This is a genomic window from Myxococcus xanthus, from assembly GCF_006402735.1.
GTDB lineage: Bacteria > Myxococcota > Myxococcia > Myxococcales > Myxococcaceae > Myxococcus > Myxococcus xanthus_A.
On sequence record NZ_CP017174.1, the window covers coordinates 486,402 to 596,175 of the forward strand.

A 109,774-nucleotide genomic window follows, 5' to 3' on the forward strand; every position below is an offset into this window, starting at 1 on the left:
TCCAAGCCACCAACGCACTGCTCTGCCAGCGGTAGTCCGTGTGCATCACGCACTCCTGCACCAGCCGCGTGAGCCGATCCTCGGACCAGACGGGCACGGGCCGAGCGCAGGGCCCCACTTCCTCCTTGAGCGTGGAGGGAAAGGCCCGGGTCTGCTTCACCCAGCAACCGTCCCGCTGCTCCATCCGCACCGAGGTACACGCGCTCGCCATCATCGCGAGCGACACCGCAACCACAAGCCTCATGTTCTCCCTCCGTCCCCTACGCCCATCGGCCCGTGCTTCTCCGCGGGACGGTAGGGACGGCGAGGACCCGCGCCCATGTCCGTGAACCCTGGAGCCGTGTGGGAATGTCCGGGGACAGACCTTCACCGGCAGGCAAGCGAGCGTGGAATGACCCAACTGGCGTGTGCTGGCCAACGCTCCTGTCCGTGCGGGCGAGGCACTGTCGCATCGCCCGCGCCTGCCCGCCTGCTCCGCGCCGCGAGGTCGCTCAGCGGAGCAGCGCTTCCGTGTGGCTCAGCAGCTCCGGCCCACCGGGCTGTCCGTGCCCCGGGACCACCACGCGTGCCTCCGGAAACCGCTGCCGTGCGCGCGACAGGCTCGTGGGCCAGGCCGCCACGTCCGCGTCCTCCACGTTGCCCAGGTTCGTCGCGGCGCCGTCCTTCACGAAGCAGCCGCCGAACAGCACGCCGCTGTCCTTGTGCCACACGACGATGTTGTCCTTCGCGTGGCCCGCGCCCGGGAAGAAGAGCTCCAGGGCGCCCACCGTGCGCGTCTCGGCGAAGGTCTCCGTGGGGCCTGGCCGGCCCATGCCAGACGCAATCCGCGCCGTCTCCTCCAAGCCATGGACGGGGATGCCATGCGGGACGAGCGCCGGAACACCGCCGAGGCGATCCTCATGGAAGTGCGTCACCACCGCCGTGCGGACCGGACGCCGAAGCGTGTCCCGGGCCCAGTCGAGCAGCAGCGCGCCCTGCCGTGCATCCCAGCCCGTGTCGACCAGCAAGGACGTTTCACCGTCCTCGATGATGAGCCCGTTGGTGGAGACGCGGCCGAATGGCTTCAACGTCACCACCGTGACGTGCAACCACACGCCAGGCGCGAGCTTCCGAACGCTCACGTCATCCGCCAGCACGTACTCGTCCGGACCCTGGGACTGCGCCTTCACGGGGGGGGGCCGCTCCACCGTCGCAGCCGGCGTGGAGCGGGTGCAGGCGGTGCTCAGGGTGATGAAAAGAGCACCGGCACAAAGCCAACGGGGGGGAAGAAGCGTCATCGTCAAAAGGCCTCGGCAGCGGCGATGCCGCGTCGGAGTGGAGGGATTCGAGCGGTACACCGAGGCGGGCCTGGGACCTGGCGCGGTGTGCCCCGGTTGTACCGAATCAGTGCGCCTCGGAGAGATGGGAGGTGGCGAGCCAGCCCTTGCCGTCGAACCGGTAGATCCAAGTGGCATTCCCCTCACCCCAGTCGACCAGTCCCTGTCCCGGAGGCAGGGACGCGTCATTGGAGACGTAGCGCTGAAGGCAGCTCAACTTGCGCGGCAGCGCCTGGACTTCCCGCAGGTGTCCGCCCCGCGTGAAGAGCACCCGCACCGGGACGGACCGGTTGCACGAGTAGCCCTCGCCCGGAAAGGCATAGTCCTGCTCTCCGTCCTGGTCGAAGTCACCCGGTACGCACGGCCAACCGTTCTTTTGCAGGGCGTCCAGGTCCACGCCGATCTCTTGAAGGTGGGGCGCCGCGTCTCCGACGTTCCCTACGCACAGGCACCGGAAGTTCGTTTCCGGGTCGCATCCGCCCTCCACGAGCGCAATCGACACGCTCGGCGGCGTTGTGTCGTCGCGGAGGGGGGCTTCCGCACAGCCCACGGCCAGTGCCAGCAGAGACGCCCCGATGCAGGTCCAACGCAGCCGAATCACGTGTCGATGCCTCCAGGGAGGAGGCCAGTGCAAGCCTCGTGCACACCTTGGAATGGCCGGGCCGTGGCCCTCAGGCAACGGAAGCGCGGTCCTGGAGCCACGCGCTCAGCGCCGCTCCACCTCCCACCACCCGAACCACATGGTCCGCTGTTCCGTGAGCTGCACCCAGCCGGGCGCATGCGCGTACGTGCGTGGGAGCAGCCCTGCTTCCGTGACAGCCCGGGCGGTCTCCTCGAATGAGTACAGGTGCAGCGTCACCGCCGGCCCCGCCGTTTGAATCGGCTGCACGGGCGCCTCGTGCCCGTCCAACCCCGGCCGCCGCTCCAGCACGGTGAAGAGCAGCTTGCCGCCCGGCTCCAGCGCCTCCGCGAGGTGCTTCAGCACGCGCGGCAGGTCGTCGCAGAAGTCCAGACAGCCAATGGCGAGCGCGACGGTGAAGCGGCCCCAGTCGGGAGGAATCGGCTGGTGGTAGCTGTGGACATGCCACGCGCCACCCGGCCGCGCTGTCCGAGCCAGCGCGAGCATGTCCTCGGAGAGGTCGGTGCCAACCACGGCGATGGAGGCGTCCAGGCCCCGGGTGTGAAGCCCCGGTCCACACCCCACGTCGAGCACGCGGGCGCCGGGCGCCACCATCGCCGCGAGGAAGCGCTCCACCCGCTCCTCGTACCGGTGCAGGGCGGGGAAGAGCGCCTCGTAGGCCGAGGCAATCTCCCCGTACACCTGCTTCACGCCCTCTTCCTGTGCATCCCGCGACACGGTTCCTCCGGCGCGTGCGAGCGCCCTGGCGGCGGACCTGCTTCGCTCAGGCACCGGCACGCCGCACCCGCCGAGGAAGGCCTCGGCGGGGAACCCTAGCATGCGGCATCTGCCTCAGTCCGCGACCTGCCGGAACACCGCGAGCGAGCGGCCGATGAGCTCGAACGTCTCACCTTTCACCGGCTCCGGTCCCCGGTTGTCGTCGGTGGTGCAGAGCTCCAGCTCCCATCGCTGGCCCTGCGAGGCGGGCGGCAGCTTGTACGTCACCGGCTCATGGTGCGAGTTGAGCAGTATCAGCAGCGCGTCACCGATGATGCGCTGCCCGCGCTCGTCCGGCGTGGGGATGGCGTCGCCGCCCAGGAGGAACGCCAGCGAGCGCACGAAGGGCTTCTCCCAGTCCTCCGCCTTCATCTCCGAGCCATCCGGCCGGAACCACGTCAGGTCCTTGTGCTCGGAGTCCCACAGGTGCTGGCCCTTGAAGAAGCGGCGGCGCTGGAGCACCGGCTGGCGGTGGCGGAAGTGGATGAGCTTGCGCGTGAACTCCAGCAGCTTCCGCCGCCGCTCATCCAGGTTCCAATCCACCCACGACAGCGCGTTGTCCTGGCAGTACGCGTTGTTGTTGCCACCCTGCGTGCGGCCCATCTCGTCACCCGCGACAATCATCGGGATGCCGGTGGAGAGGAAGAGCGAGGCCAGCAGGTTGCGCTTCTGCCGCTCGCGCAGTGCGATGACATCCGCGTTGTCCGTCTCACCCTCCACGCCGCAGTTCCACGACTGGTTGTCGTCCGCGCCGTCGCGGTTGTGCTCGCCGTTGGCCTCGTTGTGCTTGTGGCTGTACGTCACCAGGTCGTGCAGCGTGAAGCCGTCATGCGCGGTGACGAAGTTGATGCTCGCCTGGGGCCGCCGGTGCGCCTCCGCGTACAGGTCCGCGTTGCCCGTGAGCCGGTAGCCCATCTCACTGGCGAGGTTCTCATCGCCCTTCCAGTAGCGGCGCAGCGCGTCCCGGTACTTGCCGTTCCACTCGCGCCAGGGCGAAGGGAAGCCGCCCACCTGGTAGCCGCCGAGGCCCACGTCCCAGGGCTCGGCGATGAGCTTCACGCGGCCGAGCACCGGGTCCTGGTGGAGAATCTGGAACAGCGCCGCGTTGCGGTCGAACGCGCCTTCACCCGTGCGGCCCAGCACCGTGGCGAGGTCGAAGCGGAACCCGTCCACGTGCATCTCCGTCACCCAGTAGCGGAGGCTGTCGATGATGAGCCGCGCCGTCTGCGGGTTGGACGAGTTGACGCTGTTGCCGCACCCGGTGAAGTCCAGGTAGTGCCGCCCATCCGGCATCAGCCAGTAGTAGCTCGCGTTGTCGATGCCCTTGAGCGACAGCGTGGGCCCCAGGTGGTTGCCCTCGCAGGTGTGGTTGTAGACGACGTCGAGGATGACCTCGATGCCCGCGGCGTGCAGGTCCCTCACCATCGCCTTGAACTCGGCGACGGCGGCGCCGGGCGTCTTGCGGCTGGCGTAGTACTGCTCCGGCGCGAAGTAGCCCAGCGTGTTGTAGCCCCAGAAGTTGGACAGCTTCTTGTCGTCGAGGAACGAGTCGTCCGCGAAGGCATGCACCGGCAGCAGCTCCACCGACGTCACGCCCAGCTTCAGCAGATGCTCGATGACGGGCGGGCAGGCCAGGCCCGCGTAGGTGCCGCGAAGGTGTTCGGGCACGCCGGGGTGGCGCATGGTGAGGCCGCGCACGTGGGCCTCGTACAGCACTGTCTTGCGCCAGCTGATGTCCGGGCGCCGGTCATTGCCCCAGTCGAAGTAGTCGCTCACCACCACGGACTTGGGCACGCCCGCCGCGCTGTCGCGTTCGTCTCGTGCCAGGTCCTGCTGCTCGTGCCCCAGCGGATAGCCGAACACCGGCTGGCGCCAGTCCACGTCGCCGTAGAGCGCCTTGGCGTAGGGGTCCACCAGCAGCTTGTGCGGATTGCAGCGGTGTCCCTTGGCGGGCTCGTACGGGCCATGGACGCGCAGACCGTAGAGCGTGCCTGGCTCCAGGCCCGGCACGTAGCCGTGGTGCACGAAGTCCGTGGACTCCGGCAGGCCGAACCGTTCGATTTCACGCGCCGGGTCCGCGGGGTCGAACAGGCAGACCTCCACGCGGGTCGCGACCTGGGAGTAGATGGCGAAGTTGACCCCTGAACCATCGAAGGTGGCGCCACGAGGCCAGGGCTTGCCCGGCCAGACTTCCCTACTCATTGCAGGCTCTCGATTCTGATGGAAAGGCCTGCCCAATGTGGGATTGCACCTCTGGGCTGGCAAGCGTCACGCGGCGACAGCGTGGTCCAGTGAGCGCCAGGTCCCCAGCGCCCAGTCCTGCTCGTCCGGGTCGTCGAAGCTCACCACGCACAGGGCGCGGCGCTTGCCCGAGGTACACAGGGCGGTCAGCCGGCACTCGCCCGGCTCCATGCGGAGTGATGCCCGTCCGCTGACCCGCTTGCCGTGGTGCTCCAGGTCCATCGCGCGGCGCTCCATGATGGAGGGCATGAGGCTGTCGGCGCCGCCGTCCTCCAAGGGGACGAAGCGCACGCTGCGCCGGTGGTCCCGGGCCACCCATGTTCCATCCTGCAGGTGCGCCTCCGCGAGCGACCCCGGGATGCGAATCTCCCAACCCGCTGGCAGCGCCACCTGGACCTCGCCGCGCCGGTAGCCCATGGGCGGGCCGCCGGGTGCCTGCGATGCGCGCTGGTGGACTTCCTCGGCCAGGGTGCCTCCCACGCCCAGGAAGCCGAGCACCTCCTGCCACTCCCGCCACGGGTAGGGCAGGGACGGGTCCTCGCGCCAGGCCTGCTCCAGCAGGCGGGCCACGTCGCGCATCAGGTGGCGCTCGTCGTCCAGCAGCGGTGGGCGCCAGACCACGTCCGTCCACAGGCGGCACCGCGCGCGATTGAGCCGCATGCGCGCGTCGATGCCCGGCGTCCACCAGGGGAACACGTCGATGCCCCTGCGCGGGTCCTCGTAGACGTCCACCAGCCAGCGCGCGTCGCGAGGCCCCAGCGGCGTCAGCAGCGCACCGGGATATTCGAAGGTGTGGCCGAAGCGCAGGGACATCGCGAAGCCGGACTCGCCCTGGCGGCGCATGCGCAGCACCCACCCCACGGCTTCCTGGAGCGACGCCAGCATGTGCACATCCACGGGCCCGGCGTCTCCAGTGTGGAAGTAGCCGGTGGGGTCGCCCCCCTTCGAGGACGCGCGTTCATCCGCCCAGACGATGCCGAGCGCGTCACCCATGGCCCTCAGCGTGTCGCAGAGGAAGCGGTGGTAGCCGGGGCCCACGGCGGACGTCTCCGCGGACACGGAGACGTGGGCGCCCGAGGTGGCCACCAGCGCGACCTCGCCCGCCGCCGGGTGCAGCCGCAGCCGGAAGGTGGGAGCGCCCAGGGGGCCAGTGCCCAGTGCGGCGCTTTCGAGCAGCTCGCCGTGGTGCTCGTGGAACCACGACGACATCCGCTGGAGCCAGGGGATGGGGCCCTCGGGAGGGGAGAACAGGTGTTCGCTTCCCCGTCGCCTGCCGGCCAATGCCAACTTCACGCTCATCGCATCCCACCCAGATTCTGAACCGCGCTTCAGGTTCCGTTCACTATTTCAGCGTGGCTCTCCTCGAAGGTGCCACCGACGGGCAGTGGCTGCCCGCTCGTCCTCAATGTGGTCACGCACGGCAGGCGTGGGTTCATCCATACGGCGGGCCGTGTGCGGGTCTCCAAGAGGAAGTCATAAGCATCCGTTCAGGCAGGCGGCCAGATGCCAGGTGCCCATTTCGGAGGGGGGCCCCAGGTTGGAGGAAAGGAGGCCGCCATGAGCAAGAAGGACGTGTTGCACATTCCACCTGAAGCCGTACCTACCGCGCCTGACCGGAATGCAGACACCGAGGACGAGGAGCGCTCGCCGCGCGGCAGTCCGCCCGTGCTGCAGCCGGAGGGTGGTCCCGCTGGCACGCCGGGGACAGGTGGCAGCCAACGCATCATCGAGCCGGTGAAGTCACCGCAGCCGTATCCAGGCTTCAGCGTGAGCTGAGTCCCACGTTGATGACACACAGGGCAATGCCCGCGGCACGGTCGCCGCGGGCATCGTCTTGTTGCCGTGAAGTGCGGGCCGGCTTAGCGCGTCGAGCCCGTCTCCGGGAGCGGCGTGGGCGGCGTCATCCGGTTGTCCGGATCCGTCATGCCGCTGCCGCCGGTGCCTGGCTTCAGCGTGGAGTCGTCATCAGCATCCATTTCATCGGTGTCCGTGTTGTCGAGCGGCTCCACGTCACCCGCGCCGCCGGTGCCCGGCTCGCTGCTCATGTCCGGGTCCACTTCCGCCCCGGTGCCGCCGGTGCCCGGGTTCAGCGTCGGGTCCGCGTTGGGGTCCACGCTGTTCGGGTCCACGGTCTCCGACTCGGGCGACAGGGCCGGGTCATCCATGCCCGTGCCGCCCGTGCCAGGTGGCGTCGTGGTGTCCGTACTCGTGCCGGTGTTCGGGTCACTCATCGTGCCCATGCCGCTGGTGTCAGTGGTGTCCGTCGTTTCTCGGGTCGCGCCCGAGTCGGACTTACAGGCGGTGCCAAACGCGAGGGCGCCGGCGGCGAGAGAGGCAAGGACGGCCTTCGTCTTGAGGAGCTTCGTCATGGTTCGTTCTCCGGTTGGTTGGTGTCTGACTGCTGCTGGCCGGGAACGTGAGCAGCCGATGAGCGGTCTGCTAGAGGCCCCTCCCATGGCCGCTTGCTCTCCAGGCGGCGGCGGGAATGAGACGCGGGGACGGTTGGCTATGCGGGCACTGTCCTTCAGTCGGCGGTGTTGGGGCCCACCAGCCGCGGGCGGTCGTCTCCCCGGTTGCCTTGCGCGCGTCTGCGGAGCGAGTCACGCCAGCTCGGCGTCAGCAAGGGACACTCCGCCATCAGCGCGGCGTCCTCCGGCGCGTGGCCGTGCATGGCGTGGTTGGCGAAGGCGACGGTGAAGGTGGGAAAGGGCCGCTCGAGCAGTTCCACCGCGTCGCCTTCCTGGACGGGCCCTTCCTCCAGCACGCGGTAGTACCAGCCGGTGCGCCCGGTCTGCTGAATCAGCAGCGACAAGTCCCGTTGTCCCCAGCGGCGCGCGGGCTTCCAGCAGGGCTGGCGAGGTTGGGATACCTGCACCCGTGCGCCGCCCACGCGCAGCACGTCTCCGATGCAGACATCCGCTTCCGTGCCCTGGGAGAGCACCCAGTTCTCACCGAAGGCGCCCGCGCCGACGTCGTCTCGCGCCAGACGTTCGCGCCAGAAGTCGTAGTGCGTGATGGGATAGGCGAGGACTGCCTTCTCCGGGCCGCCGTGGACCTTGCGGTCCGCCTGGCCATCTCCAGCGAGCCCCATGCGCGACAGCCACACCGGCTCTGTCACCGGCTCCTTGAAGATGGCGCTGGTCCAGGGCCGCTCCAGCGGCGAGGCGGCACCGGCCACGCCGAGCTCCCGGGGCATGCCCACTCGCAGCGACAACAAGCGCGTCACGAGGGTCTCCATGCCCGCGGGACAAAGCAGGCGCGGACGCGCCTGTCCAGCATGGCAACGCCCCATCAGCGGCACCGCGAGGCCCGCGGCGCCGGATGGGGCGCTGCTTCAGGGTGACGCCGCGAGGGCTAGAAGCCGGTGCCGCCGTCGTTGATGACGCCGGAGGGCGCGGGGACGGTGTTGGACGTCCCGGTGCCGGTCGGGGCGTCGAGCCCGGGCGTGGTGCCGATGCCCGGCGTGGGCAGCACCCCGGAGCCGCCCGTGCCCGCGTCCGCGTTGTAGGGCGTGGTGCCAGGAACGGTGGACGTGGCGCCCTCCGCGCCCGTGTTGTAGGGCGTGGTGCCCGGAGCGCCGGAGCCGCCCGTGCCCGGCGTCGTCGTGGACGTTCCCGGGGGCAGGGTGTTGGGGTTCGTCGCCGGGGGCAGGGTGTTGGGGTTCGTGTTCGTCGAGCCCGTCTGCGGCGTCGTGCCGGGGCCCGTGCCCGGCGTGGTGTTGCCCGGCGCGGTGCCCGGCGTCACCGTCTGCCCGGTGGACGGGTCCACCTGCGCCACCTGCACCGGAGCCTCCGTCGCGCTACACGCGGTCCCCAACGCCAGGGTACCCGCCAGTGCTCCGGCCCACATCCAACCCCGCTTCATCTGCTTCGCCATGTTGCTCCCTCCGTCGTGGGTGTGTGTGTCAGTTTGCGTGCGTGGGCTCGCCGCGCCCCGAGTGGCGCGGTGGCTCCGGTTTCTGCGATTGCTTTCGGGCGGAATGGCGCTTCAGCCTGCGCTCCGACAGCACCAGCAGCAGGGCCGGGAAGGCCACCAGCATGATGAGGAGGTTGGTGGCGAAGCCCAGATTGGCAAGTGCGCCAATGGAGTTGAGGCCCGGGTGGTCAGCGAGGAAGAGGGCACCGAAGCCCATCGCGCTGGTCAGCAAGCCGCCGCAGATGGCCTTCCCCGTCTCCGAATACACCGACACGAAGTCATGGCCCGGTGATGACAATCGCGTCAGCAGGTGCACCCCCGCGTCCACCGTCGTTCCGATGAGAATCGGGATGACGAGGATGTTGAGGTAGTTGAACTCCAGCCCCAGCAGCGGCATCAGCCCCAGCAGCGCCACCAGTGACACCACGGTGGGCGCCATGCACAGCAGGGCGATGCGCAGGCCGCCCAGCGTCAGCCACATGGCCAGCAATACCGCCAGCGTGGTGCCGCCGAGGATGAGCGGTGCCTCGTGCGTCACCATGTCGAGGATGTCCGCCATCACCATGGACTCGCCGGCCGCGGAGACGCGCGGGCCGTCCGGTGTCCCCACGCCGCGAACCTCCCGCGCCAGCGTGCGGACCGCCACCCCGTCCGACTGGTCCACGGACGGGTAGACCATGACGAAGCCCCCCGACGCGCCCTGCCGGCCCAGGAACTGTTGCTGGACGCTCGGCGGCAGGTCGTCACGGGTGAAGGGCGGTGAGGCTGCCTGCCTTCGCAGCGACGCCACCTGCTCCCGTTGCCGTGCATCCAGCCGGCCCTCCGGGACGCGCTCCAGCAGCCGCGAGATGTCCTGGAGGACGCGCTGCTTGCGCGGCTGGTCCTCGGGCACCAGCGAGGACAGCGAGGCCACGAAGTCGATGGTGGAGTCCTTGCCCCGCTCGCGTTGTCGCGCGTGGAGCCGCTCCACCATCGCCTGTTCCTCCTCGGGTGATTGGGTGAGCACCACCACCGGTGTCTGCGAATAGCCGATGAGGCGGTTGACCTCGCGGTCCAGTTGGAAGGACGGCAGGTCCTGGTCCTCCAGCGAGCCGAAGTCGAAGTCGAAGCGCACGCGCCCCGTCTGGCTCAGCAGCCCCAGCAGCAGCACGGCGGACACGACGGTGACGACGTGGCGCCGCCGCAGCAGCAGCTGGCCCATGGGGGAGCGCGCGGTGGTGACGGAGGCGCGCCGGGGTGTCCACCCCCAGCGCGAGGCCAGGCCCAGCAGCGCGGGCAGCACCAGCACGTAGGCGGCGATGAGCACCACCATGCCCACGCCCGCGATGACGCCGAACTCACGGAACGCGCGGAAGCGCGAGGTGCCCAGCACGAAGAACGTGACGGCCGCCACCAGCGCGGAGACGAGCGCCGCGCCGCCGGTGTGCGTGAAGGACGTGCGCGTGGAAGCCTCGGACGTGTGGCCTTCGCCGCGCAGGTGCAGGTAGCGCCCCAGCAGGTGGATGCCGTGCTCCAGGCCCAGGCCACCGAGGATGGCGCCCAGGAAGCCCGTCAGGAGATTGACCTCGCCGAAGACGAGCGCCACCAGGCCGTACGTCCACGCCAGGCCCGCGGCCACCGGCGTCAGCACCAGCCCCACCGCCAGCGCGCTGCGGAAGTGGAAGAGGAGGTAGAGCAGCATCAGCGCGGTGGCCACCGCCGAGGCCACGCCGATGTCGCGCGCAATCTGCTTCTGCTGATCCAACTTCTTCTGGAAGGTGCCGGTGATGTCTACCTTGAAGCCGGCCCCGTACTTCGACAGGTCCTGCGCGGCGAGCAGCCCGCGCACCTCATCGGTGACCTTGCGCGAGAAGCCCAGGTCCGCGGACGTGGTGTCCGGCTTGGCCAGGAGCACGATGCGGCGCTGGCCCTCATCCAGGTAGTAGTCACCCTGGCTGGTGGACAGCCGCTGTCCGGCCCCGCCCGCGTACTTCGCCTCCAGGTCGGAGAAGTCCAGGGACGGCGGCTCCTCCTCCACCAGCGGCACGTAGAGCGGGTTGGCCTGCTGCTGTTCCCACTGGAGCCGCGCCTCCAAGCGGCGGTACACCTCCCGCAGGTCCTCTTCCGACAGGAAGTACAGTGCCCGGTCGCGGAAGAAGGCGCCGGGGCGCTGCGCCTCGACGAAGCGGATGCCGGGCAGGGCCTCCAGCTTGGGCGCCAGGTCGTCCGCGAAACGCTTCAGGGACTCGGGGTCCGCGCCCTCGCCCACCACCGCCACCCAGCCGAGCGCGCCGAAGCGGCGCTCCAACTCCCGCAGGTCCTGCACGCTCTCGAAGGAGGACGGGAGCAGATCCACGAGGTTGGCGTTGAGGTGCAGTCCTCGCGCGAAGAAGCCACCCACGGCGGCCAGCACCAGCGCCAGCAGCAGCGCCAACACCGGACGCCGGTGGTTGTGCGCGGCCATCGCGCCCAGCGCGCGCTCCACGCGCCCCATCCACCGCGGCTCGCCCGGAGGTGTCGTGTCGTTCGGATGCGGTTCCATCATCGGCCTGCGGCCACCACCCGCGGCCCCGGCCCTCCCGGTCGCGCGGAGGGCGGAGCGGCTTCCCCTCCCTCGTGTGCTCGCACGCGCGAGCCCGTGTCGCCGGGGAACGTGACCATGGTGGGGGTGCGATGCAGGCATCCACGTCTGCCTGTCTGCCCACCAGGTAGGGACAGCCAACAGCGCATATGGGGTCCATTCAACCCGTCACATCCTCCAGGGCGGCGGTGTGTCGGGTGTCACAAGCAGGCGAGCATTCGCTCCAGGGGCGCGTTACATGAGGCAGGTGATTCGCAGCCTTACTTTCCGCCTCGCGGCATAAACGCGTTGACTCTCCCGTTAGCGCGTGCCCAAGGTGTCCGGCGATTCGGCCAGTCAACAGATGCAGGTGTCGCAAGCATGAGTGAGAAGCGTTGGTCGGAGCGGTTCGAGGGAGCCATGGGCCGCCTGGCGGTGCGGAACCACCGGAAGCCCTTCCAGGCGCTGCTCCTGGCTCTGGTGCTCACCGTGCTCGGCGCGTACTTCGCCAGGACGCTGACGCTCAACGCGGACTTCGTGGGACTGCTGCCGAAGAACTTCCCCAGCGTCCAGGACATCGAGAAGCTGCGCAAGCGCTTCGGTGGTCAGGGCAACGTGGTGGTGGTGGGGATGGGCGCGGATCCAGAGGTGCTCAAGCGCTTCGCGGACGACATGGCGCCGAAGCTCGGGGAGCTGTCGGAGATTCGCTACGTCTCCCACCAGCGGCCCCGGGCCTTCTTCGACGAGCACTCGCTCTACTACGTGGACGTCGAGGACCTGGAGACCATCCAGGAGCGCATCGACGCGCGCATCCTCTGGGAGAAGCAGCAGGCCAATCCGCTCTTCGTCTCGCTGGTGGAGGAGGACCCTCCGTCAGTGGACTTCGCGGACATCGAGCAGAAGTACACCGGCCGCGCCAACCAGCGCCTCTCCGGGCAGGGCGACCTCTATTACATCAACCCCACCGAGCGCATGGTGGTGCTGATGGCGAAGCCCCGGGGCAGCGCCGCGGACCTGAACTACTCGAAGAAGGTCGTGGGCCAGGTGGAGGACTTCCTGGCGCAGCAGGACCTGTCGAAGTACGGGCCCGGCTTCAAGACGGCGGTGACGGGCACCTTCAAGAAGAAGATTGATCAGCAGCGCGTCATCATTGGCGACCTGGCGAGCGCGTCCACGCTGGCCATGGTGTTGCTGCTGGCGTACCTGGCCTTCCACTTCCGCAGCGCGCTGTCGGTGGGCCTCACCATGGCGCCGGTGATGGCGGGCCTGGGGTGGACGTACGGCTTCGTGGGGCTCGCCTACGGGCAGGTGAACCTCCTGACGGGCTTCCTCGCGGCGGTGCTGGGAGGCCTGGGCGTGGAGCACGGCATCCACCTGCTGGGGCGCTACACGACGCTGCGCTCGGAGGGGATGAACTCCGAGGAAGCGGTGGATGAGTCCTTCCGGCACACCGGCTTCTCCGCGCTCATCGCGGCGCTGGTGGCGGCGCTCACCTTCCTCAGCCTGGCCATGTCGGAGTTCAGGGCGTTCCGCGAGTTCGGCATCATCGCCGCGGTGGGCATGCTGGTGAGCATCTTCTCCTACGTGCTGCTGCTGCCCGCGCTGCTGGGGCTGGCCACGCTCTTCGGTTGGGCGCCGCGGGTGCAGCAAGAGGGTGCGGCCGGGCCGCTGAGCCTGCTGGCTCGCTGGCTGCCGCGCTCCTACCGGGGCGTGGGCATCGTGGTGGGCGTGGGCGTGCTGGCGCTGGTGTCGCAGGCGTACCGCATCTCGTTCAACTACGACTCGCGCACGCTGGAGGACTACAAGCAGGCGTCGGCGGTGCTGGACCAGAAGGTGAACGACATCCTGGGCTACTCGCAGACGCCGGTGGTGGTGCTCACCGATTCGCAGGAGATGGAGCGCGAGGTGGTGCGCCAGCTGGAGGCGCGCAAGGCGGCGCGGGGCAAGGACTCCACCATCGACTTCGTGGGCGCGCTGGATGACCTGGTCCCCAAGCGGCAGGACGAGAAGCAGGCCATCCTCCAGGCCATCTCCGCGAAGCTGGAGAAGCTGGACCCGGAGCGGCTGCCCGAGGACACGCGCAACACGCTGGTGCGCGCGCTGAACATGGCGAAGGCGAAGCCCTTCACCCAGGAGGCCCTGCCCACCAGCGTGCGGCACCAGTTCGAGAGCCTGGATGGCAGCACGGGCGGCGTGGTGCTGGTGTACGCAGGTGGCGTCAGTTTGTCGGACGGTGAGGGCACGCGGAAGTTCTCCAAGGAAGTGCGCGGCCTGCAGATGCCGGACGGCAGTCAGGTGTCGGCGGCGGGAGAGGCGCTCATCCTGGCGGACATCCTGGACATGGTGTCGCGTGAAGGGCCGCGCATCCTCGCGGCGGCGGTGCTGAGCGTGCTGGTGGCCATGTGGCTGACGCTGGGCAAGCTGCGCACCGCGCTCATCTGCATGTTGCCCACGCTGCTGTCCGTCGTCGGCCTGGTGGGGCTGATGTCGCTGCTGGGGCTGCAGTTCAACTACCTCAACATCATGGTGCTGCCGGTGCTGGTGGGCACCACGGTGGACGCGGGCGTGCACCTGGTGCAGCGGCTGGGCGAGCGCGGCGCGGACTTCGTCTCCGTGTATGCGGAGACGGGCCGGGCGATTACGGGCGGCCTGCTGACGAGCGCCATTGGCTTCGTCGCGCTCATCCTGGCGAAGCACCCGGGCCTCAACTCCATTGGTGACCTGGCCAACCTGGGCTTCGGCATCAACATGGTCATTGTGCTGCTGGGCTTCCCGTCGCTGCTGCTGATGGTGGAGCGCTGGCGCCGCAAGCACAGCACGTCGCCGGAAGAGCAGACTGAGCAGCCCGCGCCGGAGGCGTGAGGTCCGCTGGCCGCTGGCTGCTGGCTGCTGGCTGCTGGCTGCTTCGCTCGATATGAGTGCCCTCTTGAGGGCACCGCGTCCGTGAGGGCGTGGTGCCTCTGGGAACTCCGTCGAGGTGGACCATGACGCGGATGTGGATGCAGAGCAGTGGGCAGCGGTGGCTGATGCTGGCGACCGTCGGAGCGGCGGCCCTGGCCGGCTGCCGTCACGGTTCGGAGCGCGACGAGAAGAAGGGCGAGACGCGCTGCGCCGAGTCCCGGAACCTCACATGTGTCACCGGCGTGAACTGCACCATGGACCGCGAGCGCGGCTGTGAGGTGTGCCGGTGCTCCACGGCGAGCGGGCTGGAGCCCACCGATAATCGCAGGCCCGCGGCCATGGAGCCGGAGCGGCGCTGGTAGTCGCCGCGCGCTTCAGCACCCGATGACGGGATAGTCCGCGGGGCGCAGGAGGAGGCGCCACGCGTTCCCCTCGCGGAAGAGCAGCCCGGTGACGGCCTGCCCCTTGAGTCCCACGTGGACCAGGTACTGCGTGTCGCCGCCGACTCGCAGTGAGGCGACGAGGTCTGTGCTGGCCTCGCCGTAGTCCGCGAAGCTGACGATGAGTGGCCGCCGGTCGGCGTAGAGCAGGGATGCGCCAGGGGAGTCGCCCGGCGCGATGTGCGGCGCGCCCGGGAAGCACTCCAGCCGGGTGAAGGGGCCCTGTCGTTCCTGCGTGCACGAGTCCAGCGGGACGCGTGTGTCGTCGCTCTGGCCATCGCGGCTGGACTCCAGCATCACATGCCCTTCGGGCGAGGTCTTCCACCGGTAACCAGGGACGGGGAATCCCTCGGGCGTGAAGGGGTCGGCGCCTTCGTCCACGGGACGCTCGAACGCGTCCGAGGTCCACTGCCCCGGGACAGGACGCTCCCGCGCCGTCTTGGGCGCGGGCATGCTCACCGTGCCGGTGACGGTGCCCGCAAGAGCCACGATGTACTCACCGATGTCCGGCGTCCCCTTCGCCTGTGTGTAGACGCCCACGGTGTGGCAGACGGGTGGCAGGTCCACGTTCTCTTCCCCCGTGCACACGGTCTCCGTCCGCTGGAAGCGCGCCACCGCCAGGCCCTGCGTGCCGACGAGCGTCATGACCTGGAGCCGTGAGGCCACGTCCTCCGGCGCCTGTTCGCCCAGGACGACGCGGGTGGTGCGGCCGGAGACCGCTTCAATCTGATACGGCGCGGTCCACCGCTCCTCGGCGGCGGCCCCGAACGAGGCCAGCGTGACTCCCAGCACCATGGCGTAGCGCATGACGTCCTCCTGATGAGGGCTGGGATAGCAACGCGTGTACCAGCGCCTGGAGGCTCGGACTGCGGCCCGCCAGCCACACCCAGGTGTCGGGCCGCCCACCGTGGCGCCCTTCGAGGGCGTGCCGCCGCGAACGCGCGGATCCGCCGATTCGGCGCGAAGCCGCGCCCTCCCGGCTGCGAGAGCCGCCGGTTAGCACTTCTCCATGACGAAGCGGGCGACGTGGACGCGCCGAGAGGCCCTGGCGCTGGCCGGGCTGGGACTGGCCGGTGCCGCGCTGCCCCTGGGCTGCAGACACGCGATGGACGCGACGAGGACGGACGACATGGAGCGCGAGGACGTGAAGGACGTGGTGGTGGTGGGCGGCGGCCCGGGTGGCTTGAGCGCGGCGCTGGCGCTGGGGCGTGGCCGCAAGAAGGTCCTGGTGTGCGATGCGGGTACTCCCCGGAACGCGGCCGCCGAGGAGGTGCATACCTATCTCACGCGGGATGGCATCCCGCCCCGGGAGTTCCGGCGTGTCGCCTGGGAGCAGATGCGCCCCTACGATGTGGAACTGCGCGAGGCGCGGGTGCTGAACGTCGAGCGCGCGGGGACGGTGTTCCGCGTGGCGCTCGAAGGGGGCGGCGTGGTGGAGGCCCGCCGGGTGCTGCTGGCCACGGGGATGGTGGACGTGATGCGCGAGCTGCCCGGCTACAGCGACTTGTGGGGCAAGGCCATCTTCCAGTGCCCGTACTGCCATGGTTGGGAAATCCAGGACCGGGCCTGGGGCGTGTTGGCCACGAACGAGGTGTCGCTCGACTTCGCCGTGATGTTGACGGGGTGGACCCGCGACCTGGTGGTGTTCGCCATGGACGGTTTCGAGGTGCCCGCCGACAAGCGTGCGCTGCTGGAGAAGGCGAGGGTTCGGCTCGAGACGCGGCGTATTCGCGGCCTCATCGCGGCCGGGGAGAAGCTGGAGGCGGTGGAGCTGGAGGACGGCACTCGGGTGCCCCGGGAGATTCTCTTCGACCGTCCACCCCAGCGGCAGTCGTCGCTCGTGCAGCGGCTGGGGCTCGAGCTGAACGAGGAGGGCTTCGTGAAGCTGAAGGGCCCGGGCGAGACGTCGGTGCCGGGCATCTACGCGGCGGGGGACCTCGGCACCCGGGCGCAGGCGGCCATCGCCGCCGCGTCCGCGGGGATGATGGCGGCGGGCATGTTGAACCATGACCTGAACCTGGAACGGGCGGGCGCCGCGCATGGACCTGGTCAGGGTTGAGCCCGGCGGCTTCGCTCGCTACGAAGGGGCGATGCCGACCGAGCCACGACAGCCGTCCTGGGGGCCCGATTCGTCGTCGCGCCTGGACTTCGAAAAAGGGCGGCTGCCGATATGGGCGGGGCGCCTTCAGGTCCACCCCCGAGGCGGCCGCGCCACCGCCGTGCACGCCTACGCCGTGGTGATGCTGGTGACGCGAGGCGAGTCGAAGATGCGGCACGCGGGGGACCTGGTGGTCCGGGCGGGAGACGTCCACCTGATTCCGCCCGGGGATGCGCACGGGGCCGGCGCTTCGAACGCGGAAGGGTGGGGCGTGGCCTTCCATCCGGATGCCTTGGGCGAGGACGGTGGGGCCGCGAACCGCCTGGGGCCGTTGCTGCGGGTGCGCAAGGGCTGTCACCCCGTGCTGCGGCCCACGCTGCCGCAGCGCCGGAGGCTGGCGCGGTGGATGCGCCTGCTGTCGGAGGAGGTGGCCCGGAACGAGCCGGGGGGCGAGGAAGCCGCGCGCTCGCTGCTGCGGCTGGTCCTCATCGAACTGGAGCGCATGACGGCCCAGATGGGCGCGAGCGAGCCGCCCTCCCTGGGCTTGAGCCGCAAGGCGCTCACGTACATTGAGACGCACTGTCTGGAGCCGCTGTCGCTCGCGCAGGTGGCGAAGGCGCTGGGGCGCTCCTCCGCGCATGTGGCGGGCGTGGTGCGGCAGGAGACGGGCCGCACGGTGGGCGAGTGGATTCTGGAGTGCCGGATGGCGGAGGCACGCCGGCGACTGCGCGGCACGGACGAGCGCGTGGACATCATCGCGGAGCGCGTGGGCTACGCGGACGTGACGCACTTCATCCGCCAGTTCCGCCGCATCCACGGGGTGACTCCGGCCGCGTGGCGGCGCAAGGCGACGGCCGGGGCTCCATGAGCCGTCCCCTCCGAAAGTCACGGAGGGGGATGCCGAGACGTGCGGGGGTGAAGTAAGGGTTCTCCCTGGGCCCGGAGCCGAGGGAGAGCCATGAAGAAGGCGCTGGTCATCGTCGTTGGCGCAGCCGTGCTGCTGCTCGTGTTCATGTTCGTCGCCGGTGAGCAGCCGCCGGGGCAGCCGGAAGCCAGCGGTGGTGGACGCCAGTTGGACCTGTCGGGCTTCGACCCGGCCCGAGTCTCCGGGTTGGAGGTCTCGGGCGTCCGCCGCGCCACGCTGCAGCGGGACAGCAGTGGGTGGACGGTCGCGGACCCGGGCTCGCCGGAGAGCCGCTACCTGGCGGACGAGGCGATGGTGAAGGGCGCGCTGGAGTCCCTGACCCGGGTGGCCGGGGCGAAGTTCGTCACCGGCGAGGCCGACCGGCTGAACGAGTTCTGGCTGGATGACGCGCGCGGGCTGAAGGTCCGCATCCTCCAGGAGGGCCGCCCTCCGCTGGAGCTGGTGCTCGGGAAGGACGGGGCGTCGAACGGTGGAACCTACGTGCGCAAGGCGGCCAACGCGGACGTCTTCGAGCACCCCACGTTGTTGGGCTGGTTGTGGCGCCGGCGCGTCATGGACTGGCGTGACGCGCGGCTGGTGCGGGGGGCGCCCGGGGACATCACGCAGTTGGTGTTTCGTGTCGGGGACGAAGCGCCGGTGACGGTGACGTCGAATGGCGCGGCTGGCGGCTGGCGGCTCGCGGAGGGGACGCAGGTGCCGGAGGGCTTCCGGTTCAGCGCGCACGTGGTCGAACAGGTCGTGCGGGACTTGTTGGAGGTCGAGGCGCAGGACGTGCTCGCGGGAGAGGCCGCCACGGAGGCGAAGGCCGCGCTCACCCAGGCGCATGACACGGTGGAGGCGCGCCTCAAGAATGGGAAGACGGTGGTGTTGCGGCTGAGCCGTGCGTCGGAGTCCAAGGACACCGTCTTCGTCCAGTTGGAGGGAGATGCGCGGGTGTACGAGGTGTCCGCGGTTGCGGCATCGCAGGTGCGCAAGCGGCTGGTGGACTTCCGCGACCTGCTCCTGCTGCGCTTCGCGTTGGAGCAGGTGAACCAGGTGCGCATCCAGGCCGGTGACACGACGGTGGTGGTGGCGAAGGAAGCGCAGGGTTGGGTGCTGCGTGAGCCGCAGTCGCCGCCGGAGTCCTACCGGTTCGACGCGTCACAGGTGGAGGCGCATCTCATCTGGCTCCAGCGGCTCGAGGCCTCGCGCCTTCTCGACGCAGCGGTGGAGGACGCGCAGGCGGGCCTGTCTCCGCCCGTGGCCTCCGTGGAGGTGCGCGAGGAGGGCGGCGCCGTGCAGACGCTGTGGCTCGGGAATGCAGTGCCAGACGCACCGGAGGGCTACCAGGAGGTGTACGCCCGAGGCTCGCGCGACGGCTTCACGTATGCCGTGGAGGACAGGGCTCGCGCCTGGTTGTCGCGTGGCCTCGCGCTCTTCAGCGGGCCGTAGCGTCCGCACGAGTTGCTACAGCTCGCTCAGAATCCGTCCGTGCCCATCGATGGCATAGGTCGCGCCCGCATCCATGATGGGGGCATCGAGCTCGATGCCGCATCGGGAAAGCCTGGGAAGGAAGCTGACGAAGTAGAGCTGGTCGTCCTGCTTCAATACCGTCACGTCGTAGGTGCTTCGCTGTGACAGGCACCGTGCCAGTTCCTCGGTGCGGGCCTCAGCCTTGGCGTCCGGGGGAAGGAAGTCGTTCATCGCGACTTCAAGTGCCGCCATCGCAGGCCCATCCAGATGGATTCCCTGCTCCATGGAATCAGGGAACGTCACTTTCGCTGCCTCCTCCGCAGGGGCTCGCTCGGCCTTGGGGAGCTTGTAGTAGCCAAACCGGGCGCAGCCGTGCAGCAGGCTAGAACAGGCAAGGAGCGCGACCAGCGGAAGCATTTTCATGACGAGGTTCCCATCATTCGATGTGCCAGCCCATGCCCTCGAACATCCGTATGTTGCCTCTATCGTCGTACACTTGGCCAATAGGGACCCATTGGCCGTTACGGAGCGCGGTAACAATCCGCGTCGCGTAGTTGAAGCTGTACGCGGTACAGGGGGCGTCGCCTCGCTTGTGGAAGACGTAGAGCTCGCGCTGAAGCACCCTGCCTGAGCGTGGCGACACGGCACGAGTGGGATGCCAGTTGCCACTCAGGTCTGCGGCGGAGAAGCGGGGGTTGTGTGGATGCGTGTGGTCGCCGCCTGTGATGATGGCATTCACACGTTCCGGGTCGTTGAGGAGTTCAGGCATCGAGCAGGTCTTGGCCTCGCGAGTATCCGCCCGGTCTCTGAAGTCGGAGAGGTAGCTCAAGTAGAACGCATCCTCGTCAGGTGCGTAGTAGTTGAGTGCGCAGTACTCGGAGCCTGCGGGGCCTGCCGAGGCTCCACCCTGCCGGGTCATGAGCTCGCAGCCTGTGGCGGCGAGTTCCTCTGTCGTCTTGAACGGCCCGGCAAGGGGACCGTCAACCTGGAGCCGGCCGTTCTCCAGCCGCCTGACCCGGACGTTGGGGTTGGTGCCACACGCCGATGCACCCGCCGAAAGGGCCAGCGCGACGGTGCATGCCAATATCGCGGCTGGTGGCCTCCTGGACATTGCTTGCAGCCTACGCCGCCCGCTCGGACGTCCGTGCCTGCCACGCGGCGACGAAGTCCGCGAGCCCGTTCAGTTGCCGGTCATTCAGCGTGGACTGCCACCTCGCCTGCCGCAGCTCGCGGTACGCGGCCGGTGCCTCCCAGCCACGCGCCACCATCACTGCCAGCCCCACCAGCGGGCCCCGGCCCACGCCGTGCTCGCAGTGGGTGTACAGCGTGCCGCCCTGCTCCAGCCGGGGCAGGGCCCATTCCACGCCCCGCATCACCTGCTCCACCGACGGCGGATAGCGGTCCGTCACCGGCAGGTTCAACAACTCGATGCCCAGCGCCTTCAACGCCTCCGCGTCGTCACAGCGCTCACCTCGCGCGTCAATCACCGCGGTGATGCCGCGCGCCTTCAGCTCCGCGTACCGCGAGCGAGGCACCGCGCCACCCACGTACAGCCAGTCATTCACCTGAGACACGTTCAGCCCGCGCCCCGGCAGCTTCGTGGTCCACTCCACGCAGCGCGCCACCGAGCGCAGCACCTGCTTGCGCACCCAGCCGCGCACTCCCGGCACGTGGTGCACTTCCCGCAGCAAAGCAAAACTCACAGGTCGCCCTCGAGCGTCACTTCCATCAGCCCCGTCACCGGTGCCTTGCCCTCACGCTCCAGCACCGCCCGGTGCAGGTACGTCACCGGCGAGCCCACCACCGAGCGCACCAGCCCGCCCAGCACCGCGCCCAAATCCTCCACCGGCGCGCTGCGCTGCAGCAGCGACGTGGAGCGCAGCACCATGGCGGAGGAGCCATCCGCGAACAGCTCCACCGTCCACGAACTCCGCTCCCTCACGCCTTCCCGCGCGAGCGTGAAGTGCTCCAGCGAGCGGGCCGTGGCGCCTTCCTCCCACGCGTACACGGGGCCGTATTCGCCGTCCTGGCCCTCGCGCGCCAGCAGCACCAGCTTCTCGCCGCCGCGCAGCGCCCGGAAGCGCACCCACCGCTTCGCCAGCTTCGCCGGAGCAATGGTGGAGCGCGTGTGGTCCGCGTACCCGCCACCCGTGTAGACGACGTCCTCGCCCTTGGGCCGCTTCACCGTCGCCTTCAACGCGCTGAAGGCCAGCGTCACCTCGTGGTGGTAGCGGTCCTTGCCCACCTCCACCTCGGTGCCTTCCTGGCCCTGGGGCGTCATGGGCGCGGCGTACTCCAGCAGCACCCGCCCGCCATCCAGCGGGACTTCCACGCGCGTGGCCCCATCCGCCGAACGGGCTGAGCACGGCCCCATCTTCAGCGTCGAGCTCTCCGCGTCGTAGCGCCAGTCGCGCGTCTTGACCTTCGCCTGCGCGGACCAGGCTTTCTGCCCCGGCGTCAGCACCGTGGTCCGGCACAGGCCGGTGCGCGAGCCGGGACCGATGTTCGTCACCGTCAGCTGCACGAAGATGAAGGTGCCGCCGTCCAGGTCGCCGATGAAGGTGAAGTTCTCCCCGTAGTTGTCACTGGGGGACAGCTTCGGCTCCAGCACCGCGCCCGCCGCCGCCACCGAGGGCAGCGCGAGCGCGGTGGCCACAGCCAGGACCTTCAGCACCTGGAAGCGCCCATCAGGCCGCATGAGGACGCTGCTCCATGAGAGGGTCCTCGGAAGCAGCCGCGTCGTTGTTGAAGACGTAGTCACGCTGCAGCGGCAGGTTCCACGCGAAGTACACCACGCCGCGCACCAGCCACCACCCCAGCGCATAGGCCAGCTGCGGGTGCAGCGTCAGCAGCGCCACGCCGCCCGCATTGAGCAGCGCGCTGGTGCCACTCACCACCGAGTAGCGCGCCAGCTGCCGCCCCACCGCGCCGGTGCTCTTGAAGGTGAGCACCCGGTTGATGGAGTAGTTCACCACCGCGCCCAGGCCGCAGCCCAGCACCGTGGCCCAGGCGGGCAGCATGCCCACCCACTCCACCAACGCCAGCACCAGCGCGAAGTCCACCGCCGTGGCCAGCGCGCCCGCCAGGGCGTTGAGCCCGATGATGGCCTTGCCGGAGCGCGCCTCCTGACGCTTGGGCGCCAGCGCCTTCACCAGGTTGCGGAAGCGGGAGAGCGCCGTGACGTTGCTCATGACGGCGACGAACACGAGCCCCACCACCGCCAGCCAGTGCATGGGGTGCTTCTCCTCGGGCCAGAAGACGGCCTCCAGGATGGGCGACAGCGCCGTGCCCGCGCCCATGAAGAGCACCCGCTCCAGCCGCTGCATGGCGCCGTCGCGCACGTTGACGCCCAGGCCTTCACCCTTGGCGCGCACGTAGGGCACCAGCGAGGAGCCGAGCAGCGCCATCAGCGCGGGCAGCAGCACCCAGGTGTCCCGGTAGTACCAGGCCAGGCCCATGAGCATCGCCGAGTCCACGTACCGGTCCAGCACCGAGTCCAGCGCCGCGCCCGCGGGGTTGGCCTCCTTGCGCGTGCGGGCGATGCGCCCGTCCATGACGTCCAGGATGCCCGCGAACAGGAAGAGCCAGCCGCCCAGCGCGAAGCGGCCCGCCGCCACCGCCACGCCGGACGACACGCCCAAGAGGCCCGACAGCATGGACAGCGCGTTGGCCGGCAGGCCCGAGCGCAGAATCACCGCCCACAGCGGCTGGATGATCCAGAAGAAGTAGTGCCGCAGGAAGAAGCCCACCAGCCCGTTGCTGCCGCGCTTGAGCGTCTCCTCGTCGCGGGGAATGCCCTTGAAGGCGCAGCGGATACAGAAGAGGAGCAGCCCGCCGATGAAGTAGACACAAGCGACAATGGCCGGAGCCAGCGCCGTCCAGATGCGGGCGGACGGAGACAGGTTTCCGGTCAACCACGCCATCAGGTTCTCAAGCACGGGTGTCTCCTCTTGTAGTCAACGACACGGCCCACGGTGTCGTGGCCGTCCAACGGGCGTAGATGCTTTCGACCGCGAGAAATGCAACCGCCGCCACACCCAGGCCCGCGAGCACGTCCAGGATGTAGTGGTGCGTCAGGTAGACGGCGGAGAAGGCGACGAGCAACGCGAACAGCCCGGTGGAGATGCGCCATGCCCAGCCGCGCGACCACACGAACATCATCACCAGGAAGGGGTACGCCGCGTGCAGTGAAGGCATTGCCCCGAACACGTTGGTGCTGCGCGAGTAGAAGCTCGCGAAATAACTGATGCCCAGCAGCTCGTCGAAACGGGCGGTCCCCGCGGGGTTGGGGGGCGCGGCCAGGTCGGCCGGTCCCGGGCCGTACTGGAGCACGTACCAGGGCGGCGCGGCGGGGTAGAGCACGTAGATGACGACGCCAATGGCGTTCGCCGCCAGGAAGCCCCAGCACAGCCGTTCGAAGAGCGAGTCCTTCTTCACGAAGAAGAAGATGGCCAGGATGAAGACCTCGTACAGGTACGCCGCGTAGGCGAAGCCGCACAGCAGGTCCAAGGCCGGGGTGAAGCGCGTGGCCCACCATTCGGGCCAGTGGGTGCCGCCGGGCGCCGGGAACCACTGGCGCTCCAGCTCCCACAGGTCGCCCGTGTGGATGGGGCCCCGCAGGAACAGCCAGAGGCCCTGGCTGTCCAGCAGCATCCCGGTCAGCCACAGTGCGAGCCCACCGCGGAGGAAGCGCTGAAAGCGGGGGCCCGCCCAGGCCACCCCCAGAATCAGCGCGTCCGCCGCGACGTGGTCCCACCGCAGCCGACCGGTGGCGTACACCAACGTCAAGTGGCTCAACCCCAGGACGGTGGAGAGCCACGTGAGCGCGGTGACCTTATTTGGAGAGCGGGAGGTCATCTCCGTAATAGTCGAGCCCGAGGTGGGTGATGGGGTCCTCGCCCGCGACGACGCGCAGCGTGTTCTTCAGCTTGGTGAGCTGGATGAAGAGGTCGTGCTCCACCGGCAGGCCCGGCTGCGCCATGGGGCTCTTGAAGTAGAAGGACATCCACTCCTGGATGCCGCGCCACTCCAGCCGCTTGGCCAGGTCCAGGAACAGCGCGATGTCCAGCACCAGCGGGGCCGCCAGGATGGAGTCGCGGCAGAGGAAGTTGACCTTGATCTGCATCGGATAGCCGAGCCATCCGGTGATATCGATGTTGTCCCAACCCTCCTTCGCGTCGCCGCGGGGCGGGTAGTAGTGGATGGACACCTTGTGCGCGTACTTCTTGTACAGCTCCGGGTACAGCTCGGGCTGCAGGATGGTGTCCAGCACGCTCGACTTGGTGACTTCCTTGGCCTTGAAGGCCGCGGGGTCGTCCAGCACCTCGCCGTCGCGGTTGCCGAGGATGTTGGTGGAGAACCAGCCGTCCAGACCCAGCATGCGGGCCTTGAGCGCGGGCGCGATGACCGTCTTCATCATCGTCTGGCCGCTCTTGAGGTCACGGCCAGCGACGGCCACCGCCTCCTGCCTGGCCAGCTCCTGGAGCGCCGGCGTGTCCACGCTGGCGTTGGGCGTGGCGTTCGCGAAGGGCACGCCCTCCTTGATGGCCGCGTAGGTGTAGAGCGCGGTGGGGTTGATGTCCGGGCTGTTCTCGTCCAGCGCCTTCTCGAAGGCGGCCAGCGTCTTGAAGGACTCGGGCAGCGGACGGAAGGTCTCCACGCTGCTGCACACCACCATCACGGCGCGCGTCGCGTTGAGCTCCTTCTTGAAGTCGCGGATGTCCTGGCGCAGCGCTTCGATGCTCTCGCGGTGCGTCTTGGTGGCCTTGATGTGGTTGGCCTCGATGCGGCGCACGAACTCAGGGTCGTGCACGCCCTGCTTCGGCTTGATGCTCTGGAGGAACGGCTTCACCTCCTCCAGGTGCTTGTCGCTGAGCACGCCCGAGCGCACGGCCACTTCGTACGCGTCCTCACGGATGATGTCCCAGGCGCCGAAGGCGACGTCCTTCAGCTCCGCCAGAGGAACCAGCTCGTTGAGCTTCACGGTGCGCCCGTCGGTCCGCTTCCCCAGGCGGGCGGTGCCCATCTGCGTGAGCGACCCAATGGGGTGACCCTTGCCCTGGCGCGCCAGCTCGACACCCGCCATCAGCGTGGTGGACACAGCGCCCAAACCCGGAATCAGGACCGCGAGCTTGCCGTCCGGCTTCGCGACCGACCTCTTGTTTTCCATCGTGATGTTCCTTCGTTAGACGTATCGAGTCGGCCGTATGCGGGGCGGTACGATACCGGTCGTGCATGCGGAAAATCTCGAAAGCGGATGGTTGATACTCTAAAGCGTTCGTCACTTCAACGTCATGAGCGTGGCGGCTCTTACCACCCGAGGGCGCCGCACTCATGGATCAGCCCAGCCCGAGGTACAAGGCGAGGCGATCGACGCTGTCAGAGAAACACCAGGTCGTCAGAAGGACGACATCCACGGCACACTCCTCGGACAGGTTCGCCATGGGTTCATGGTGACCCACCCTGCTGGAAGGATGAAGAAGGTGTGAGTGGGACAGGAGGAGACGGAGCCGTCGCGAGGCGCCGTCCCCCCTTCATGAAGGCCCATTCCGGTGGGCCCGTCCGGCTCAGTGGGGCAGCGGGGCGCTGTCGTCCAGGTCGAGCTTCTGGTGGTCGCCCGGTGCGTAGGGCTGTCCGGTGAAGGCGGCCTTCACCATGCCGGCGAGCTGGACCATGCGGCTGCTGGGCGTGTCCCAGTACTCGGCCTTTTCCACACGGACGCAGAGCAGGGCGAGCTCGGGGTCATCCAGGCCGTCGGGGAACCAGGCCTTGAGGGTGGGGTTCCACAGCTCGCGGGCCTTCTCCTTGTCGAGCACCAGCCGGCAACGGCCGCTCACGGAGACGTAGCGGTCCCGGGTGGGGTCCGAGTACGCGAGGTTGACGTGGTGGTCGTGCGTCACCTCGTCGACCTTGGGTGAATGCTCGCGGGTGAAGAACCAGAGCTCTCCGTCGAAGTCGCGTGCGTGCGTCCACATGGGGCGGCTGCGCAGGCTGCCGTCCGCTTCCACGGTGGTCATCATCGCGACCTTGATGCCCTTGATGAGGTCATCGAAGTGCTCGGCGACGTCTTGGGTGTCCTTTTTCTTGCTGGCCATCGCTGCCTCCCTTGGGAGCACAAGGTAGACAGCGTGGAGGTCGGCGGGCACAGGGCGGTGGGTTGGCCGCCGCCAGGGCAGGCGGGCCTGTGGTAGGTGGCCGAGCAGGAAAGCGAGGGTTCGAATGCTGAAGACTGCGTGGAACGAGTGGAGCCTCAAGGCGCTGCAGCTGGAGACGGCGGTGCTGGCGCTGGAGGAGATCGACCTGCCCGAGGAGATGCACGCGCTCCAGGAGGCGGCGGAGGAGAAGCTGCTGGCGCTGGCGCGCGCGTGGAAGGCCCGTCAGCCGCAGCGCGAGCCGCGCACGTGGGAGCGCCAGACGCTGCCCGACGGCATGCCTCGCGACGCCGAGCTCAAGGACCTGGTGGAGGGCTTCAAGGAGGACGGCAAGTCGTGGACGCTGCTGCGCGCCACCAGCGACCTCAAGGAAGTGGTGGAGACGGTGGTGTCGGAAGGCCGCGCCTGCATGGCCGCGGGCGGCGAGTACTACCTGGGCCAGTGGGACGCGAAGGAGTCCGTGCTGGAGGTGGGCCGCGACGACGAAGCGGACGAGCCCGGAACGGGCCTGGTGCTGGAGCCCACGGGCGAGCTCCAGTACACGCCGGACCCGGAGCTGTAGCCGCCGCTCAGCCCTCCAGCTCCTTCACGATGCGGGCGCGGAGCTTCTCGTCGGGCAGCCGGCCGAAGCCCGCGCGCACGTTGTCGGCGGCGTGCGAGGGCTTGCTGGTGGCTGGCAGGGGGCAGTGCACCGCCGGGTGCCCCAGGATGAACTTGAGGAACACCTGGGCCCAGCTGGTGCAGTCGATGTCCGCGGCCCAGCCCGGAAGAGGCCGGCCGCGCACGCGCTCGAAGAGGGTGCCGCTGGAGAAGGGCTGCATGACGAGCACCGCCACGCCGTGCTCGGCGGCGGCGGGCAGCAGGCGCTTCTCCGCGTCGCGCTCCAGCACCGAGTAGGGCAGCTGGACGAAGTCCGGCTTCTCCTCGCGGATGATGCGCTCCAGGTCATTGAAGGCGCTGCGGGCGTAGTGCGTGATGCCGAGGTAGCGGATGCCGCCATGGGCCTTCCATTCACACAGGACAGGCAGGTGCGTGCGCCAGTCCACGAGGTTGTGAATCTGCATCAGGTCCATGCGGCCCTGGCCCATGCGCCGGATGGACTCCCGCATCTGCGCGGTTCCTTCGTTCCTGCCGGTGGTCCACACCTTGGTGGCGAGGAAGGGCGTCTTCGTCGCGTCGAGCTTCTGCAGCAGCTCGCCCACCACGGATTCCGCGCGGCCGTACATGGGCGAGGAGTCGATGAGGCGCGCGCCCGATTCGAGGAAGGTGCGGAGCACTTCGGCCAGGGGCGCTCGCTCGTCCGGTGTGGCGTCGAACGTCTGCCAGGTGCCAAGGCCGATGACGGGCAGCGCTTCGCCCGTGCTGGGAATGGGGCGTGTGAGCATGGCGTCTCCTCGGCCGCGCGAGGGCGCGGCGGTTTTCTCCGGGGGCTTCACGGTGGACGGGGCCTGTGAGGCCTTCTTCGTGGGCTGTGAGGCGGCGACGCCGGGGAGGAGCAGGCCACCCAGGGTCGCGGTGAGCACGTCGCGGCGGGACGGGGCGCGGGAGGACATGGCGCGCGATGTCAGCGGCTGCGCTGAAGTGGACAGGTGACAGTTCCGCGCGGTGCCGGTGTTCTCTTGCGCGAGCGGGGTGGCGACGCCTCCCGATGATTCCTCATGGCCCGGGTGCCCGCGCGATGCGGGCCGGGCCGCATTCAAAACAGTCCAGGAAGGTCCAGGCGATGAATCGCAAGGTCTCGGTATGCGCGGGGATGATGGCGGCGGTGGTGGCGTTCTCGGCCTCCGCCGAGGAGACAGCGGGCGGTCAGTCCTCGAGCGCCGCGTCCTCCGCGAGCGGAGCGGCGTCTGTCGATTGGCCGGGCGTGGCGCGCGAGCTGTCCGCACCGCCGCTGGTGGCTGCCGCGGAGCAGCCGGTGAGCCACACCTCGGCGGCTGGGGCGCCCGCGGGGAGCGCGTCAGCGTCCGGCGCTGTGAACCCTGTGGCACCGTCGAATGGCGCGTCCTCCACGCCCGTCGTGCCTGCCACGACGGACGCCGTGGGAGACGCGTCCCGGCTTGCCGCGAAGCCGGTGGCCTCCACGGTGGACGCTGTCGTGGGCGGTGAGGTGAGCGCATCCGCGCCTGAGGAAGGCTCGGCCGAGGCGAAGGCGGAGACCGACGCGAACGAAGTGCACATCCCGTTCAGCCTCACCCTGGTGCCAGGGCTGAGTACGTCGGGCTTCCACACCGGCAACGTGGTCAACAACGTGTCCATCGGCCTGGTGGCGACGCATGCGAAGCGGGTGGACGGCCTGGCGATGTCGCTGGCAGGCAACTGGGTGGGGGAGGGCGGGCTGAGCGGCGCGCAGCTCGCGGTGGGCGCCAACGTGGCCCGGGGGCCGGTGACGGGCGCCCAGTTCTCCGTGGGCGCCAACGTGGCCGGTGCGGACCTGCTGGGCCTCCAGTCCACGGTGGGCGTCAACGTGGTGCGCGGGAACGCTGAAGGCGCGCAGCTCGCAGTGGGTGGCAACATCGCGTCGGGCGAGGTGAATGGCACGCAGATGGCCGTGGCCGTCAACGTCGCGGGGAAGAGCCTGCTGGGCGCGCAGCTCGGCGTGGGCGCCAACGTGTCGGGCGGTCCGGTGCGCGGGTTCCAGGCTGCGGTGGGCGCCAACATCGCGACAGGGCGGGTCCACGGGCTCCAGGCCTCCGCGGGCCTCAACGTGGCGGGGCAGATGACGGGGCTCCAGATGTCCTCGGGTGTCAGCTACGTGCGGAATCTCTCCGGCGCCCAGCTCTCCATCATCAACGTGGGCGGCGAGGTGGATGGCGCGCAGGTGGGCATCGTCAACATCGCCAGCAACGTGACGGGCGCGCAGGTGGGCCTCCTCAACGTGGCCCGCGAACTGGACGGCGAGGCGGTGGGCCTCCTCAGCTTCGTCGGTGGCGGTCAGGCGCATGTGCAGGCCTGGGCCAGTGACGTGGCGCTCACCAACGTGGGCGTGAAGCTGGGCGGCCGTCACATCTACTCGCTGTTCACGGTGGGCTACAGCCCCTCCATCGACGAGGACCGTCGCCGCTATGTCATCGGCGCGGGCCTGGGCGGGCACATCCCCGCGGGCCGCTTCTTCTTCGACGTCGACGTGGTGAGCAGCACCCTCCACACGAAGCGGCTCTTCGACGACACGAACCATGTCCTGGGGCAGCTCCGGCTGACGGCGGGCTGGCAGGTGGCGCGGCACTTCGCGGTGTTCGGTGGCGTCAGCGCCAACACGCTCGTCACCTGGGATGACAGCGACCCGTGGAAGGAGCTGGGCATCGGGCCGCAGTGGCGCCACGTGGCGGACGACGGCCGCACCACCGTGCGCATGTGGCCGGGCCTGCTCGCGGGTGTGCAGATTTGAGGAGCCCCTACCATCTTCCTCCCGGGCGCTCTGGAGGCGCGGCGCCAGGGGGGTGAGGCATGGAAGGAAGCATGCGCGCGATGGTGCTGCGCGAGGTAGGGCAGCCCCTGCGTGAGACGCGGCTGCCCATTCCTCGCCCCGGTCCGGAGGAGCTGTTGCTCCGCGTGCGCGCCTGCGCGGTCTGCCGCACCGACCTGCACGTCGTGGACGGTGAGCTCCCGAAGCCCAAGCTGCCGCTGGTCCCAGGCCATGAAATCGTGGCCACGGTGGAGGCGGCGGGCGAGCGGGCGACGGCCATTCCCGTGGGCACACGAGTGGGCGTCCCCTGGCTCGGCTGGAGCTGTGGCCACTGCCGCTTCTGTCTGGCCGGCCAGGAGAACCTCTGCGAGCAGGCACGCTTCACGGGGTACCAACTGGATGGTGGCTACGCGGAGTTCACGGTGGCCCACCAGCGCTTCTGCTTCCCCCTGCCGCCCGAGTACACCGACGTCCACGCCGCGCCGTTGATGTGCGCGGGCCTCATCGGCTTTCGCAGTCTCCGCATGGCGGGGATGGAGCGCCGTCTGCTGGGGCTCTACGGCTTCGGCGCTGCGGCGCACCTGCTCATCCAGGTCGCGCGCCACCAGGGCCGGCGCGTCTTCGCCTTCACCCGGCCGGGGGACGTGGAGGGCCAGCGGTTCGCGCGGGAGATGGGCGCGGAGTGGGCCGGGGATTCGGACACCGTGCCTCCGGAGCGGCTGGACGCGGCCCTCCTCTTCGCGCCCGTGGGCGCGCTGGTGCCCGCCGCGCTCCGGGCGGTGGACAAGGCCGGCGTGGTGGTGTGCGGAGGCATCCACATGAGCGACATCCCCGCGTTCCCCTACGCGCTGCTGTGGGAGGAGCGGGTGGTGCGCTCGGTGGCGAACCTCACCCGGGCGGATGCGCTGGACTTCCTCGCGCTCGCGCCCACGGTGCCGGTGCGCACACTGGTGCAAACCTTCCCCCTGTCCGCCGCCAACGATGCCCTCACCGCGCTGCGGCGAGGCCAGGTACACGGCGCGGCGGTGCTCGAGGTGGCGGCCCTGGGTTGAGCGTGGAGCCGGGCGGGCCCACGTCCGCCGCTCCGGGAGGGTGGGGCAAATCGCCACGCAGGGACTGCGGCGGTGTCCCATTTCGCCGCAAACGCAGCGTGTGGCTCGCGTGGCGTTGATGGAATTTCGCGGACCTGGCGCGCTGGCCGCGCAAATGCATCCGGAAGGGAAGGCAACCCGATGCCCCCTTCCCGGGGGCACCACCACGTGAGGCGGACGATGAACCGAGCGCTGCAAATCACCTATCGGGGCATGGAGACGAGCGAGGCCCTGAGCGAGTACATCCGCGACCACGCCGGCAAGCTGGAGCAGTTCTACGACGGCATCGTGGGGTGCCACGTGGTGGTGGAGGAGCCGCACCGGCACAAGCAGCACGGCAGGCATTTCCACGTGCGTGTGGATGTGAGTGTGCCAGGAAGGAACATCGTCGCCACCCGGGATCCGCAGGCGCGCACCGGGCACGAGGATGCCTATCAAGCAGTGACGGATGCGTTCGACGCCGCCAGGCGCCAGCTCCAACACTACGCGGACGCGCTCCACACGCACCACCGGTGACGGTGTCGCTCGCGCGGCGCTTCATTCCCATTACAGACATCCAGCTGGGCGGTCGCGCGACGCACATTCCGAACATTTGCCATTCAAACCCATGACAGACCTGGGGGGCTGGGCGCTATCGTGTGGCTGGTCACGCCATGAAAGCCCAGCGCCTCCAGGTGCTGCGGGTCGACGCCGAGGTTCCCCACCTCGTCACCACCGCCGCCGTCCACTCGACAGCCTCACTTGCCAAGTCCGCCACGGTTCCGTGCGCGGGGCGCCTGCATGGGTCGCGGGTGAACCCGGGGGCTGAGCGATGAGGCGCCCCGTGGGCAAGCGTGGGTGGTGGGTGGTGTCCGGCGTCGTCTGGCTCGGCGGCATCGTGGCGGGTTCGCTCGCCATGGCTCGCTATTCCCTCACGCCCGGCGAGTCCCTGGCGGCACCCGCGCGCTGGCCCGGGGACTCCACCGTGCCACGCGTGGAGGGCCGTCCCACGCTGGTGATGCTGGCGCACCCGCTCTGTCCCTGCACGCGCGCGAGCATGGGAGAACTCTCGCTGGTGATGGCGAAGGCACAGGGGCGGCTCGACGCCTTCGTGCTCTTCCTCAAGCCCGAGGGCACCGGCCAGGATTGGGAGCAGGGCGAGCTGTGGCGCTCCGCGGCGGCGATTCCGGGTGTCACCGCCCTGCGCGACGAGGGAGGGGCCCAGGCGGAGCGCTTCGGCGCCGTCACCTCCGGTCAGGTGCTCTTCTACGATGCGGGTGGGACGCTGCGCTTCAGCGGCGGCATCACCACGGCCCGGGGCCACACGGGCGACAACGCCGGGCGCGCCGCGGTGGAGGCGCTGCTGGGTGACGCGCCGCCGGAAGCGCTGTCCGGGCACGCCGTCTACGGCTGTGAGCTGGAAGACCCCCGCGGGAGCGTGCCATGAGCCCGGCGCGCGACGAGACGTCCAGCCCGCCCATGGCGCTCAAGGAGCGCTCCGCGCGGCTGTTCCGCGAGCACCTGTCCGCGGTGCGGGTCCGCACGGACCGGCTCTTCGCGGGGCTGATGCTGGGGCAGTGGGTGGTGAGCATCGTCATCGCCCTGTTCGGTCCGCGGGGCAGCGGCGCGCAGCTCCAGGTGGCCGTGCTGGTGGGGACGCTGCTCAGCGCCTTCCCGATGGTGATGGCCCGCTGGCGCCCGGGCTCCACGCCCACCCGTCACGTGGTGGCCGTGTGCCAGGCGCTCTGGTCCTCGCTGCTCATCTTCCTGACGGACGGCCGGGTGGAGACGCACTTCCACATCTTCGGCTCGCTGGCCTTCCTGGCGCTGTACCGCGACCCGTGGGTGCTGCTCACCGCGAGCATCACCACCGTCGTGGACCACGTGATGCGCGGCACCATGTGGTCACACTCGCTCTACGGCGGGCTTCCGCCGGAGCTGTGGCGGTTCGTGGAGCACGCCTTCTGGGTGGCCTTCATCGACGTGGTGCTGGTGTATTCGTGCCGGGGCATGTTGCGCGAGCTGCGAGAGGTGGCGGTGCGCCGGGCGGAGCTGGAGCTGGCCCGCGAACGGGAGCACGCGAAGGCGCGCGAGCTGGACCGCGCCCTGCGCGAGCTCAGCGGCTTCCAGGAGCACCTCATCCGCGTGGAGAAGCTGGCCGCGGTGGGACAGCTGGCCGCCAGCGTGGGGCACGAGCTGCGAAACCCGCTGGCCGCCGTGCGCAACTCCCACGCCTATCTCTCCCGGAAGCTCACGAAGGACCCAGCAGGGGCCGCGGATGACCCACGGGTCCCCCAGTTCCTGGGGCTGATGGAGCGCGAGCTGAACGCCTGCGCGAAAATCATCTCCGACCTGCTCGACTTCGCCCGCGAGCGTCCGCCCGCGCTCCAGCCCTGTCCGCTGCGTCCGTTGGTGGACGAGGCCATTGGCGTGGTGCCGCAGCGGGAAGGGGTGCGAATCGTCAATGACGTGCCGGAGTCGTTGCCGGTGCCGCACCTGGACAAGGAGCAGTTCCGCCAGGTCCTGGTGAACCTGGTGCAGAACGCGGTGGAGGCCATGCCCGTGGGGCGCAATGGAGAGGTTTCAGTCGTGGCGGAAGGTGGAGACGCGAGTCCCTGGCGCATCCGGGTCGTGGATGACGGCGCGGGGATTCCTCCGGAGGTGCTGCCCAAGATTTTCGAACCGCTCTTCACCACGAAGACGCGTGGCACCGGCTTGGGACTGGCCATTGTCGCCAACATGGTGCAACGTCATGGCGGCACAATCTCTGTGCGCAGCGAAGCGGAGCGGGGTAGTGAGTTCCTCATTGAACTCCCCGCGGCAGCGGCGGCCCAGGCCGCATGATGGAGGACGTCGCAGTGGCCCCCGCGCGCATCCTGTTGGTCGACGACGAGGAGTCGCTTCGCATCACCTTGGCCGCGAACCTGGAGCTGGAGGGCCACACGGTCCTCGAGGCGGCCAATGGTGAGGAGGCGTTGCGCCTCCTGGAGAAGCAATCCGTGGACGTGGTGCTCACGGACATCCGCATGCCCGGCCTGCACGGCGTGGAGCTCTTGCGCCGCATCAAGCAGGAGCGCCCCGACATGCCGGTGGTGCTGATGACGGCCTTCACGGCGGAGGAGCTGGTGGATGACGCGCTCGCCGAGGGCGCCTTCACCGTGCTGCCCAAGCCCTTCGACGTGACGCACGCGCTGGACACGGTGCTGCGAGCGGCGGCGGCGCCGCAGGTCCTGGTGGTGGACGACACCGAACAGGTGGCGCGCGGCATGGTGCGCGCCCTGAGCACGGTGGGGCTGCGCGCGCGTGCCGTGTACAGCGGCGAGGAGGCGTTGTCCTCGCTGCGTTCGGGGGAATACGACGTCTGCGTGCTGGACCTGGTGATGCCGGAGATGAGCGGGCCGGAGCTGGTGTCCAAGGTGCGCGCGGCGAATCTGTCCGTCGCCATCATCGCCGTGTCCGGCCACGTGGTGCCGGAGATGCTCCGCAGGGTGGCGGCGCAGGGCGCGGTGGTGTGCATGACCAAGCCGGTACCGTTGCGCGAGCTGGTACAGGCGATTGCGCGGGTGCGAGGCCGGCCTCAACAAGGGCTGCAAGGCGCGAGGATTTGACCCATGGCAGGCAGAGACCTCCAGGCGCGTGAGCGGGCGGCGGTGGCGGACGTGGTGGCCTCCACCCTGCGGCACGACCTGCGCAACAAGCTGGCCAGCATCCGCAACGCCTCGTTCTACTTGATGCGGCAGGTGAAGAAGACGGACCTCTGGAGCGCGGACCCGCGCGTGGAGACCTTCTTCCAGCTCATCGAAAAGGAGCTGACGTCCGCCGAGGACGTGCTCTCCAAGCGCGCGCCGCCGCCCAGCGGTGGCACGCGTCCCCGGTGCAGCGCCCGCGAAGGCGTGGAGCACGCGCTCGCCCAGGCCCAGGTTCCGCCGTCCGTGAAGGTCGTGCGCGAACTGACGGAGCAGGGCGGCGTGCCGCTAGAGGTGGAGGACCTGGCGCTGCTGGTGCGCTGCCTCGTGGACAACGCGCTGGAGGCCATGCCGCGCGGCGGGACGCTCACGGTGCGCACGCGCGACACCGACAGCGGCGTGTGCCTGCGTGTGGAGGACACCGGAGAGGGCCTGGCGGCGGAGGCGTACTCGCGCGCCCTGGAGCCCTTCTTCACCACGCGGCCCCACCACGCCGGGCTGGGGCTGAGCATCGTCCACCGGACGGCCGTGCGGCATGGCTGGCAACTGGACCTGGGCGCGGGCCCCTCCGGGGGCACCTACGTGGAAATCCAATTCACGGGCCCGGAGGCCGGGGCCCATGACCGGAATGACGTGACTCGGGGGAGCAAGTGATGGAGACGAACTGGACGTTCGGGCGTTGCCTGCTGCTCGTGGAAGACGACCCTTCCAACCGGATGACGCTGTCCGCGCTTCTGGAGGATGCGGGCTTCGCGGTCGTCACCGCCGGCTCCTATTCGGAGGCCGCGGGATTATTGAACCGGCCTCGCGCGTATGACGCCGTGCTGTTGGACCAGAGCCTGGGTGACGGCTTTGGGACGGGGCTGATTCCGCTGGTGCGCCACCACATGCCGAAGACCAAGGTCGTCTTCGTCACCGGTCATGACGGGAAGATAGACATGCCGGTGGACGCCGTCTTCCGCAAGGGCGGCCACTTCGACGACCTGCTGGCCTTCCTTTTCAAGCTGTTGCCCCAGCGCCCGCTGGGTGCCTGAACGCGAGGTTCCAGAATGCTGCTCCCTTCCGTTTCCGAGCGCTCCGCTCTCACCCGACGGCGGGAGCAGCTGGCGAAAGTCCTGGGGAGCGCAGCCGCGCTGCTGGCATCGAGCCGCCCCCGCCCGCGCAACTACGCCGCCGACCAGTTCCCCTTTCGCGCGTCGAGCCACTTCCTCTACCTCTTCGGGCTCGCGGCGCCGGACGGCGTGGGCCTGTATGACGGCCAGGGCTGGACGCTGTACCTGCCCGAGCCCGGTCCCGACGACGCGCTGTGGGACGGCGCGGTGCCCGGCTTCGCTGAAATCGCGGAGCGGACGGGCTGCCCCGTGCGCTCGCGCGCCGAGCTGCCCGCGGCGCTGAAGGGCCGCGACGTGGCGACGCTGCCCACGCCGGACCTGGAGACGTGCCTGGACGTGGCCGCGCTGCTGGGCCGCGAGGTGCGTCCCGGCCACCTGGCGGCGGTGGACGTGCCGCTGGCGGACGCGATGATTGCGCTGCGGCTTCGCCATGACGACGCCGCGCAGGCGCAGCTGCGTCAGGCCGCGGAAGTCACGGTGCTGGCCCACGTGGCGGGCATGCGCGCCACGCGGCCGGGCATCCTGGAGGCCGCGGTGCGCGCCGCGATGGAGGCGGAGTTCGTCTCACGCGACGTGCGGCCGGCGTATCAGCCCATCGTCACCGTGCACGGCGAGGTGCTGCACAACCTGCGCTATGACCACACGCTGCGCGAGGGAGACCTGCTGCTGGCGGACGTGGGCGGTGAGAGCCCCGCCGGCTTCGCCTGTGACGTGACGCGCACGTGGCCGGTGACGGGGCGCTTCAGCACGACGCAGCGCGAGCTGTACGACGTCGTGCTGCGCATGCAGAAGGCCAGCATCGACGTCGTCCGCCCGGGGACGCGCTACCGCGACGTGCACCTGGCCGCGCACCGGGAGATGGCGCGAGGCCTGGTGGCGCTGGGCATCCTCCGTGGAGACCCGGAGGAGCTGGTGGTGGACGGCGTCACCGCGCTCTTCTTCCCGCACGGCGTGGGCCACCTGCTGGGCCTGGACGTGCATGACATGGAGGATTTGGGAGACCGGGCGGGCTATGCGCCGGGACGCACGCGCTCGCCGGAGTTCGGCCACCGCTCGCTGCGGTTGGACAGGGATTTGGAGCCCGGCATGGCGGTGACGATTGAGCCGGGCATGTACCAGGTGCCCGCCATCCTGTCGGACGCGCGGCTCATGGCGCGCGCGAAGGACAGGCTCCAGCGCGACGTGCTGGCGCGCTACGCGGACGTGCGCGGCATCCGCATCGAGGACGACGTGCTCGTCACGCCGGATGGCCACGAAGTGCTCACCGCCGCCATCCCCAGGGAGGCCTCGGACATCGAGACCGTCATGACCAGCTCTGCCCGTCCAGCTCCGGGAAGGTGACCTGGCACTGGCCGGGATTCACGCCGTCCACGCGCGCGTAGCCATTCTTGTTGAGGGTGCCTTCGCGCGTGCTCCCATCCGGGAGCGTCACCAGGTAGCGCGCGTGGGGGATGGGGTTGCCCTCTTCGTCCTTCAGCTCGATGGCCAGCCACGTCTGTTCCTCGACGGGGGATTCCTCGGACGTCTGCGGCGGTGGTTCCGGCCAGGGCGTGGGGAGCAACACCGGACGCGCCATGGGGAGGGCCACCAGCTCGCCATGCACGAAGGCCTCGGTGAGCCGCTGCTGGAGGCGTTGCTCGTACCGGCCGCGCTCCAGGCCGGACAGCCCCAGCGGGCGGCTGCCTCCGAGCGCTTCGTACATCGCATACAGCGTGTGCGCGGCGGGGGTGGCCAGCCAGCGCTTCAAGGCGGCGCTGACGAAGACGTCGGGGACGGGCGCGTGCGGATGTTTCAGCCGCTCCAGGTCGACCGACGGTACGACGAGCCAGTCTTCCCCCTGGGCCGGCAGTCGCCACCGGCGCTCACCGTGCAAGAGCTGCATCATGACGGCCTCCCTGTCTCGGAGTGTATCAGGATGCGCGCTCTGAGTAGGAGGCGCTGCGATGTGGGGTGCGCGGCGCCTGACGTCGCGCATCGGGGTGTGGAGTGTGGAACGTCCCGGTGGGACGCAGGGGCAGGGTTACTGCGGCGATACGGTTTCCGAGGTCTGGACGTCGTTCGGCGGAACCGGGCTGCTGTGCGCGAACACCATGAGCCACTTTCCGTCGCGGCGCTGCCACACGTCGGTGAAGTACACCCTGTCGGTGACCTCGCTGCCGTCCGTCATGCGCAGGTGCGAGCGCTGGATGCCGGCCAGCACGCCCGTGTCACCGAAGACGTGGGCCTTCATTTTTTCGGCTTCGACGGACGTGATGTGACCGGGGATTTCGGCGATGCCCACGACGAACGCGTCACGGTTCATCTCCGCGCCGTCCGCGCCGCGATAGATGAAGTCCTCGGTCGTGAGCGACTTGATGGCCTCCAGGTCCTTCGTCTGGATGGCGCGCATGACGTGGCCTTCGAGCTCCGTCAGCGTGCGCGTGTCGTCGGTGGACGTCGTGCTCATGGGTGACTGACTCCGGGTGGAAACATGGCCGCACGCAGAGGCGGCCAGCAGGGTGGATGCAGGAGTGCTTGATACATGAGGTGTCGTGAGTACAACGCGCATGCACGCGTGCGGAATGAATTTCCAGAGCGCGAAGTTGCGGGGCCGCGTGCGCCATCCGCCGTGAGTTGACCCGGTGAAGCTGTGGACAGGCGCGGTGCCTCCAGGGGGCACAGCGTTCAAGGACGAACAGTGGGGGGTGGCGCGACGAGGACCGGTTCCTACGTTGCACGCCCAGTCGAAGTCAGGGCCGGTGAGTGCAGCGCGGGCGAGGGAGGGCGTGTGGACGAGCTTCTTTCCGGAGCTGAAGGGCAGTTCCGTACTCAGGGCAAAGGCACTCCAGGTGCGTTGGAGCCGCGCGGCACGGTGAGCGTGAGCGAGGCGCTCGAGGGAGACCTCGATGCGTATCTCGACCGTGAGCTTCTCGAGGCGTGTGAAGACGACGCGGTCGTGGAAGACACTGCACCCGTGACGGATGTTTCCGCGAGCATGCGCGCGCTGCTCGCACTCGCGGAGGAGGAGACGGAGTGGCTGGAGCACCTGCCGCCGTCCATCTCGCACGCGCTGGACGTGTTGCCTGAGCCCACGGTGGAGATTCCCGAGTGGATGCGCACTTCGCCTGGTGCGAAGACTGTGACGTCCCTGGGCGCCTTGTTGCCGCCGCGTGCGGAGAATGTGCTGGCGCGTGCGCCGGATGCGCCCATGTGGGGTGATGCGCCGACGCATGCGCACCTGGAATCCGCGCGGTGGCGCGGTGCGAGCGCGACCGAGACAGGCCATGTCCTGGGACTTCGCCCCGGGGCGTTGATGGGCGCGGCGGCCGTGGGCGCGCTGACGGCGAGCCTGCTGCTGGTCGCGGGACTCTCCGTGCGCGGAGATTTCACGAGGACGCAGGCGAGCGTCGATGATGCCATCCGGCGCACGGCGCACGGCGCTGTCCTTGGCGCGAGCGGTGACGCCCAGGCGGGCCTGTCCTCGGCTGGCGCTGGCGCCGCGATGAGCGCCGCCGCCCCGTCAGGGGACGCCATTGGAGCGAGCACGTCCACGGAGACCGCCGTGAGCGGTTCATCGCCGGACGCGGCGCTCGCTGCCTCATCGCACGTCTCCAGTGCTGCGTCGTCCGTGGCTGTCTCCAGTACGCAGCCGGGCCTTGGCTCGGCGCTTCGTCTTCAGGACGCGGCGAAGGGACTGCGCGCCTCCGTGCATTCCTCGGAGCCGGCGCGAACCCCGGGCACGCCCGTGGCGGAGTCGCTCGCGGTGGTGAGCCCCGCGCCCATCAAGCGCATTGCCCTCGCGAAGACGGACGCGGCGTCGGCCCTACCGCCTGCTCCCGTCGAACTCGACTTTGGAGACACGGGTGCGGAAGGCACCGCGTCCCAGGACGCCATCGCGACTTCACCGGGTGATGTCGCCGCGGAGGCCGTGGAGGAGGACACGTCGGAGAAGGGGCCGTACGCGGACCTCGATGAGGCCTTCGCGCGCGAGCTGGGCTTCACGGAAGACGCGGACGCGGAGGTCGCGAAGGCGGAGGCGCCCGCGCGCACCGTCTACGTGCCGCCCGCGGTGGACGTGAAGGAGCACCTCACGCCGGAGGACGTGAAGCAGGTGGTGCTGACGAACCAGCCCGCCATCACCGCGTGCCTGCGCTCACACGCGCAGGGCTCGCCGATGGAGGCCGGTGGCCGCTTCGTGGTGCAGTGGTCGGTGCTCCCCAGCGGTGAGACGCTCAACGTGTCCATGGACACCGCCGCGCTGCGCGCCACGCCGCTGTCGCGCTGCATCGAGGACGTGGTGCGCCGTTGGAAGTTCCCGGTGCACCAGGTGCGGATGCAGGAGCCCATCCGCTTCCCCTTCATCTTCTGAGGCGCGGGCGGACCGCTGGCTTCTATGCTTCCTCTTGGAATGCCAGCGCCCAAGCCGCCGGAGCCCACGGAGTTGCACGTCTGCCACCGCTGCCTCGTGCGGCTGGAGGCAAGCGCCGGTGGCGTGGACCTGCCACGCCGGCTGCGGGAGGCCCTGGCGGGACGGGGCCTCGCCGAGCGGACGCGGGTGATTGCGTCAGGCTGCCTGGGGGAGTGTCCCCGGGGCCTCGTGAGTGTGCTGGTGCTCCCGGACAGTGGCTCCGGGGCGCACGTTCAGCTCATCGACCCCGCGAAGGACGGAGCGGACCTGGCCGAGCACGTCGACCGGTTGACTGGTGTGCAAGACGGGCCCCCGCGAGCTGGGCGGCCTTGAGCAGCGCTTCCACCATGGGCACGCAGCTCGCCTCGCCCTTGCCGGCGATGGCGTAGGCCGTGCCGTGGTCGGGAGACGTGCGCGGCACGGGCAGGCCCAGCGTCACGTTCACCGTGCGCTCGAAGTCCAGCGCCTTGGCCGGGATGAGCCCCTGGTCGTGGTACATGGCCAGCACCGCGTCGTAGCGCGCGCCCACCTGGTCTGGCTTCGCGAAGAGCCCGTCCGCGGGGATGGGCCCATGCGCGTCCACCCGGGCCGCGCGGGCCTTGCGGATGGCGGGGCCAATCACCTCCACCTCTTCGCGTCCCAGCAGTCCACCTTCGCCCGCGTGCGGGTTGAGCCCCAGCACGGCGATGCGCGGCTTGTGGCCCACCACCGGCTCCAGGCCGCGCGACAGCAGCTTGAGCTGCGCTGTCAGCCCGTCCACGGTGAGCAGGCGCGGCAGGTCCGCCAGGGGAACGTGGTTGGTGGCGAGCGCCACGCGCACGCGAGGCCCATCCATCAACATCATCACGTCCACGCCGAAGGCCTCCGCCAGCACCTCGGTGTGGCCCATGAAGGGGATGCCCGCGCGGGAAATCTGCTCCTTCGACACGGGCGCGGTGCACAGCGCGTCCACGCGTCCGGCCCGCATCGCGTCGATGGCCGCCGTCACGAAGGCGTACTGCGCGCGGCCGCCCTCGCGCGAGGGCTTTCCGGGCACGCGGTCCTTCTCCGCGAGCCGCGTCACCTCCACCACGGTGGGGCCTTCCACGCGGCCCAGGGCGGAGGGCTCCACGCGGGCATAGCGGCGGAGGGCGGGGAAGCGCGCCAGCGTGGGCCCGTCCCCGAAGATGATGGGGACGAGCACCTTGCGCACGGAGGGCTTCGTCAGGGCCGCGGCCGTCACCTCCGGCCCGATGCCGGACACGTCCCCCAGGGAGATTCCGACGAGCGGAAGGCCCACGGCGGCTACAGCTTCACGTCGACGTTGGCCTTCTGCCGCAGCTCCTGCACGTACTGGTCGAGGAACTTCTCCGTCTTCTCCTGGAGCAGCTTGCCCTCCAGCTTGGAGCGCATCTCCTCGTAGGACTCTGCGGCCACTGAGCGGCGCTCCTCCACCTTCAGCACGTGCCAGCCGAAGTTGGTGCGCACCGGCTCACTGACGCCGCCCTCAGGGAGGCCGAACGCGGCCTTCTCGAAGGCCGCGACCATGACGCCACGCTTGAACCAGCCCAGGTCACCGCCGTCCGCGGCGCTGGGGCCTTCGCTGCGGGCGCGGGCCAACGAGGCGAAGTCCATGCCCGGCCGACGCGCTTCCGTGGCGATGGCCTCCGCCCGCTTCTTGGCGGCTTCCACCTGCTCCGCCGTGGCCTTGGCGTCCACCTGCACCAGGATGTGGCGCGCGTGGACCTCCGAGTCACCGCTCTCCATGCGCGTGTACTGCGTGTACGCGGCCTTGAGGTCCTCCTCGGTGATTTTCACCTGGGGACCCACCTTCATGCGCAGCAGGCGGTCACGCAGGATGCGCTTGCGCATCATGTCCCGGTAGGTGGCCATGGTGAGGCCTTCACCCAGCAGGAGCTGCTCGAACTGCGCGGGGTCGGTGATGTTGTTCTGCTGGCGCACGTCCGCCACCAGCTCATCCACCTCCGCCTCGGTGGCGGTGATGCCCAGCTGCGCGATTTCGGACTCCATCAGCTTCTCGCCGATGAGGGTGTCCAGGGCCGTCTTCATCAGCTGCAGCCGCTGCTCGCCGCGCTTGCGCGGATCCGGGTCGTTGACGCGGGCCATCTCCGGCGCCGCGCGCTGCTGCACCTCGGACAGCGCGATGATGTCGCGGTTCACCACCGCGGCCACCTTGTCCACCAGCTCCGCGTGCGCCACGCCGCCGCTGCCCAGGAGCGCCACCGCCGCGATTGCCGCCACCAGCTTCTTCATTCCCGCCATCCTTCCGTACCACCCCGGGCGCGTCCAACCGCCGCCCCGGTCTTCGATTCCGTCGTCACTCCGCCGTCGCCTGCTGGGGCGCTGGACGCCCGCGGATGGCCTGCAACGTGGCCTCGTTCACCTGGACCTGCGCCTTCTGCCGCAGCTCCTGTTCGAACGTCTCCTGCGCCTGCGACCGCTTCTGCTCCAGCAGCTTGCCCTCCACCAGCGCACGTACTTCCGCGAACTCCCGCTTGCGCGCCGGCTTGCGCTCCAGCACGCGGAACAGGTGGAAGCCGTACTCGGTGGACACCACGTCCGAAACCTGCCCCACCCCCAGCTTGAATACCACCTCGTCGAAGGCGGGCGGCATCTGCCCCCGGGGGAAGAACCCCAGGTCGCCTCCCACCTTGGCGTCCGCGCTGAGCGAATACCTGCGCGCCAGGTCCGCGAACTTCTTGCCGGACTTGAGCTGGGTTTGCAGCCGCCGTGCCTCGTCCAGGCCCTTCACCACGATTTGCGCGGCGTGCACCTGCTCGGGCTCGTGGAAGTCCTTCTCATGCGCGCCGTACCAGGCCCGCAGTTCTTCTTCAGTCACCGCCACGCGCGAATAGACATGGCTGGCGAACAGCTTTTCGATGGTCAGCCGGCTTGCTTCCCGCGAGCGCAGCTCCGCCATGGAGAGCTGCCCCTGGGCCAGGACCTCGTTGAAGTTGCCCGCCGGATAGTCCCCGGACAGCCGCAGCACCCCCCGGTCCACCTCCTCCGGGGTGACGGTGACGTTGTGCTTGCGCGCCTCCTGCAGCAGCAGCATCCGGTGGATGTACGTGTCGAGGAGCGCGCGCTTGAAGGGCTCCACGTCCTCCAAGGTGCGCTGGGACACGTCCGTCAGCGCCAGCTCGCGCCACAGCTCCTGTTCGAAGTCCGCCCGGCTGAGCACCTCGCCGTTGACGCTGGCGACCACCAGGGCCTCCGGCGTCTCCATCACGGGCTTGGTGCAGGCGGGCATGCCCACCCCCGCGGCCAGGGCGATGGCGAGTGGGACCAGGAAGGCGCGGGTGGGAGAAAAGCGCATGCGCGGGGCCTCGTGAGGGGGAGGGCTCCAGATTGGCAAGCCGTCAGTCATGGCGCGAGGCCCGTTCCGGTAGCACGCCGGGCAGGGCCGGACAACCTCACCGGGCCTACGGCTGCGTCGCGTGTGCGGAGAGGAACGCCTCCACCAGGGGGAAGATTTCGTCCGGGGCCCGGCGGCCCAGGACCAGGTCCGCGTGCCCGTAGTCCGCCCCGAAGCCGTGGGCCTTGCCGGCGACGAGGACCTTCACCGGCCCGCCCAGGTACTCCTTGGCGCGCGCCACCGCCATGGGCGGGGCCAGCAGGTCCTTGCTGCCCGCCAGCAGCAGGAAGGGGATGGTCACCCGGGGCAGGGACTCGCGGTAGTCGAACTCGCCGTTGTAGGACGTGAAGCGGTTGGTGGTGATCCACCGCGCGAACTGGCGCCCCACGCCGCCGGCGATGTCGGCGGGCACGTTGGCCAGCGCGCGCCGCACCACCTCCGTCTCCATGTTCTCCGCCAGCATCATGTAGCGGCTCATGGGCCCCGGCGGCGCGCCGAACAGGGCGATGCTGGTGACGCGGCTGGTGGGGATGACTCGCAGCTTCAGCACCGGCTCCACCTTCTGGATGAAGGTGCGCAGGCCCGGCTGCACCGCGAAGGTGAAGGGGCTGCCCAGGGTCACGGCCGCCCGCACGGGCGCCTGCGGCGTCTTCGCCAGGTGGGCGTAGAGCATCAGCCCGCCCTTGGAATGACCAACCCAGAGCACTTCCTTCGCACCTGTGGACAAGACGGTACGCACCGCGGTGCGCACGTCATGCTCGGCCTGGTCGTCGAAGTTGAAATCCGGGCAGTCGCCCGCCAGCCCCCGGCCCCGCAGCTCCAGCACCCAGGTCTCGAAGCCGGCGCGGGCAAGGTAGCGGGCCAGGCTGTACTGCTCGTCGAAGTCCATGTGGAAGCGGTTGGCCCCCAGCCCGTGGCAGAGGATGACGGGCTGGGCGAAGCGCTTCTCGCCTCGGGCGTGGTAGCGGCCCAGGGCAATGGAGGCCCCGTCGTCCGTGGGCACCCGGTACAGCTCGTCCGGGCGGAAGGTGAGCGTCAGCAGCCCCTCCTTCCCGCGCACCATCGTTCGCGAAAAGAGGTCCGCCATCCGGCCCAACCGTGCCACCTGTCGACGAGTCACGTCGCCAGTCTAAGCCGGACCGCGGGGCCATGCCGTGTTCATTGGTGAGCAAGCACCTGCCCGGCAGGACTGTTGCAGGGAGATGTAGGCAACGACTCGGAGGGCGTGGCAATGCGGCGGAAACAGGCTTGGAAGGAAGTGTGGTCCTCCCTTATCGCCACCGTTTTTCCCACGGATACCCTTCTGGCGGCCCTTCGGAAGATGGAGCGGCACCAGGTGCGGTTGTTGGGCGTGGTGGGTGAGGGGGGAGGGTTGTTGGGGTTGGTCAGCGAGGAGCACATCCTCGCGGCTTGGAGGGGAGATCCGCTGGCGCCGGTGTCCGGCGTCATGGCGCGGGCGGGGGCTCCCGGAGAGGCGCGGGCGGGGGGGCGGCGGTTGCGGCTCCAGGGCGCCCAGCCTCACGGCGCTGGGTGAGACGGCGGTCCCCGGGGGCGGTAGAGTGCGGCACGCCGTGCCGGACGAATCGCCCTCGTGGACTGTCTACATCCTGCGCTGCCGTGACGGCACGCTGTACACCGGCGCCACCAACAACCTGGAGCGCCGGCTGGCCACCCATGGCCGGGGGCGCGGGGCGGCGTACACGCGGGCGCGGCTGCCCGTCACCCTGGTGTGGAGCGAGGCCGCGGGGGACCGCGGCGCGGCGCTCCGGCGGGAGGCCGCCATCAAGCGGCTGTCTCGAGCGGAGAAGCTGCGCATGTTGGGGCGCCCCTGAGCGCTGGTGGCACGCCAGTGGGGCAATACCTCTCCCGATACAGGCGCGTTACTCTGGCGCCACCATCCAAAGGGGCCGGTTCATGTCTCACTCGTACTCGAAAGTGTTCGGGGCGCTGGTGCTGTTGGGGCTTGGTGTGTCCTGCCGGGCCAATCACGCTCCCAAGGTCTCCACGGGGCCTCGGCCTTCGCCGCAGGTCGTCGCGGCGGGAGGCGTGGTGTCCTTCGTCTTCGAGGTCGAAGACCCGGACGGGGATTCCATGACCTTCCAATGGCAGCAGCTCCCCGCGGAGCCCGCGGGCACCTTCAGCGACGCGACTGCGCGCAACCCCACGTGGGTGGCGCCCGAGGTGTCGGAGACGACGACCTTCGCCATCATGGTCACCGTGGAGGACAGCGAGGGCGATGGCATCATGGCCCAGGGGCCGGGCGTCATCGTCCATGCGGCGGCGTCCCAGGCGCCCTGAGCGCCGCGGGCCGCGCGTCAGGCGGTGGCGCGCGGCTCCGTGGGGGGCGGCGTCTGGCCGGCCTGCATCCGGGCCTTCCGGTGTGAGCGGCGCACGACGACCACGCCCAGGATGAGGAAGAGGCCGGCGCCCACGCCCCCGCCGATGACCTGGTACGAAATCAGGTCCGCGGACGTCTTGCGGACGACCTCGGGCAGGTTGCACATCGTCTGGGTGGCGTAGGGCGTCTCGTTGTACCAGCCCAGGTAGTTGGGCCCCAACCAGGAGGCGACCACGAAGCCCAGCAGGGCGCCCGCGAGGATGAAGTTGAGCAGCGTCTTGGCGGCGTTCATCGGCAGGCACCTCGGCTGGTTGACGTCGGGGCGTGCTTAATATGCGCACGCCAGCGCCGCAAAGCGTGGAACGTGTTAAGGGGGAGGACGTGCCGCTGCTCCCGCTCGCCATCCTGTTCGCCGCTCTCGCGCTGGGCTGCGCCGCTACCCTGCTCGTCCACGCCTTCCGGCGGAGCGTGGGCACGGGGGTGATGGTGCTGCTGATTCCCTGCTACATGCTCTTCTACGCCTTCAGCCAGTTCGAGCACCGGCGCAAGGGCCTCATCGTCGCGGGCTTCATGGCCAGCACCGTGCTGGCCGCCGTGTTCCTGGGACTGGGCCTGCACAGCCTTTCGGCGCTGGCCTCGCGCACCCCGCCCACGGGCTTCTGACGGCGGGGCGCCCGGCGTGGAAGGCCGCGTGCGGACCCCCGTCGGCGCCGTCTGCGCCACCCACCCGGACGAGGCCGCGGTGGCCACGTGCGCGCGCTGCGGCGGCTTCCTGTGCGGGGACTGCACGGAGCTGGCGGGCGAAACGCCCTACTGCGCGCCCTGCGTGGCGGTGCTGCGCAGGGAGGCGCGTCCGTCGCGGGTGATTCAGGTGGCGCTGGGGCTCAACGTGGCGGGCCTGGTGTGTCTGCCGTGCTCGCTGGCGTTGCCGCTGCCCACGCTGGTGGCGGGGTTGGCCGGCGTGGTGCTGGGCCCGCGGGAGCTGCGGCGCATTGCCCGGGGAGAGGGCGCCGAGCGCGGGCGGACCCTGGCGCGGGTGACCACGGGGCTCGGCTGGGTGAACCTGGGGCTGGCCTCGAGCTGGCTGGCCGTCGTGTTCTGGGGCTTCGGGCCTTGAGGGCCGGGCGCCGCGCTCACACGCCGCGCGCGTTCGGGTCCCACATGTACTTGTGCATCTGCAGCTGGAAGCGCACGGCGAGCCTGTCCTCGATGACCCACTCGGCGAGCTCGCGCGGGTGGAGCTTGTCGAACACGGTGGAGAACAGGCTGCCGTAGGGCTTCTGGAGCAGCTGGTGCTCGGCGATGAGCGCCTTGGCCCAGTCGTAGTCCTCGCGCGAGCCGATGACGAACTTCAGCTCGTCGTTGGCGTTCATCGACGTGAAGTTGCGGTAGTCGTTGCGCAGGTGCTCGCCCGAGGAGGGCGTCTTCATGTCGACGATTTTGTGCACCGCCGGAGGCACCAGCCGCACGTCGATGGCGCCGCTCGTCTCCAGCAGCACCTTGAAGCCGGCGTCGAGCAGCGCCTCCATCAGCGGGTAGACGCCGGGCTGGAGCAGGGGCTCGCCGCCGGTGACTTCCACCATGGGCGTGCGCAGGCCCTGCACCTCGCTGACGATGTCCGCGATTTTCCGGCGCGCGCCGCCGTGGAAGGCGAACTCGCTGTCGCAGTAGGTGCAGCGCAGGTGGCAGCCCGTGAGGCGGATGAAGGCGCACAGCAGCCCGGCGTGGGAGGACTCACCCTGGACGCTGAGGTAGATTTCCTTCACCACCACGGAGTCCGCGGTGGGGACGCGTCGGGGCTCGATATGTGGGCGCGCTGCGGGCATGGCTTCTTTGTTGATTCGGGGGAGGGGCGCTTCAACCCCAACCTACCGCGCCAGGTCAAGCGCGGCCTGTTGCCTCGCCTGAGGAGGGGTCAAGGGGCGGCGGGGCCCTTCACGCGCTCGACGAAGGCGTCGATGAGCTTCCGGGCAATGCTGAGCTTCGGGGGGATGCGCGGCAGGTTGTCCGGGCTGAACCAGTGGGCCTCGGAGATTTCCTTCTGGTCCACGGTGATTTCGCCGCCCGCGTATTCGGCGGTGAAGCCCACCATCAGCGAGCGGCCGAAGGGCCACGGCTGCGAGCCGAAGTAGCGGATGTTCTTCACGTCGATGCCGACTTCCTCCTTCACCTCGCGCGCCACGCACTCCTCCAGCGACTCCCCCGGCTCCACGAAGCCGGCGAGCGTGCTGAACATGGGCTCTGGGAATTGGGCGTTGTGCGCCAGCAGCATCGTGTCGCCGCGGGTGATGAGGACGATGATGGCGGGGGCGAGGCGGGGATAGAAGGGCGTCTTGTCCACCGGGCAGCGGCGGGCGCGCTCACCCGGAACCAACAGGGTGGGTTCGCCGCAGCGGCCGCAGAAGCGGTGGGTGAGGTCCCACTCGACAATCGCGAGCGCGCGGCCCGCCACGGCGAAGCGGGCGTCATCCACTCGCTTGAAGAGCGAGCGGGCGGCGACAGCCTTGTAGCCTTCCGGCGGGACGAAGTCCTGGGTGAACCCCGCCGCGTAGCAGTCCACGCCGTCCAGCGCTCCCAGGTAGTGCGCGGCGGCGGCGAGCTCCGGGAAGGCCGCGCCGGTGGGAATGGCGACGCCGTCCGCATGCTCGTGGACGAGCACGTCCATGCCCCGGGCGAGGAAGAGCAGGGCGCCCTCGCGGGGCCGGTCGGGCGGGGTGTGGTCGGGGACGAAGAGGGGGGCGGAGCTCACGGGGCCACACTAACGGGCCCGGGCCGGGTGTGCAGGCGTTGCGTGAGCTTCGGGCCTGGGATGGCGGTGGGCTCAGCTGTCCTTCTGGATGAGCTCGACCTTGTAGCCGTCCGGGTCCTCGACGAAGGCGATGACGGTGGTGCCGTGCTTCATGGGGCCGGGCTCGCGGACCACCTTGCCACCGGCCTGCCGGATGGCCTCGCACGTGCCGTGGATGTCACTGACGCCCAACGCGATGTGCCCATAGGCCGTGCCGAGCTCGTACTTCTCGACGCCCCAGTTGTGCGTGAGCTCCAAGGCGGGGTGGGTGTCCTCGGGGCCGAAGCCCACGAAGGCCAGGGTGAACTTGCCGTCGGGGTAGTCGTGACGGCGCAGCAACTTCATGCCGATGACCCGGGTGTAGAAGTCGAGCGAGCGCTCGAGGTCACCGACGCGGAGCATGGTGTGCAGGATTCGCATGCGGGCTTCATAACGCCATCATCGCGTCGCGTCATGCGTCCCCGCCGCCCGCTGCCCCGGAGACTCAGGGCTTTTCCTCGGACTGTGCCTTGGGCGGCACCGTGAGTGTGCCCACCTCGACATGGGACGACGGCAGCGCCTTTCTGTCCGCGCTCCGTCCGCCGATGCGTGAGCCATCACCCCCGGCGTGCCACAGGCCCACCACGACCTTCCGCTCGCCCGCGTCCCAGTCCTTCGTGGACACCGAGAAGGCGTCCCGCAGGAGCGTGTCCCGGGGCGCCTCGGCGAAGAAGTAGGTGCCGCCCAGCACCGGGTGGTCCGCGTTCTTCCGCTTGCTGCCCGGCGGGCCGGGGAAGTGGACGAAGATGCCCGCAGAGCGAGGCACCGGCCCGGTGACGCGCCAGTAGAGCACCAGGTGGAGCAGCCCCTCCGCGTCCGGCGCCGACGGTATCTCCGCGCCCACCAGCTCCACCGGCACGTCGAACCGCGCGCCCACGGGCTTCGCGGTGGGCGGCAGCGCCGCCACGCGCATCGGCGAGCCATCCGCGTTGAGGGGCACCGCGCGCGCCAGCGGCTCAGGTGACGTCGCCAGCAGCGCGCCCCAGGCCACCAGCGGCACACACGCCACGCCGATGGCCGCGGGCCCCAGCCGCCCGCGCAGTCGCCAGGCCACGAAGCCCAGGCCCAGCCACGCGAGCGCGGAGACCAGCGCGCCGCCCAGCCCGGAGCGCGGCAGGAAGCGCAGCACCACGCGGTGCGTCCCTTCCGCCACGCGCACGCCGAGGAGCCCGTCCTGGGACACCACCTCGCCCTCCGAGGACTTCCAGCCCGGGTGCCAGTTCTGGTTCACCAGCAGCACCGTGGGGCGCGTGGCCGTCACGTCCACCGTGACGCGGTTGGGGGTCCACTCCATGCGGCGCGCGGTGCCCGCGGAGGCGTCCTCCAGGTACTCCTCCTGGGGCAGGTCGCCGCGCAGGCGCTCGGACATGGGCACCGGCCACGCCTCGCCACAGGCGATGGAGCCCCGGTTGAGCGCCAGGAAGTAGCCCTGTGCCCAGCGGTTGCCGCGGGCCTGGGCGAAGGGGCGCTCCGCCTCCTCGGGAACGGGGCCGGGCGCGGGCACCATCTGCGACCAGCGGCTGAGCCGGTCGAAGGCGCGCACCTGGAAGCCCCAGCCCACGGCGATGACGACGCAGGCCACCACCGCGGCGGTGGGCCACCAGGACGTCGCCGTGCGCGTGGCCGGCACGCGCCACACGCGCACCAGCAGCACGGCGAGCCCCAGTGCCACCAGCTCCGCTAGGAAGAGCCCGGCGGGCACGAGGAAGCGCTCCGGATAGCGCAGCGTTCCGAAGACGGGCAGCAGCCGCAGCGCGCCGAACAGCGAGGGCACTGCGGAGTAGCCGGCCGCCATCCACACGCACAGCGCCGCCAACACCGCCGGGTACAGCGCGCGGCGCCAGGCCCACGCGGCCAGTGGAATCAGCGCGAGCACCGCGGGCGCGAGGAAGAAGTTGCCGGGGTCGCTGTAGCCGGAGCTCGCCGGCATCTGGAGCAGCATGCGCGCCAGCTCCTCCGCGGAGTTGCCCGGCGTGCCCGCCATGATGCGTGGCGCCGAGCGCATGGTCTCCACCAACGGCCACAGCCGGAACGCGCAGGCGCCCAGGGTGAACACGGCGGTGGCGCCCAGGGCCCACAGCGCGGACTTACGCCGCGGCGTCCCGCGCAGCCCGTACAGCGTGCGCCCGGCCTCCAGCGCGACGAAGAGCGCGCCCATGGGCACGGGATACGTGCCGCCGAAGCCCAGCAGCACCGCGAAGGTGCCGGCCACCACCGCGGCGCCCCGGAGATGGCCCTCCGCCGCGCGGCGCGTGCCCCACAGCAGCCAGGGCAGCAGCAGGAAGCCCGCGAAGTTGAGCCAGCCAATGGACCATGACAGCGCGGTGAAGCCCGCCAGGCCGAACAGCGGCGCCGCGCCGAGCGCCCCCAGCGCGGAGCCCACGCGCCGCCGCGCGTAGTGGAAGAAGCCCTCCATGCCGAGCACGAGGAAGGCCCAGAGCAGCAGCGGCTCCGCCGGCCGCGCGCCCATGAGCGCGGACACGAGCAGCGTGGGAGACGCAACGCGCGTCTGCGGACTGCCCAGCGCGTACTGTCCGCCGCAGGCCCACGGGTTCCACAGCGGGAGCTGCCCGTAGTGCGTCACCGTGCGCGTTCCCGCGTCCTCGTACGAGTGCAGCAGGTGCGCGTCGCGGAAGTCGTTCATGCCTCCGGCCTGCTGCAGCGGACGCCAGGCGGCAGCCAGCGCCAGCGCGGCGAACAGGGCCAGCCGCACGCTGGTGAGGGTGGCGGCGCGGTGGGCGAAGCGAAGCAGCCTGCGGGGAGGGGGCATCATGAGCGGAGGGCGCCGGAGCTCAGTCGTAGAAGGGGCGGGGCTTGCAGGGGCTGGCGGTGGCCTTGCGCGGGGGCAGCACGGGCTGGCCGTGCAGCTCCTCGTCGATGGCGCCCAGGACGTCCGTCACCGGCACGCGGCGGCGGCGGGCCTCGTCCAGCGCCCACTGGCGCTCGGACGCGCCGAAGTCATCGTCCTGGGACCAGCGGTCGCCGGGAAAGGACTGGCGCGACTTGCGGCGCCACTCCGGCTCCTGGCTCGCGGCGGCGTGGCCCACCAGCTTGCGCTCGGCAGCGTTCAGGGTGCGTTCGCGCGGCGGCAGCTCGGCCGTGGATGCGCGCACCACCGCGGTGGCACCGCACAGCGCGAAAGCCAGCCATCCGACCTGTGCCGTTCGTCGCCACCTTGCACCCATGAGGGCGCTCTACTCCAATTCAGCCCCGGCCGTCCTCATCCGCGTCGGCGTCCAGGCCATGCGGATCAGCGAGCACCCGGCGCGCTCGCTCCATCAACTCCACCACGATTTGTCCGGCGGGCAGCACGCTCTCGATGCGCGCCATGCTGGCGCCGCTGGCCGGCATGGCCATCTCTTCCAGGTTCCCCTCGGTGTCCGGGGTGGGCACGAAGGCGCTGTGCCGTGGCACGTCGACTAGGGGGCCGCCGCCTGGGGTGCCGGGGAACAGCCGGGTGGTGCCGATGCGCTCCGGTGTCGCCATGGGCATGGGCACGCGGCCCTCACGTCCCGTCCACTCGCGCACCACGCGGTTGCGCAGCACGCGCATGCGATGACCCGGCCACTCCCGTCCGAAGACGGTGGTGACGTCCGTGTCTCCCGCGTCCCCATCGACGATGCGCTGCTTGTAGGCCGGGTGGGCATGCGCTTCCACTGAGGCCACCATGCGCGTGCCCACCCAGACGCCGTCCGCGCCATGGAAGAGGGCTCGCGCCGCGCTGAGCCCGTCGGCGATGCCGCCCGCGGCCAGCACCGGCACCGTGTCCGTCAGTGCGCGCAGCTCGCGCACCAGCGCCAGGGTGGGCGTGGTGCTCTGATTGAGGCCGGACGCCTGCCGGCCCTGGGCGATGAGCCCGTCCACATCGAGCGACAGGGCCCGTCGAGCCACCTCGCCCGAGGGGGCCTGGGCCCAGACCCGGACACCCGCGGCCCGCAGCGCCGCCACCCACTCCTCGGGTGGCAGTCCACCGTGGAAGGAGACGATGGGCACGCGCCGGGCGATGCACGTCTCGATGTGCTCGCGCGTGGTGAAATGCCGGCTGTCCCGCTGGGCCATGAGGAAGTTCACGCCGAAGGGGCGCCGCGTGCCTGCCTGGATGGTGTGGAGCCGGACATCCAGGACGTCCGCCGGCTCCAGTGCGGCGCCGAGCATGCCCACGCCGCCAGCTTCCGATACGGCGATGACCAGCGGCGGCAGCGACACGAAGGCCATGCCGTCGCTGACGAATGGATAGTTCACCCCCAACTCACGCGTCAGCCGCGTGTGCAGGGTGTTGCCTTCCAGGACATAAATCGGAGGCCGCCGGGGCTCTGGACTCGAATCACCGCGCTCCTCGTCGGGCTCGGATTCACGGGAAGAGGGCGGGGAACGTCCGTCATTCGCTCCGTTCATCGGGTCTCCTGAAGCTGGCGGGCTCTTCGGCTTCTCCAAGGTTACCAGCAACCCTCTCGACCTAGAGGCGGGGAGCGGAAGAGGGCCTTCCAGGTTGGTTGCCGGGTAACAGCCGCGCGCCGGGCTTGGAGAGTACGGGACTTGAACCCGGGGGTAGTGCAATAGCAAACCCCAGGCAGGACGCGCTGTTACCCGCTATCGCCTTGAACTCACGTCGGTTCGTTGTGCCGCCCGAGCCTGTCTCGCCCCGTCTTGTCCCGTTCTCAGTCCCGCTGGAGGGTCACACTGGGGACACATGCGGCCCACCAGGGGCAACCCGCTCACGGACGCGAGCGGCCCGAATTCCCCAGCCTCACAGGGCTCACGAGAAGCCCGTGGGAGGCTGACGGTAGCGTGTGCCCTGGCGAGGTGGAGCTGGGGAGGGGCAGGTGGAGGAGCGGGGGATGGGCGTACCGGCGGAGGCAGCCGGAGGGGACGGTGCTGTACGAGGTGGTGAGGGAGAACCTTGCCACGCTGCTGGCGGAGGCGAGCGACGTGGGGCGCGGCCTGCCCCGGTATGTGGAGCGGGACTTCGCCAGGTACCTGGAGTGCGGCGTGCTGGTGCACGGATTCGTGCGGGTGCGCTGCGAGAGTTGTAAGGGCGAATTGCTCGTCGCCTTCTCGTGCAAGGGGCGAGGGGTGTGCCCCTCCTGCAACGCGAAGCGGGCGCAGGTGACGGCGGTGCACCTGGTGGAGCGGGTGCTGCCGCACGTGCCCTACCGTCAGTGGACGTTGTCCTTTCCGCACCGGGTGCGATGGGTACTGCTGAAGGAGAAGGGGCTGCTCTCGGACGTCCTCACCCCTGACTACCATGCGCTGGTACCGGAAGGCGTCTTCGTGCCGGGGGAGGGCGGCGTGCGCTTCGAGGCGTTGCCGCCGCCCACGCAAGGACCTGCATGCCAACGACAGGCAGGGACTGGAACGGCGATGCCGCTACGGTGCGCGCGGTGCGCTGGCGCTGGAGCGGCTGTCACGAGCGGAGGACGGCCGCAGCGCCTATCGGATGAAGCGCCCGCTGCCGGACGGCACCACGCACCTGCTCTTCACCGGGCAGGAACTGTTACGGCGTGTAGCGTCCCTGGTACCTCCGCCTCGGGCAAATCTCACGAGATTCCACGGCGTCTTCGCTCCAGGCGCCAGACTGCGGCCATTTCTGGTCCCTCAAGCAGGTGCGCAGGAGGCGAGCGCGGGGCTTGAGGCAGCGGCCGGGAAGGAGCGGGTGAAGGAGAGGACACCGCGAGTGGACTTTCGCCGAGTTGCGCAGGAGGACGTTCGACTTCGACGTGTTCGCCTGCATGAGGTGTGGAGGCAGGCTTAAGAGTGTTGGCGTACGTGAGGGGGGCCCCCGGGGTGCGGGCGATTGTGGAGCACCTGGGCTTGCCCACGGCCTGTGCGAGGTTGGCCCCGGCACGAGGGCCACCCCAGGCCGTGTGGTGTTGAGGCTCAAGACAGCCAACAGGCCAAGGCTCCTGCCACGCACCTGATGGGAGCGCGGCCTGGGCAGGCGTGTGCCCCAAGGGGGCTCAAGCGGCCTGTCCACCGGCCGGGAGCATCGCTCGGGCGGCCCCTTCAGCGGTCCTCCTAGGCCCCTCTGCACCCTCCCTTCCCCTCAACAGGGCCCCCATTCCTCTTATGCGCTGAGGTCCAGGTCCGCGCCGGCGATGCCCAGCGTCGCGCGCCGCTCGCGCACGCGCTCCGTCACCGCGGACAGCAGCTCCACCTCCAGCGCCAGCTCCACACCCGGGTGCGTGCGCGCCAGCTCCCGCACGAAGTCCAGCAGTGCGTCGGTGGGGAACACGGCGTCCACCACCAGCGACAGCTTCGTCTCCTCGCCGATCTTGATCCGGCCCACCACCGCCTGGAACGAGGCGATGTCCTCGTGGAGTCGCTGCGCCGCCGCGACGACGGCTTCTCCCTTCGCCGTCAGACGCGGGACGCGCCCGCTCCGGTCGAAGAGCCGCAGGCCGAGCTGCTTCTCCAGCCGCTGCATGGCCTGACTGACGGCCGGCTGCCCCTGGCCGAGCTTCCGGGCCGCCGCGGAGAAGCTGCCCTCCTCGGCCACCGCGCGGAGCGTGCGGAGCTAGTCGATGGTGACGCTTTCGAGCACCGCGCGACTGCATCACATCGACGGCGATGATGCACGCGCGCGTCCTCGCGCTCCTTCTTCGAGGCCAGCCAGGAGGCGATGGGCGAGGCCAGCGTCGCGGCGGTGCTCTCCGGGAGGGCGCCCCGGAGCATCTCGCGGGAGATGGCCTCCGCAGCGCCGATGATACCCACGCAGCGCTGTCGCAGCGTGTCCCGGGGCAGACGTGTACCCAAGGGGCAAGCAGTCTGTCTACCGGCCGGGAGCATCGATCGGGAGGCCCCTTCAGCGGTCCTCCTCGCCCCCTCCGCTTCAGCCCTCACCCTCAACAGGGCATCTATCCCGCCTATACGTCCCATGGCAACTCTCCTACCTCGACGGTTATGCCTGCACCGCCGCAAAGTAGGGCTCGGTGGGCTTCCTCTACTCGCGTGGCTGGCCGACTGCTTCATCTCCTATGTGTTCCAGCCTGCCAACGAGTCGCAGATGCGCAACCGGTACATTCGCCGGCTGGAGTTGGAGTCACTGCGGCCTCCCGAGGACGGGCAGTCAGTGCGGGTGCTGGAGGTGGGGTAGGCGCAGGGGCGAACCCGCCGCTCATGCGCTGGAGCTTGCAGGGGGCTGGACGTGGAGGTGTCGGGAGTGGAGCTGAGCGACTGTTTGTTGAAGCGCTGCCGTCGGCGGATGCGGCGGGGGGACTCGGACGTGCGGCTGATGATGGCCGACACGCATGCGTTGCCTTTTCCTGACTGGAGCTTCGAGCAGGCGCTGCACGTGGGAGGGATGGAAGGGTACCGGGAGTCGGCGACAGCGCTGGCGGAGATGGCGCAAGTGGCGCGGCTCGGGACGCCCCTGGTGGGGGGACGAGCAGCTAGCCCCGGCCTTTCGTCCGTCGCTGTTCCAACGCGTGGCGTGGCGTTCTAGGCGCTGACGTTCTACTCGAAGGAATCGCACCGTCCCCGGAGACTGCTGTTTTCCTGGAGTGTCTGTGATTACTGGGTGACGTCGTTTGCTTCTGTATGTCTTTTGGGGTGGCGGAGCCGATGGCCTGACGGCCCCGGGGTTCCTCAGCGGAAAGCTGGGTCGAGCTGCCCCAGGTAGTCGCGGATTCGAGGGATGAGTGGATGAGCGGGCTCAACCCTGGTCAGGATGGTCAGAGCGCGCTTGCACTTTTTGATGGCGAGGTGGGTCTTGCCCATGCCTTGCAGGGGAAGCGCCATGGTGAACATGACGATGGCGCATTCGGTGCTCTCGGCTCCCAGGGCCTTCGTCGAGAGGACCAGCGCCTTCTCAAGGTGAACAAGCGAGAGCTTGGGTTGATCGAGGTTACTCAGCGCGGTGCCGAGGACGTTATGCAGATGGCTTTGATTCGCGGGGGTGAGCTGAGCGCTGTTTCCGTAGCGAAGGGCTCGCTCGATGCACTCGCGGACCTTCTTCCAGTCTGCGCGCGATAGGTGGATTTCCCCCTGGAGGCAGAAGATTCCAAAGAGGTACTGCTGGGCCGAGGCGTGCTTCCTGCAGAGCGCCTCGGCCCGGGAGAGCTGCTCAAGCGCGGGCTCGGTCTCTCCGAGGTCCCAGAGGACTCTGGCGAACAGGATGAGGTCTTGCATCAGTCCGAAAGGTTCCTCTTCGGCCCAAGCCTCCTGGATCCTCACGGCTCGTTCACTGAGGTCCCGGCTCGTCCGCAGGGAGCCTCGGGCGTAGTGAAGCTGGCTCAGCGCGGAAATCGCCCGTACGCGCAGGCGATGCGTGCTTCCCAGCTGCTGCTCGCCGAGCCTCATGACCTGTTCGAACTCGGCTTCGGCCTCACGATGCGCGCCTTTTGCCTGGAGGATGCATCCCAGCGCGATGTGTGCGCTGGCCATTCCCAGGGCCGAGGTGGGCGTTGCTGCGGAGCAGAGGCTCAGTGTCTGCTTGGCACAGTCTTCGGCCCGTTCGAGATCCCCCACCTCGAAACAGGCCTGTCCTAGGGGGCCCAGGAGCGAGAGCCGCCTGTCGAGGAAGGAGCTATCGAGCTGCGAATAGAAGGCCAGCGCCTGCTCAAGATATGGCCGCGCAGCGGCAGGTTCGCGCTGGTCCAGCAGGTTCTGGCCCAGGCGCGCGGCAATCTGCGTGGTGATCAGTTTGTCGGACCCGTACAGGGCTCTGGACAGCTCAAGCGCTTGTTTCAGGCGGTGGCTGGCCTTGAGCAGCTTGTCCTGCTCCTCCAGGACCAGTGTCAGTGGACTGAGGATGCGAAGCTGCGCCCGCGCATCCGCGATTTCCTTGCCGAGTTCAAGTGCTTGCTCAAGGGTGCCCTCCGCCGCGGCGAGTTCTCCTTCCTCGTGGAAGATCTGTCCTAGTTCGTACTGGATGATGCACAGGGCGCGCTTGTCATTGGTCGCATGCGCGAGCCGCTTGGCCGCCTCCAGGCGTGGCCGAGCCGCCTGGAGTTCACCGGTCACCCGCAGGGCTCCGCCAAGGTATGTCAGCAGGTAGAGCCGCCTTACTGGCTCGACCTCCGCTCCGGCGAAGCCCAGGGCCTTTTCGAGATGAGGGACGGCTTGTGCTCCCTGCCCATGGAAGTACAGAAGTCTGCCGAGTTGCTGATGAATTTCAGCGGACTGGATGTCCTCGGGCTGAAACTGCTCCTGGAGCTCAATGGCCTTCTCCATCCGGGCCTGGGCCGTGGGGATGTCGTCCGCTTCTTCATAGGCGGCGGACAAACTCATGAGCGCGGAGATGATTAGGCGGTGCGGGAGTGGGTCCTGTTTCGAGAATATGGCCACGGCGCGCTCGAACATCTCCACGCCGGCCATCCATTTTTTCTGTTGAAACAGGATGGGGGCGAGGTTGTTCAGGTCGATGGCGACTTCCATGTGCTGGGGGCCATAGACCTTCTCATCGATGGCCAGGGCGCGCTCAATGTAGCGCCGGGCCTCTGGAAGGTCTTCACCACGCGCCAAGAAGTTCCCCAGATTATTACAGACGTTCGCAACGTTTGGATGTTCAGGCCCTACCTTGTGTTCGTGCAATGCGAGGGAACGCTCAAAACATTCCCGTGCTGCTTCATTCTCTCTGAGTTCATCGAGAAGTTGTCCATAATTGTCAAGGAACGTGGCCAGCATTCCGTCATCTTGCTCATTGGAGGCTTCTTTGATGGCAATGGCCCGCTGGAAGCAGTCTTTTGAGCCTTCCAGGTTCTTGAGCTTGTGAAGGGCGCGCGCAAGATTGTTGAGGGTGGTCGCCACTTCGGGATGGGATGGACCTAGGCGCTCCTCCTCAATTTGGAGAGCGCGCTCACAAAAATCACGTGCCTTGGTTGGATCTCCTAAGTGCAGATAAGTATTGCCTAGGCCTTTCAGGTCTAGTGCTACGTGGGGATGGTTAGGTCCATAGATAGCTTCCAGCGTGGTGAGCGATCTCTCAAGTAGCTCACGTGCCTCTCGATAGCGGCCAAGCTTCTCCAGAACCCTTGCGTATTCGGCACGAATCACGGCAACCGCGGGATGTCGCGGTTCGAGCCGGGCTTCCGCTAATGTAAGGGCTTGTGCAAGGTACTCTGCTGCCTCCTCAAATCGGGCCTGTCGCGTGAGCGTAGCTCCAAGAAGGAAGAGGCACGTGGAGTAGCCTCCATTTTTTGTGGTAGGGGTGTGTAGTGATAGGGCTTGCCGGGCCTTATTCTCGGCGTCAATTAATGCACCTCGTGACAAGGCGAGGCCGGAGAAGGAGGCGAGAATATTGGCTACATCTGTCTTTGAGTCATCGCTGGGTCCAGACGCTTGAAGGAGCTGAGACGCTTGTTCAAGAAGTGTCTGGGCTTGTGGATATTCACCTAAGTTCGTCGCGATGTCGCCTAAGCCTGCGATGAAGCGCGCCTCGGTCAGCGAGCCGTCTCCGGGGTGCTTGCGCACTAGGTCGAGCCCTTGCTCAAGCAGGGCTCGAGCCTGCGAGTATTCGGCCTGGGTCTCCAGATAGGATCCCAGACGCCACAGTAGCTCAGGGAGGAGGTCTTTGCCTGCGGCGGAGCTACGGGCGTTCTCACAGACCGCCATGGCGTGGGGAAGCAGCTCCGCGCAGCGGGTCCATGTCTGAAGGTCGTAGGTATCGAAGACGAAGAGCTTGTGGAGCAATCGCAGCGCGGCCTCCTCCCCTCGCCCTCGCTCTCCTCCAAGGCGGTCGAGCTTCACCGCCTGGACGAGCCGGTGAAACAGCAGTTGATGGTGAAGGACTTGGACGAGGGAGTACCGGCTTAGCGCGCTGATGGCCTCATCCATCAGGAGCTCATCGCCCCCCACGGCGGAGAGCTGCTCCGGAAGCAGCGCGGCGCCCTCTACGAGCAGCTTGCTGGGAATGGGGCTGGGCGCCATGAAGGCGCAGAGCGAGAGCAGCGCCGCTCCGGCGGGAGACTGGGACTGGACCTGCTCGAAGGAGAGTTCCCAAGTGGCTTCCACCGTGTGGGGATAGTCCGAAGGAGGTCCTGGGCGGGAGAGTAGTCTCTGTCGGTGCCGCTCGAAGAGGGACAGGTAGTCCGCGAGCGGCTTCTGCGTCTGCTCCATGTAGGCTGCGGCTTGGGCCAAGGCCAGAGGAAGGTCCCCCAGCGCCCCCGCGAGCGCGCGGGCTCCGGCCGTGTCTGTTTGTCCGGTGCGCCTCAGGAGGAAATCCGTGGACTCCGCTCGGTCGAGTACGTCCACCTGGCAGGGAGTGGCCAGACCGCGCCAAGCGGGGTTGAGAGAGGTCACCAGGATGTGTCCTGGCGCTGTCGTGAGCGGCAGGTATGGGCGCAGGTCCGCTTCCTGCCTTGCGTTGTCGAAGACCAGCAGCCAGCCTGTGTTGCGCTGGAGCCAGAGCCTGACCGCTTTCACCCGCACGGACTGTTCCGCCACGGTGGCCTCAGGAAGGCCCAGTGCATCGCTCAGCCCTGCGTAGCTCGCTGCGAGCACGGCCGGCTCATCGGCACGGACCCATAGGATGTGCGAGTGGTCCGGTGTGTCCAGGGCATGTCGCCGCGCATACTCGACCGCGAGTTGGGTCTTCCCGACTCCTCCCAATCCATGGAGCGCCAGGGCTCGCGTCGGGGTGGAGAGGAAGTGTGTTCGGATGGTCTTGAGCAGGGGCGCGCGGCCCGTGAAGTTCGGGTTGGGAGGGTAAGGCACCGTCCACACCGGCTCCGTGGGGAGGGCTCGCGCGCCGGAAGGGGCCGGGGGGAGGCGGAACGTAGCCAACAGTTCGAATGCGAACGCGCTGGCATGCTGCGAGGCCAGTTCCTGCGAACCCGTCGCATCGGCCGCCGCTTTCGCGTCGATGCAATCGGAAATGCCCCGGATGACTAGCGCGTCCACTCCACGGTTCGCGCGCGTGGCGATCAGGAAGCCTCGCCCCTCCATCTCCACGGCCACGGCATCGCCGTATTGCCTCCGCAGGCGCTGGAACTGCTCGGAGCGGGTGCTCGCGACGACCTTCTCGCCCGCAGCGATAGGGCCTGGAAGCGCGCGGGGCTCGGCGCTGGGAGGCGGCGCCGGGATGCGGCTCTTCCAGTCGTCCCTCCTGGCGATGGCCCGAGCCCGCTGCTCCAGCGGGTAGCTGCTCTCTCCCACATCCGGCCGGGGCTCGAACTGCTCGGTCTCCTTCCCGGACTCGTAGCCGTAGACCTTGGGAGCGAAGACGACGTCTCCGATTGAGACGTCCTTCAACCCTCCGGCGACACCCACGAACAGCACGACTTCGGGGAGGAAGAACTGGATGGCTCGCTCGGTCTCGAACGCTGTGCGCGTGTTGCCCGCACCGACTTCGACGAGGAGCACCTCCCACGTGCCACTCTGTCCGTGAAAGTGGCCCTGCTCATAGACGGTTCCTTCTGGGTGGGTTTTTTCGTGGGCCTCTTTCAGGTGCGACCTGACCGCGCGGAACTCAACCTGGAGCGCGGTCATGATGACTGCCCTTCGCGTCTGTCCGGCCTGTGCTCTTGTGGGCATGAGGGCATCTTCGCCCGTCGTCCCGAGGTCGTCTTGAAGAAAGGTGGACACCAGAGGACGGGTGCTCGTTTATGCCATCCGGGGTAAATCTTTGCCTACCCTACGATGGCGAGCATGTGGCATCAGGCGTCGGATGCCTTTTGTGCGGCGGAGTCGCTCCAGGGGGTGGACGGCCGCAGCATAGAAGTTCTCCCGCCGCATCGTCAGCATGCGGCTGAAGTACGCCTTCTTGAGGCGACCCCAGAGACTCTCAACTCGGTTGAGCCCCCTGTGTCAGGGAAGAAGTCGCCTCGGCTGACGTGCCGAGCTGAGGCGCCTTTGGAGGCGAGAGCAGGCAGGACGCAGTGCCGTACACGGATGCATTCATGATGCAGATGGTGAAGCGGATGGTGGGCCCAGGCGCGGTGAGTGCCGCGGCGTTGGCCCGCCAGGTGGGAGTCTCTCAGCCGACGCTGTCGCAGTGGTTGCGGGAGGCGAATAAGTTGGCGGCCATGGCGCCCCCGCCCGAGGAGAAGCCCGTCGGCCCCAAGAAGTGGACGCCCGAGGAGAAGTTGCGCGTGCTGGCGGGGGCGCATGGACTGGCGGGCGAGGCATTGGGAGCGCTGCTGCGCCGCGAGGGGCTGCACGAGGGGCAACTGGAGGAGTGGCGCGCGGCTGCCGCTGGAGCCCTCTCCCAGGGCACGAAGGAGGCGCCGTCCGGGGCCCTGACGGCCGGTCAGCGCCGGCGGCTGGCCGTCTCGGAGAAGCGAGTGAAGGAACTCGAGCGCGAGCTGCGCCGCAAGGAGAAGGCGCTGGCCGAGGCGGCCGCACTGCTGGTGCTCGAAAAAAACTACGCCGGCAAATACCTCCTGCCCTCCTCGGTGTTGCCTCCATAGGGAGGTGGCACCATGGGACGCACGACTGCCCACCCACCGGCGAGCAGGCAGGTGGGGTTGGAGAACCATCGACGGCGGTGCTCCGCGTGCGGAGGGCCCGCCCCAGCGGACTACCGGGCACGGCGGAACGTGGTGACGCTGGAGGCGGTGGTCGCCCTCAAGGTGCAGGTGCGAGTGTGCCACCGGAAGGGTTGCCCGTTGTACTTGAAGCCCGTGCGTGCCGAAGAAGAGGGCCGGTGGGCGCTGCCGGACCATGAGTTCGGCCTGGACGTCATCGCCTTGATTGGGGCACTGCGCTACCACGAGCACCGCAGCGTCCCGGAAATCCATGCAGTTCTTCGCGCACGGGGCGTCTCCATTTCCGAGCGCAGTGTCACCAATCAACTCGACCGGTATGATGAGTTGCTGGCACTGCGAATGACAGACAGCCGGCGACTGCAGCAGGTGACACGTCAACAGGGCCGGGTGGTGTTGGCCATGGACGGATTGCAGCCCGAGGTGGGCCATGAGGTGTTGTGGGTGGTGCGCGACTGCCTCTCCGGCGAGGTGCTGGCAGCCCGTAGCTTGCTGGGCAGTGGCGAGGCGGAGTTGGCCCCGCTGCTCCAGGAGGTGAAAGCGGCGCTGACGGTGCCCATTGCCGGAGTCGTCTCGGATGGCCAGCGCTCCATCCGCAACGCGGTGGCCTCGGCGCTGCCTGGGGTGCCTCACCAACTCTGCCACTTCCACTACCTGCGTGAAGCGGCCCGCCCCCTCTACGAAGCGGACCGGCACGCCAAGAAGCTGCTGAAGAGCCATGTGCGAGGAGTACGGGTTATCGAGCGCGCCGTCGAAGGGCGCCAGGACGCCCAATCACAGGCCGTCCGTGGCTACTGCGCCGCGGTGCGCAGCGCCTTGACGGACGACAGGCGCCCGCCCCTGAAGCCCTCCGGCTTGGAGTTGCACCGGCGACTGCGAGCGGTTGAAGCGAGTCTCCGCCGGGCAGAAAAAGGGGGGCGCGCGCCAGAGGACTGACACGGCTGCGCCAGCTATTGAGGCGCGGTCTGATGCAGACGGCGGGGATGTGGCCACCACTGAAGGCGGCCTTCCGGTGGGTAGAGCGTGTCGCCGAAATCCTCACCAATGCCTCCGGCGAGAAAGGCTGTCACGTCAAGAGGCGCATGGCCGGCCTTGTCGGCGCACTGGCGCATGCCGTGCGACGCACCCGCTCCCCCCACCGCGCGGCGCTGGCACATTTCCTCCTGGAGACGCGTCGCTATTGGCCCGGCCTCTTCCATTGCTACGACGTACCCGGCCTGCCTCGCACGGACAATGACTTGGAGCACCTGTTTGGTAGTTGCCGCTACCACGAGCGCAGGGCCTCGGGCCGGCGCCGCGGAAGCGAGGGCCTGGTGGTGCGCGGACAGGTGCGAGTCGTCGCCGCAGTGGCGACCCGACTTGCCCCCACTGTCGGCGCGGAACTGGCCCCCAAAGACATCATCGCGTGGAGGAATCTGCGTGCCTCCCTTCGAAGACGGCAACACGCGCGAATCTTGGGCCGTCGATTCCGGGCCAATCCGAACGCCTACCTCGCAGCGATTGAGCGGGAGCTCAGGAGAGCTTTGCCGGCGTAGAAAAAAACTTCAGGCGATGGGTTGGGACGAGAAGGACTCGGGCGACGAGGACGACGCAGCGGACGAGACGTGCGAGAAATGACGCTCGCGCTCGTCGACGAGGCGCTGGAGAAGGGCGTGCGTCTGGAGGCTATCTGCTCTCGGCTCGGAGTCGTCCCGCGCACTATTCAGCGCTGGAGGAAGCCCGCGACGTCCGAAGACAGGCGGTGCGGTCCGCATACCCGGCCGGCCAACCGACTGTCCGAGGTGGAGCGACGCCGCATTCTGGTGGTGGCCAACAGCGAGGAGTTCCGGGACGCCTCACCCAAGCAGATTGTCCCCAGGCTGGCCGACAGGGGCGAGTACGTGGCCAGCGAGGCGAGCTTCTACCGGGTGCTGCGTGAAGCAGGGCAGTTGGCCCATCGCGGCCGCGCCAAGGCGCCCACGCCCAGGCCTCCGGCAGAGCACACCGCCACCGGGCCCCGCCAGGTATGGAGTTGGGAGATCACCTACCTGCGTGGCCCGGTGAAGGGCAGCTTTCTCTACCTGTACCTCGTGGTGGACGTCTTCAGCCGTCGCATCATGGGCTTCGCGGTGCACGAAGAGGAGTCGTTATGCGCTACTACGACGGGACCGGGAGCGTGGACTACCGCGTGGCGGACGCCTACGTCCTGCCCTTCGACGACGGGTGCTTCGACGTCGTCACCTGCATGGACTTCCTGGAGCACGTGGAGGAGCCCGCGCGCGTGGTGGCGGAGGCAGCGCGCGTCCTGGCCCCCGGAGGCCTGTTCTTCTTCCATACGTTCAACCGCAACTGGCTCGCCGGACTCATCATCATCCAGGCGGTGGAGTGGTTCGTGCCCAACAAGCCCGACCACCTGCATGTGCTGAGACTCTTCATCACCCCTGAGGAACTCTAGGGCCACTGCGAGGCGGCCGGCCTGCGCACGCGGGAGCAGGTGGGGTTGCGGCCCCACTGGCGCTCCCGTGCGTTCCTCCAAACCCTGCTCACCCGGCGGGTGGCCTCCGACTTCCGCTTCGTCTTCACGCCGTCGCTGAACCTGTCCTACCTGGGCTTCGCCGTGAAGCCGTCCGCCCTCCCGACCTGAGTCCACCGCCGCGCGAAGGCGCGGTTTCACCTCCCCTTCCGGGCGACGCCAGGAGGGACGCGGAGCCACGCATGCCCCACGCCCCCCAGGAACTCCTGCCCACCCTCATCCGACTCGCGAGCGCGGTGCCAGGGCAGTCCTGGTCCCAGCAGGACCTCTACGAACAGAGCTTCCCTCACTGGTACCGGCGACTTCCCGACGCGGAAGCGATCTTCCAGCGCTCGGGCGTGGAGCGCCGCGGCCTCTACCTGGACCCCTTCGAGGCCATGAGCACGCCGAGGATGCCCACCGGGGACCGGATGCGGCTGTGGAAGCAGGGCGCCCTGGAGCTGAGCCGACGCTCGATGACGGAGGCGCTCGCGGGCTTCGACACGCGTTCGCTGGGGAGCCTGGTGATGGTGAGCTGCACCGGCTACGACACCCCGTCACCGGACCTGTTGCTGGCGGCGGAGCTCGGCCTGTCCCCCACCCTGCGCCGGACCTTCGTCGGACACATGGGCTGCTTCGCGGCGTTCAACGGACTCAAGGTAGCCTTGGATGCGCTGGCCGCCCGCCCGGACGAGGCCGCGCTCGTCGTGTGCACCGAACTGAGCTCCGTGCACACGCGCGACGAGGCCACGGTGGAACAGGCCGTCTGTCACGCGCTCTTCGCGGACGCCAGCGCCGCCGTTGCTCCTCACCAACGCGCCCCCGGGCACGGGCCCCCAGTTCCTGCACGGCCACACGGAGACCCTCTACGCGCACACGGAGCAGATGGGCTGGGCCATCCTCAACGACGGCTTCCGCATGTTCCTGTCGCCGGAAGTGCCCTCCCTCCTGAAAGGGGCTGCCCGGGGCTTCGTGGAGCGACTGCTGGAACCGCTGGGACTTCAGCGTCAGGATATCCGGCACTGGGTGATCCACCCCGGCGGGCCGAAGATCGTGAAGGGCGTGGGCCGTGCGTTGGACTTGAAGGAGCAGGACCGAGCGCCCGCGCTGGAGGTCCTCCGCACGCACGGCAACTGCTCCTCCGGCACGGTGCTGCTGGTGCTCCAGCACGTGATGAACGAAGTGCGGCCCCAGCCGGGCGAATACGGCGTGATGCTGGGCTTCGGTCCTGGCCTGACGCTGGAGGGGATGGTGCTGCGCTTCTGACAGCACTTCACGCGGCACGCCCTCTCAGAGCGACATTGCTGAAAGGGTTCGGGGACTCCACAGCAAAGGACAAACCTTACCTGAGTAGTCCAATGAAATCGCCTCTCAACACCAATGCTTGTCTAGAGCGACTGCCTGGACAACCCAAGCCCCAATCCGACGGAATTTTCACGACACCTATGCAATTTTGAAATCGGCCTCGAAATCCATTGAACCCAGCCTACAGACGAACAGCCTCACTTTGCCATCCATTGAGCTGCATTAGGGGTAGGCGTTCCTCATCATCAGCCCATCTGGAAAATGAACCCAAATCCAAACCTCTCCAAGGCCGTAGCTCTTGGTCCCTAATCCAAGTGACCGCGAACCCGGGACAGGCGGACCTCAATGGCAATGGATTCGGGGATGCCTGCGAGCCTGCCTCCGCCGCGACCGACGTGTCAGCGACGATTTCCGCCTCGCCATCGACAGCACAAGTGGGCTCCAACCTCACGCTGACGCTCACCGTGACAAATGGCGGAACCCGTCCCGAAGGTCAGGTCTTCCTCTCACAGCTCCTACCCGACGGCGTGACCTTCGTCGCTGTGACGTCCTCGCAGGGAGGCTGCCAACGCAACGGTTCGGCGGTAGGCTGTGATCTGGGGGCATTGGGCGCGAGCGCCAGCTTGACCGTGACGGTGGTCTTGCAGCCGCTGAGCATTGGGATCATCACCACCTCCGTGGAGGGTACCAGGTCGCTGGTGGAAATCGGTCCAAGTCCTATGTCCACCGGGGGCTCCTATTCCGCCTAGTCAGCGAGGCCGTCGGTGAGACTGGAATCAAAGGTGCGAAGGGGGTTGAGAACAGCCGCATTGCTCCTGCTCCTCGCCGGAGGATGCCGGAGCCCATCCCTGCTCACCGACGGGCGAACCCATGAAGCCCTCCCCGGACCGGAAGCCTCACCCGCCAGGCGCATGGGCGGAGGGCCCTGGCTGCTTCAGGTCCGCAAACAGGACTTGTGGGTCCGCACCCCTGCTGGGGACAGCGAGTACGCACTGACACGGACCGGGCGGGTGGTGGCCACCCGCCCCTACGGAAACGGGCTGGGATGGAGCGGCGTCGCCATCTCTCCCGATGGGCGCCAGGTGGCCTATGTCGAACGCCCGGAAGCGCAGGAGCACGCATCCCCGGGCCGATGGGCCCTCCTGTGGATCGTCAATTCGGATGGCTCGGGTCGACGCATGCTGCTGGACCTTCGCGAGCACGCGCTGACTCCGGGGCCGTTCCGCGCGGGCCCCATCCTCTGGTCCTCGGATGGCGCCCGGATCGCATTCTCCCTGGAGTCCTTCGCGCGAACCGGTCCGGAGTCGCGGCCCTGCCCGCTCGCGGAGGTCCACACTGTGGAGGTGGGTTCGGGCAAGGTGGAGCGGCTCTTCGAGAGTCCAACGCACGGGATGCTCACCCCCCGAGGGTGGAGCGCACAGGGGACCGTCTCCTTCTCGCTGCTCTCCTGTGAGGCAACCGCCGAGGTCGGGAAGGACGGCCGCTTCTTCGAATTTGAGCCAGGAAGAGGCATACGAGACACGCACGCGCGCGGTGCGGTTTCCTCCGACGGGGTGCATACGCTCCTGCTGCCATCGACACCGGAAGCCGGGGTTCCCACCGCCTTGCTGGATGGAAGGAAGGTGGATGCCCCTTCCGAGGTCGACACCCGACTCCTGCGCCACGTGGCCTGGATGCAGCACCAACCCGTGGCCTATCTCACGACCTACTCAGGACAGCCTCGCTCCTGCACCTTCGACCGTGTGCCCGCGCCAGCGCTCTTCCAGGCGAACTTCGACGCGTCGCGACCGGGCATCGAGCCGAGAACGGGACTGGGTGGACTCATGGTCGTCGCGTTCTCACCCGACGACGCACACGTCCTCGCCGCGACGGTCCTGCTGCGCTCCCAGGCAAGCGAGGTGTGCTGGCCGGACACCTTCGATTCGCTCCTGGTGATGGAACGCGTCCAGATGGAGAACAGCCCCACCCTGACCGCGCTCTCCGCTTCCAGCATCCGGCTCGACGTGCCGGCATCGCAGATGGGACCAGAGCTTCAGGGCTTCGTGGGCTGGGTGCGGTAGCACTCGAACCCACGAAGAACGCAATTTTTCGGCTCGGCCTTGCAAGTAACGCCTCACGACCATGCGCTGGTGCCGGAAGGCGTCTTCGTGCCAGGGGAGGGCGGCGTGCGCTTCGAGGCGTTGCCGCCGCCCACGCAAGGACGTGCATGCCAACGACAGGCAGGGACTGGAACGGCGATGCCGCTACGGGGCGCGCGGTGCGCTGGCGCTGGAGCGGCTGTCACGAGCGGAGGACGGCCGCATCGCCTCTCGGATGAAGCGCCCGCTGCCGGACGGCACCACGCACCTGGTCACGGCGAGCTTCATCCAGAACCCTCATGCGCCGCCGGACACCTCCTGCCTCGCGGCGATGTCGCCGGTGCCCTTCGATGACCGCGGCGCGGCGCGCATCTACTTCGGCGCCGCCTTCACCAGCGTCTGGGACAACCCCGCGGCGCCCTGAGGACACCGGACCCGTCGTTGCTCAGGCGGGCCCGGCGACGCAGTAGACGTCGAAGCTGATGGTCGACCCCGCCCGTGCACCGCTGGGCCAGCCGATGATCCAGGACCATTCGTTGTAGCCCACGGGCGTGATGTCCAGACGGGGCCCATCACCGAGCACGACCATTCCAATCTTGGCGGCGACGTTGGGGAGGAACCCACCGCTCGTGGCGACCGGGTAGGCCGCCGGGCACGCGTAGTGGAAGAACTGGTCGACCTGACCGGTGGGAATGGTGAGCGTGTACCTTCCCTGCCAGCCTTTGCCGCCAGGGATTGCGTGGCTCACGCCAGGCAGGGTCACACCCAGGGCCACGGCCCCGGTGAGCACGAACGTGAGAAGAGAACGGCTCCTGCGGCGCGCGGCCACTTCACGGGGGCTGAATGGCGACAGGCTCATGATGACTCCAGTGATTGATTGTTTTGCTGCTTTGGCTGACTAGTCAGTTCTTGGGCAAGGTGCGCTTCCTTGCGTTGTCTGTCAAGCGAATGGGATTGGTTTTGGATTGGAGGGAAACGCGTACGTGATTGTGCTTACGGATGTCTCACTAGCGCGTTTCCCTGAGGTGGCGCCGTCCTGCTCACTGCATCATTTGATGTAGGGCTGGATGGTGAAGACCTGGCTGGGAGAGTCCGTGCAGTTTCCCGCCAGGTCGCACGCCCTCACGAACCAGGTGTGCTCGACGTAGTCCAGGAACTCCTCCAGGTAGAGCACCGAGTCCGAATTGGAGACCGCGTACTCCTGGTCATCGATGACCACCGTGTATTGGACGTAGTGCTGGGCGTCGTAGGCGGGAACCCACTCGAAGATGTAGAGAGGATTTTCCCAGACGACTTCCTCGAGAGACGGCGCCAGGAGGAAGGGCGCGGTCGGCGCCTGGAGGTCCACGGAGAAGGACGCCCAGACGCTGCTCGTGCACTGCGCGCTGGCATCGCAGGCGGTGACCCGCCAGGTGTGGGCGCCCTCGGCGAGGTCCACCATGGGCGTGTACCGCGTCACCGCTCCCCCGAGCGTCACCGGCGTGCCCCCGCTCCATTCGAGGACATACGACGCGATGCCCACGTCGTCCGTGGCGGGCGCCCAGGAGCACTCGGGTCGAGGGGTGGCGACATAGGTGCTTCCCGTGGGGGCCAGGGGCGCCGGGGCGGTGAGCTGCGTTCCGACGATCTCGAACGAGCGGACCGGCGTCGACCCGCAGTGGTCGAAGCGGTCACACGCGGTGACAATCACGAAGTGGACGCCCGGTGACAGGTCGGCGGTCAGGACATGGGAGGTGACGCTCCCTCCAAGGGTGATGGCGGCTCCGCCATCAGTGCGCAATTGCTGGTGCGTGACGCCCGTGGCGTCTTGCGCGGCCTGCCAGGAGAACGTCGGCCGGGTCGCGGTGAGCGCGCCTTCCGCGGGAGCCTTCTATGCGCGATTTCGGCTTGGAATCTCCGCGCTGCTTCTGTGCGCGTGTGGTGGCCCGCTTGAAATGGACGGCATCGTCGGATCGTTCATCCCCGCGACCCGCGCCCGCTGCATCCGCCTGCGCAGCAAGACCGACAACGGCGGGCTGCCGCTGAGTCTGACCGAGCTCTCGCTGTGGTGACGCCGTCCCCAAGGCATCGGTGCGCTGGCTGAGCGATGGCGCATCCCTGCGGTCGACGGTCGAGATACCAAGAGTGCGCTTGCGGGGCGAGCGGGCGGACGAGCGGACGCTGTCAGGGCGCAAGGCAGCTCGAGCGTTGACATCCACGGTCAAGTCTGGTGAATGTTTGACCCCATAGGAATCCGTTCTCGCGCGCTCAGCTATGCGAAACGCTCCTGCGTCGATGGCGCCCTCGCTCGCGTCCGACGTTCCTTGCCCCGGCCTCTGCGCCGCTCGGCATTCCATCCACCCGGAGTCCACGGACTCCGGTGCATGGGGCGCGTGCGCCCACGTGCATGAACCTGCGGGACGATCGCCGGCGCCCAGGTGCGCCGGGCAGCTCCCCTGCTCGAGGTGTGTCCAGATGGCTCTTCGTGTCGCGATCATCGGAGCTGGCCCCAGCGGCTTGGCCCAGTTGCGTGCGTTTGAATCCGCTGCCCGCAAGGGAGCGGAGATCCCGGAAATCGTCTGCTTCGAGAAGCAGGAGGATTGGGGCGGGCTCTGGAACTACACGTGGAGGACCGGCCTGGGACGCTACGGCGAGCCGGTGCACGGCAGCATGTACCGGCACCTGTGGTCGAACGGTCCGAAGGAGGCGCTCGAGTTCGCCGACTACTCCTTCGACGAGCACTTCGGCCGGCCGATCCCGTCCTATCCGCCGCGCGAGGTGCTCTACGACTACATCCGCGGGCGGGTGGAGAAGTGCGACGTCCGCAAGTACATCCAGTTCAACACCATCGTTCGTTGGCTCTCCTGGTCCGAGGAGACCCGGAAGTTCACCGTGGTGGTCGACGACCTCGCCAAGCGCGAGGTCCGCGAGGAGTCGTTCGACCGGGTGGTGAACGCAACCGGCCACTTCTCCACGCCGAACGTGCCCTTCTTCGAGGGCATCGACTCCTTCCCCGGTCGCGTGCTGCACGCGCACGACTTCCGCGGCGCCGAGGAGTTCGCGGGAAAGAATCTCCTGCTGATCGGGAGCAGCTACTCCGCCGAGGACATCGGCGTGCAGTGCCACAAGCTGGGCGTGAAGTCGGTGACCATCAGCTACCGGTCCGCCCCCATGGGCTTCAGGTGGCCCAAGGGCATGAAGGAGGTACCATTGGTGAAGCGGTTCGAGGGGAACCGCGCGCACTTCGCGGATGGGACCTCCGCGACGCTCGATGCGGTCATCCTGTGCACGGGTTACCAGCACAAGTACCGCTTCCTTCCCAATGCGCTGCGCCTGGAGAGCCACAACCGGCTCTACCCGCCGGGGCTCTACAAGGGCGTGTTCTGGCAAGGCCAGCCGGAGCTCGCCTACCTGGGGATGCAGGACCAGTACTACACCTTCAACATGTTCGACGCCCAGGCATGGCTGGTGCGCGACGTGATCATGGGGTGCACCGCGCTGCCGTCCGCCGAGGAGCGCGAGGCGGACATCGCGGCGTGGGTCGAGCGTGAGGAGGGGATCCAGGATTCGTTCGGGGCGGTGGACTTCCAAACCGCCTACATCCGGGACCTGCTCGACCGCACCGACTACCCGGGCTTCAGCGTGGAGAAGGTCGCGGAGCTGCTGAAGCAGTGGCTGCGCGACAAGCAGGAGGACATCCTCGGCTACCGCGACCGCACCTTCACGTCGCTCGTTACCGGCACCCGCGCCACGCCGCACCGTCGCAAGTGGATGGACGAGCTGGACGACTCGGCGGAGAACTTCCTCGCCGAGGCCCCGGTGCTCAGGGCCGGGTGAGGGGCCCCGGAGGGATGGGCCCCGGCGCCGGGGCCGCGCGGCCAAGAAGCGTCGCTCGACGATGACCTCCTTAGGCCTTCCGCTGCCGGCATCCCTACAGGCGGCAAAGGGCGTTTCCGTGCAGGCATTGGCGTAGACGGGGCGACAGGTCCGCAGCGGTGGACCCGGCGGCGTGGAGGGCCTCGTCTTCGGCGGAGCGCTCGAGGCCCTCCGCTGCGGAGAGAAGCGCGAAGGCGCAACGGAACGGGGCCTCATGGTTCCCCCACTCCCAGAGCTCTCGCGCCACCTCGCCAACTCCTGCGCGTGCAGTCACCGGGTCCGGATGGAGGACGGCGACGCGTCCGGCCATCGTCTCGTATCGCCCGGAGACCCGAGAAGTCCCCAGCGCAGACGTGGACCTGCTTCACGCATCCCCGCGCGGGCGCCAGCGGAGAGCAGCCCTCCGCGGGGGCGAGCTCCCCGCCCGGGAGCACAAGGTTGAAGGCCGAAACGCTGCCTCAAGCAGGTGCGCAGGAGGCGAGCGCGGGGCATGAGGCAGCGGCGAGGAAGGAGCGGGTGAAGGAGAGGACACCGCGAGTGGACTTTCGCCGAGTTGCTCAGGAGGACGTTCGACTTCGACGTGTTCGTATCCGTCCGGCCAAGGACGTGCTGAGAGACGTTGAGTAAGGAGTCGGCGCCGTGGACCCTGGCGTGCATGTCGAAGCCGGAATGGTGGCGGGTTGCTGAGGCCTTCGAGGCGAGCGGACTGACGCAGAAGGATTTCTCCGCGCAGCGAGGCGTGCGGCTGAGCACGCTGCAGTCGTGGGTGTATCGGCGGCGACGTCAGCAGACTGGGAAAGCTGAGACGGTGCGCCTGCTGCCGGTGGAGGTGGCTGGCGTGTCGCAGCCGAGCACGGCGCTGCTGGAGGTGGAGCTGGCCAGCGGTGCGCGCCTGCGATTCGCCTCCGGCACCGACGTGGAGTACGTGGCCCGCCTCGTCGCGGCGCTGGGGCGGTGAGGAATGTTTGCCCTGCCTGCCTCGGTGCGCGTGGTGCTGGCGACTGGGCCGGTGGACATGCGCAAGTCGATAGACGGCCTCATGGCGCTGGTGCGCGCCGAGTGGGGCGAGGACGTCTACTCGGGCCACCTCTTCGCCTTCGTCTCGCGCAAGGGCGACAGAGTCAAAGTGCTGACGTGGAGCCGGGGCGGTTTCGTGCTGCTGTACAAGCGACTGGAGACGGGGAGATTCCGGCTGCCGCCGGTGGACGCTGGCGCGCAGACGGTGCACCTGGACGCGACGCAGTTGGCGATGCTGCTGGACGGCATTGACCTGGCCCAGGTGCGGCGTCAGCCCGCCTGGATGCCTCCCGGGCGCACGGGCACCTGACAGGCCTGGCCCGGGACGAGGTGCGGCGGCGGCGGTTTGAGGCGGAGTGCCGCGTCAGTTACCTCAAGACCACTTCTGCCCCTGGCGCGAGGAGGCGGAGGAACTCAAGGAGCGCCTGACGTCGCTGGAAGCGAAGATGGCGACGCCGCGAAGAAGAAGCGCCAGCAGCGGGCGGCCCGGAACGCCGAGGAGGCCCCGGCGCGAGAGATTCGCCACGCGGTGCCAGCCGAGGAGCGCCACTGCCCGGCGTGCGGCGGCGAGGACTTACAGTCGCTGGGCAAGGGCCGTGCTTCGGTGCTGTACGAATACGTGCCGGCGCGCTTCGAGAAGCAGGTGCACGTGCAGGAAGTGCTGGCGTGCGCGTGCGGCCGGGGCGTCGTCACCGCCCCACCTCCGGCGCGGGTGGTGGACAGGGGCGAGTACGGCCCGGGCTTCATTGCCCACGTGGTGACATCGAAGTGCGCGGACGCCATGCCACTGCAGCGGGTGGAGAGAAGCGGCGTACCCATGAGCCGAAGCACGCTGACGGACCTCTACCACCAGGCCGCCTCAGTGCTGCTGCCTCTCTCCCAGCACCTCTTGCAATGCATTGCCGCCGCGGACGTGGTGTGGGCCGACGAGACGCCGCTGCGCGTGCTGGACGTGAAGAAGACGAAGCTGGGCTACCTCTGGACTTTCCTCACCCTGAATGACGCGGGCGAGTGGCTCATCGGCTACCGCTTCAGCATGGGCCGCACCAGCAAGACGCCCAAGGAAGTCCTGGGCGGCGCCGAGGGCGCGCTCGTGGTGGACGCATACACCGGCTACAACGCGGTGACGCTGCCAAAGGGCCGGGTACGCGTCGGGTGCTGGGCCCACGTGCGTCGCCGCTTCTTCGACGCGCTGGCCACCGCGCCCGAGGCGCGTGAGGCCTTGGACTTCATCCTCGAGCTCTACCGGGTGGAGGCCCAGGCGAGAGGCGCGGACGTGGTGCGTACCGCTGCCCACCGCGAGCTGCGCCAGCAGCACAGCGCTCCCGTCCTCACGCGACTGCACGTCTGGCTTGAAATGCAGGCGCCGCGTCACCCGCCCAAGAGTCCGCTGGGCCAGGCCATTTCCTACGCGGTGAAGCAGTGGGAGGCCCTCACGCGCTTCGTGGAGAATGAGCGACTTCCTCTCGACAACAACCGCTCGGAATCGGCGCTGCGGAAGGCGGCTCTGGGCCGTAAGAACTTTCTCTTCGTCGGCCACGAGGTCGCGGGTGAAAACCTCGCGGGCCTCTACGCACTGGTGGCCACCTGCGAGGCCAACCAGGTCAACCCCGAGGAGTATCTGGCCGACGTGCTGCTGCGGGTGCAGACGCATCCCAACTCCCGCATCGGTGAGCTGCTACCCCACGAGTGGAAACGTCGACGCGTCGCCGAGCCACCTGACTCAGCCCTGCAGTCCAGTCCCTGAACTCCTCGCTCCTCGCGGCGCTCGCCGAACACGGCCTACGGCCGCCTGCAACCGTGCGCGCCACGTCCTTGGCCGGACGGTTACGAACTGACGCACCTGGTCCTGGTTGGCGTCACCCATGGTTGGCCTCGCAGTAGTCGCGGAGCGCCTCGGCGTCCGCCAGCGCGTTGTGCGGCACCCGGCTGGTGCTCGCCGTGTTGAAGCCCGGCAGGCGCTGGAACTTCATGTCGAAGTCTGGCACCGGCTGCATGCGCCCCGGGCCGGTGATGAGCAACGCCAAGAGGTGCTCGAAATCGGTCGGCCAGTCCGCGACGACGACCATGTGCCCCACCGCTCGTTCCCGCATGAACGTCGCCAGCTTCCGCGACGCAAGCTCGCGCGAGACGACCTCGCTGCCGAGGTGGGGGACAACGTGCGTCTCCACCCACGGGTCGGTCTGTCCCACCCACTCGACCGCGACGTAGAACGACTCCAGGGCGGGGTCGGCCGGCACGAGCGCGAGGGACATCAGCTCGCCGCCGAAGCGGGTGTACTCGGCGTCCAGGTAGTAGCGCATCACGGTTTCCTCGTGTTGGTACTGCGATAACTGGCAGCGGTAGCCAGTGCTCGGACACTGGTGGCGCCGCGACGCTTCTCCGCGCGGACGTCCTGGACGGTGCGCACGACGGTGCCGTCCAGCGCCGCGAGCGCCTCCTCGGGGGTGGTGGCGATGGCGATGGTGAGCCCCGCGGCGCTGAGTTGGGCGTGGAGCTCAACCTGGGCTGGCTTCATCCTCCCGCCTTTCGCCGCTTTCACCTCGATGAACACCACGCGGCCGCCGCGGACACACAGCAGGTCCGGCAGCCCGGCGCCGTTGAGGCGGAGGACGAACCACCCGGCCAGTCGGATGCGCTCGACGATGGGGCCCTCGTTGGCGTCCCGGGCGAGGGCGTAGCGGTTGCACCGACTCACGTCAGCCTCCAGTCGCCGCGTGCGGCCACCACCTGACGCACCCGGGCGCGCAGATCGGCCGGGGGCAGCACCTTAATCAGCCGGGCCAGGAGTCGCCCCTTGCTGGCGGAGCGGACGCCTCGCGCCGCGCCAACCGTCTCCAGCAGGTCCAGCATCTCTGGGCGCCACAGCAGGCGCACCGTCGCGCCGGGGCTCGGGCTCGGGTTGTCGAGCGCCGGGCGGACATCCTCGAGGACGAGGCCTCCGCCCTCGGCGCGGGCCAGCACCACGCCCCACCAGGACGGCACCAGCGCCTGGCCGCGCTCCAGCCCCACCTCGTGGAGCACCTGGGCGCCCGGGTATGCGCCCGCGGCGAGTTGGGCCAGGGGCTGGCGAATGTCCGCGTCGCGCAGGCACGTCATGGGCGGCTCCGGTAGAATGCGGACGTGGGCGCTCCAGCCCACAAGCACGGGGGAACACCGCAATGGCCGATAGCAGCGACAGCACCGACTGGACGAAGGTGCTGCTCAAGTGCCCGGAGTGCGGGAAGGAGAAGCCGGTGGTTCCCGACTTCGGCCTCATGACGCTGGACGGGCATCCGCCATCCCCTCAGTCCAGGTGCAACGTGTGTCGCATCGCCATCGTGACCAGCCACCTCTGACGTCACGGCTTCAGTCCTCCTTCGCGGATGCGGTCGTGGAGCAGGCAGGTGCAGCGGCACTGGCCGTGGGTGCGCGAGAAGCGGCAGCCGCGCTCGTGGCGCCCGTACCTGTCCAGGGCCGTGGCCACCTTGAGCAGCATCGCCTCCAACTCGGCGACGCTTCGCTCCAGGCGCCAGACTGCGGCCATTTCTGGTCCCTCAGGCAGGTGCGCAGGAGGCGAGCGCGGGGCATGAGGCAGCGGCGAGGAAGGAGCGGGTGAAGGAGAGGACACCGCGAGTGGACTTTCGCCGAGTTGCTCAGGAGGACGTTCGACTTCGACGTGTTCGCCTGCGTGAGGTGTGGAGGCAGGCTCAAGGGTGTTGGCGAGCGTGAAGGGGGCCCCCGGGGTGCGGGCAATTCAGGAGCACCTGGGCTTGCCCACGGCATGTGCGAGGTTGGCCCCGGCACGAGGGCCACCCCAGGCCGTGTGGTGTTGAGGCTCAAGAGGCGCCAACAGGCCAAGGCTGCTGCCACGCACCTGATAGGAGCGCGGCCTGGGCAGGCGTGTGCCCCAAGGGGGCTCAAGCGGCCTGTCCACCGGCCGGGAGCATCGCTCGGGCGGCCCCGTCAGCGGCCCTCCTCGGCCCCTCTGCACCCTCCCTCCCCTCAACAGGGCCCCCATTCCTCTTATGCGCCACGCAGATTCCCTCGCGCACGCGGCCACAGCGCCCCTTGCGCTGGTCGGCGCTGGCCTGGGAGACCGGCTCGATGTGCAGGCGCGTGACGCCCGAGCGCGGGTCATAGCGCGACAGGCGCGCCACCCCCGTGTCCACGACGTACACGATTCCCGGGATGGTGACCGACGTCTCCGCGACGTTGGTGGCGAGGATGACCCGGCGCTCGGGGATGGTGGCGAAGACCCGCGACTGCTCGGAGGCCGACAGGCGCGCATACCGCGGTTGCACCACCGTGCCGCGCGGCGCGCGCGCGTTCAGGGCGTTCTCGGCCTCGCGAATCTCCCGCTCCCCTGGGAGGAACACGAGGACGTCCCCGTCCGGGTCGAGCGAGAGCACGTTCGCCACCGCGTCGGCGACGGAGTCGGCGAGCTCGTCTTCGTCGGGGGGCGGCTCGTAGATCACGTCCACCGGAAAGGTGCGGCCCTCCACCTGGATGACCGGCGCCCCTCCGAAGAACTGCGAGAAGCGCTCGGTCTCGATGGTGGCCGAGCTCACCACCACCTTGAGGTCGGGGCGCCTGGGGAGGATGCGCTTGAGCCACCCGAGCAGGAAGTCGATGGTGAGGCTGCGCTCGTGGGCCTCGTCGAGCACGATGGTATCGTAGCGGCTCAGGAGCGGGTCGCTGTGGAGCTGCGCGAGCAGGACACCGTCGGTCATGAACTTCACGGCCGTGCGCCGGGACGAGCGGTCCTCGAAGCGAATCTGGTAGCCGACGTCCGTGCCCAGCTCGCCCGCCACGCTCGTCGCGGCGATACGCTGGGGCTGGGTGACGCCAATCTGGCGCGGGCGGCCGCGCCCCATGGCGAGCAGGACCTTCGGCAGCTGCGTCGTCTTCCCCGAGCCGGTGGCCCCCGCGACGATGACCATCTGATGGGCGGTGATGGCCGCGGTGGTGTCCTCCACCTGGCTCGAGATGGGCAGCTCGGGGGGAAGCGCAGGGTGGGCAGGTCGCCGGGGGTGGGGACGGGTGATTCGCCGGACATGACCTCCTGGCCTGGCACTGAAGCGCGCGCCGCGCCCCTGACGAATCGTGTGGGCGCCTGCCCGCCCGGCGCTCTGGGAGGGGCCCTCCTGCTTGGAGCGCGGCCCCAGCCCGCGGGAGGGCCCTGGGACAGGCCCTCCCGCGAAGCCGAGCGACTACCAGATGCAGGCGAGCCCGTAGGACGAGGTGGGGAGCCCCGAGAGCGCCCCGTCCGGGACCACCCCGTACGCAGTATACGGATAGGTCGTGGCGTACTTGCGCATGCCGGGGGTGCTGGGGTTGATGAAGCCCGTCACGTACACGGTGGAGCTGGAGCGCTCACGCACGACCGCGCCGCACCACGGCTCGCTCGAGATTTCCGCCAGCGTGCCCAGGGGAACCCACTTCACGCTGCCGTAGCCGCCGAAGTAGGCGATGTCCGAGGGATCGGTGAGGAGGTACTTGGCGCCGGCGACCCAGAGGTAGATGTCGCTCGTCGTGCGCTCCATGACCAGCAGGCTCTGGGCGTAGGTGAAGTCGATGAAGGGGTCGGACCAGTTGCTGTTCGGAATGTCGTAGACGACCCTCCAGTCATCCCAGGCATCCAGCTCCGTGGCGTTGGGAATCCACCAGGGCCGCTGTCCGACGACGACATAGATGCGGGAGCTGCCAATCTGCCGGAAGAGGGTGCCGTCCCTGGGCACCTGGGTATACCCGTCGATGGTGGCCTGGGGCAGGGCCACCGTCGTGCGCCCCGAGTAGAGGCTGTGCTGCGCGGGCGGGATGTAGAAGCGCGCGCCTCCCGCCACGTAGTAGCGGTTCGAGGTCCCGATGCCGAGCAGGACGACGTCATCCGGCGCGTCGACATATCCAGCGAAGGCTTGTGCTCCGAAGAGGCTCAGTCCCAGGACGAGCCAGCGGGTGATGCATGCAAGGGGTGAGGTGACACGCACGGATTTTTCTCCTGTCATGAGGGGCTGCTGCTTGTCTGTGTCGCGCCCGAGAGGCTAGACAGGTGCTCTACGAAGGCAGCTTTCATGTCTGGTCATTCCTCCTGGCATTTCACGGAGGAATCCCAGTGCATGGACAGACTGTTACTCGGAGTGAGAGGTCCGGCCGAAAATATGACGATGACAGCGAAATCAGAGACACCCACGGGCGCGCCGCCGCCACGAATCGACCGCGGCGACGTGCACTGGCTCGCGCCCGATGACTCGCGGGGCCCCGCGCCCGAATACGCACATCCCCATGTGGTGGTGCAGGACGACGTCTTCAACCACTCGCGCATCACCACGGTGGTGGTGTGCGCGCTCACCTCGAACCTGCACCGCGCCACGGAGCCCGGCAACGTCCTGCTGGAGCCGGGCGAGGGCGACCTGCCCAAGCAGAGCGTCGTGGTGGTGTCGCAGGTCTCCTCGGTGGAGAAGGCGCGCATCGGCTCGCTGTCCGAGGCGAGGGTGGAGCAGATCCTGGCCGGCCTGCGCTTCCAGCAGGCGTCGTTCTTCCGGCGCTAGCGCGGGCTCAGGGCTCGTTGAAGATGAGCAGCCCGCGCGCGGTGTCCACGACGTACACATGGCCGTCGCCCGGCACGCGGATGCCGATGGCGCCCTCAAGCAGGTTGTCGGTGCGCTCCGGGTCGTCCTCGCGGAAGGTGTTGAAGTAGGCAATCTCCTTCGGCTCGGGTGGAATGGACACGTCCAGCACGCGCAGCTACTTCACCCCCAAGGATTGCATCGACGGGACGAAGACCGTGCTCACCGGTCATGAGGATTGGTCCAACCTCCGCTTCGATTTCCGCGCCTACAGTGACGGGAACATGGCGGTAGCGGGTGCACTGCCCGCCGGGGAAATGGACCCAGAATCACTCTTTGCCACGGGTGCATCGCTGGACTCCGACGGCGATGGTGTCGCCAATGCGGACGACAACTGTATCGTGACCGCGAACCCGGGACAGGCGGACCTCAATGGCAATGGATTCGGGGATGCCTGCGAGCCTGCCTCCGCCGCGACCGACTTGTCAGCGACGACTTCCGCCTCGCCATCGACGGCACAAGTGGGCTCCAACCTCACGCTGACGCTCACCGTGACAAATGGCGGAACCAGTCCCGAAGGTCAGGTCTTCCTCTCACAGGTCCTGCCCGACGGCGTGACCTTCGTCTCTGTGACGTCCTCGCAGGGAAGCTGCCAACGCAACGGTTCGGCGGTAGGCTGTGATCTGGGGGCATTGGGCGCGAGCGCCAGCTTGACCGTGACGGTGGTCTTGCAGCCGCTGCGCATTGGGAGCATCACCACCTCCGTGGAGGCCACCGGGTCGCTGGTGGACATCAATGATGCGAACAACACCGCGGACCTGAGCATCACCGTCATCCCCTGGGTGCTCCGAAGTAAACGGGTCCATCCGTGGCGAGCGACGGTGGGCCCTCCCCGGTGGACATCGGTCCAAGTCCGATGTCCACCGGGGGCTCCTATTCCCCCGAGTCAGCGAGGCCATCGGTGAGACTGGAATCAAAGGTGCGAAGGGGGTTGAGAACAGCCGCATTGCTCCTGCTCCTCGCCGGAGGATGCCGGAGCCCATCCCTGCTCACCGACGGGCGAACCCATGAAGCCCTCCCCGGACAGGAAGCCTCGCCCGCCAGGCGCATGGGCGGAGGGCCCTGGCTGCTTCAGGTCCGCAAACAGGACTTGTGGGTCCGCACCCCTGCTGGGGACAGCGAGTACGCACTGACACGGACCGGGCGGGTGGTGGCCACCCGCCCCTACGGAAACGGGCTGGGATGGAGCGGCGGCGCCATCTCTCCCGATGGGCGCCAGGTGGCCTATGTCGAACGCCCGGAAGCGCAGGAGCACGAATCCCCGGGCCGATGGGCCCTCCTGTGGATCGTCAATTCGGATGGCTCGGGTCGACGCATGCTGCTGGACCTTCGCGAGCACGCGCTGACTCCGGGGCCGTTCCGCGCGGGCCCCATCCTCTGGTCCTCGGATGGCGCCCGGATCGCATTCTCCCTGGAGTCCTTCGCGCGAACTGGTCCGGAGTCGCGGCCCTGCCCGCTCGCGGAGGTCCACACGGTGGAGGTGGGTTCGGGCAAGGTGGAGCGGCTCTTCGAGAGTCCAACGCACGGGATGCTCACCCCCCGAGGGTGGAGCGCACAGGGGACCGTCTCCTTCTCGCTGCTCTCCTGTGAGGCAACCGCCGAGGTCGGGAAGGACGGCCGCTTCTTCGAATTCGAGCCAGGAAGAGGCATACGAGACACGCACGCGCGCGGTGCGGTTTCCTCCGACGGGGTGCATACGCTCCTGCTGCCATCGACACCGGAAGCCGGGGTTCCCACCGCCTTGCTGGATGGAAGGAAGGTGGATGCCCCTTCCGAGGTCGACACCCGACTCCTGCGCCACGTGGCCTGGATGCAGCACCAACCCGTGGCCTATCTCACGACCTACTCAGGACAGCCACGCTCCTGCGCCTTCGACCGTGTGCCCGCGCCAGCGCTCTTCCAGGCGAACTTCGACGCGTCGCGACCGGGCATCGAGCCGAGAACGGGACTGGGTGGACTCATGGTCCTCGCGTTCTCACCCGACGACGCACACGTCCTCGCCGCGACGGTCCTGCTGCGCTCCCAGGCAAGCGAGGTGTGTTGGCCGGACACCTTCGATTCGCTCCTGGTGATGGAACGCGTCCAGATGGAGAACAGCCCCACCCTGACCGCGCTCTCCGCTTCCAGCATCCGGCTCGACGTGCCGGCATCGCAGATGGGACCAGAGCTTCAGGGCTTCGTGGGCTGGGTGCGGTAGCACTCGAACCCACGAAGAACGCAGTTTTTCGGCTCGGCCTTGCAAGTAACGCCTCACTACCATGCGCTGGTGCCGGAAGGCGTCTTCGTGCCGGGGGAGGGCGGCGTGCGCTTCGAGGCGTTGCCGCCGCCCACGCAAGGGCCTGCATGCCAAAGACAGGCAGGGACTGGAACGGCGATGCCGCTACGGGGCGCGCGGTGCGCTGGCGCTGGAGCGGCTGTCACGAGCGGAGGACGGCCGCATCGCCTATCGGATGAAGCGCCCGCTGCCGGACGGCACCACGCACCTGCTCTTCACCGGGCTGGAACTGTTACGGCGTGTAGCGTCCCTGGTACCTCCGCCTCGGGCAAACCTCACGAGGTTCCACGGCGTCTTCGCTCCAGGCGCCAGACTGCGGCCATTTCTGGTCCCTCAAGCAGGTGCGCAGGAGGCAAGCGCGGGGCTTGACCTCTTATGCGCAGTCGATGCCCGTCGCGGAGACGATGGGGGACTGCATGGAGAAGACGGCTCAAGCCCCCGCGCAGGCGGCGCGCAAGGACGCGAGGTCATCGAGGTCGCCCACCACGACCTCGGCCCCCGCCGCCAGGGCCCGGGCGTTGGGCACCTCCGGATTGCGGACCAGGACGCGCACGGAGGTGCTGCCTTCCGCCAGCAGCGCTCGGGCCGTGGCTCCGCCCTGTCGCCCCGTGGCGGCGGTGACGAGGACAGTCTGGTGACGACTCATCGCCAGCTCCTTGGAAGTGGGGTGCTCCACCGCTTGTGTTCGCGTTGAATACGGAGGGGTCCCCCGTTTGCCAAGGAAAGGGGCGGACAAATGCCTTTCAAAATCCGGAGCGCCGGCCTCCATTCATCTGGCGACGCTGCCCACGCCGTCTGGAGGAACACCTTGAGCCTGCTGCTTGCCCTGAGTCTCGTCGCGCCCACGTCGCTTGCCCAATCGCCGTTCTCGCCCCGTGATGAGACCGTGCGGGTGCGCATCGAGACGGACGCCCCCGAGGTCAGCCTCTTCCGCGTCACGAGCGAGGGATTCGGCACCATCGCCACCACGCGAGGTACGGGCACCGTGGGCATCATCCACTTCCAGCGCGAGTGCACGATGCCCTGCGACGTCACCCTTCGCGACCCGACGACGGACTTCTTCATTGCGGGGTCTGGCATCACGCCCTCACGGCGCTTCACGCTGTTGGACCACGGGCGGGATGTGTCCCTGAAGGTCGACCCGGGCAGCTCCGGACTGCGAACCACCGGCTGGCTCGCCACCATCTTCGGCGTCTCCCTGGCGGTGGCGGGTGGGGTGGTGATGGCCCTCGACGGCGCGGGGTCCTTCGATTCATCCCTTCCGAAGGACAACACCTGGCGCAAGGTGGGCATGGGCTCGCTGATTGGTGGCGGCGCACTGGTGGCGATTGGACTCCCCCTCTTCATCTTCAACGGGACGGATGTGAAGCTCGCGCCGAACAAGCTGACGGGGAACCGGGGAATCGACCTCTGATACAGAGGTCACCCGGATGAGCCACCTCCAATGCGCCCGCGTGTCCTCATGACCCCACCCCTCTTCCTGGGGGTGGTCCTCCCGCTCCTCGCCACCGCGTCGCCAGCGCCTTCGTCGGCGCGGTGGGGACTGCATTGGAATGCGCCCTCGGAGTGCATCCAGGCGGCGCCCCTGGCGCGCGCGGTGGAGGCTCGCCTGGGGCGCTCCGTGTTCGGGGCCCTGCCGGATGTGCTCATCCATGGCGTGCTGGAGCCGGCGTCCTCGTCGGGGTGGTCCGCGAGGCTCACGCTCGTGGACGCTCGGGGTACCGTCCTGGGCAGTCGCGACATCGACTCCGCCACGCCCGCGTGCGCGGACATCGAGCGTCGGCTCGTGCTGGTCCTCGCGTTGATGATCGACCCGGAGGCCCTGCGTCCCCGGGAGCCCGCCCCGGTGCCCTCGGGGGTCGTGCCTCCCGCCGAGGAGGCACCACCGCTCCCCGAAGCGCCCGACACGACGGTGGAGGAGGACGTCCCAGTCGAGGAGTCATCCCCACCGACTCGCGCGGCGCCGTGGCCGGGTCGCTCGACGGTGTCCGTGTCCGCGCTGACGACGACGGGGTTCTCGGACGGCCTCGCATGGGGAGGCCGCTTCGGCTGGCGGGGGGCGGGGCGCGTGACGTGGCTCGTGGGGCTCTCCGTGGTGCCCTGGGCCCGCTCGGAGCTCGAGGACGGGCGGGTGGACCTGATGCTGGCGACGCCCGAGGTGGGGCTGTGTCCGCTGGTGGTGGGCGGCTCCCGATGGGAGGTGTCCACGTGCGCGGCGGCGGCGTTCTCGTTCGTGATGGCGGACTCAAAGGGTCCGGCGGTGGACGAGGTGGATTTGCTCATCCGAGGTGACGCGGTGGCGCGAGCCCAGCTGGAGCTGCGACTGGGGAGCGCCACCGCGTTGCATGTGGGGGGCGGCGCCGCGGTGGGGTGGCTGCGTCCCACGTTGCCGATGACCTCCGCCTGGGAGGGGCGTTTGGGGGCGCCGTTGCGCGCGTTCGTCGAGCTGGGCCTGTCGTTCCGGGGGCCCTGAGTCACCGGGGGCGGGTAGCGCTTCACCTGGCGCCGGGAAGCTCACTAGAGTCCGCCGGCCCCGGACTCCCGCGCGATGCCCCCCCCTCCCCAAGCCCTGCCCGCTCCCGAAGGGGCGGAACCGCTCGACTTCGAGCGGGTGCATGCCCAGCACGCGGCCTTCGTGTGGCGCACGCTGCGGCGCATGGGCGTGAGGGAGGCGGACCTGGAGGACGTCTGCCAGGAGGCCTTCCTGGTGGTCCATCGCCGTCTCCCCGAGTTCGACCCGCGCGCGCCCGTGGCCGCGTGGCTCTTCGGCATCTGCATGCGATTGGCCTCGGACCATCGCAAGCGGGCCCACGTCCGGCGGGAGACCCCCGTCGCGGAGACTCCCGACGAGGCCCGTCCCCCCGAGCAGCTCGAGTCCGTGGCGCGCACGCAGGCGCGGGCCCGGTTGGACCGCATCCTGGATGCGCTCGACGAGGACAAGCGGGCGGTGTTCGTCCTCTTCGAAATCGAGCAGTGGGCCATGGCCGACGTGGCCCAGGCGGTGGGGTGCCCCGTGCAGACCGCCTACGCGCGGCTGTACGCTGCGCGCAAGCAGGTCCAGGAGGCCGTGGCCCGGTTGCAAGGAGGCGAGAGATGAGGACGCCCGAGCCCGTGCGACTCCTGGAGGAGTCCTCCGATGCCTCGCCCGAGCTGCGCGAGCTGCTGGGCTCCGCCCTGGACGATGGGCCCTCGGCCGCGCAGCTGGCGTCCCTCGCGGCCCGATTGGCACCCCTCCAGCCGCCCCCGGCCCCTGCGGCTCCCTCACCGGCTCCGGTGGCGCCCGCGTCCGAGCCGCTCGCGGGTGGCGCGACGGTGGCCACGGGCCTCAAGCTCAAGGTGCTCGTGGGCGTGGCCGCGCTCACGGGGGCCGTGGGCTCCTTCCAGGCGGGCCGCGTCTACGAGCGCGCACAGCCTCCGACGGTCGCCCAGGCCCAGCGGGAGACGCCGCCGGTGGAGCGTCCACGGAGCGAGGTGCCCGCCGAGGTCGTCGTGTCGGCGCCCCCCGTTGCCGAAGCGCCCACCCCGCGTCCCGAGCCCGCCGCCCCCATCGTGGAGCGTGCGCCGGCTCCCGTCGCGCCTCGGACGAGCCCGCCGCAAGCCCTCCAGAAGCCCGTCGTGGAGCCGCCGCCGGAAGCTCGCGCCGCGAGCCCGGAGGACGAGGAGCTGCTGCTCATCGATGACGCCCACCGTGCCCTCCAGCGAGGCGCCGCCGAGGAGGCCCTCTCGCTGCTGCGAGGACACGCGTCCCGGTTCCAGGCGGGCACGCTCGCGCAGGAGCGGGAGGTGCTCGCCATCGAGGCGTTGGTGCTGCTGGGCCGACTCGCGGAAGCCCAGCAGCGCGCCGAGGACTTCCAGGCGAAGCACCCGACGTCCTCACACCTCGTCCGTCTCCAGAAGCTGCTCCGTCCGCCAGCGCTGGAGTGACGAGGTGTTGGAGGCCCCCTTGAGCCCATGGGCGCCGCGAATCCGAATCAGTGACCGGACTGGACCCCCACGTCGCGGCCATTCAACGGCTACACGGGGCGGTTGTAAGCAGGTGCGCAGGAGGCGAGCGCGGGGCTTGAGGCAGCGGCCGGGAAGGAGCGGGTGAAGGAGAGGACACCGCGAGTGGACTTTCGCCGAGTTGCTCAGGAGGACGTTCGACTTCGATGTGTTCGCCTGCGTGAGGTGTGGAGGCAGGCTCAAGGGTGTTGGCGTACGTGAAGGGGGCCCCCGGGGTGCGGGCGATTGTGGAGCACCTGGGCATGCCCACGGCATGTGCGAGGTTGGCCCCGGCACGAGGGCCACCCCAGGTCGTGTGGTGTTGAGGCTCAAGAGGCGCCAACAGGCCAAGGCTCCTGCCACGCACCTGATGGGAGCGCGGCCTGGGCAGGCGTGTGCCCCAAGGGGGTTCAAGCGGTCTGTCCACCGGCCGGGAGCATCGCTCGGGCGGCCCCGTCAGCGGCCCTCCTCGGCCCCTCTGCACCCTCCCTCCCCCTCAACAGGGCCCCCATTCCTCTTATGCGCGCGTGACGTCGATGACCGGTTGGATGCTCCTGCTGTTGGCGATGCTCGCGCCGATCGGCGTGCAGGCCCAGACCCCCGAGGCCGCGGTGGTCGAGGCGGTTGCCCAGGACGCGCACGCCAGCTTCGCTTCGACGCTCGCCATGCCTCCCGCTGACGGCGAGGCGCAGCGCGCAGGCACCTCGCTCCTGGGCGTGAACCTGCCTCGCTTCGCGGTCGCGTCGCTGGGTGGGGCCGCCGGCGGAGCGCTCCTGGGCACGGGTGGCTACCTGATCGCCAATCTCGCGATGTGCGAGGGACGGAGCCAAGGCTTCTTCTCCTTCGCGGCACTCGTCACGGGCGGCACCATCGGTGCCGGGCTGGGCCTGCTGGGCGGGACCCTGCTGGTGGGCCACTGGATGGCGGCGATGGCGCTTGGTGGGGCGTGCTGGTGGGCATGGCCGTCGGCATGACCGTGGGCACGACGACCATGCAGCTTCTCGATCCCTCTCACGCCGGCACCGTGTTCGATGCGACGCTCGTGGGCACGGTGCTGCTCGGCGCGCTCGGCTACGAGCTGACCTCCCACCACAGCGCGAAGCAGTTTCGCTCCACGCGGCTCACCGTCGCGCCGACGTTGCTCCCGGGCAGCCGCGGCACGGTGGGCATGGGCGTTGCGCTCAACTGCACCTGGAACTGAGCGCGCCCGCGCGGCGAGGTGGTGGGTCAGCGCGGTTCACCCGCGCCCTGTCCGGCGCGTCGGCGTCCCTCAGGGCGTGGCGGCCAGCGCCTGGGCCTTGGCCCTTCGGCCCCGCGACCAGAGCGCCAGGGTGATGGGAGAGACGAGCACCAGCATCATCAGCGAGCCGACCACCGCGCCCGCAGTGATCGCTGCGGCGAAGCGAAGCGCGGCGCCGAGGCCCGCTCGGTGGGGACCCGCTCCGATCCCGAGCTCCGCGCGCAGGTCCTCGACGTTGCGCTCGAGCAGCGCCTCGTAGTCGCGCCCGTAGGTGGACTGCTCGTCGAGCCCGCGGACGAACGCGCGCCAGGTGCGCACCGGGGCCGTCAGCAGCCCCCCGGTCATGCCCGAGAGGTTGAGCACCCAGGCCGCGTGGAAGTCGCCGCAGCCCGCGCCGATCTCCCACGCGGAGATCTCGAACTCGCCCGTGAGGTCGGTGCGATAGCCGGTGAGGACGTGGTGCAGATCGTGAAAGCGCACCGCGCGCTTGCGAGCCTCGGTGTTGGGGAGCGGGAAGGGGAGGGGGCCGAGCTTGAAGTCGACCCAATCGGACGCGTACCCGCCGTCCTCTCCGAAGCCGCTCTCGTCGAAGTAGCGTCGCAGCGCCGTGGCCATGGTCTCCATCGCGTGGACTCTCTCGCAGCGGGCGCAGCTGCCCCGCGGGTTCGCAAGGAGTCTGACGCGGAGACCTCCGTGCTGCACGTCGCGTCCGAGGAGAGGCATCAGGCCCGGCGATGCGCGCGGGGACCGGTGCTCATGCTCCGGCCCGCGGGTGTGCCTGGGCTTCAGGCGGGACGCCGTGTGTACGACCGCGTGAGCGGCGGCACCGAGCGCGAGCTCCCAACTCGGAACAGCAAGGCCGGCCATGGGGACGTGCCCCACGACCGGCCTTGCTCCTCGGCGTGTCGACGCGGTCCTACCGCAGGGGCACGCGCTTGAGCCTGAAGGGCGAGGGGCTCTCGCTCATCGTGAAGTAGCTCGCGCCGTTGGCCTCGTACTCGATCGCCTCACCCTGGCCCTCGGTGGTGTCGGTCAGCGTGACGGGCGTCGCGAAGACGGCCGACTCGAAGCCAAGTCCCGGCGTCGCACGGAACTCGTAGACAGTGCGGTAGGTGCGAAGGAGGAAGCGATCTGCGCATGGGTGGATCGCCGCCGCGGTCGCGGCCGAGAAGTTGGCGTCGCCGTTCAGCGGCAGCTGGATCGTGTGGACGTGGATCAGCGTGGCCTGCACGCCCGGCGTCAGCGGCTGGGGGAACTTATACACGCCGCTTTGCCCCGTGCCCCCGTTCTTGGTGACGACGTAGATGTCCCCGGTGGTGGGGTGCACCATCAGCGACTCCGCGTCCTTCGCGCCGTCCGGATAGACGAACGGGAAGGCCTCGGCGACGAGCCCCCCCGAGGTCTGACCGTTGGCGAGATCCGGCTCGGGCACGCGGTAGATCGTGAACGACGTGGGGCTGCCACCCGGAGGGAAGTTGGCGCTCCACTTCCCGATGTCACCGATGAAGATGCACGAGCCGCTCGGGCAGGGCCCGGTTGCGAGGTCCTCCCAGTCGGCCGGCGTCACGTTGGTCACGTTGAACGTGCCGATCGTGCTCGCGTTGAGCGTGTCGATCGCGACGATCGCGGTGGTGTCCTCGTTGTGCACGTAGAGCGCGTTGCCGACCACGCGGCTCGCGGCCAGGCCCGAGGGCTCCACGATTTCCGGCGCGGTCACGGTGCCCTGGAGCGTGAAGGTGCTCGCGTACGTGTCGCCGACCATGCAGGTGGGGGCGTTGGCGGCGCGCAGGACGATCACGTGCGCGGTGTTGGTCTGCACGAACGCGGAGCTGCCGGAGAGGCCCGCCTGGAGGCCCGGCGCGGTGAGCGACCGGTAGGCCGCATTGAAGAGCAGTCCGTTGGTGTGACCCAGGCACGCGTCGAAGGCCTCGGTGAAGCCGAGCGGCGGCTCGATGCCGGTGGCAGGGCAGGTGGCGTCCGGCCAGACCTGTGAGCCGTACCAGACGGCGAGGCCACCCGCGCTGCCGGTCACCACGTCGGGCACGGTGAACGACGCGGAGTCGCCGTTCTTCTGGCCTGCGTGCACGTCGATTGGCTGGACCGGATCGACGCCGCTGAAGGCCTCCACGCTCCCCGCCATGTGGGTGGTCGCGTCCAGTTCGAACGCGTAGCTCGCAGGCTCGGAGGCGCCCGCGACGCGGTAGAAGATCCAGGTGCGGATGGCCCAGGCGCTCTGCTCCGAGCGCAGGAACGTCCAGCCGGCGGGCGGCGTGACGGTCGCGGAGATGTTGTTGCGCACGGTCACCCGCGCGATGAGCGCGTCGTTGGCCTCGGTCCCCGACGGCTTGGGGATCGACAGCGAAGCGATCGACAGGCCGCTGTGGTGCGAGCTCCCACGCAACGCGACCCCCGAGGACGGCGCGACCTCGGCGCGGCGAAGGGCGACGACCTGCGCGACGTTGGTCTCGGCGAACGTCGAGCTCCCGTTGAACGGTCCCTGGAGGCCGGCACCGGCGAGGGGCCTGAAGGCGGCGTTGAAGACGAGGCCCTGGGACGAGGACACCAAGCAGGTGTCGTAGGTCTCGGCGAAGCCCACGGGGGGCTCGATCGCCGGGGTCGGACACGCGGCGCCGGTCCACGCCTGCGCGCCGAACCAGACGGCAGCCCCGCCCGCGGTCGAGGTGCTCAGCTGCGGCGTAGTGAAGGCCGTCGAGCCGCTGTTGCTCTTGCCGGCGTGCGTGTCGATCGGGTTGGCCGGATCGACGCCGGCATACGCCACGAGGTTGCCGACGAGGTAGCTCGCGATGGAACTCTGGAAAGTGTGGCTCGCGGGCTCGCTGGCGGTGGCGACGCGGACGAAGACCCAGCCGCGGATGCTCCAGGTGCTCATGTCGGTGCGCACCAGCGTCCAACCTGCAGGCGGGGTGATCTCGGCGCCGATCTGGTTCCGGTTCGCAAGGTGCGCCAGCAGCACGTTACCGGCGGCGACGCCCGTAGGGGTCGAGAGGGTCAGGCTGGTGACCGTCTTGCCGCTCGCGTGCGTGGTGCCGACGAGGGTGATCTCCTCGGTGGCCGGCGGCTGGAGGGAACGCAGCACCACCGCGTGCGTGATGTTGGTGTTGGGGAGCGTGGAGCTGCCGGTGAAGGCGGGCTGGGCACCTGCGGCCCCGAGCTCCGAGGTGGCGGCGCTGTGCAGCACGCCGCGCGACGACGAGACGAGGCAGGTGTCGAGCTGCTCGGTGAAGCCCGCCGGAGGGGTGTGGACCGCGGGGCACGCGGCGCCTCCCCAGACCTGGGCCGAGAACCACACTGCGAGGCCGTTCGCGGACGACGTGGTGGCGACGGGCAGCGCGAGGCTCGCGCTGTTGCCATTCTTCTGGCCCACGTGCACGTCGATCGGCTGGAGCGGATCCGCGCCCGACACCGCGACCAGGGTGGCCGCCATGGAGCTGGCGAGGTCGAGGGTGAAGGTGTGACTGCTCGGCTCGGCCGCGTTGGCCACGCGGAGGAAGAGCCAGGACTTGATGGCCGAGGCGCTCTGCTCGGAGCGCAGCAGCGTCCAGCCAGCGGGTGGGGTGGCGACGGCGGCGACGGCCTCGCGATTGCTCAGCTGCATCACCAGCACATCTCCGGCGGCCGTACCGACGGGGGTGGGGATGGAGAGGGCGGTGATGGCCAGGCCGCTCGCGCTGGTGGTTCCTCGCACGGAGAGCGTGGAGAGGCCCTGGGCCGTCGTCGCATCCTGTACGTCGTCGGGCTGCGTGAGCTCAGGCGTTCCACAGGCGGCCATCAGTAGGGCGGCCGCAATCCATAGACTTCGGAATGGGGTCATGGGGTTTCGATCGGGTGTCGACTCACCGGACTGGAGGTCCGGGAATCAGCCATGTGAAGGACCCCGAAGCGAGAAGCGCAATCGACTGTCATGACACGGGAAAGCTGCCGTGAAACGGTTGGGATCGTCGGGTGGGATCGAAAGAAGGTGGCAGTCCTGTCCATGCGGTCACGCGGAGTACTTGGAGAACGCGAAGCCCAAAGACATCTGCGCACGGTGCAAGGGCCGAAGGGCGGTCGGCACCCCGAGGGGTGGGCATCCAGGCAAGCCTCGTGACCGTGGCTGTGACCGGCTCGTGACGTCAGCAGAACGGTGCTGACATCCTGTGATCTGGAGCGTGCCTGAGGGCTTCTTGTCAGCGTCCGAGCACGCGCCGAGCACGGCGCACGCGGCGAGTACGGCGCATAGATGGCGAGTCATCGTTCCTCCTCGCGCCTCAGTACTTGACCCAGATTTCCGTGCCCGGATGAATCTCCGTCAGCGGCGTCGTGTTGTGAGGTGTGGAGGCAGGCTTAAGGGTGTTGGCGAACGTGAAGGGGGCCCCCGGGGTGCGGGCGATTGTGGAGCACCTGGGCTTGCCCACGGCCTGTGCGAGGTTGGCCCCGGCACGAGGGCCACCCCAGGCCGTGTGGTGTTGAGGCTCAAGACAGCCAACAGGCCGGCGGCCCCTGCCACGCACCTGATGGGAGCGCGGCCTGGGCAGGCGTGTACCCCAAGGGGGTTCAATCGGTCTGTCCACCGGCCGGGCGCGTGCGCTTCGTGTACCCGGCGCGTGGGCGTGCAGGGCGCGCAGTTCGCGGCGCTGGACGTGGCCACGGGCGGGCTCGTCGCGGCGTCGGAGTGGATTCCCCTGACGCCGTGAGCCAGCATGGGGGTGCAATCCTCGAAGGAGCACCCGTTGCTCCTCCCCTCCGAAGAGGTCGCCCGGAATGACTCCCTTTCGTGCCCATGCAACGCCCCGTCGTCTCGCGCGGCTGCTGCTCTGTCTGGTGACCGCAGCGACAGGCGGATGTCGCTCCGAGGGCGGAGAGGAAAAGCGCCCCGAGCCATCCCGGACGCCGACGGAGGCCCCTGCGGCGGAGCAGCCCGCCGACCTCCATGGCCTCGGAGGGGTCGAAGGCGTGCAGGCCTCGTATGACCAGTCCCGTCAGCCTGCCAGGTTCATCGCCGCGCTGGGAATTGCGCCGGGACAGCGGATTGCCGATGTCGGAGCGGGCCTGGGCTACTTCACGCAGCGACTCTCGGAGGCCGTCGGTCCGGCGGGACAGGTGGTCGCGACCGACATCAACGACGAGGCCCTCAAGCGGCTTCGCGCGCGGATGTCCGAGCGGAAGAACGTCGTGTTGCGCAAGGTGGAACCGGACGAGCCAGGCCTCGAACCCGGCGCGTACGACCTCATCCTTCTCTCCGAGGTGGACCACTTCCTCTCGGACCGTGTGGCCTACCTGACCAGGCTGCGTCTCGCCCTCGCCCCGAATGGCCGTATCGCGGTGACGCACCTTCGGGCGATGCGCCCGCCGCTCGTCGCCGCCGCCCAGCAGGCGGGCTACTCCATCGTGTCTGAGTACGACGGCCTTCCGGACCACTACCTGCTGTTCCTGCAGCCCGCGTCCAGTCGATGACCCTGGGGGAGCGGCGGCGCGAGGGCCTCGCCGCGCGCGGGTGACGTTCCACGAGGGCTCGTGCACACGCACGGGCCCTTCGTCGTTTCAGGCGACGGTCCATCCTCGGACGTCGTGGCGAAGAAAGACCTTCGAGGGCTCCGCCTCGACGACGCGGGTGGCCATGGCCCTCAGCCGGAGCTTGTCCCGCTTGCTCAGGTCCCTCCAGGGCAAGAACAGGTGCGAGTTCCGCGAGCGCCAGAGCACCACGCCCCTCCAGCCACCCTTCATCGCCTGGTCGTGAAGGAAGGAATCGAGCTTCTGGGTGAGCGTCACGGGCTTCAGCTCGGGGCTGAGCAGGAAGTCGAGCACGGCAACCTGTCTGGATTCGACGGCCCTCACGATGGCGCTCGCGACGACCACCGAGCGCAGGTTCGGGAAGGCCTGCTTCGAGAGGATGGCCTGGACCTCGCTCACGGCCCCTTCGTCGATGGCGCGGTAGAGCGTCTGGGTGTGCCGCTTCTCGCGCGAGACCGAGAAGCGCCAGAGCAGGACCAGCGCCGTGAACGGCAGGACCGCCAGGAGCCACTCCTTCAGCGTCGTCATGCGTCTGTCATAGCATCGGGTCCTGGCTTGCAGGGGCGTCCCGGGTGGCTTCGAAGATGCTGGCTGAGGGCGTCGCGGCCCGTGCGTGGCGTCCCGCGGACAGCCGACGTCGCAGGGTCAGGGGCTCTCGAGGCTGGAGGCCGTCAACGCGGCGGCCCGGACGAAGGTCTCGAGGAGCTCGGGGCCAAAGTACTGGAGCTGACTCTCACCGCTCCGATTCCGGACGTGCTCGGGCGAATCCAGATAGCCGATGTAGTCACCCGTGAGCGAGATGACGCGGGTTGCGCCGCCCGCTGCCTCGAGCAGGCGGCCCGCTGGAAGCGTCACTTCGGCTGGCACGAACAGCAAGCTCACGGACCCCAGGCTCAGTCGAGAGGCCTCGGCCTGGCGAGGGCCCAGGTGGCACAGGGCGTTCTCGGTGACGCCGTGCAGGCCGACGGGCACGAGTCGGCTTGCATCGGGGCGCGGGAGCTTCACCTGGACCCGCGTGTAGGCCAGTCCCTCCGCCGGGACGGGAGCGGGATGGATGCCGCGAGCCGCGTGCGTCAGGAGCGTTGCGAAGAGCGCATCCCGGGAGGGGGAGTCGCTCTCCTGTGAGGGGAGGGTTGCCCGAGCATTCCCGACCATGCCCTGGAGGAAGAGAACCACTCCACCTTCCTCCTCCAGCGTGCGGCTGTACCGCCCCGGATAGTCTCCCGAGAGGGTCCGGGACTTGTGGGGGGCGAGCGTCGGATGCGCCGAGAAGATGGAGAGCTCCGCGACCTTCCGCTGCTCGTGTCGGAAGACCAGACGTGTCAACCGGGCATCGACATGGGGTTCGGCGCGACCGCGAGAGACGATGAGGTCGGGGACGATGCCCTCACCCAGCTCGACGGAGACCGGGGTGAGTGTGTCCACCGCCCGCCGCAAGGCGCTGCTTGTCGCCGCGATGATGGCTTCTCTCGCGGCTGGGCGGAACCGCCCGACTCCGCCGAGCTGGAAGAGGGAGGACGGTTCGTAGCTCCCCATGGAGGAATGGGTGTGCGTGGCCGTCACGAACAGCTCGGTGACCTTCAACTCCTGGAGGAGGGCCGCCAGGGAGAGTCGCATCGAGGAAGGGGGGGTCAACAGCTCCGTCGAGACGATGGCCACGCGGACGTCGCCAGACTGGAGCACCAGGGCCCTGACGGCCAGTGGAGTGGTTGCTTCCGTGGCCGCGGGGCGCAGCTGACGGCCACGGCCACGGACCCGGAGCAGGGGACGCTGACCTACGCGTGGAGCCAGAGCGAGGGCCCCGCCGTGACGCTCCAGGATGCGACGCAGGCGCGTGTCCAGTTCACCGCGCCTGAGGTCTCGGCCGCCACGGAGTTCGTCTTCGTGGTGAAGGTCTCCTCGGAGAGTGGCCTGTCCGCCAGGACCGGGTCACGGTGACGGTGAGCCCGGCGCCGAAGGAGTCCAGCGGTTGCTCGTCCACCGGGACGACTGCCGCGCTCCCGCTGGCGATGGCGTTGCTCTCGCTCCTCGCGTGGAGGCGGCGCGAGGACTGACGCCGTCCTGACGTTGCCTTGAGGCAGTGAAGCGGGGCGGTGGCACATGCGCCATCGCCCCTCTTGTTGAGTCTCTCTTGAGCGGTGTGCGGCCCTTCGGCCCTGTTGGGGAAGGGAGGCCGCGGTGAGTGACCGCGATGATGCTCGGGATGCGCGGCGACTCACGGAGCTGGGACTTCGTCCTGGTGAAGCCGTCTTCAGGGCGCGTGAACCGAGTCGCGCTGGACGCCGACCGTCTGGTGGGGCTCTGCACGCGGCTGGTGAGCGAGGAGCCGCTTCGCGAGCTGGCCATCCAGTTGGACCTGGGCTCTACCTTGGAGCGCGTCGTCATCGACCGCCGAAAGTACTGGGACTCGATTCGCGACGATGTGCTGGAGATTTCTCGCGAGGAGGGAGCCGTCGTCCGGCTCGACCTGTCCCTCGTCGACTTCGAGCGTGCCGACTCGGGGCTCGATTTGCTGGAGCGCGCGTGTGACGCACCTGCTGGACCTGCAACTGCTGGCGCCCGACATTCAGGAGGAGGTGCTGTTTCTCGAAGCCGTCGACGGGAAGGAGCCCCTCAGCGAGCGGGCCCTCCGTGTCATTGCACACGCAGGGGCATGGGAGGCGCAGCGGGCGCGGTGGCATGTCTGGCGCACTTCGCTCTGACTCTGGCCGCGCCGAAGAAGTCGAACATGCGGAGAATGGCCACTCATTCGAGGCCTTCCAGACGTGCAGTCAAGGTGCCACTACGGCACTGTGGCGAGGCTTCTCAGCGTGGCCTGCTTGCTCACGCGCTGCCAGTATTGGAGGCTTTGCTCCAGCGCAGGATAGCGACGCCCCGGTTTCACGACAAAGAACCTGGCGAAGGTCCTGATGAGCGTCTCCTGCCCCTCCCCGTCTCCATCGGAGAAGGCGACGGAGAGATAGGGGCGTCGAGAGCTGAGGTGAGTATAGATGTTGCCAGCAGCAGCTGGCTTCCGAGGAAGCCAGCTCAGTGGTAGGTCCACCTCCACCTGCGCGGGGGACGTCCAGCGTACCGAAGGCAGTGACGTATCCTTTCGTGCGGGAGGGCGGAGCCACATGGCCACGGGAGTACCTGCCTCGGTGCGCGCGACAGCCAACTGCACCTGTGCATCCGAGGGGGCGGTAGGCTCTCGTTCGGCCCACCACAGTTCAAGGTGATCCGCCGCGAGGACGGCCTTGGGGGTGGCGTCCTTGGAAGGCACCATCCTGTCATCTTCCAACTGAGCGATGACCCTGAGCATGTCGCCGCGACGCCGGAGGCGCACCTTCAGGCCCGCATCCCCATTGCCCGTCCATTGCTTCTGGCTCGAGGAAACGTGTCCCGGGGGAAGGGTGGATGAATCCACGTTGGATACAAGCAGAACCGTTGTTTCAGTCACGAAGTCTTCTTTTTCACTCACGAAGTCTTCGTCGTCGAAATCAGGGTCCAAATTGCTGCACCTCATCGTGGCGCGCTGCGTCTGTAGATTCACCGTCTCCGTGCATTGGTGGCCGCTTTCAACGAACTGCATGAGCATGGGGCCATGCTGGTCGAAGCGGAGGCTGAGCTCCGCATAGTTCGTCAGGTTCCGATACTTGAGGACGAGGGCCTTGCTGGAGTCTGGGGCATTGGAGGGCGGAGAAGGGATGTCGAACGCGTCCGTGGTCTCTGTTCCACCCAGAGCGAAGCGCTCACCGCGAGCCAGCCCCACCAAGACGACCGAGTTCCCAATAAAGCCGTCCGCTCCCTTGAAGGCGTAACAGACCACCTCGTCATCCCGACCATCTCCGTCGAGATCCACCTGGTACCGAGTGAAAACCTCGGGCTTCTCCTCCTTGACGCGAGCATCGAACCAAGTCGCGAAGGGGCTGGGTCGAGGTGCGAGCGGCGCAGATGAGGGCGGCGCGGCCAGCAGGGTGAGCAAGGGAAGCCAGTGCGAAAAGACCATGGATGAAACTCAACCCCAGGAGCTTCTCGCAAACAAGGTCGTCCTCCTCGCGCAGTATCACTGCGCTTCTCGCCTCCACTCTGCCGCCGAGGTGGCAGTGCCCGCAACCGAGTAAGAGCTCGCCGTCCCCCGTCGTGACCAGCGCAACCGAGTCGTGAGACGTCCTGTCACCTCACACGAGGAGGTGGACATGGACGCGGAGTTGGAGCGGTTCCGACAAGGCTGCGAGACAGGCAGGTGCTGGGGCCTCTGGAATGGGGCGACGGCGTCCAGGTGCGAGGGGTGGACGTACGCCGCTACCGGTGCACCCGGTGCGAGGCCCCGTGCACCGTCTGCCCTCGGGAGGTACTGATGTGGCGACCGAAGTTGGGGCAGGCTCAGATGGCTGTCGTCGGAGCTGGCTTGGCACTCCCTTCGTCACGAGCGCACAGCCCTTTGCGTACGCGCTAGACTGAGCGATGTGGCGCCGTTATCCCCAGTGGCTCGATGCGGGCGAACCCGACGGAGATCCGCTCGGGGCGCCGATGCTGTGGCCCGACGGGCGTCACATCGCCGCGAACGGGCGCGGGCGCATCTTCCTCTGGAGTCTGGCGACCGGTGAGTGCACGCGGGGCCTGAAGACGGGCGCCATCTGTCGGAATGGAGAGCCCTCGTTCCGGCTGGCGGGTGAAGCCGAGCTGGGCCGCGTGCTCGAGGCGCACTAGATCCGCGACCTGGCCGTCTGGGACTCCAAGGACTGGCGACGCGTTCAGACCTTCGAGGGCCACGGAGAGGAGGTCCAGGCCGCCGCGGTCGTCAGCGAGGACCGCGTCGTCTCCATCAGCGGTGACCGCAGCGCGCAGCTGTGGGACGCATGGACGGGCGAGAACCTGCGCACGCTGGAGACCGGACCGCTCTACGCGCTCGCGCATGCGCCCGCCAGGGCCTCGTCGCCGTGGGCGGAAGCAACGGCGCCGTGCACCTGCTCGAAGGCCTCACGCTCAACGTCCGCGCCCTCTTCCACCTGCGCATGGCCACCGCGCGCCATGAGCCCCTCGGCGCCGAGCGCAAGAATCAGATCGGCATCGTGTGGAACCGCCCGTCGAACACCCTCCGGGCGCTGGCCTGGCACCCCGAGGGAGAGCACCTCCTCTGCGGGTCCTGGGACTTCGTGGCCCGCATGTTCCACAGCCGCACCGGCCGCGTCGTGCGGCAATGGCAGGGCCATGCGCACTGGGTGGACTTCGTCGCGGTGGAGCCCTCGCGCGGGCTGCTGTGCACCGGGAGCTTCGATGGCACCGTGCGCGTCTGGTCGCTCGACTCCACCGAGTGCCTCGCCGTGCACGACGTCGGCCACGCCGACCTGGGCGGCCTGCTAGTGCACGACCGGACGCTCTACGTGACGTGTCAGCGGGAGCTGTTGTCGATGCCTCTGGACCAGCACAGCGCCTTCCCATTGGCGGTCGAAGAGGAGTGGTTCTCGGTGCGCATCCTGAAATGGCTCGTTGGTGGCGTGCTGGTCGTGGCCTTGTTGTCGGGCCTGTTGCGGCGAGAGGAAGCTGCGGCGTTCCAGCAGCCAGTGCTCGTTGTGGCCTTCATGATGTCAGACCTGTCGGTGGCAATCGTACCATCGTGGTGGAGAGAGGGCCCATCACTCGGTGGGCTCTGCCTCATTCCAGGAGCCTGCCTCGCGAGTCGCCGGCCAGACTGAACGACGACCGCGCGCCTCGCTCACTGGCCTTGACGCACTGTCGAACGTGCGGCGGCGCCCCGATGATGCAGCGACCGAGTTTGGCTGACTGGGGCGAAGGTGAGAGCGATGCGAGAGGCACTGGCAACCGTGCGGCCACAGGACGCAGCAGCATGGTTCGCCTGCGATGGCTACTGGCCTCAACCGCCGTGAGCACCTTGTGGCTCATTCGATGTAATGTCATATGCGAAATGTCTGGCGTTGAGCGCCTCGATGTCCTTGGGGGTGGGGCGCTCGCGGGCGGCACCGAGGTCGCGGGAGCGCTCGACTCTCTGCCATCCGAGGGGCGACGGCCCATTCGCCGTGGCTGGTCCCCGCCACCCTCACCCGCCACGGAGCAACACCGGCATGGAGGCGGCCGCCAGCACGGCCGCCTCCTCAACTCCAGCTGGACTGTCGTCTTCCCTTCGGAGCCTGCCCATATTCACCCGCGTTCTTTACACCCATGGGGGAAGGCGCGATGGCCAGGAAGATGAAAGCGGTGCAGGTGATGCAGGCGAAGGGCCCACTCGAAGTCGTGGAGCGGGACGTCCCCGAGCCCGGCCCCGGACAGGTGCTCATCGCCGTGAATGCGTGTGGTGTCTGCCACAGCGATGCGATTACCAAGGAGGGGTGGATGCCCGTGCAGTACCCGCGGGTGCCCGGTCATGAAGTGGTGGGCCGCATCGACAAGGTGGGGCCCGGGGTGACGGCGTGGAAGGCGGGTCAGCACGTGGGCGTGGGCTGGCACGGGGGCCACTGCGGCCAGTGCCCCGCGTGCCGCGTGGGCGACTTCGTCACCTGCGACTTCCAGCAAATCTGCGGCATCACCTACGACGGCGGCTACGCCGAATACATGCTCGCGCCCCAGGAGGCCCTGGCCCGAGTCCCGGACGGCATGAAGTCCGAGGACGCCGCGCCGCTCTTGTGCGCGGGCGTGACGACGTTCAACTCCCTGCGGAACATGGGCGCGAAGCCGGGCTCCCTGGTGGCGGTGCAAGGCATTGGCGGCCTGGGGCACCTGGCCATCCAGTTCGCGCGCAAGCTGGGCTACCGCACCGTGGCCATCTCGCGCGGGGCGGACAAGCGGAAGCTGGCGACGGAGCTGGGCGCCCATGAATACATCGACACGGAGAAGGGCGAGGTGGGCAAGGCGCTCCATGCCCTGGGCGGCGCGCGCGTCATCATGATGACCGCGTCGAGCAACAGCCTGGTGGCGGACATGATTGGCGGCCTGGGCCGCGACGGCGTCCTGCTCTTGCTGGGCGCGGGCGCGGAGCCCATTCCCGTCACCAGCCTGCAACTCATCATGAAGCGCCAGCGCGTCCAGGGCTGGCCCAGCGGCATTCCCCAGGACTCGCAGGACACCATGGACTTCAGCGCGCTCACGGGCGTGCGCTCCCAGAACGAGGTGTTTCCCCTGGAGCGCGCTGGCGAGGCCTTCGAGCGAATGATGAGCAACCACGCCCGCTTTCGAGTGGTGCTCAAGATGCGATGAGCAGTGCTCCCATCCCTCATGCTGGCCGTCAGCATTGAAAGCCCGGGATTGTCAGAATCGGCTGCCCTGGGTGGTTAACAAAACTGTTAACCATTCTCGGTCTCTCTCCCCAAAACGAGCGAAAGAGCGTTCCAGAGAGCCCGTTTGGCGGCGGCGAAGGGCGGGCATCTCGCTCTGGGGGCAGAGGGCAGAGAGCGCCCTCTTCATCACCGCGAGGCAAAATCCCTTGTGATTCAGGGACTTATGCACGAAGGCCAACAACCGGCCTTGCTGAATTCATCAGACAGAGCCTAGCGCGTCATTCCGCGGGCGCAGAGCCCTCGCGGTCATTCACCGGGGAAAACTGACTGGCGCTCCGTTCTTGCTCTTGCTGGGCCTCGACCCAGGGCTTGATACAGGAGGCCGGGGCGGCGTGCTCCACGCAGCCTTTCGGAGGCGCTTGCCCATAGAAGCCTCCACACTGCGTGAGATTGAAGACAATGGCCTTCGCTGTCTCTGGGGCCCACTGCTCACGGAGTACCACCTCTGCGGCCTTGCGGCAGCGGGGCGTGTGTCGCAGGTAGAGCACCCGGTCCGACCACGCCCATTGAGTGTCCAGGTCCAATCCCCCGTCCTTCGGCTCCGGGAAGAACTCATCCACCAGGTCCGCCGCGCTCAGAGGTGCCTGTTGCGCTCGGTACACCGTCTCCGCGATGAACTTTCGGCGAGCCGTATGCTTCAGCTTCGTCACACGTGCACGTACGGTGGCGAGTTCCCGCGGTGAAAGCCGCCTCACCCAGTCATCCCGCTGGTCTTCGAACAGTCCCTCGCCGCGGCGTGCAGCCTCCAGCCAGGGCTTCCATTCCGGAGGTGCCGTCAGCCAGACGTCCACCCGCTCCATCCGATTCGACGAGCGCATTCCTTCCGGATGGAACGTCTGGATGGCCAGCAGGACTTTGTCCTCGTCATCCCAGTTCAGGATGGAGAATGCCTCCGGCTCCAGCGTGAGCCACTTCGGATGTGCACAGCCCGCCGTGAGGAGTTGCTCTCGGCCCTTCGTGAAGGAGGGCTGCTCCTTCACCATCGAGGGGGAAGGACAGCGCTCCTTCGATGGAATATCCGGCACCTTGAGTATCGCTGCGAGGACCCGCCCTCCCTGTCTTGTTTCCTCCAGGTATTCACCCAGCGAAAAGCGATATTTCCCGCGATATTCCACCCGCATGGACTCGGTGATGTATCCGCCCGAGTCGCCCATCCACGTCTGCATGAACCGGGTTGTCACCATCGGTCCGATGACACTCAGAATGTCGATGCGTGTATCCGGCTCTTTGCTCGGCAGGACAGGCCCATCGTCCTGCAACACCGTCATCCGCTGCGGGACACCGTCGACGTTCCAGGTCAGCACGCGCTGGGCAGGCTTCGGCCGGGCTGAACTCGCGGACCCTGGGCCACGATGACGAGCAGGCTGCCCAGACACCACCCTGTGAGATTCATGGTGACGAGTCTACTTCGAATGATTCCCTTTGGACGAGCACGCCTCGGAAGTCCTCGGCCGCAAGCGCGCGGCCTTCCTCGTCACGGCCACCGAGAAGTACGGCGTGCCGTATGCCGAGGTGTTCGCCTTCTTCGTTCTGCACTCGGCCTTCGACGACGAGCTGCGCGAGGTGGTGCAGCGGCTGGCCCGTGACAAGCAGTTGGGGGAGACGCTGGGCGCCATGGCCGCCGTCCGCGAGGAGCTGAAGCGACGAGGCCTGGAGCTGGAAGGCTTCCCGGTGCGGGGAGAGAAGGCCGGTGACGTGCTGCGGGGGCTGGGGCGCGCGGGTCGGGACATGCTCTCCAGCAGCTTGGTGAGTGGTGAGGCCCGGTACACGGAAATCAGGGCGATGCGTGGGCAGATGCCACCGCCCCGGCGCCGATCTGCCTGACGCCTTCCGTAACGAGCTGAAGCGCTACCGTAAGGCGATGGGTCACTTCGGACAGGGGCTTTAGGCGGAGGAGGCAGCGGCTCGCCGCTTCCTGCCGTGAGCGTGTCTCTCAAGAGTGCGTTCATTGCCCACAGCGAGACCGTGGACTGGAACGCCGCTATTCAGACCGGGGAACGACGCGCCGTGCTCAGCGTTGTTGCTGACGGGGCGAGGCCGGTTGGCCCTGCTGCGGGGCGCCGCTTCCGCTCATGCAGCGCTGCATCCGTTCCGCCATGCGCTGGACGTCCTCGACCTGACTGGGGTTCTTTGCGGTGAGGTGCAGAGTGGCCCCTTCTTGCGTCTGCTCCATCTGCACGTCCGCCATTCCGCGCATGGGGCAGTTCATTCCCGCGCCGCCCATTCCCTGGCCCATCATGCCGCTGCCCATCATCCCACAGGCGCAGCTTGGCTGTTGCCGTGTCGAGTCATCCGCTTGGCGTCCCGCGGACGGTGGCTGGGAAGTCCCTTGGGCTTCAGCAAGTGTGCCGATAAGAAGTCCCGTGGTGACGAGTAGTCCATATCCAAGCTTCCTCATGCTAATTCCTCCCGGAAATTGGAATTGTCCACCTACAAAAACTCATGCCGGGGTCGGGAAATGGCCTGCTGCCCCTCCCGCCATGAAGCGGAGGCTGCCGGGGCATGGCTGTTCGCTTTCTCTCCGCGCTGCACTACGCGGCGCGGACTGGCGCGATGCCGTGCATTCCCGAGCGGCCGTACCACCGGGCCCCTATGTCAGGGAAGTTGTCGCCTCGGCGGATACACTGAGCTGCCGATGCCCTCTCGCGCGCCTCGCTCACTCGCCTCGACGCGCTGCCGAATGTGGCCTTGGCGCACCCATGACGCAGCGACCGAATTTCGGGTAGGCACAAGTATGTAGGAGCGGAGTCTCCGCCGGGTCAAAGGCCTTCAGGCATCAAACCGTGCTGCGCCACGACCTCACGAATTAGGGCCTCATCCTTCAGGACGATGCGGTAGAGCGCCCGGTAATGGTCGTTCGCCCAGAAGTCGAACACGCTCCTCGCTGTTTCCTTCCCGGCGGTGTTCTGTAGGGCGGCGTACTCCAGGTAATTGACGAGAAGGTGGAGATAGGACGACTCCACGTCCACTGCTCCCTCGGGGAATCCTGTCGGTAGGGTCGGATACAGCCCGTGCAGGGCCGCCATCGCGCGCTCGGTTTTCGTTCTGTTCGCGTCGAGGAACCAGTGCATTTGCTCATGTATAAAGGTCGAGAGCAGGTGCATGTCATTGTCGAGATGCCGCGTGTGGAGCGTCAGCACGGGATGGCTGTGAGGAATGGACCTCTCATTGACTCGGACCGTGTTCGTATAAATCCACGGGTCGACCTCGAACTTCTCCAGTAAACGGCGGAGTTGCTCGCGTGTCTTCTGCTCAGGCACTGAGTCGTTTGCCAGGGTGATTTCAAGTGGAGGGGAAGCCGTGCGCCTTTCAGAAGGCGCAACAGGGGGCGAAGTCTGACAGGCAAGTGTGAGGCCCACTGACAGCATCAGAATCACGCGCATGAGTGCGCTCTAGCACACGCCTTCATGGAGCATAGAGGAGATGAAGCGGCAGGCCAGCCGCGAGCGTGGAGGAAGTCCGCCAAGCCCTAATCCCCTTCAGGGAAATCACCGAAGGGTGAAGGAGGTTACGCGATGAGGAGGCAGGAGGCTTCGCATGGCGTGGCAGCCGAGAAGGCTGACGGCAGAGCAGTTGTGACGATTTCCACCAGGCCCGGTGAATGGGATTGACGTGTCAGCCTCGCCGCTGACATGTCAATCGCATGTGCCAAGATGCTTCACGGCGACCCGACCAGGGGACGGGCTGATGGCACGTTGTGGTGCCGAGGGGCTGCTCGGGAGCGGGTCGTGTTTGGTGTAGCCCCCTGAAGAGTCGGACAGGCTCGTTCGGCTAGAAAGCGAGTCTGATGATGGAGAAGAAGACGACAGAGGTCGCCCCGGAGGCGGATGGTGCCGAGCCAGGAGGACGGCGGCGCCGTTACTCGGCAGAGGAGAAGCTGCGGATGCTCTCCGAGGCAGAGTCGCCCGGCAGCAGTGTGTCGCTGGTGGCGCGCAAGTACGGCGTCAACCCCAGCCAGTTGTTCCGCTGGAGGCAGCTGAAGGAGGCCGGCAGCGTGTCGGGGCTGAAGGCCGGCGAGGCCGTGGTGCCCGAGTCCGAGATGCAGCAACTCAAGGCGCAGGTGCGCGAGTTGCAGCGGATGTTGGGCAAGAAGACGCAGGAGGTGGAAATCCTGCGGGACGCGATTGCCCTGGCGCGCGAAAAAAAACTGCTGTCGCCCGCGGCCTTGTCGAAGCTGGAGGGCATGCTGTGAGTGCGGTGTCTCGGGTGCTGGGCGTCTCTCGCTCCAACCTGATGCGCACTCCGGGACCTCGGCGGCCCCGGGCGACCGACACCGATGCCGACCACCAGGCGCTGGAGGAACTCAAGGCCGTTGTCGGCCAACGCGCCACCTACGGGTACCGCCGAGCCGGCGCCGTCCTCAACCGGCAGCGCCGCCAGGAGGGCAGGCCCGCCCTCAACCACAAGCGCGTCTACCGTCTCATGCGCCAAGGCCGCCTGCTGCTGCAACGGCATACCGGCAAGCCGACGCGTACTCATGAGGGCCAGGTCGTCACCCTCAAGTCCAACCTGCGGTGGTGCAGCGACGGCTTCGAGGTGCGTTGCTGGAATGGCGAAGTCGTTCACGTCGCCTTCAGCCTCGACTGCTGCGACAGGGAGGCCATCGCCTTCCAGGCCGCCGCCCAGCCTCCCACCTCGCTCACCATCCAGGACCTCATGGCCGAGACGCTCGAAGCCCGCTTCGGCCCGGGCATCTCAAAGGCGCCTCACCCGGTGGAGTGGCTGTCTGACAACGGCCCCGTCTACACCGCCAAGGACACCCGTGACTTCGGCCTCAGCCTCGGCCTGCGGGTGTGCACCACGCCCGCCTACTCCCCCCAGAGCAACGGCATGGCCGAGTCCTTCGTGAAGACCTTCAAGCGCGACTACGTCTACGTCAACGAACTGCCCTCGGCCTCACACGTCCTCGCCCAATTGCCCCTCTGGTTCGACGACTACAACCGCTGCCACCCGCACCGCGGGCTGAAGATGAAGTCACCCCACGAGTTCCGTACTGCTAACTCTCATCCCTGAGCCGTCCGATTTGACGGGGGCAACTCCAGTGTTCCTGTCAGTGTGTCGTTGGCGAGCAGAGACGAAGAGGAAAGGGGAGGCTCCTCGGGGGCAACCCGAGATGGGTCGAGCCTCCTGGTGAGCGTCAAGGTAGAGGTCGCGTGAGAGGGGGCAGCCGATGGGCTTCATCGCCGTAACCGTCCGGCGAGCGACGTGCCGAGAGCCCTTGAAGGGGGTAACCGACCGACGGTCGGCGTGCAGCGGGTGCACGCATCCGCTCGCGCAGCGTGGTAGCCGCGCACATGAGTGCCTGACCGCAGAGGCTTGCGTGGATTCAGGATGAGTCGGGTGCGGAGGCGGAGGACGGGCGCCAGCGGTGCGGCTGCCACGCACCTGATGGGAGCGCGGCCTGGGCAGGCGTGTGCCCCAAGGGGGCTCAAGCGCACCCCTTTCAAGGTACGGTGCGCAACGTCCAGCGCTTCCTGGCGCGCTACCGGGCAGGGGGCCTGGACGGGCTGAAGATTCAGTGGGCGCCGGGCAGAACGCCCCTGATTCCCGAGGCGCTCGCGCCCCTCATCCTGGACTGGGTGCGCAAGGGGCCCAGGGCGTGCGGCCTCAAGCGCGCCAATTGGACTCATGCGGCCCTGGCCGACTTCCTGTACCAGCGAACGGGCATCCGAGTGCGTGAGACGGCCATGGGCGACTTCTGCCGCCGCCGTGGCGTGCGCCCCTACCGGCCCACCTACCGCTTCCTGCGGGCCGATGCTGCACGCCAGCAGAGGGCGCTCGAGGAGTTGAGGGAAAAAAACGCCAGGCCCAGCGAGGCGTCATTGTCCTGCTGAGCCAAGACGAGGGACGCTTCCCCATGGTTCCTACTCTGACGGCCACCTTGGGACTCAAGGGAGAACGCCCCGTCGTGGTGCCCACGACTGCAAGGACGTGGTGCACACGTTTGCCGCCATCAACGTCATCACCGGTGCGGTGACCAACCGCCTCTCTGGCAGCTGCGTTGGCACTCGCCGCAAGGACGGCCTGTCCAAGACGAAGCGGATGCAGGTGGCCTTTGCGCACCACCTGCTCGACATCGCCCGCGCCTACCCAGCCGACGAGTACCCGGAGGTAGTCATTGTCATCGACAACGCGCCCTGGCACCGGGGGCGGCCCGTGGACTGGGCTTTGCGGCGCTACCCTCACCTGACGCTGTATCGGCTGCCACCCTACAGCCCGCAGCTTCAGCCTGTTGAGCGGCTGTGGCGCCCTCTGCGCGGACGCACCACTCACAACCTTCTCTTCGACGAGATGACCGAGCTTCAGGACTCGTTACGCTTGGGGCTCACCTACTATCGTGCGCGGCCCCAGGCGGTGCTCAAGCTTCTCGGCTCTCTCTGGAACCCGACCACATCAGCCGAGGCGTGAATGAGGACATCAAGAGGGCGATGGAGCGCGCGAACGTCACGGGAGCAGAGTTCGAGGAGGTCTAGGCGCTCGTAGGTCCGCTAGGCCCCGAGTGTTTTGCGCATGTTGCGGTGGGGGACGCCCACCTCGGTGTAGGGGTCGCCGAAGACGGCGTAGCCCAACCGCTCATAGAAGGGGACCGCTGGGGCGCGCGCGTGCAGGTGGACATGGGTGAAGCCACGCTGCGCCAGTTCCACTTCCAGCGTACGCACCAGCCGGGCACCCAGCCCCTTCCCCTGAAGGTGGGAGGCCACGGCCATCTGGAACAGCCGTCCGCCGTGGGCGTCCTCGGGGTTGAAGAGGACGCAGCCGAGCACCACCTCCTCCTGGTGCGCCACCAGGTGCAGGCTGTCCGCCTCGAAGGGAAAGGCGACGTCGTCACGGGTGTAGCCGAGCGGCTCGCGCAGCACGCGGAAGCGCAGCTCCAGCTCGCCCGTGTAGAGCGGATGCCCGGGGTGGACGAAGGTGAAGGTGGCGCCGGCCGTCACGTCAGAAAGTCCCCGTGAGCTGGAGCGTGAAGGTGCGGCCGTACTGGGGCACGGGTGCGATGGAGTTCTCGTCCGACACCGGCAGCGAGTAACGGGCGTCCAGCAGGTTGTGCACGCCGGCGAAGTAGCGCAGGGGGCCGTAGTCACCCGACAGGCCGAAGCCCACCAGCAGTGCCTCGCCGCTGTCCGCGCCGCCTGGGCCGGTGGGCCGGGCGCTCTGGTAGATGGCCTGGGTGGCCACGCGCATGTCGCCGGCGCCAATGGGCAGCATCATCCGACCCGCCACCAGGTGCGCGGGCGCCGCGGTGGCCACTTCCTCCGAGGCGTTGCGCAGCGTCACGTAGGAGTAGCTCACGTCCACCATCAGCCAGCGGCCCGGCTGCCAGTGCACGCCGGCCTCGGCGCCCCAGGCGAGTGTGGTGCCGTCGGTGTTCATGAAGCGCAGACAGGCGGCGGTGCCGCAGTCGCCTGAAGCCGAGTCCTCCGCGGTGAGCTGCACCAGGCTGGAGATGCGGTTGTGGTAGCCGGCGACAGTGAGGCGCAGCTCGTCCGTCAGGTCGTGCGAGTGCTCCAGTTCGAAGGTGGTGATGGTCTCCGGCCGCAGGTTCAGCGCCGCGCCCTGGGAGATGCCGTCCGCGTAGTAGAGCTCGTAGACGTTGGGCGCGCGGAAGGCGTTACCCGCCACCAGCTTGGTGAGGCCCCGCTCGTAGGGCCGGGCGATGACGGCCAGGCGCGGGGTGATGGGCGTGCTGTCCAGGTCCACGTACTTGTCCAGGCGCAGACCGGCCGACACGCTCAGCCGCGGGTGGATCTTCCACTCGTCGAGCAGGTACGCGGACACCAGCGTGCGCGCCTGCGTCTCCAGGGGCAAATCACCGGCGTCCTGGCGGACGCGAAGCTGCGCCTGGCCTTCCACGCCGAGCGTGAAGACGTTGCCCTCGAACAGGCCGATGCGCGCGCGGGCCTCGCCGGTGAGCCAGTCCGCCGCGCCGCCCTCGGTCCGGGCGCCGCCGTCCTCCTCCGGGTAGACGTAGGTGCCCTCGTAGCGGCTGACGTCGAACGCGCCGCGCACGGACAGGCTGAAGCGCTCGGTGAACTGGCGCTCGTAACGGGCCTCGGCGAAGGCGCGCAGGTCCTGCACGAAGTTGCCCTCCGTGCCGGGCACGGTGCCATAGGGCGCGGTGGGCAGCTCCTTGTTGCGCACGTTGAACTGGGCCTGGAAGGACAGGTCGCCCAGCCGGGCGCGGAGGGAGCCACCGGCAGCGCGCTCCGCGTCCAGCCCGGTGATGATGGGACCGTTGGTGCCCAGCCGGGTGGTGTCCGCGCCCGTGGACGTCAAGGCGCCGGCGCTCACCAGCACCGACCGGTTTCCGTCCTCCCACGACGCGGTGGCGTGTCCCCGTGTGGTGCCGAGCGCGCCCACCGCGCCCGTGACTTCCAGGTGCTTGTCCGAACCCAGCGACTCACGGGGGACCACGTTGATGACGGCGAAGAAGGCGCCCGTGCCGTACAGGGCGCTGCCAGGGCCGCGCACCACCTCGATGCGCTCCACTTCATGGATGTCCACGCTGAGGTCGCGGGCGGCGAAGCCCTGGCCGGCCCAGACGTCGTTCATGGAGTGGCCATCCCAGAGGATGAGGATGCGCGTGTTGAGGTCGCCCGGCGGGGAGAAGCCGCGCACGCCCATGTACGTATAGGTCCGGTCGTCGGTGAGATAGAAGCCGCGCACACCGGCCACGGCCTCGGCGACGGTGCGCCAGCCGAAGGCGCGCAGCTCCTCCTGTGTGAGCACGGTGGTGGAGGCGGGCGCTTCGTCGACGGCGACCAGGCTCTTCGATGCGGCGCGCACCGGAGGCGGCGCGTAGCGCAGCTCGGCGTGGACCTTCACTTCTTCCTCGGCCACCACCTTCACCGTCTGGCGGAGCGGGCGCACCTCGCGGCTCTCCACCTCCAGCGTGTGCTCGCCTTCGGGGAGGGTGACGACGGTGGGGGTGAAGCCGGCGGGCTTGCCATCCACGCGCACCGTGGCGCCGTCGCGGTTGGCGGTGACGACGAGCCGCCCGGTGGGCCGGTCCTGGGGACGCAGCGCCACGGCGACAGGCACGTTGCCGTCGGCGGGGACGTCCACCACGTACTGGCTGGGCGCATAGCCGGGGGCGCGCACGTGCAGCACGCGCTGGCCGGGAGGCAGCCGCACGCGGCCGGGCACACGGGCCAGGATGTTCCCGTTGGGGGCGTCGCGAATCTCTGCGCCCTCCGGCATGCCCGTCACCTCCACGCCGCCGGTGATGAGAGTGAGGTCGAAGGTCTGGTCCGTCTCACGGCCGCGCACCAGGGTGAGCGTGGCCTCCGTGGCGCGGTAGCCGTCCTTCTTCACCATGATTTTGTGACGGCCGGGCGTCAGCGCGAGCGTCTGCGGAGAGCGGCCCCGGCTGCCCAGGTCCATGCGGTCCACGTAGACGTCGGCGCCCTTGGGGTTGGTGGTGACGCGCACCAGCGCGACCTTGGGACGGAGTCGGTCCACGGAGCGGGAGACCTCGGCGGCGTCCTCCTTGGGCAGGTCCTCGGTGAGCAGGTCGTTGTAGTAGCGGTACGCCTCGTTGAACTTGCCCAGCGCCTCGAAGCAGCGGGCGATGTTGAAGAGGACGTTCCGGTTGGGCACCAGGCGGTAGCTGGTGAAGTAGGAGCGCAACGCCTCGGCGTACTGCCCCTTGGAATAGGCATCGTTGCCGAGCTCGAACGCGATGTCCGCTTCATCCGCGTTGTTGTCCGCCAGCACGGGCGCGGACAGGAGGAACATCGAGAGGACGAACGCGAAAGAACGGGAGGAACGCATGGGACGCCAAGCATTCTTCCCTCTCTGGCGTGAGAGGTCCATGGGGGCATATGGGTTGGGCGTTGGATGTCGGACCTGATGGGTAATGTCGGGTCTGGACATGCAACGAGGAGTGGGGTTCCACTCCGGGGAGGCGGGGGCCATGATTCAGGAGCCGTCAGCGGGCGCGGTGAGAGAGGAACGGGACACGGGAATGGGCCACGAGACGAAGCGCCCGGCGACGTACGAGGACCTGGTGGCGCTGCCGGAACACCAGGTAGGGCAGATTATCGACGGGGAACTGATTGCTCAGCCGAGGCCGGCCAGTCGGCATGCGCGGGCCAGCTTCAGGCTGGGCGGCGAGCTGTACAGCCCCTTCGAGCGAGGACGCGGTGGGCCTGGCGGGTGGCATCTGC

At 68.7% G+C, this 109,774-nt stretch carries 108 protein-coding genes and 9 pseudogenes (2 of these 117 only partly in view); 62 read left to right on the forward strand and 55 right to left on the reverse strand.

Annotated features, from left to right (window positions below):
* The 6 genes from BHS09_RS02100 to BHS09_RS02125 all read right to left on the reverse strand — a co-directional run.
* Nucleotides 1-244 carry the 5' end (the start) of a hypothetical protein gene (locus tag BHS09_RS02100; protein ID WP_237080139.1) on the reverse strand. 731 nt of this gene lie to the left of the window's left edge, so the window shows 244 of its 975 coding nt (coding positions 1-244); the start codon lies at nucleotides 242-244; the stop codon falls past the left edge of the window.
* A 247-nt stretch (nucleotides 245-491) separates the two neighbouring features.
* Nucleotides 492-1,277, reverse strand: coding sequence for an MYX family subclass B1 metallo-beta-lactamase (gene blaMYX / locus BHS09_RS02105; protein ID WP_140786844.1), 786 nt, complete (start codon nucleotides 1,275-1,277; stop codon nucleotides 492-494).
* 106 nt (nucleotides 1,278-1,383) lie between these two features.
* Nucleotides 1,384-1,917, reverse strand: a complete 534-nt coding sequence (locus tag BHS09_RS02110; RefSeq protein ID WP_140797023.1) for a hypothetical protein — start codon at nucleotides 1,915-1,917, stop codon at nucleotides 1,384-1,386.
* Nucleotides 1,918-2,022: 105 nt separating this feature from the next.
* Nucleotides 2,023-2,775 carry a class I SAM-dependent DNA methyltransferase gene (locus BHS09_RS02115; RefSeq protein ID WP_140797024.1) on the reverse strand — a complete coding sequence of 251 codons (753 nt, stop codon included), beginning with the start codon at nucleotides 2,773-2,775 and terminating at the stop codon, nucleotides 2,023-2,025.
* Nucleotides 2,776-2,787: 12 nt separating this feature from the next.
* Nucleotides 2,788-4,914 (reverse strand): glycogen debranching protein GlgX, encoded by a 2,127-nt coding sequence (gene glgX / locus BHS09_RS02120; RefSeq protein WP_140797025.1) that lies wholly within the window; start codon nucleotides 4,912-4,914, stop codon nucleotides 2,788-2,790.
* A 66-nt stretch (nucleotides 4,915-4,980) separates the two neighbouring features.
* Nucleotides 4,981-6,252 (reverse strand): hypothetical protein, encoded by a 1,272-nt coding sequence (locus BHS09_RS02125; protein WP_140797026.1) that lies wholly within the window; start codon nucleotides 6,250-6,252, stop codon nucleotides 4,981-4,983.
* 258 nt (nucleotides 6,253-6,510) lie between these two features.
* On the opposite strand from BHS09_RS02125, the gene BHS09_RS02130 reads away from it, so the two are divergent.
* Nucleotides 6,511-6,729: a hypothetical protein gene (locus BHS09_RS02130; RefSeq protein ID WP_237077958.1), complete on the forward strand. Its 219-nt coding sequence runs from the start codon at nucleotides 6,511-6,513 to the stop codon at nucleotides 6,727-6,729.
* An 83-nt stretch (nucleotides 6,730-6,812) separates the two neighbouring features.
* On the opposite strand, the gene BHS09_RS02135 is transcribed toward BHS09_RS02130, so the two are convergent.
* The 4 genes from BHS09_RS02135 to BHS09_RS02150 all read right to left on the reverse strand — a co-directional run bounded on the left by BHS09_RS02135 (nucleotide 6,813) and on the right by BHS09_RS02150 (nucleotide 11,392).
* On the reverse strand, nucleotides 6,813-7,322 hold the full coding sequence (locus BHS09_RS02135) for a hypothetical protein (protein WP_237080141.1): 510 nt from the start codon (nucleotides 7,320-7,322) through the stop codon (nucleotides 6,813-6,815).
* A 155-nt stretch (nucleotides 7,323-7,477) separates the two neighbouring features.
* Nucleotides 7,478-8,179, reverse strand: a complete 702-nt coding sequence (locus BHS09_RS02140; protein ID WP_237080142.1) for an MOSC domain-containing protein — start codon at nucleotides 8,177-8,179, stop codon at nucleotides 7,478-7,480.
* A 128-nt stretch (nucleotides 8,180-8,307) separates the two neighbouring features.
* Nucleotides 8,308-8,829, reverse strand: a complete 522-nt coding sequence (locus BHS09_RS02145; protein ID WP_140786852.1) for an Erp protein — start codon at nucleotides 8,827-8,829, stop codon at nucleotides 8,308-8,310.
* A 28-nt stretch (nucleotides 8,830-8,857) separates the two neighbouring features.
* Nucleotides 8,858-11,392 (reverse strand): efflux RND transporter permease subunit, encoded by a 2,535-nt coding sequence (locus BHS09_RS02150; RefSeq protein ID WP_418763980.1) that lies wholly within the window; start codon nucleotides 11,390-11,392, stop codon nucleotides 8,858-8,860.
* Nucleotides 11,393-11,788: 396 nt separating this feature from the next.
* On the opposite strand from BHS09_RS02150, the gene BHS09_RS02155 reads away from it, so the two are divergent.
* Nucleotides 11,789-14,269, forward strand: coding sequence for an efflux RND transporter permease subunit (locus tag BHS09_RS02155; protein ID WP_140797029.1), 2,481 nt, complete (start codon nucleotides 11,789-11,791; stop codon nucleotides 14,267-14,269).
* 122 nt (nucleotides 14,270-14,391) lie between these two features.
* Nucleotides 14,392-14,670 carry a hypothetical protein gene (locus BHS09_RS02160; RefSeq protein ID WP_140797030.1) on the forward strand — a complete coding sequence of 93 codons (279 nt, stop codon included), beginning with the start codon at nucleotides 14,392-14,394 and terminating at the stop codon, nucleotides 14,668-14,670.
* 12 nt (nucleotides 14,671-14,682) lie between these two features.
* Here the strand turns inward: BHS09_RS02160 and BHS09_RS02165 are convergent, their stop codons facing one another.
* On the reverse strand, nucleotides 14,683-15,555 hold the full coding sequence (locus tag BHS09_RS02165) for a hypothetical protein (RefSeq protein WP_140797031.1): 873 nt from the start codon (nucleotides 15,553-15,555) through the stop codon (nucleotides 14,683-14,685).
* Nucleotides 15,556-15,757: 202 nt separating this feature from the next.
* Here BHS09_RS02165 and BHS09_RS02170 point away from each other — a divergent pair, with 202 nt between their 5' ends.
* The 3 genes from BHS09_RS02170 to BHS09_RS02180 all read left to right on the forward strand — a co-directional run bounded on the left by BHS09_RS02170 (nucleotide 15,758) and on the right by BHS09_RS02180 (nucleotide 19,202).
* Nucleotides 15,758-16,807: an NAD(P)/FAD-dependent oxidoreductase gene (locus BHS09_RS02170; protein ID WP_140797032.1), complete on the forward strand. Its 1,050-nt coding sequence runs from the start codon at nucleotides 15,758-15,760 to the stop codon at nucleotides 16,805-16,807.
* Nucleotides 16,788-17,714, forward strand: coding sequence for a helix-turn-helix domain-containing protein (locus BHS09_RS02175; protein ID WP_140797033.1), 927 nt, complete (start codon nucleotides 16,788-16,790; stop codon nucleotides 17,712-17,714). Before BHS09_RS02170 ends, BHS09_RS02175 begins: the two co-directional genes overlap by 20 nt.
* Nucleotides 17,715-17,804: 90 nt before the next feature.
* Nucleotides 17,805-19,202, forward strand: coding sequence for a DUF4340 domain-containing protein (locus tag BHS09_RS02180; protein ID WP_140797034.1), 1,398 nt, complete (start codon nucleotides 17,805-17,807; stop codon nucleotides 19,200-19,202).
* Between the two features lie 15 nt (nucleotides 19,203-19,217).
* Here the strand turns inward: BHS09_RS02180 and BHS09_RS02185 are convergent, their stop codons facing one another.
* The 8 genes from BHS09_RS02185 to BHS09_RS02220 form a co-directional block, all read right to left on the reverse strand.
* The gene (locus BHS09_RS02185; RefSeq protein ID WP_237077961.1) at nucleotides 19,218-19,646 is read right to left on the reverse strand and encodes a hypothetical protein; all 429 of its coding nucleotides are present in this window, start codon (nucleotides 19,644-19,646) and stop codon (nucleotides 19,218-19,220) included.
* 13 nt (nucleotides 19,647-19,659) lie between these two features.
* Nucleotides 19,660-20,334, reverse strand: a complete 675-nt coding sequence (locus tag BHS09_RS02190; RefSeq protein WP_237077962.1) for a hypothetical protein — start codon at nucleotides 20,332-20,334, stop codon at nucleotides 19,660-19,662.
* Between the two features lie 10 nt (nucleotides 20,335-20,344).
* Nucleotides 20,345-20,926, reverse strand: a complete 582-nt coding sequence (locus BHS09_RS02195) for a protein-tyrosine phosphatase family protein (RefSeq protein ID WP_140797035.1) — start codon at nucleotides 20,924-20,926, stop codon at nucleotides 20,345-20,347.
* On the reverse strand, nucleotides 20,923-21,921 hold the full coding sequence (locus tag BHS09_RS02200) for a hypothetical protein (protein WP_140797036.1): 999 nt from the start codon (nucleotides 21,919-21,921) through the stop codon (nucleotides 20,923-20,925). The genes BHS09_RS02195 and BHS09_RS02200 overlap by 4 nt, the downstream gene beginning before the upstream one ends.
* Nucleotides 21,911-23,161 carry a GtrA family protein gene (locus BHS09_RS02205; protein WP_140786861.1) on the reverse strand — a complete coding sequence of 417 codons (1,251 nt, stop codon included), beginning with the start codon at nucleotides 23,159-23,161 and terminating at the stop codon, nucleotides 21,911-21,913. Before BHS09_RS02205 ends, BHS09_RS02200 begins: the two co-directional genes overlap by 11 nt.
* Entirely contained in the window at nucleotides 23,154-24,080 is a 927-nt protein-coding gene (locus tag BHS09_RS02210) for a phosphatase PAP2 family protein (protein ID WP_140786862.1), read from the reverse strand. Before BHS09_RS02210 ends, BHS09_RS02205 begins: the two co-directional genes overlap by 8 nt.
* On the reverse strand, nucleotides 24,058-25,392 hold the full coding sequence (locus tag BHS09_RS02215; protein ID WP_140786863.1) for an inositol-3-phosphate synthase: 1,335 nt from the start codon (nucleotides 25,390-25,392) through the stop codon (nucleotides 24,058-24,060). Before BHS09_RS02215 ends, BHS09_RS02210 begins: the two co-directional genes overlap by 23 nt.
* A 397-nt stretch (nucleotides 25,393-25,789) precedes the next feature.
* Nucleotides 25,790-26,317: a pyridoxamine 5'-phosphate oxidase family protein gene (locus BHS09_RS02220; RefSeq protein ID WP_140786864.1), complete on the reverse strand. Its 528-nt coding sequence runs from the start codon at nucleotides 26,315-26,317 to the stop codon at nucleotides 25,790-25,792.
* 124 nt (nucleotides 26,318-26,441) lie between these two features.
* Between BHS09_RS02220 and BHS09_RS02225 the strand changes: the two genes are divergently transcribed.
* Nucleotides 26,442-26,936 (forward strand): hypothetical protein, encoded by a 495-nt coding sequence (locus tag BHS09_RS02225; RefSeq protein WP_090486584.1) that lies wholly within the window; start codon nucleotides 26,442-26,444, stop codon nucleotides 26,934-26,936.
* Between the two features lie 7 nt (nucleotides 26,937-26,943).
* Here BHS09_RS02225 and BHS09_RS02230 read toward each other — a convergent pair whose 3' ends face one another.
* Nucleotides 26,944-27,927 carry an aldo/keto reductase gene (locus BHS09_RS02230; protein ID WP_237080143.1) on the reverse strand — a complete coding sequence of 328 codons (984 nt, stop codon included), beginning with the start codon at nucleotides 27,925-27,927 and terminating at the stop codon, nucleotides 26,944-26,946.
* An 8-nt stretch (nucleotides 27,928-27,935) separates the two neighbouring features.
* Here BHS09_RS02230 and BHS09_RS02235 point away from each other — a divergent pair, with 8 nt between their 5' ends.
* The 9 genes from BHS09_RS02235 (at nucleotide 27,936) to BHS09_RS02275 (ending at nucleotide 36,986) form a co-directional block, all read left to right on the forward strand.
* The gene (locus BHS09_RS02235) at nucleotides 27,936-29,759 is read left to right on the forward strand and encodes an LA_2272 family surface repeat-containing protein (RefSeq protein ID WP_140797037.1); all 1,824 of its coding nucleotides are present in this window, start codon (nucleotides 27,936-27,938) and stop codon (nucleotides 29,757-29,759) included.
* A 59-nt stretch (nucleotides 29,760-29,818) separates the two neighbouring features.
* Nucleotides 29,819-30,829 (forward strand): zinc-dependent alcohol dehydrogenase family protein, encoded by a 1,011-nt coding sequence (locus BHS09_RS02240; RefSeq protein ID WP_140797038.1) that lies wholly within the window; start codon nucleotides 29,819-29,821, stop codon nucleotides 30,827-30,829.
* 219 nt (nucleotides 30,830-31,048) lie between these two features.
* Nucleotides 31,049-31,384 (forward strand): ribosome hibernation-promoting factor, HPF/YfiA family, encoded by a 336-nt coding sequence (gene hpf, locus BHS09_RS02245; RefSeq protein WP_140797039.1) that lies wholly within the window; start codon nucleotides 31,049-31,051, stop codon nucleotides 31,382-31,384.
* Between the two features lie 295 nt (nucleotides 31,385-31,679).
* Complete coding sequence (locus BHS09_RS02250; protein WP_140786868.1) at nucleotides 31,680-32,294, forward strand: thioredoxin domain-containing protein; 615 nt, start codon at nucleotides 31,680-31,682, stop codon at nucleotides 32,292-32,294.
* Nucleotides 32,291-33,691 (forward strand): sensor histidine kinase, encoded by a 1,401-nt coding sequence (locus tag BHS09_RS02255; RefSeq protein WP_140786869.1) that lies wholly within the window; start codon nucleotides 32,291-32,293, stop codon nucleotides 33,689-33,691. The genes BHS09_RS02250 and BHS09_RS02255 overlap by 4 nt, the downstream gene beginning before the upstream one ends.
* On the forward strand, nucleotides 33,688-34,455 hold the full coding sequence (locus BHS09_RS02260; protein ID WP_140786870.1) for a response regulator: 768 nt from the start codon (nucleotides 33,688-33,690) through the stop codon (nucleotides 34,453-34,455). The genes BHS09_RS02255 and BHS09_RS02260 overlap by 4 nt, the downstream gene beginning before the upstream one ends.
* Nucleotides 34,456-34,458: 3 nt before the next feature.
* Nucleotides 34,459-35,187, forward strand: coding sequence for a sensor histidine kinase (locus BHS09_RS02265; RefSeq protein ID WP_140797040.1), 729 nt, complete (start codon nucleotides 34,459-34,461; stop codon nucleotides 35,185-35,187).
* On the forward strand, nucleotides 35,187-35,567 hold the full coding sequence (locus BHS09_RS02270; protein ID WP_013936365.1) for a response regulator: 381 nt from the start codon (nucleotides 35,187-35,189) through the stop codon (nucleotides 35,565-35,567). The genes BHS09_RS02265 and BHS09_RS02270 overlap by 1 nt, the downstream gene beginning before the upstream one ends.
* Before the next feature lie 15 nt (nucleotides 35,568-35,582).
* On the forward strand, nucleotides 35,583-36,986 hold the full coding sequence (locus tag BHS09_RS02275; protein ID WP_140797041.1) for an aminopeptidase P family protein: 1,404 nt from the start codon (nucleotides 35,583-35,585) through the stop codon (nucleotides 36,984-36,986).
* Here the strand turns inward: BHS09_RS02275 and BHS09_RS02280 are convergent.
* Nucleotides 36,949-37,530, reverse strand: a complete 582-nt coding sequence (locus tag BHS09_RS02280) for a carboxypeptidase-like regulatory domain-containing protein (RefSeq protein WP_237080144.1) — start codon at nucleotides 37,528-37,530, stop codon at nucleotides 36,949-36,951. The two genes, BHS09_RS02275 and BHS09_RS02280, sit on opposite strands and share 38 nt — an antisense overlap.
* Nucleotides 37,531-37,665: 135 nt before the next feature.
* On the reverse strand, nucleotides 37,666-38,091 hold the full coding sequence (locus BHS09_RS02285; RefSeq protein WP_140786874.1) for a nuclear transport factor 2 family protein: 426 nt from the start codon (nucleotides 38,089-38,091) through the stop codon (nucleotides 37,666-37,668).
* A 321-nt stretch (nucleotides 38,092-38,412) separates the two neighbouring features.
* Between BHS09_RS02285 and BHS09_RS02290 the strand changes: the two genes are divergently transcribed.
* Nucleotides 38,413-39,993 (forward strand): AgmX/PglI C-terminal domain-containing protein, encoded by a 1,581-nt coding sequence (locus BHS09_RS02290; RefSeq protein ID WP_140797043.1) that lies wholly within the window; start codon nucleotides 38,413-38,415, stop codon nucleotides 39,991-39,993.
* 277 nt (nucleotides 39,994-40,270) lie between these two features.
* Here the strand turns inward: BHS09_RS02290 and pdxA are convergent, their stop codons facing one another.
* The 4 genes from pdxA to BHS09_RS02315 form a co-directional block, all read right to left on the reverse strand.
* Entirely contained in the window at nucleotides 40,271-41,311 is a 1,041-nt protein-coding gene (pdxA, locus tag BHS09_RS02300; RefSeq protein WP_140786877.1) for a 4-hydroxythreonine-4-phosphate dehydrogenase PdxA, read from the reverse strand.
* Between the two features lie 5 nt (nucleotides 41,312-41,316).
* Nucleotides 41,317-42,285, reverse strand: coding sequence for a peptidylprolyl isomerase (locus BHS09_RS02305; RefSeq protein WP_174258612.1), 969 nt, complete (start codon nucleotides 42,283-42,285; stop codon nucleotides 41,317-41,319).
* Nucleotides 42,286-42,349: 64 nt separating this feature from the next.
* A complete protein-coding gene (locus tag BHS09_RS02310; protein WP_174258613.1) occupies nucleotides 42,350-43,348 on the reverse strand; it encodes a peptidylprolyl isomerase in 999 nt (332 codons plus the stop codon).
* Between the two features lie 106 nt (nucleotides 43,349-43,454).
* The gene (locus BHS09_RS02315) at nucleotides 43,455-44,474 is read right to left on the reverse strand and encodes an alpha/beta fold hydrolase (RefSeq protein WP_140796316.1); all 1,020 of its coding nucleotides are present in this window, start codon (nucleotides 44,472-44,474) and stop codon (nucleotides 43,455-43,457) included.
* A gap of 171 nt (nucleotides 44,475-44,645) precedes the next feature.
* On the opposite strand from BHS09_RS02315, the gene BHS09_RS02320 reads away from it, so the two are divergent.
* The 3 genes from BHS09_RS02320 (at nucleotide 44,646) to BHS09_RS02330 (ending at nucleotide 45,685) form a co-directional block, all read left to right on the forward strand.
* Nucleotides 44,646-44,921, forward strand: a complete 276-nt coding sequence (locus BHS09_RS02320; RefSeq protein WP_237080145.1) for a CBS domain-containing protein — start codon at nucleotides 44,646-44,648, stop codon at nucleotides 44,919-44,921.
* 25 nt (nucleotides 44,922-44,946) lie between these two features.
* Nucleotides 44,947-45,219 carry a GIY-YIG nuclease family protein gene (locus tag BHS09_RS02325; protein WP_174258614.1) on the forward strand — a complete coding sequence of 91 codons (273 nt, stop codon included), beginning with the start codon at nucleotides 44,947-44,949 and terminating at the stop codon, nucleotides 45,217-45,219.
* Nucleotides 45,220-45,301: 82 nt separating this feature from the next.
* The gene (locus tag BHS09_RS02330) at nucleotides 45,302-45,685 is read left to right on the forward strand and encodes a PKD domain-containing protein (RefSeq protein ID WP_237077967.1); all 384 of its coding nucleotides are present in this window, start codon (nucleotides 45,302-45,304) and stop codon (nucleotides 45,683-45,685) included.
* Nucleotides 45,686-45,702: 17 nt separating this feature from the next.
* Here the strand turns inward: BHS09_RS02330 and BHS09_RS02335 are convergent, their stop codons facing one another.
* A complete protein-coding gene (locus BHS09_RS02335) occupies nucleotides 45,703-46,017 on the reverse strand; it encodes an Asp23/Gls24 family envelope stress response protein (protein ID WP_140786882.1) in 315 nt (104 codons plus the stop codon).
* A gap of 41 nt (nucleotides 46,018-46,058) precedes the next feature.
* On the opposite strand from BHS09_RS02335, the gene BHS09_RS02340 reads away from it, so the two are divergent.
* Together BHS09_RS02340 and BHS09_RS02345 are read left to right on the forward strand one after the other, a co-directional pair.
* Complete coding sequence (locus tag BHS09_RS02340) at nucleotides 46,059-46,388, forward strand: hypothetical protein (RefSeq protein WP_171410561.1); 330 nt, start codon at nucleotides 46,059-46,061, stop codon at nucleotides 46,386-46,388.
* Between the two features lie 28 nt (nucleotides 46,389-46,416).
* Complete coding sequence (locus BHS09_RS02345) at nucleotides 46,417-46,842, forward strand: hypothetical protein (RefSeq protein ID WP_237080146.1); 426 nt, start codon at nucleotides 46,417-46,419, stop codon at nucleotides 46,840-46,842.
* A 16-nt stretch (nucleotides 46,843-46,858) separates the two neighbouring features.
* Here the strand turns inward: BHS09_RS02345 and BHS09_RS02350 are convergent, their stop codons facing one another.
* From BHS09_RS02350 to BHS09_RS02375, 6 genes are all read right to left on the reverse strand, one after another.
* Nucleotides 46,859-47,551, reverse strand: coding sequence for a radical SAM protein (locus BHS09_RS02350; protein ID WP_140797046.1), 693 nt, complete (start codon nucleotides 47,549-47,551; stop codon nucleotides 46,859-46,861).
* 89 nt (nucleotides 47,552-47,640) lie between these two features.
* Nucleotides 47,641-48,474, reverse strand: coding sequence for an NAD(+) diphosphatase (gene nudC / locus BHS09_RS02355; RefSeq protein WP_140797047.1), 834 nt, complete (start codon nucleotides 48,472-48,474; stop codon nucleotides 47,641-47,643).
* A 72-nt stretch (nucleotides 48,475-48,546) separates the two neighbouring features.
* A complete protein-coding gene (gloA, locus tag BHS09_RS02360; protein WP_140786886.1) occupies nucleotides 48,547-48,933 on the reverse strand; it encodes a lactoylglutathione lyase in 387 nt (128 codons plus the stop codon).
* A gap of 64 nt (nucleotides 48,934-48,997) precedes the next feature.
* Complete coding sequence (locus BHS09_RS02365) at nucleotides 48,998-51,325, reverse strand: glycosyltransferase family protein (RefSeq protein ID WP_140797048.1); 2,328 nt, start codon at nucleotides 51,323-51,325, stop codon at nucleotides 48,998-49,000.
* A 19-nt stretch (nucleotides 51,326-51,344) separates the two neighbouring features.
* Nucleotides 51,345-51,737: a hypothetical protein gene (locus BHS09_RS02370; protein ID WP_140786888.1), complete on the reverse strand. Its 393-nt coding sequence runs from the start codon at nucleotides 51,735-51,737 to the stop codon at nucleotides 51,345-51,347.
* Nucleotides 51,738-51,756: 19 nt separating this feature from the next.
* Nucleotides 51,757-52,947: an NAD(P)H-dependent flavin oxidoreductase gene (locus tag BHS09_RS02375; protein WP_140786889.1), complete on the reverse strand. Its 1,191-nt coding sequence runs from the start codon at nucleotides 52,945-52,947 to the stop codon at nucleotides 51,757-51,759.
* A 600-nt stretch (nucleotides 52,948-53,547) separates the two neighbouring features.
* Between BHS09_RS02375 and BHS09_RS40170 the strand changes: the two are divergent.
* Nucleotides 53,548-53,664, forward strand: a pseudogene (locus tag BHS09_RS40170) (transposase zinc-binding domain-containing protein); the annotation flags it as partial.
* A 133-nt stretch (nucleotides 53,665-53,797) separates the two neighbouring features.
* Nucleotides 53,798-54,304 carry a transposase gene (locus tag BHS09_RS39135; RefSeq protein WP_237080147.1) on the forward strand — a complete coding sequence of 169 codons (507 nt, stop codon included), beginning with the start codon at nucleotides 53,798-53,800 and terminating at the stop codon, nucleotides 54,302-54,304.
* 312 nt (nucleotides 54,305-54,616) lie between these two features.
* Here the strand turns inward: BHS09_RS39135 and BHS09_RS02395 are convergent.
* Nucleotides 54,617-55,054 (reverse strand): annotated as a pseudogene (locus BHS09_RS02395) (LysR family transcriptional regulator); the annotation flags it as partial.
* Between the two features lie 609 nt (nucleotides 55,055-55,663).
* On the opposite strand from BHS09_RS02395, the pseudogene BHS09_RS02400 reads away from it, so the two are divergent.
* Nucleotides 55,664-55,993, forward strand: a pseudogene (locus tag BHS09_RS02400) (methyltransferase domain-containing protein); the annotation flags it as partial.
* Between the two features lie 143 nt (nucleotides 55,994-56,136).
* Here BHS09_RS02400 and fxsT read toward each other — a convergent pair.
* Nucleotides 56,137-60,978 carry an FxSxx-COOH system tetratricopeptide repeat protein gene (fxsT, locus tag BHS09_RS02405; protein ID WP_201800546.1) on the reverse strand — a complete coding sequence of 1,614 codons (4,842 nt, stop codon included), beginning with the start codon at nucleotides 60,976-60,978 and terminating at the stop codon, nucleotides 56,137-56,139.
* A 410-nt stretch (nucleotides 60,979-61,388) separates the two neighbouring features.
* Between fxsT and BHS09_RS02410 the strand changes: the two genes are divergently transcribed.
* From BHS09_RS02410 to BHS09_RS39145, 10 genes and pseudogenes are all read left to right on the forward strand, one after another.
* The gene (locus tag BHS09_RS02410; protein WP_140797051.1) at nucleotides 61,389-61,898 is read left to right on the forward strand and encodes a transposase; all 510 of its coding nucleotides are present in this window, start codon (nucleotides 61,389-61,391) and stop codon (nucleotides 61,896-61,898) included.
* A 129-nt stretch (nucleotides 61,899-62,027) separates the two neighbouring features.
* A protein-coding gene (locus BHS09_RS02415; protein ID WP_237080433.1) for a transposase occupies nucleotides 62,028-63,508 on the forward strand; the annotation gives its coding sequence in 2 pieces (ribosomal slippage) (nucleotides 62,028-62,877 and nucleotides 62,877-63,508; 1,482 coding nt in all).
* A gap of 78 nt (nucleotides 63,509-63,586) precedes the next feature.
* A pseudogene (locus BHS09_RS39140) lies at nucleotides 63,587-64,051 on the forward strand (transposase); the annotation flags it as partial.
* Nucleotides 64,052-64,101: 50 nt separating this feature from the next.
* The gene (locus tag BHS09_RS02425) at nucleotides 64,102-64,407 is read left to right on the forward strand and encodes a methyltransferase domain-containing protein (protein WP_201800547.1); all 306 of its coding nucleotides are present in this window, start codon (nucleotides 64,102-64,104) and stop codon (nucleotides 64,405-64,407) included.
* A gap of 45 nt (nucleotides 64,408-64,452) precedes the next feature.
* Complete coding sequence (locus tag BHS09_RS38495) at nucleotides 64,453-64,596, forward strand: hypothetical protein (protein WP_161605116.1); 144 nt, start codon at nucleotides 64,453-64,455, stop codon at nucleotides 64,594-64,596.
* 344 nt (nucleotides 64,597-64,940) lie between these two features.
* A pseudogene (locus BHS09_RS40175) lies at nucleotides 64,941-65,207 on the forward strand (type III polyketide synthase); the annotation flags it as partial.
* A 58-nt stretch (nucleotides 65,208-65,265) separates the two neighbouring features.
* The gene (locus BHS09_RS02435) at nucleotides 65,266-65,730 is read left to right on the forward strand and encodes a 3-oxoacyl-[acyl-carrier-protein] synthase III C-terminal domain-containing protein (RefSeq protein ID WP_140797053.1); all 465 of its coding nucleotides are present in this window, start codon (nucleotides 65,266-65,268) and stop codon (nucleotides 65,728-65,730) included.
* Nucleotides 65,731-66,203: 473 nt separating this feature from the next.
* Entirely contained in the window at nucleotides 66,204-66,518 is a 315-nt protein-coding gene (locus tag BHS09_RS40180) for a hypothetical protein (RefSeq protein WP_418764029.1), read from the forward strand.
* 162 nt (nucleotides 66,519-66,680) lie between these two features.
* The gene (locus tag BHS09_RS02445) at nucleotides 66,681-67,829 is read left to right on the forward strand and encodes a TolB family protein (protein WP_140797055.1); all 1,149 of its coding nucleotides are present in this window, start codon (nucleotides 66,681-66,683) and stop codon (nucleotides 67,827-67,829) included.
* A gap of 142 nt (nucleotides 67,830-67,971) precedes the next feature.
* Nucleotides 67,972-68,271: a transposase gene (locus BHS09_RS39145; protein WP_140797056.1), complete on the forward strand. Its 300-nt coding sequence runs from the start codon at nucleotides 67,972-67,974 to the stop codon at nucleotides 68,269-68,271.
* 21 nt (nucleotides 68,272-68,292) lie between these two features.
* Here the strand turns inward: BHS09_RS39145 and BHS09_RS02455 are convergent, their stop codons facing one another.
* A complete protein-coding gene (locus BHS09_RS02455) occupies nucleotides 68,293-68,706 on the reverse strand; it encodes a hypothetical protein (protein ID WP_140797057.1) in 414 nt (137 codons plus the stop codon).
* Nucleotides 68,707-68,895: 189 nt separating this feature from the next.
* On the reverse strand, nucleotides 68,896-69,627 hold the full coding sequence (locus tag BHS09_RS39150; protein ID WP_237080149.1) for a hypothetical protein: 732 nt from the start codon (nucleotides 69,625-69,627) through the stop codon (nucleotides 68,896-68,898).
* 674 nt (nucleotides 69,628-70,301) lie between these two features.
* Between BHS09_RS39150 and BHS09_RS02465 the strand changes: the two genes are divergently transcribed.
* The 4 genes and pseudogenes from BHS09_RS02465 to tnpC all read left to right on the forward strand — a co-directional run bounded on the left by BHS09_RS02465 (nucleotide 70,302) and on the right by tnpC (nucleotide 74,466).
* On the forward strand, nucleotides 70,302-71,663 hold the full coding sequence (locus BHS09_RS02465; protein ID WP_140797058.1) for a flavin-containing monooxygenase: 1,362 nt from the start codon (nucleotides 70,302-70,304) through the stop codon (nucleotides 71,661-71,663).
* Between the two features lie 694 nt (nucleotides 71,664-72,357).
* The gene (tnpA, locus tag BHS09_RS02470; RefSeq protein WP_140786896.1) at nucleotides 72,358-72,660 is read left to right on the forward strand and encodes an IS66 family insertion sequence element accessory protein TnpA; all 303 of its coding nucleotides are present in this window, start codon (nucleotides 72,358-72,360) and stop codon (nucleotides 72,658-72,660) included.
* A gap of 3 nt (nucleotides 72,661-72,663) precedes the next feature.
* Nucleotides 72,664-73,029, forward strand: coding sequence for an IS66 family insertion sequence element accessory protein TnpB (gene tnpB / locus BHS09_RS02475; protein ID WP_140786897.1), 366 nt, complete (start codon nucleotides 72,664-72,666; stop codon nucleotides 73,027-73,029).
* A 46-nt stretch (nucleotides 73,030-73,075) separates the two neighbouring features.
* Nucleotides 73,076-74,466 (forward strand): annotated as a pseudogene (tnpC, locus tag BHS09_RS02480) (IS66 family transposase).
* Nucleotides 74,467-74,578: 112 nt separating this feature from the next.
* On the opposite strand, the gene BHS09_RS02485 reads toward tnpC, so the two are convergent.
* Genes BHS09_RS02485 through BHS09_RS02495 form a run of 3 tightly spaced genes read right to left on the reverse strand, consistent with a single transcriptional unit; the run spans nucleotide 74,579 to nucleotide 75,818 of the window.
* Entirely contained in the window at nucleotides 74,579-75,022 is a 444-nt protein-coding gene (locus tag BHS09_RS02485) for an HAD family hydrolase (protein WP_140786898.1), read from the reverse strand.
* Complete coding sequence (locus BHS09_RS02490) at nucleotides 75,022-75,417, reverse strand: VRR-NUC domain-containing protein (RefSeq protein ID WP_140786899.1); 396 nt, start codon at nucleotides 75,415-75,417, stop codon at nucleotides 75,022-75,024. The genes BHS09_RS02485 and BHS09_RS02490 overlap by 1 nt, the downstream gene beginning before the upstream one ends.
* Nucleotides 75,414-75,818, reverse strand: coding sequence for a hypothetical protein (locus BHS09_RS02495; protein WP_140786900.1), 405 nt, complete (start codon nucleotides 75,816-75,818; stop codon nucleotides 75,414-75,416). Before BHS09_RS02495 ends, BHS09_RS02490 begins: the two co-directional genes overlap by 4 nt.
* 62 nt (nucleotides 75,819-75,880) lie before the next feature.
* On the opposite strand from BHS09_RS02495, the gene BHS09_RS38795 reads away from it, so the two are divergent.
* Nucleotides 75,881-76,057, forward strand: a complete 177-nt coding sequence (locus tag BHS09_RS38795; RefSeq protein WP_174258615.1) for a hypothetical protein — start codon at nucleotides 75,881-75,883, stop codon at nucleotides 76,055-76,057.
* A 2-nt stretch (nucleotides 76,058-76,059) separates the two neighbouring features.
* On the opposite strand, the gene BHS09_RS38500 is transcribed toward BHS09_RS38795, so the two are convergent.
* From BHS09_RS38500 to BHS09_RS02515, 3 genes are all read right to left on the reverse strand, one after another.
* The gene (locus BHS09_RS38500) at nucleotides 76,060-76,245 is read right to left on the reverse strand and encodes a hypothetical protein (protein WP_140852914.1); all 186 of its coding nucleotides are present in this window, start codon (nucleotides 76,243-76,245) and stop codon (nucleotides 76,060-76,062) included.
* A gap of 373 nt (nucleotides 76,246-76,618) precedes the next feature.
* On the reverse strand, nucleotides 76,619-77,677 hold the full coding sequence (locus BHS09_RS02510) for a helicase-related protein (RefSeq protein WP_237080150.1): 1,059 nt from the start codon (nucleotides 77,675-77,677) through the stop codon (nucleotides 76,619-76,621).
* Nucleotides 77,678-77,911: 234 nt separating this feature from the next.
* A complete protein-coding gene (locus BHS09_RS02515; protein WP_140786903.1) occupies nucleotides 77,912-78,688 on the reverse strand; it encodes a hypothetical protein in 777 nt (258 codons plus the stop codon).
* A 177-nt stretch (nucleotides 78,689-78,865) separates the two neighbouring features.
* Here BHS09_RS02515 and BHS09_RS02520 point away from each other — a divergent pair, with 177 nt between their 5' ends.
* Nucleotides 78,866-79,249 (forward strand): type II toxin-antitoxin system PemK/MazF family toxin, encoded by a 384-nt coding sequence (locus BHS09_RS02520; protein WP_140797060.1) that lies wholly within the window; start codon nucleotides 78,866-78,868, stop codon nucleotides 79,247-79,249.
* A 7-nt stretch (nucleotides 79,250-79,256) separates the two neighbouring features.
* On the opposite strand, the pseudogene BHS09_RS02525 reads toward BHS09_RS02520, so the two are convergent.
* Nucleotides 79,257-79,445 (reverse strand): annotated as a pseudogene (locus tag BHS09_RS02525) (LVIVD repeat-containing protein); the annotation flags it as partial.
* A 139-nt stretch (nucleotides 79,446-79,584) separates the two neighbouring features.
* Between BHS09_RS02525 and BHS09_RS38505 the strand changes: the two are divergent.
* The 3 genes and pseudogenes from BHS09_RS38505 to BHS09_RS39155 form a co-directional block, all read left to right on the forward strand.
* Entirely contained in the window at nucleotides 79,585-80,232 is a 648-nt protein-coding gene (locus BHS09_RS38505; protein ID WP_237080434.1) for a DUF11 domain-containing protein, read from the forward strand.
* 41 nt (nucleotides 80,233-80,273) lie between these two features.
* Nucleotides 80,274-81,524, forward strand: a complete 1,251-nt coding sequence (locus tag BHS09_RS02535; RefSeq protein WP_237080151.1) for a TolB family protein — start codon at nucleotides 80,274-80,276, stop codon at nucleotides 81,522-81,524.
* Between the two features lie 61 nt (nucleotides 81,525-81,585).
* A pseudogene (locus BHS09_RS39155) lies at nucleotides 81,586-81,843 on the forward strand (transposase); the annotation flags it as partial.
* Nucleotides 81,844-82,032: 189 nt separating this feature from the next.
* Here BHS09_RS39155 and BHS09_RS02545 read toward each other — a convergent pair.
* Nucleotides 82,033-82,248 (reverse strand): NmrA family NAD(P)-binding protein, encoded by a 216-nt coding sequence (locus BHS09_RS02545; RefSeq protein ID WP_237080152.1) that lies wholly within the window; start codon nucleotides 82,246-82,248, stop codon nucleotides 82,033-82,035.
* Between the two features lie 162 nt (nucleotides 82,249-82,410).
* Between BHS09_RS02545 and BHS09_RS02550 the strand changes: the two genes are divergently transcribed.
* The 6 genes from BHS09_RS02550 (at nucleotide 82,411) to BHS09_RS02580 (ending at nucleotide 86,784) form a co-directional block, all read left to right on the forward strand.
* Nucleotides 82,411-83,016 carry a hypothetical protein gene (locus BHS09_RS02550; RefSeq protein ID WP_140797061.1) on the forward strand — a complete coding sequence of 202 codons (606 nt, stop codon included), beginning with the start codon at nucleotides 82,411-82,413 and terminating at the stop codon, nucleotides 83,014-83,016.
* 48 nt (nucleotides 83,017-83,064) lie between these two features.
* Entirely contained in the window at nucleotides 83,065-84,075 is a 1,011-nt protein-coding gene (locus BHS09_RS02555) for a hypothetical protein (RefSeq protein WP_140797062.1), read from the forward strand.
* 75 nt (nucleotides 84,076-84,150) lie between these two features.
* Nucleotides 84,151-84,699, forward strand: coding sequence for an RNA polymerase sigma factor (locus BHS09_RS02560; protein WP_140786907.1), 549 nt, complete (start codon nucleotides 84,151-84,153; stop codon nucleotides 84,697-84,699).
* A complete protein-coding gene (locus BHS09_RS02565; RefSeq protein WP_140797063.1) occupies nucleotides 84,696-85,526 on the forward strand; it encodes a hypothetical protein in 831 nt (276 codons plus the stop codon). Before BHS09_RS02560 ends, BHS09_RS02565 begins: the two co-directional genes overlap by 4 nt.
* Before the next feature lie 605 nt (nucleotides 85,527-86,131).
* A complete protein-coding gene (locus BHS09_RS02575; protein WP_140797064.1) occupies nucleotides 86,132-86,557 on the forward strand; it encodes a hypothetical protein in 426 nt (141 codons plus the stop codon).
* Nucleotides 86,542-86,784, forward strand: coding sequence for a hypothetical protein (locus BHS09_RS02580; protein WP_140797065.1), 243 nt, complete (start codon nucleotides 86,542-86,544; stop codon nucleotides 86,782-86,784). Before BHS09_RS02575 ends, BHS09_RS02580 begins: the two co-directional genes overlap by 16 nt.
* Before the next feature lie 69 nt (nucleotides 86,785-86,853).
* Here BHS09_RS02580 and BHS09_RS02585 read toward each other — a convergent pair whose 3' ends face one another.
* A complete protein-coding gene (locus BHS09_RS02585; RefSeq protein ID WP_237080153.1) occupies nucleotides 86,854-87,438 on the reverse strand; it encodes a Coq4 family protein in 585 nt (194 codons plus the stop codon).
* A 301-nt stretch (nucleotides 87,439-87,739) separates the two neighbouring features.
* Nucleotides 87,740-90,655: a cell wall anchor protein gene (locus tag BHS09_RS02590; protein WP_140797067.1), complete on the reverse strand. Its 2,916-nt coding sequence runs from the start codon at nucleotides 90,653-90,655 to the stop codon at nucleotides 87,740-87,742.
* A 1,121-nt stretch (nucleotides 90,656-91,776) separates the two neighbouring features.
* Here BHS09_RS02590 and BHS09_RS02600 point away from each other — a divergent pair.
* A complete protein-coding gene (locus tag BHS09_RS02600; RefSeq protein ID WP_237077977.1) occupies nucleotides 91,777-92,277 on the forward strand; it encodes a class I SAM-dependent methyltransferase in 501 nt (166 codons plus the stop codon).
* 87 nt (nucleotides 92,278-92,364) lie between these two features.
* Here the strand turns inward: BHS09_RS02600 and BHS09_RS02605 are convergent, their stop codons facing one another.
* Nucleotides 92,365-92,862 (reverse strand): hypothetical protein, encoded by a 498-nt coding sequence (locus BHS09_RS02605; RefSeq protein ID WP_140786915.1) that lies wholly within the window; start codon nucleotides 92,860-92,862, stop codon nucleotides 92,365-92,367.
* 117 nt (nucleotides 92,863-92,979) lie between these two features.
* Nucleotides 92,980-94,164 (reverse strand): neutral/alkaline non-lysosomal ceramidase N-terminal domain-containing protein, encoded by a 1,185-nt coding sequence (locus tag BHS09_RS02610; protein WP_418764030.1) that lies wholly within the window; start codon nucleotides 94,162-94,164, stop codon nucleotides 92,980-92,982.
* On the opposite strand from BHS09_RS02610, the gene BHS09_RS40185 reads away from it, so the two are divergent.
* From BHS09_RS40185 to BHS09_RS02620, 3 genes are all read left to right on the forward strand, one after another.
* Entirely contained in the window at nucleotides 94,069-94,272 is a 204-nt protein-coding gene (locus BHS09_RS40185) for a PKD domain-containing protein (protein WP_418764031.1), read from the forward strand. The genes BHS09_RS02610 and BHS09_RS40185 overlap by 96 nt on opposite strands.
* A gap of 2 nt (nucleotides 94,273-94,274) precedes the next feature.
* Nucleotides 94,275-94,388 carry an MYXO-CTERM sorting domain-containing protein gene (locus BHS09_RS40190; protein WP_418764032.1) on the forward strand — a complete coding sequence of 38 codons (114 nt, stop codon included), beginning with the start codon at nucleotides 94,275-94,277 and terminating at the stop codon, nucleotides 94,386-94,388.
* 471 nt (nucleotides 94,389-94,859) lie between these two features.
* On the forward strand, nucleotides 94,860-95,036 hold the full coding sequence (locus BHS09_RS02620) for a hypothetical protein (protein ID WP_237077978.1): 177 nt from the start codon (nucleotides 94,860-94,862) through the stop codon (nucleotides 95,034-95,036).
* 80 nt (nucleotides 95,037-95,116) lie between these two features.
* Here BHS09_RS02620 and BHS09_RS39160 read toward each other — a convergent pair whose 3' ends face one another.
* The gene (locus BHS09_RS39160; protein ID WP_237077979.1) at nucleotides 95,117-96,322 is read right to left on the reverse strand and encodes a hypothetical protein; all 1,206 of its coding nucleotides are present in this window, start codon (nucleotides 96,320-96,322) and stop codon (nucleotides 95,117-95,119) included.
* A 458-nt stretch (nucleotides 96,323-96,780) separates the two neighbouring features.
* Between BHS09_RS39160 and BHS09_RS39165 the strand changes: the two genes are divergently transcribed.
* The 3 genes from BHS09_RS39165 (at nucleotide 96,781) to BHS09_RS02635 (ending at nucleotide 99,528) form a co-directional block, all read left to right on the forward strand.
* Nucleotides 96,781-97,026 carry a hypothetical protein gene (locus BHS09_RS39165; protein WP_237080154.1) on the forward strand — a complete coding sequence of 82 codons (246 nt, stop codon included), beginning with the start codon at nucleotides 96,781-96,783 and terminating at the stop codon, nucleotides 97,024-97,026.
* A 230-nt stretch (nucleotides 97,027-97,256) separates the two neighbouring features.
* On the forward strand, nucleotides 97,257-98,012 hold the full coding sequence (locus BHS09_RS39170; RefSeq protein ID WP_237080155.1) for a WD40 repeat domain-containing protein: 756 nt from the start codon (nucleotides 97,257-97,259) through the stop codon (nucleotides 98,010-98,012).
* Between the two features lie 499 nt (nucleotides 98,013-98,511).
* Entirely contained in the window at nucleotides 98,512-99,528 is a 1,017-nt protein-coding gene (locus tag BHS09_RS02635; RefSeq protein WP_140797068.1) for an alcohol dehydrogenase, read from the forward strand.
* Nucleotides 99,529-99,826: 298 nt separating this feature from the next.
* On the opposite strand, the gene BHS09_RS02640 is transcribed toward BHS09_RS02635, so the two are convergent.
* Nucleotides 99,827-100,774, reverse strand: a complete 948-nt coding sequence (locus tag BHS09_RS02640; RefSeq protein ID WP_140797069.1) for a hypothetical protein — start codon at nucleotides 100,772-100,774, stop codon at nucleotides 99,827-99,829.
* A 253-nt stretch (nucleotides 100,775-101,027) separates the two neighbouring features.
* Here BHS09_RS02640 and BHS09_RS02645 point away from each other — a divergent pair.
* A pseudogene (locus BHS09_RS02645) lies at nucleotides 101,028-101,414 on the forward strand (hypothetical protein); the annotation flags it as partial.
* 205 nt (nucleotides 101,415-101,619) lie between these two features.
* Here the strand turns inward: BHS09_RS02645 and BHS09_RS02650 are convergent.
* Complete coding sequence (locus BHS09_RS02650; RefSeq protein ID WP_140797070.1) at nucleotides 101,620-102,006, reverse strand: hypothetical protein; 387 nt, start codon at nucleotides 102,004-102,006, stop codon at nucleotides 101,620-101,622.
* A gap of 361 nt (nucleotides 102,007-102,367) precedes the next feature.
* Nucleotides 102,368-102,991 carry a hypothetical protein gene (locus BHS09_RS02660; RefSeq protein ID WP_140797071.1) on the reverse strand — a complete coding sequence of 208 codons (624 nt, stop codon included), beginning with the start codon at nucleotides 102,989-102,991 and terminating at the stop codon, nucleotides 102,368-102,370.
* 407 nt (nucleotides 102,992-103,398) lie between these two features.
* On the opposite strand from BHS09_RS02660, the gene BHS09_RS02665 reads away from it, so the two are divergent.
* The 3 genes from BHS09_RS02665 to BHS09_RS02675 all read left to right on the forward strand — a co-directional run bounded on the left by BHS09_RS02665 (nucleotide 103,399) and on the right by BHS09_RS02675 (nucleotide 106,016).
* A protein-coding gene (locus BHS09_RS02665) for an IS3 family transposase (RefSeq protein ID WP_418764033.1) occupies nucleotides 103,399-104,621 on the forward strand; the annotation gives its coding sequence in 2 pieces (ribosomal slippage) (nucleotides 103,399-103,773 and nucleotides 103,776-104,621; 1,221 coding nt in all).
* 440 nt (nucleotides 104,622-105,061) lie between these two features.
* Entirely contained in the window at nucleotides 105,062-105,442 is a 381-nt protein-coding gene (locus BHS09_RS02670; protein WP_161604848.1) for a helix-turn-helix domain-containing protein, read from the forward strand.
* A 97-nt stretch (nucleotides 105,443-105,539) separates the two neighbouring features.
* Nucleotides 105,540-106,016, forward strand: a complete 477-nt coding sequence (locus BHS09_RS02675) for a transposase (protein ID WP_140797072.1) — start codon at nucleotides 105,540-105,542, stop codon at nucleotides 106,014-106,016.
* 80 nt (nucleotides 106,017-106,096) lie between these two features.
* On the opposite strand, the gene BHS09_RS02680 is transcribed toward BHS09_RS02675, so the two are convergent.
* Nucleotides 106,097-106,543, reverse strand: a complete 447-nt coding sequence (locus BHS09_RS02680; RefSeq protein ID WP_140797073.1) for a GNAT family N-acetyltransferase — start codon at nucleotides 106,541-106,543, stop codon at nucleotides 106,097-106,099.
* 1 nt (nucleotide 106,544) lies between these two features.
* Nucleotides 106,545-109,379: a TonB-dependent receptor domain-containing protein gene (locus BHS09_RS02685; protein WP_237080156.1), complete on the reverse strand. Its 2,835-nt coding sequence runs from the start codon at nucleotides 109,377-109,379 to the stop codon at nucleotides 106,545-106,547.
* Between the two features lie 142 nt (nucleotides 109,380-109,521).
* On the opposite strand from BHS09_RS02685, the gene BHS09_RS02690 reads away from it, so the two are divergent.
* Nucleotides 109,522-109,774 carry the start of a Uma2 family endonuclease gene (locus BHS09_RS02690; RefSeq protein ID WP_140797075.1) on the forward strand. Its footprint extends 374 nt past the window's final position, so only the first 253 of its 627 coding nucleotides appear in the window; its start codon is at nucleotides 109,522-109,524; the stop codon falls past the right edge of the window.

Coding starts and splice junctions, on each gene's coding strand:
- blaMYX (WP_140786844.1), bottom strand. CDS start 1,277: ATGACGCTTCTTCCCCCCCGTTGGCTTTGTGCCGGTGCTCTTTTCATC.
- BHS09_RS02115 (WP_140797024.1), bottom strand. CDS start 2,775: ATGCTAGGGTTCCCCGCCGAGGCCTTCCTCGGCGGGTGCGGCGTGCCG.
- glgX (WP_140797025.1), bottom strand. CDS start 4,914: ATGAGTAGGGAAGTCTGGCCGGGCAAGCCCTGGCCTCGTGGCGCCACC.
- BHS09_RS02125 (WP_140797026.1), bottom strand. CDS start 6,252: ATGAGCGTGAAGTTGGCATTGGCCGGCAGGCGACGGGGAAGCGAACAC.
- BHS09_RS02130 (WP_237077958.1), top strand. CDS start 6,511: ATGAGCAAGAAGGACGTGTTGCACATTCCACCTGAAGCCGTACCTACC.
- BHS09_RS02135 (WP_237080141.1), bottom strand. CDS start 7,322: ATGACGAAGCTCCTCAAGACGAAGGCCGTCCTTGCCTCTCTCGCCGCC.
- BHS09_RS02145 (WP_140786852.1), bottom strand. CDS start 8,829: ATGGCGAAGCAGATGAAGCGGGGTTGGATGTGGGCCGGAGCACTGGCG.
- BHS09_RS02150 (WP_418763980.1), bottom strand. CDS start 11,392: ATGATGGAACCGCATCCGAACGACACGACACCTCCGGGCGAGCCGCGG.
- BHS09_RS02155 (WP_140797029.1), top strand. CDS start 11,789: ATGAGTGAGAAGCGTTGGTCGGAGCGGTTCGAGGGAGCCATGGGCCGC.
- BHS09_RS02160 (WP_140797030.1), top strand. CDS start 14,392: ATGACGCGGATGTGGATGCAGAGCAGTGGGCAGCGGTGGCTGATGCTG.
- BHS09_RS02165 (WP_140797031.1), bottom strand. CDS start 15,555: ATGCGCTACGCCATGGTGCTGGGAGTCACGCTGGCCTCGTTCGGGGCC.
- BHS09_RS02170 (WP_140797032.1), top strand. CDS start 15,758: ATGACGAAGCGGGCGACGTGGACGCGCCGAGAGGCCCTGGCGCTGGCC.
- BHS09_RS02175 (WP_140797033.1), top strand. CDS start 16,788: ATGGACCTGGTCAGGGTTGAGCCCGGCGGCTTCGCTCGCTACGAAGGG.
- BHS09_RS02180 (WP_140797034.1), top strand. CDS start 17,805: ATGAAGAAGGCGCTGGTCATCGTCGTTGGCGCAGCCGTGCTGCTGCTC.
- BHS09_RS02185 (WP_237077961.1), bottom strand. CDS start 19,646: ATGAAAATGCTTCCGCTGGTCGCGCTCCTTGCCTGTTCTAGCCTGCTG.
- BHS09_RS02190 (WP_237077962.1), bottom strand. CDS start 20,334: ATGTCCAGGAGGCCACCAGCCGCGATATTGGCATGCACCGTCGCGCTG.
- BHS09_RS02200 (WP_140797036.1), bottom strand. CDS start 21,921: ATGCGGCCTGATGGGCGCTTCCAGGTGCTGAAGGTCCTGGCTGTGGCC.
- BHS09_RS02210 (WP_140786862.1), bottom strand. CDS start 24,080: ATGACCTCCCGCTCTCCAAATAAGGTCACCGCGCTCACGTGGCTCTCC.
- BHS09_RS02215 (WP_140786863.1), bottom strand. CDS start 25,392: ATGGAAAACAAGAGGTCGGTCGCGAAGCCGGACGGCAAGCTCGCGGTC.
- BHS09_RS02220 (WP_140786864.1), bottom strand. CDS start 26,317: ATGGCCAGCAAGAAAAAGGACACCCAAGACGTCGCCGAGCACTTCGAT.
- BHS09_RS02225 (WP_090486584.1), top strand. CDS start 26,442: ATGCTGAAGACTGCGTGGAACGAGTGGAGCCTCAAGGCGCTGCAGCTG.
- BHS09_RS02230 (WP_237080143.1), bottom strand. CDS start 27,927: ATGTCCTCCCGCGCCCCGTCCCGCCGCGACGTGCTCACCGCGACCCTG.
- BHS09_RS02235 (WP_140797037.1), top strand. CDS start 27,936: ATGTCAGCGGCTGCGCTGAAGTGGACAGGTGACAGTTCCGCGCGGTGC.
- BHS09_RS02240 (WP_140797038.1), top strand. CDS start 29,819: ATGGAAGGAAGCATGCGCGCGATGGTGCTGCGCGAGGTAGGGCAGCCC.
- hpf (WP_140797039.1), top strand. CDS start 31,049: ATGAACCGAGCGCTGCAAATCACCTATCGGGGCATGGAGACGAGCGAG.
- BHS09_RS02250 (WP_140786868.1), top strand. CDS start 31,680: ATGAGGCGCCCCGTGGGCAAGCGTGGGTGGTGGGTGGTGTCCGGCGTC.
- BHS09_RS02255 (WP_140786869.1), top strand. CDS start 32,291: ATGAGCCCGGCGCGCGACGAGACGTCCAGCCCGCCCATGGCGCTCAAG.
- BHS09_RS02260 (WP_140786870.1), top strand. CDS start 33,688: ATGATGGAGGACGTCGCAGTGGCCCCCGCGCGCATCCTGTTGGTCGAC.
- BHS09_RS02265 (WP_140797040.1), top strand. CDS start 34,459: ATGGCAGGCAGAGACCTCCAGGCGCGTGAGCGGGCGGCGGTGGCGGAC.
- BHS09_RS02270 (WP_013936365.1), top strand. CDS start 35,187: ATGGAGACGAACTGGACGTTCGGGCGTTGCCTGCTGCTCGTGGAAGAC.
- BHS09_RS02275 (WP_140797041.1), top strand. CDS start 35,583: ATGCTGCTCCCTTCCGTTTCCGAGCGCTCCGCTCTCACCCGACGGCGG.
- BHS09_RS02280 (WP_237080144.1), bottom strand. CDS start 37,530: ATGATGCAGCTCTTGCACGGTGAGCGCCGGTGGCGACTGCCGGCCCAG.
- BHS09_RS02285 (WP_140786874.1), bottom strand. CDS start 38,091: ATGAGCACGACGTCCACCGACGACACGCGCACGCTGACGGAGCTCGAA.
- BHS09_RS02305 (WP_174258612.1), bottom strand. CDS start 42,285: ATGAAGAAGCTGGTGGCGGCAATCGCGGCGGTGGCGCTCCTGGGCAGC.
- BHS09_RS02310 (WP_174258613.1), bottom strand. CDS start 43,348: ATGCGCTTTTCTCCCACCCGCGCCTTCCTGGTCCCACTCGCCATCGCC.
- BHS09_RS02315 (WP_140796316.1), bottom strand. CDS start 44,474: ATGGCGGACCTCTTTTCGCGAACGATGGTGCGCGGGAAGGAGGGGCTG.
- BHS09_RS02330 (WP_237077967.1), top strand. CDS start 45,302: ATGTCTCACTCGTACTCGAAAGTGTTCGGGGCGCTGGTGCTGTTGGGG.
- BHS09_RS02335 (WP_140786882.1), bottom strand. CDS start 46,017: ATGAACGCCGCCAAGACGCTGCTCAACTTCATCCTCGCGGGCGCCCTG.
- BHS09_RS02340 (WP_171410561.1), top strand. CDS start 46,059: ATGCGCACGCCAGCGCCGCAAAGCGTGGAACGTGTTAAGGGGGAGGAC.
- BHS09_RS02350 (WP_140797046.1), bottom strand. CDS start 47,551: ATGCCCGCAGCGCGCCCACATATCGAGCCCCGACGCGTCCCCACCGCG.
- gloA (WP_140786886.1), bottom strand. CDS start 48,933: ATGCGAATCCTGCACACCATGCTCCGCGTCGGTGACCTCGAGCGCTCG.
- BHS09_RS02365 (WP_140797048.1), bottom strand. CDS start 51,325: ATGATGCCCCCTCCCCGCAGGCTGCTTCGCTTCGCCCACCGCGCCGCC.
- BHS09_RS02370 (WP_140786888.1), bottom strand. CDS start 51,737: ATGGGTGCAAGGTGGCGACGAACGGCACAGGTCGGATGGCTGGCTTTC.
- BHS09_RS02375 (WP_140786889.1), bottom strand. CDS start 52,947: ATGAACGGAGCGAATGACGGACGTTCCCCGCCCTCTTCCCGTGAATCC.
- BHS09_RS39135 (WP_237080147.1), top strand. CDS start 53,798: ATGCGCTGGTACCGGAAGGCGTCTTCGTGCCGGGGGAGGGCGGCGTGC.
- fxsT (WP_201800546.1), bottom strand. CDS start 60,978: ATGACCGCGCTCCAGGTTGAGTTCCGCGCGGTCAGGTCGCACCTGAAA.
- BHS09_RS02410 (WP_140797051.1), top strand. CDS start 61,389: ATGATGCAGATGGTGAAGCGGATGGTGGGCCCAGGCGCGGTGAGTGCC.
- BHS09_RS02425 (WP_201800547.1), top strand. CDS start 64,102: ATGCGCTACTACGACGGGACCGGGAGCGTGGACTACCGCGTGGCGGAC.
- BHS09_RS02445 (WP_140797055.1), top strand. CDS start 66,681: ATGGGCGGAGGGCCCTGGCTGCTTCAGGTCCGCAAACAGGACTTGTGG.
- BHS09_RS02455 (WP_140797057.1), bottom strand. CDS start 68,706: ATGAGCCTGTCGCCATTCAGCCCCCGTGAAGTGGCCGCGCGCCGCAGG.
- BHS09_RS02465 (WP_140797058.1), top strand. CDS start 70,302: ATGGCTCTTCGTGTCGCGATCATCGGAGCTGGCCCCAGCGGCTTGGCC.
- tnpA (WP_140786896.1), top strand. CDS start 72,358: ATGTCGAAGCCGGAATGGTGGCGGGTTGCTGAGGCCTTCGAGGCGAGC.
- tnpB (WP_140786897.1), top strand. CDS start 72,664: ATGTTTGCCCTGCCTGCCTCGGTGCGCGTGGTGCTGGCGACTGGGCCG.
- BHS09_RS02485 (WP_140786898.1), bottom strand. CDS start 75,022: ATGCGCTACTACCTGGACGCCGAGTACACCCGCTTCGGCGGCGAGCTG.
- BHS09_RS02495 (WP_140786900.1), bottom strand. CDS start 75,818: ATGACGTGCCTGCGCGACGCGGACATTCGCCAGCCCCTGGCCCAACTC.
- BHS09_RS38795 (WP_174258615.1), top strand. CDS start 75,881: ATGGCCGATAGCAGCGACAGCACCGACTGGACGAAGGTGCTGCTCAAG.
- BHS09_RS38500 (WP_140852914.1), bottom strand. CDS start 76,245: ATGGCCGCAGTCTGGCGCCTGGAGCGAAGCGTCGCCGAGTTGGAGGCG.
- BHS09_RS02520 (WP_140797060.1), top strand. CDS start 78,866: ATGACAGCGAAATCAGAGACACCCACGGGCGCGCCGCCGCCACGAATC.
- BHS09_RS38505 (WP_237080434.1), top strand. CDS start 79,585: ATGGACCCAGAATCACTCTTTGCCACGGGTGCATCGCTGGACTCCGAC.
- BHS09_RS02545 (WP_237080152.1), bottom strand. CDS start 82,248: ATGAGTCGTCACCAGACTGTCCTCGTCACCGCCGCCACGGGGCGACAG.
- BHS09_RS02555 (WP_140797062.1), top strand. CDS start 83,065: ATGACCCCACCCCTCTTCCTGGGGGTGGTCCTCCCGCTCCTCGCCACC.
- BHS09_RS02560 (WP_140786907.1), top strand. CDS start 84,151: ATGCCCCCCCCTCCCCAAGCCCTGCCCGCTCCCGAAGGGGCGGAACCG.
- BHS09_RS02565 (WP_140797063.1), top strand. CDS start 84,696: ATGAGGACGCCCGAGCCCGTGCGACTCCTGGAGGAGTCCTCCGATGCC.
- BHS09_RS02575 (WP_140797064.1), top strand. CDS start 86,132: ATGCTCCTGCTGTTGGCGATGCTCGCGCCGATCGGCGTGCAGGCCCAG.
- BHS09_RS02580 (WP_140797065.1), top strand. CDS start 86,542: ATGGCCGTCGGCATGACCGTGGGCACGACGACCATGCAGCTTCTCGAT.
- BHS09_RS02585 (WP_237080153.1), bottom strand. CDS start 87,438: ATGGCCACGGCGCTGCGACGCTACTTCGACGAGAGCGGCTTCGGAGAG.
- BHS09_RS02590 (WP_140797067.1), bottom strand. CDS start 90,655: ATGACCCCATTCCGAAGTCTATGGATTGCGGCCGCCCTACTGATGGCC.
- BHS09_RS02605 (WP_140786915.1), bottom strand. CDS start 92,862: ATGACGACGCTGAAGGAGTGGCTCCTGGCGGTCCTGCCGTTCACGGCG.
- BHS09_RS39160 (WP_237077979.1), bottom strand. CDS start 96,322: ATGGTCTTTTCGCACTGGCTTCCCTTGCTCACCCTGCTGGCCGCGCCG.
- BHS09_RS39165 (WP_237080154.1), top strand. CDS start 96,781: ATGTGGCGCCGTTATCCCCAGTGGCTCGATGCGGGCGAACCCGACGGA.
- BHS09_RS02635 (WP_140797068.1), top strand. CDS start 98,512: ATGGCCAGGAAGATGAAAGCGGTGCAGGTGATGCAGGCGAAGGGCCCA.
- BHS09_RS02640 (WP_140797069.1), bottom strand. CDS start 100,774: ATGCAGACGTGGATGGGCGACTCGGGCGGATACATCACCGAGTCCATG.
- BHS09_RS02650 (WP_140797070.1), bottom strand. CDS start 102,006: ATGAGGAAGCTTGGATATGGACTACTCGTCACCACGGGACTTCTTATC.
- BHS09_RS02660 (WP_140797071.1), bottom strand. CDS start 102,991: ATGCGCGTGATTCTGATGCTGTCAGTGGGCCTCACACTTGCCTGTCAG.
- BHS09_RS02685 (WP_237080156.1), bottom strand. CDS start 109,379: ATGCGTTCCTCCCGTTCTTTCGCGTTCGTCCTCTCGATGTTCCTCCTG.